Annotated in this window: 107 protein-coding genes and 1 other RNA gene (1 of these 108 running past the window's edge); 91 read left to right on the top strand and 17 right to left on the bottom strand. The window is 34.3% G+C overall.

Translation table 11 applies throughout. The features are described from left to right. The 26 genes from udk to CW752_RS02095 all read left to right on the top strand — a co-directional run. Positions 1-45, top strand: partial view of a uridine kinase gene (gene udk / locus CW752_RS02220; RefSeq protein WP_101238164.1) — the 3' end only. The gene continues 570 nt to the left of window position 1, outside the view; 45 of the gene's 615 nt are visible here — the last part of the coding sequence; its start codon lies off the left edge, out of view; it ends in the stop codon at positions 43-45. Between the two features lie 4 nt (positions 46-49). Further along, complete coding sequence (locus tag CW752_RS02215; protein WP_101238163.1) at positions 50-406, top strand: FtsB family cell division protein; 357 nt, start codon at positions 50-52, stop codon at positions 404-406. Positions 407-496: 90 nt separating this feature from the next. Further along, positions 497-1,660: a methylmalonyl-CoA mutase family protein gene (locus CW752_RS02210; RefSeq protein WP_101238162.1), complete on the top strand. Its 1,164-nt coding sequence runs from the start codon at positions 497-499 to the stop codon at positions 1,658-1,660. Positions 1,661-1,736: 76 nt separating this feature from the next. Continuing rightward, a complete protein-coding gene (locus tag CW752_RS02205; protein ID WP_101238161.1) occupies positions 1,737-2,120 on the top strand; it encodes a GxxExxY protein in 384 nt (127 codons plus the stop codon). Positions 2,121-2,150: 30 nt separating this feature from the next. After that, positions 2,151-3,299 (top strand): class I SAM-dependent methyltransferase, encoded by a 1,149-nt coding sequence (locus CW752_RS02200; protein WP_101238160.1) that lies wholly within the window; start codon positions 2,151-2,153, stop codon positions 3,297-3,299. 137 nt (positions 3,300-3,436) lie between these two features. Further along, on the top strand, positions 3,437-3,718 hold the full coding sequence (locus tag CW752_RS02195; RefSeq protein WP_101238159.1) for a hypothetical protein: 282 nt from the start codon (positions 3,437-3,439) through the stop codon (positions 3,716-3,718). Positions 3,719-3,885: 167 nt separating this feature from the next. Then, the gene (locus CW752_RS02190; RefSeq protein WP_101238158.1) at positions 3,886-5,265 is read left to right on the top strand and encodes a dipeptidase; all 1,380 of its coding nucleotides are present in this window, start codon (positions 3,886-3,888) and stop codon (positions 5,263-5,265) included. Positions 5,266-5,738: 473 nt separating this feature from the next. Continuing rightward, positions 5,739-6,545 (top strand): T9SS-dependent choice-of-anchor J family protein, encoded by an 807-nt coding sequence (locus CW752_RS02185; RefSeq protein WP_101238157.1) that lies wholly within the window; start codon positions 5,739-5,741, stop codon positions 6,543-6,545. 278 nt (positions 6,546-6,823) lie between these two features. Continuing rightward, on the top strand, positions 6,824-7,078 hold the full coding sequence (locus CW752_RS02180) for a hypothetical protein (RefSeq protein WP_101238156.1): 255 nt from the start codon (positions 6,824-6,826) through the stop codon (positions 7,076-7,078). 284 nt (positions 7,079-7,362) lie between these two features. Next, the gene (locus tag CW752_RS02175) at positions 7,363-8,187 is read left to right on the top strand and encodes a T9SS-dependent choice-of-anchor J family protein (RefSeq protein ID WP_101238155.1); all 825 of its coding nucleotides are present in this window, start codon (positions 7,363-7,365) and stop codon (positions 8,185-8,187) included. 324 nt (positions 8,188-8,511) lie between these two features. Further along, the gene (locus tag CW752_RS02170) at positions 8,512-9,327 is read left to right on the top strand and encodes a T9SS-dependent choice-of-anchor J family protein (protein WP_133121636.1); all 816 of its coding nucleotides are present in this window, start codon (positions 8,512-8,514) and stop codon (positions 9,325-9,327) included. A gap of 582 nt (positions 9,328-9,909) precedes the next feature. After that, positions 9,910-10,827: a T9SS type A sorting domain-containing protein gene (locus CW752_RS02165; RefSeq protein WP_185117554.1), complete on the top strand. Its 918-nt coding sequence runs from the start codon at positions 9,910-9,912 to the stop codon at positions 10,825-10,827. 114 nt (positions 10,828-10,941) lie between these two features. Then, positions 10,942-11,712 carry a hypothetical protein gene (locus CW752_RS02160; RefSeq protein ID WP_101238152.1) on the top strand — a complete coding sequence of 257 codons (771 nt, stop codon included), beginning with the start codon at positions 10,942-10,944 and terminating at the stop codon, positions 11,710-11,712. A gap of 25 nt (positions 11,713-11,737) precedes the next feature. After that, positions 11,738-13,474, top strand: coding sequence for a T9SS type A sorting domain-containing protein (locus CW752_RS02155; protein ID WP_101238151.1), 1,737 nt, complete (start codon positions 11,738-11,740; stop codon positions 13,472-13,474). Between the two features lie 78 nt (positions 13,475-13,552). Further along, positions 13,553-14,260 carry an SDR family oxidoreductase gene (locus CW752_RS02150; protein ID WP_101238150.1) on the top strand — a complete coding sequence of 236 codons (708 nt, stop codon included), beginning with the start codon at positions 13,553-13,555 and terminating at the stop codon, positions 14,258-14,260. A gap of 196 nt (positions 14,261-14,456) precedes the next feature. Beyond that, a complete protein-coding gene (locus CW752_RS02145) occupies positions 14,457-15,203 on the top strand; it encodes an electron transfer flavoprotein subunit beta/FixA family protein (RefSeq protein ID WP_065398045.1) in 747 nt (248 codons plus the stop codon). Positions 15,204-15,252: 49 nt separating this feature from the next. Beyond that, positions 15,253-16,200: an electron transfer flavoprotein subunit alpha/FixB family protein gene (locus tag CW752_RS02140; RefSeq protein WP_101238149.1), complete on the top strand. Its 948-nt coding sequence runs from the start codon at positions 15,253-15,255 to the stop codon at positions 16,198-16,200. A 188-nt stretch (positions 16,201-16,388) separates the two neighbouring features. Beyond that, positions 16,389-16,988: a bifunctional nuclease family protein gene (locus tag CW752_RS02135; protein ID WP_101238148.1), complete on the top strand. Its 600-nt coding sequence runs from the start codon at positions 16,389-16,391 to the stop codon at positions 16,986-16,988. 22 nt (positions 16,989-17,010) lie between these two features. Next, positions 17,011-18,393, top strand: coding sequence for a nucleoside permease (locus tag CW752_RS02130; protein WP_101238147.1), 1,383 nt, complete (start codon positions 17,011-17,013; stop codon positions 18,391-18,393). A 296-nt stretch (positions 18,394-18,689) separates the two neighbouring features. Continuing rightward, positions 18,690-19,079, top strand: coding sequence for a hypothetical protein (locus CW752_RS02125; RefSeq protein WP_101238146.1), 390 nt, complete (start codon positions 18,690-18,692; stop codon positions 19,077-19,079). A 17-nt stretch (positions 19,080-19,096) separates the two neighbouring features. Then, on the top strand, positions 19,097-19,507 hold the full coding sequence (locus CW752_RS02120) for a hypothetical protein (RefSeq protein WP_101238145.1): 411 nt from the start codon (positions 19,097-19,099) through the stop codon (positions 19,505-19,507). Between the two features lie 58 nt (positions 19,508-19,565). Then, positions 19,566-20,744 (top strand): acetyl-CoA C-acyltransferase, encoded by a 1,179-nt coding sequence (locus CW752_RS02115; RefSeq protein ID WP_101238144.1) that lies wholly within the window; start codon positions 19,566-19,568, stop codon positions 20,742-20,744. A gap of 106 nt (positions 20,745-20,850) precedes the next feature. Next, positions 20,851-22,341 carry an MFS transporter gene (locus CW752_RS02110; protein ID WP_101238143.1) on the top strand — a complete coding sequence of 497 codons (1,491 nt, stop codon included), beginning with the start codon at positions 20,851-20,853 and terminating at the stop codon, positions 22,339-22,341. 178 nt (positions 22,342-22,519) lie between these two features. Beyond that, complete coding sequence (locus CW752_RS02105; protein WP_101238142.1) at positions 22,520-23,446, top strand: mevalonate kinase; 927 nt, start codon at positions 22,520-22,522, stop codon at positions 23,444-23,446. 10 nt (positions 23,447-23,456) lie between these two features. After that, positions 23,457-24,386: a UbiA family prenyltransferase gene (locus tag CW752_RS02100; RefSeq protein WP_101238141.1), complete on the top strand. Its 930-nt coding sequence runs from the start codon at positions 23,457-23,459 to the stop codon at positions 24,384-24,386. Positions 24,387-24,450: 64 nt separating this feature from the next. Then, positions 24,451-25,623, top strand: a complete 1,173-nt coding sequence (locus CW752_RS02095; RefSeq protein WP_101238140.1) for a proline dehydrogenase family protein — start codon at positions 24,451-24,453, stop codon at positions 25,621-25,623. 550 nt (positions 25,624-26,173) lie between these two features. Here the strand turns inward: CW752_RS02095 and CW752_RS02090 are convergent. Next, positions 26,174-26,710: a helix-turn-helix domain-containing protein gene (locus tag CW752_RS02090; RefSeq protein WP_101238139.1), complete on the bottom strand. Its 537-nt coding sequence runs from the start codon at positions 26,708-26,710 to the stop codon at positions 26,174-26,176. A 972-nt stretch (positions 26,711-27,682) separates the two neighbouring features. Here CW752_RS02090 and CW752_RS02085 point away from each other — a divergent pair. Beyond that, complete coding sequence (locus CW752_RS02085; protein ID WP_101238138.1) at positions 27,683-28,792, top strand: M14 family zinc carboxypeptidase; 1,110 nt, start codon at positions 27,683-27,685, stop codon at positions 28,790-28,792. 195 nt (positions 28,793-28,987) lie between these two features. On the opposite strand, the gene CW752_RS02080 is transcribed toward CW752_RS02085, so the two are convergent. Beyond that, entirely contained in the window at positions 28,988-29,503 is a 516-nt protein-coding gene (locus tag CW752_RS02080; RefSeq protein WP_101238137.1) for a DUF4920 domain-containing protein, read from the bottom strand. A gap of 141 nt (positions 29,504-29,644) precedes the next feature. Between CW752_RS02080 and CW752_RS02075 the strand changes: the two genes are divergently transcribed. The 19 genes from CW752_RS02075 to CW752_RS17105 all read left to right on the top strand — a co-directional run bounded on the left by CW752_RS02075 (position 29,645) and on the right by CW752_RS17105 (position 49,910). Next, complete coding sequence (locus tag CW752_RS02075) at positions 29,645-31,054, top strand: APC family permease (RefSeq protein ID WP_101238136.1); 1,410 nt, start codon at positions 29,645-29,647, stop codon at positions 31,052-31,054. 122 nt (positions 31,055-31,176) lie between these two features. After that, entirely contained in the window at positions 31,177-31,380 is a 204-nt protein-coding gene (locus CW752_RS02070; RefSeq protein WP_133121635.1) for a hypothetical protein, read from the top strand. A 26-nt stretch (positions 31,381-31,406) separates the two neighbouring features. After that, positions 31,407-31,907 carry a hypothetical protein gene (locus CW752_RS02065; protein ID WP_101238134.1) on the top strand — a complete coding sequence of 167 codons (501 nt, stop codon included), beginning with the start codon at positions 31,407-31,409 and terminating at the stop codon, positions 31,905-31,907. 223 nt (positions 31,908-32,130) lie between these two features. Next, the gene (locus tag CW752_RS02060; protein ID WP_101238195.1) at positions 32,131-32,571 is read left to right on the top strand and encodes a GPW/gp25 family protein; all 441 of its coding nucleotides are present in this window, start codon (positions 32,131-32,133) and stop codon (positions 32,569-32,571) included. A 22-nt stretch (positions 32,572-32,593) separates the two neighbouring features. Continuing rightward, positions 32,594-34,477, top strand: a complete 1,884-nt coding sequence (locus CW752_RS02055; protein ID WP_101238133.1) for a type VI secretion system baseplate subunit TssF — start codon at positions 32,594-32,596, stop codon at positions 34,475-34,477. 25 nt (positions 34,478-34,502) lie between these two features. Continuing rightward, positions 34,503-35,432: a DUF3829 domain-containing protein gene (locus CW752_RS02050; protein WP_101238132.1), complete on the top strand. Its 930-nt coding sequence runs from the start codon at positions 34,503-34,505 to the stop codon at positions 35,430-35,432. An 835-nt stretch (positions 35,433-36,267) separates the two neighbouring features. Then, positions 36,268-36,420, top strand: coding sequence for a hypothetical protein (locus tag CW752_RS16810; RefSeq protein WP_185117553.1), 153 nt, complete (start codon positions 36,268-36,270; stop codon positions 36,418-36,420). Positions 36,421-36,505: 85 nt separating this feature from the next. Then, a complete protein-coding gene (locus tag CW752_RS16805) occupies positions 36,506-36,658 on the top strand; it encodes a hypothetical protein (RefSeq protein WP_185117552.1) in 153 nt (50 codons plus the stop codon). 85 nt (positions 36,659-36,743) lie between these two features. Beyond that, the gene (locus CW752_RS16800; protein WP_185117551.1) at positions 36,744-36,911 is read left to right on the top strand and encodes a hypothetical protein; all 168 of its coding nucleotides are present in this window, start codon (positions 36,744-36,746) and stop codon (positions 36,909-36,911) included. Between the two features lie 422 nt (positions 36,912-37,333). Continuing rightward, positions 37,334-38,530, top strand: coding sequence for a lanthionine synthetase LanC family protein (locus CW752_RS02045; protein WP_101238131.1), 1,197 nt, complete (start codon positions 37,334-37,336; stop codon positions 38,528-38,530). Between the two features lie 5 nt (positions 38,531-38,535). Beyond that, entirely contained in the window at positions 38,536-40,740 is a 2,205-nt protein-coding gene (locus tag CW752_RS02040) for a lantibiotic dehydratase family protein (RefSeq protein WP_185117550.1), read from the top strand. Continuing rightward, the gene (locus CW752_RS02035; protein ID WP_101238129.1) at positions 40,730-41,644 is read left to right on the top strand and encodes a thiopeptide-type bacteriocin biosynthesis protein; all 915 of its coding nucleotides are present in this window, start codon (positions 40,730-40,732) and stop codon (positions 41,642-41,644) included. The genes CW752_RS02040 and CW752_RS02035 overlap by 11 nt, the downstream gene beginning before the upstream one ends. 302 nt (positions 41,645-41,946) lie before the next feature. Continuing rightward, positions 41,947-44,778, top strand: coding sequence for an excinuclease ABC subunit UvrA (gene uvrA / locus CW752_RS02030; protein ID WP_101238128.1), 2,832 nt, complete (start codon positions 41,947-41,949; stop codon positions 44,776-44,778). A 172-nt stretch (positions 44,779-44,950) separates the two neighbouring features. Beyond that, the gene (locus CW752_RS17115; protein ID WP_410493628.1) at positions 44,951-45,091 is read left to right on the top strand and encodes a bacteriocin-like protein; all 141 of its coding nucleotides are present in this window, start codon (positions 44,951-44,953) and stop codon (positions 45,089-45,091) included. A gap of 259 nt (positions 45,092-45,350) precedes the next feature. Next, complete coding sequence (locus CW752_RS17110) at positions 45,351-45,458, top strand: protein with bacteriocin-type signal sequence (RefSeq protein WP_410493627.1); 108 nt, start codon at positions 45,351-45,353, stop codon at positions 45,456-45,458. Positions 45,459-45,996: 538 nt separating this feature from the next. After that, on the top strand, positions 45,997-47,382 hold the full coding sequence (locus CW752_RS02025; RefSeq protein ID WP_101238127.1) for a glycerophosphodiester phosphodiesterase family protein: 1,386 nt from the start codon (positions 45,997-45,999) through the stop codon (positions 47,380-47,382). A gap of 18 nt (positions 47,383-47,400) precedes the next feature. Continuing rightward, entirely contained in the window at positions 47,401-48,753 is a 1,353-nt protein-coding gene (locus CW752_RS02020) for a hypothetical protein (RefSeq protein ID WP_133121634.1), read from the top strand. Positions 48,754-48,965: 212 nt separating this feature from the next. Then, positions 48,966-49,370 (top strand): hypothetical protein, encoded by a 405-nt coding sequence (locus CW752_RS02015; RefSeq protein WP_101238125.1) that lies wholly within the window; start codon positions 48,966-48,968, stop codon positions 49,368-49,370. Between the two features lie 405 nt (positions 49,371-49,775). Beyond that, complete coding sequence (locus CW752_RS17105; protein ID WP_077417018.1) at positions 49,776-49,910, top strand: bacteriocin-like protein; 135 nt, start codon at positions 49,776-49,778, stop codon at positions 49,908-49,910. Positions 49,911-49,939: 29 nt separating this feature from the next. Here CW752_RS17105 and CW752_RS02005 read toward each other — a convergent pair whose 3' ends face one another. Next, positions 49,940-50,482: a nuclear transport factor 2 family protein gene (locus CW752_RS02005; protein WP_117614358.1), complete on the bottom strand. Its 543-nt coding sequence runs from the start codon at positions 50,480-50,482 to the stop codon at positions 49,940-49,942. Positions 50,483-50,651: 169 nt separating this feature from the next. Here CW752_RS02005 and CW752_RS02000 point away from each other — a divergent pair, with 169 nt between their 5' ends. The 9 genes from CW752_RS02000 (at position 50,652) to CW752_RS01960 (ending at position 59,742) form a co-directional block, all read left to right on the top strand. Beyond that, the gene (locus CW752_RS02000; RefSeq protein ID WP_101238123.1) at positions 50,652-52,604 is read left to right on the top strand and encodes a type VI secretion system Vgr family protein; all 1,953 of its coding nucleotides are present in this window, start codon (positions 50,652-50,654) and stop codon (positions 52,602-52,604) included. 10 nt (positions 52,605-52,614) lie between these two features. After that, positions 52,615-54,534 (top strand): phospholipase effector Tle1 domain-containing protein, encoded by a 1,920-nt coding sequence (locus tag CW752_RS01995; protein WP_101238122.1) that lies wholly within the window; start codon positions 52,615-52,617, stop codon positions 54,532-54,534. Positions 54,535-54,543: 9 nt separating this feature from the next. After that, a complete protein-coding gene (locus tag CW752_RS01990) occupies positions 54,544-55,704 on the top strand; it encodes a DUF2931 family protein (RefSeq protein WP_101238121.1) in 1,161 nt (386 codons plus the stop codon). An 11-nt stretch (positions 55,705-55,715) separates the two neighbouring features. Beyond that, positions 55,716-56,870, top strand: a complete 1,155-nt coding sequence (locus CW752_RS01985) for a DUF2931 family protein (RefSeq protein ID WP_185117549.1) — start codon at positions 55,716-55,718, stop codon at positions 56,868-56,870. A 9-nt stretch (positions 56,871-56,879) separates the two neighbouring features. Further along, complete coding sequence (locus CW752_RS01980; RefSeq protein WP_101238119.1) at positions 56,880-58,040, top strand: DUF2931 family protein; 1,161 nt, start codon at positions 56,880-56,882, stop codon at positions 58,038-58,040. Between the two features lie 61 nt (positions 58,041-58,101). Further along, complete coding sequence (locus CW752_RS01975) at positions 58,102-58,614, top strand: DUF421 domain-containing protein (RefSeq protein WP_101238118.1); 513 nt, start codon at positions 58,102-58,104, stop codon at positions 58,612-58,614. Between the two features lie 5 nt (positions 58,615-58,619). Continuing rightward, on the top strand, positions 58,620-59,114 hold the full coding sequence (locus tag CW752_RS01970) for a GNAT family N-acetyltransferase (protein ID WP_101238117.1): 495 nt from the start codon (positions 58,620-58,622) through the stop codon (positions 59,112-59,114). Positions 59,115-59,211: 97 nt separating this feature from the next. Next, positions 59,212-59,397, top strand: a complete 186-nt coding sequence (locus tag CW752_RS01965) for a quinol oxidase subunit 4 (protein WP_101238194.1) — start codon at positions 59,212-59,214, stop codon at positions 59,395-59,397. Between the two features lie 120 nt (positions 59,398-59,517). Continuing rightward, complete coding sequence (locus tag CW752_RS01960) at positions 59,518-59,742, top strand: hypothetical protein (protein ID WP_101238116.1); 225 nt, start codon at positions 59,518-59,520, stop codon at positions 59,740-59,742. Between the two features lie 49 nt (positions 59,743-59,791). Here CW752_RS01960 and CW752_RS01955 read toward each other — a convergent pair whose 3' ends face one another. After that, entirely contained in the window at positions 59,792-60,106 is a 315-nt protein-coding gene (locus tag CW752_RS01955; RefSeq protein WP_101238115.1) for a DUF4286 family protein, read from the bottom strand. Positions 60,107-60,254: 148 nt separating this feature from the next. On the opposite strand from CW752_RS01955, the gene gyrA reads away from it, so the two are divergent. The 6 genes from gyrA to CW752_RS01925 all read left to right on the top strand — a co-directional run bounded on the left by gyrA (position 60,255) and on the right by CW752_RS01925 (position 67,273). Continuing rightward, the gene (gene gyrA, locus CW752_RS01950) at positions 60,255-62,846 is read left to right on the top strand and encodes a DNA gyrase subunit A (RefSeq protein ID WP_101238114.1); all 2,592 of its coding nucleotides are present in this window, start codon (positions 60,255-60,257) and stop codon (positions 62,844-62,846) included. Positions 62,847-62,874: 28 nt separating this feature from the next. Beyond that, positions 62,875-63,900 carry a tetratricopeptide repeat protein gene (locus tag CW752_RS01945; protein WP_101238113.1) on the top strand — a complete coding sequence of 342 codons (1,026 nt, stop codon included), beginning with the start codon at positions 62,875-62,877 and terminating at the stop codon, positions 63,898-63,900. A 243-nt stretch (positions 63,901-64,143) separates the two neighbouring features. Continuing rightward, positions 64,144-64,980: a 1,4-dihydroxy-2-naphthoyl-CoA synthase gene (locus tag CW752_RS01940; protein ID WP_101238112.1), complete on the top strand. Its 837-nt coding sequence runs from the start codon at positions 64,144-64,146 to the stop codon at positions 64,978-64,980. Between the two features lie 74 nt (positions 64,981-65,054). Further along, on the top strand, positions 65,055-65,984 hold the full coding sequence (gene menA / locus CW752_RS01935) for a 1,4-dihydroxy-2-naphthoate octaprenyltransferase (protein WP_101238111.1): 930 nt from the start codon (positions 65,055-65,057) through the stop codon (positions 65,982-65,984). A gap of 18 nt (positions 65,985-66,002) precedes the next feature. Next, positions 66,003-66,449, top strand: a complete 447-nt coding sequence (locus tag CW752_RS01930) for an SRPBCC family protein (protein WP_101238110.1) — start codon at positions 66,003-66,005, stop codon at positions 66,447-66,449. A 137-nt stretch (positions 66,450-66,586) separates the two neighbouring features. Then, a complete protein-coding gene (locus tag CW752_RS01925) occupies positions 66,587-67,273 on the top strand; it encodes a metal-dependent hydrolase (RefSeq protein WP_101238109.1) in 687 nt (228 codons plus the stop codon). A gap of 116 nt (positions 67,274-67,389) precedes the next feature. Here CW752_RS01925 and ffs read toward each other — a convergent pair. After that, positions 67,390-67,487: signal recognition particle sRNA small type (gene ffs / locus CW752_RS01920), an RNA gene on the bottom strand. Positions 67,488-67,618: 131 nt separating this feature from the next. Here ffs and CW752_RS01915 point away from each other — a divergent pair. From CW752_RS01915 to CW752_RS01855, 12 genes are all read left to right on the top strand, one after another. Next, entirely contained in the window at positions 67,619-68,221 is a 603-nt protein-coding gene (locus CW752_RS01915; protein ID WP_101238193.1) for a DUF4199 domain-containing protein, read from the top strand. Positions 68,222-68,236: 15 nt separating this feature from the next. Next, entirely contained in the window at positions 68,237-69,187 is a 951-nt protein-coding gene (locus CW752_RS01910; protein ID WP_101238108.1) for a glycosyltransferase family 2 protein, read from the top strand. Continuing rightward, positions 69,187-69,582 carry a rhomboid family intramembrane serine protease gene (locus CW752_RS01905; RefSeq protein WP_101238107.1) on the top strand — a complete coding sequence of 132 codons (396 nt, stop codon included), beginning with the start codon at positions 69,187-69,189 and terminating at the stop codon, positions 69,580-69,582. Before CW752_RS01910 ends, CW752_RS01905 begins: the two co-directional genes overlap by 1 nt. 357 nt (positions 69,583-69,939) lie before the next feature. Beyond that, complete coding sequence (locus CW752_RS01895; RefSeq protein WP_101238105.1) at positions 69,940-70,641, top strand: GIN domain-containing protein; 702 nt, start codon at positions 69,940-69,942, stop codon at positions 70,639-70,641. A 346-nt stretch (positions 70,642-70,987) separates the two neighbouring features. Then, positions 70,988-72,703, top strand: a complete 1,716-nt coding sequence (locus CW752_RS01890) for a phospho-sugar mutase (protein WP_101238104.1) — start codon at positions 70,988-70,990, stop codon at positions 72,701-72,703. Positions 72,704-72,720: 17 nt separating this feature from the next. Then, a complete protein-coding gene (locus CW752_RS01885; RefSeq protein ID WP_101238103.1) occupies positions 72,721-73,638 on the top strand; it encodes a tetratricopeptide repeat protein in 918 nt (305 codons plus the stop codon). A gap of 22 nt (positions 73,639-73,660) precedes the next feature. Then, positions 73,661-74,914, top strand: a complete 1,254-nt coding sequence (locus CW752_RS01880) for a pyridoxal phosphate-dependent aminotransferase (RefSeq protein ID WP_101238102.1) — start codon at positions 73,661-73,663, stop codon at positions 74,912-74,914. Between the two features lie 312 nt (positions 74,915-75,226). Next, positions 75,227-76,210 (top strand): phosphatase PAP2 family protein, encoded by a 984-nt coding sequence (locus CW752_RS01875; RefSeq protein WP_101238101.1) that lies wholly within the window; start codon positions 75,227-75,229, stop codon positions 76,208-76,210. A gap of 246 nt (positions 76,211-76,456) precedes the next feature. Beyond that, positions 76,457-77,179 (top strand): 3-deoxy-manno-octulosonate cytidylyltransferase, encoded by a 723-nt coding sequence (gene kdsB / locus CW752_RS01870; RefSeq protein ID WP_101238100.1) that lies wholly within the window; start codon positions 76,457-76,459, stop codon positions 77,177-77,179. A 153-nt stretch (positions 77,180-77,332) separates the two neighbouring features. Further along, positions 77,333-77,995 carry a histidine kinase gene (locus CW752_RS01865; RefSeq protein ID WP_101238099.1) on the top strand — a complete coding sequence of 221 codons (663 nt, stop codon included), beginning with the start codon at positions 77,333-77,335 and terminating at the stop codon, positions 77,993-77,995. Between the two features lie 37 nt (positions 77,996-78,032). Then, complete coding sequence (locus CW752_RS01860; RefSeq protein WP_101238098.1) at positions 78,033-78,608, top strand: glutathione peroxidase; 576 nt, start codon at positions 78,033-78,035, stop codon at positions 78,606-78,608. Positions 78,609-78,667: 59 nt separating this feature from the next. Then, positions 78,668-79,459: a tetratricopeptide repeat protein gene (locus CW752_RS01855; protein WP_101238097.1), complete on the top strand. Its 792-nt coding sequence runs from the start codon at positions 78,668-78,670 to the stop codon at positions 79,457-79,459. Between the two features lie 128 nt (positions 79,460-79,587). Here CW752_RS01855 and CW752_RS01850 read toward each other — a convergent pair whose 3' ends face one another. Continuing rightward, positions 79,588-80,253 carry an NAD(P)H-binding protein gene (locus CW752_RS01850; RefSeq protein WP_101238096.1) on the bottom strand — a complete coding sequence of 222 codons (666 nt, stop codon included), beginning with the start codon at positions 80,251-80,253 and terminating at the stop codon, positions 79,588-79,590. Positions 80,254-80,460: 207 nt separating this feature from the next. Here CW752_RS01850 and CW752_RS01845 point away from each other — a divergent pair, with 207 nt between their 5' ends. Both CW752_RS01845 and CW752_RS01840 read left to right on the top strand, forming a co-directional pair. Next, on the top strand, positions 80,461-80,823 hold the full coding sequence (locus tag CW752_RS01845) for an MmcQ/YjbR family DNA-binding protein (protein ID WP_101238095.1): 363 nt from the start codon (positions 80,461-80,463) through the stop codon (positions 80,821-80,823). Between the two features lie 88 nt (positions 80,824-80,911). After that, on the top strand, positions 80,912-81,412 hold the full coding sequence (locus tag CW752_RS01840) for a hypothetical protein (RefSeq protein ID WP_228401575.1): 501 nt from the start codon (positions 80,912-80,914) through the stop codon (positions 81,410-81,412). Between the two features lie 91 nt (positions 81,413-81,503). Here the strand turns inward: CW752_RS01840 and CW752_RS01835 are convergent, their stop codons facing one another. Next, a complete protein-coding gene (locus CW752_RS01835) occupies positions 81,504-82,424 on the bottom strand; it encodes a bifunctional riboflavin kinase/FAD synthetase (RefSeq protein ID WP_101238094.1) in 921 nt (306 codons plus the stop codon). A gap of 231 nt (positions 82,425-82,655) precedes the next feature. On the opposite strand from CW752_RS01835, the gene CW752_RS01830 reads away from it, so the two are divergent. From CW752_RS01830 to CW752_RS01815, 4 genes are all read left to right on the top strand, one after another. Then, entirely contained in the window at positions 82,656-83,456 is an 801-nt protein-coding gene (locus tag CW752_RS01830; RefSeq protein ID WP_133121633.1) for a T9SS-dependent choice-of-anchor J family protein, read from the top strand. 158 nt (positions 83,457-83,614) lie between these two features. Beyond that, positions 83,615-85,123 (top strand): F0F1 ATP synthase subunit beta, encoded by a 1,509-nt coding sequence (gene atpD / locus CW752_RS01825; RefSeq protein ID WP_101238092.1) that lies wholly within the window; start codon positions 83,615-83,617, stop codon positions 85,121-85,123. 81 nt (positions 85,124-85,204) lie between these two features. Beyond that, positions 85,205-85,486, top strand: a complete 282-nt coding sequence (locus tag CW752_RS01820; RefSeq protein WP_101238191.1) for a FoF1 ATP synthase subunit delta/epsilon — start codon at positions 85,205-85,207, stop codon at positions 85,484-85,486. A gap of 80 nt (positions 85,487-85,566) precedes the next feature. Beyond that, positions 85,567-86,385 (top strand): hypothetical protein, encoded by an 819-nt coding sequence (locus CW752_RS01815; protein WP_101238091.1) that lies wholly within the window; start codon positions 85,567-85,569, stop codon positions 86,383-86,385. Between the two features lie 193 nt (positions 86,386-86,578). On the opposite strand, the gene CW752_RS01810 is transcribed toward CW752_RS01815, so the two are convergent. The 4 genes from CW752_RS01810 to CW752_RS01790 all read right to left on the bottom strand — a co-directional run bounded on the left by CW752_RS01810 (position 86,579) and on the right by CW752_RS01790 (position 92,303). After that, entirely contained in the window at positions 86,579-88,774 is a 2,196-nt protein-coding gene (locus CW752_RS01810) for a B12-binding domain-containing radical SAM protein (protein ID WP_101238090.1), read from the bottom strand. A 195-nt stretch (positions 88,775-88,969) separates the two neighbouring features. After that, complete coding sequence (locus tag CW752_RS01800) at positions 88,970-89,848, bottom strand: DMT family transporter (RefSeq protein ID WP_101238088.1); 879 nt, start codon at positions 89,846-89,848, stop codon at positions 88,970-88,972. 65 nt (positions 89,849-89,913) lie between these two features. Then, a complete protein-coding gene (locus CW752_RS01795) occupies positions 89,914-91,185 on the bottom strand; it encodes an aminotransferase class I/II-fold pyridoxal phosphate-dependent enzyme (protein WP_185117555.1) in 1,272 nt (423 codons plus the stop codon). 80 nt (positions 91,186-91,265) lie between these two features. Then, a complete protein-coding gene (locus CW752_RS01790) occupies positions 91,266-92,303 on the bottom strand; it encodes a PLP-dependent cysteine synthase family protein (protein ID WP_101238086.1) in 1,038 nt (345 codons plus the stop codon). A 223-nt stretch (positions 92,304-92,526) separates the two neighbouring features. On the opposite strand from CW752_RS01790, the gene CW752_RS01785 reads away from it, so the two are divergent. The 8 genes from CW752_RS01785 to CW752_RS01750 all read left to right on the top strand — a co-directional run bounded on the left by CW752_RS01785 (position 92,527) and on the right by CW752_RS01750 (position 105,789). After that, the gene (locus CW752_RS01785) at positions 92,527-96,012 is read left to right on the top strand and encodes a DUF2723 domain-containing protein (RefSeq protein WP_101238085.1); all 3,486 of its coding nucleotides are present in this window, start codon (positions 92,527-92,529) and stop codon (positions 96,010-96,012) included. A gap of 89 nt (positions 96,013-96,101) precedes the next feature. Then, positions 96,102-97,595, top strand: a complete 1,494-nt coding sequence (locus CW752_RS01780; RefSeq protein WP_101238084.1) for a hypothetical protein — start codon at positions 96,102-96,104, stop codon at positions 97,593-97,595. Between the two features lie 129 nt (positions 97,596-97,724). Next, entirely contained in the window at positions 97,725-98,252 is a 528-nt protein-coding gene (locus CW752_RS01775; protein ID WP_101238083.1) for a DUF1697 domain-containing protein, read from the top strand. Positions 98,253-98,840: 588 nt separating this feature from the next. Further along, positions 98,841-99,650, top strand: a complete 810-nt coding sequence (kdsA, locus tag CW752_RS01770; protein WP_047095820.1) for a 3-deoxy-8-phosphooctulonate synthase — start codon at positions 98,841-98,843, stop codon at positions 99,648-99,650. Positions 99,651-99,693: 43 nt separating this feature from the next. Continuing rightward, positions 99,694-101,901 carry a TonB-dependent receptor plug domain-containing protein gene (locus tag CW752_RS01765; protein WP_101238082.1) on the top strand — a complete coding sequence of 736 codons (2,208 nt, stop codon included), beginning with the start codon at positions 99,694-99,696 and terminating at the stop codon, positions 101,899-101,901. A 162-nt stretch (positions 101,902-102,063) separates the two neighbouring features. Further along, positions 102,064-102,444, top strand: coding sequence for an HYC_CC_PP family protein (locus tag CW752_RS01760; protein ID WP_228401573.1), 381 nt, complete (start codon positions 102,064-102,066; stop codon positions 102,442-102,444). A gap of 114 nt (positions 102,445-102,558) precedes the next feature. Further along, positions 102,559-103,032 carry a DUF3347 domain-containing protein gene (locus tag CW752_RS01755; RefSeq protein WP_101238081.1) on the top strand — a complete coding sequence of 158 codons (474 nt, stop codon included), beginning with the start codon at positions 102,559-102,561 and terminating at the stop codon, positions 103,030-103,032. A 90-nt stretch (positions 103,033-103,122) separates the two neighbouring features. After that, complete coding sequence (locus CW752_RS01750) at positions 103,123-105,789, top strand: multicopper oxidase domain-containing protein (RefSeq protein WP_228401571.1); 2,667 nt, start codon at positions 103,123-103,125, stop codon at positions 105,787-105,789. Between the two features lie 277 nt (positions 105,790-106,066). On the opposite strand, the gene CW752_RS01745 is transcribed toward CW752_RS01750, so the two are convergent. From CW752_RS01745 to CW752_RS01725, 4 genes are all read right to left on the bottom strand, one after another. Further along, a complete protein-coding gene (locus CW752_RS01745) occupies positions 106,067-106,318 on the bottom strand; it encodes a hypothetical protein (RefSeq protein ID WP_101238079.1) in 252 nt (83 codons plus the stop codon). Between the two features lie 297 nt (positions 106,319-106,615). Beyond that, the gene (locus tag CW752_RS01740; protein ID WP_101238078.1) at positions 106,616-107,116 is read right to left on the bottom strand and encodes a GNAT family N-acetyltransferase; all 501 of its coding nucleotides are present in this window, start codon (positions 107,114-107,116) and stop codon (positions 106,616-106,618) included. Between the two features lie 670 nt (positions 107,117-107,786). Beyond that, positions 107,787-108,653, bottom strand: coding sequence for an RNA polymerase sigma factor RpoD/SigA (locus CW752_RS01730; protein WP_002979276.1), 867 nt, complete (start codon positions 108,651-108,653; stop codon positions 107,787-107,789). A gap of 523 nt (positions 108,654-109,176) precedes the next feature. Further along, entirely contained in the window at positions 109,177-109,968 is a 792-nt protein-coding gene (locus CW752_RS01725; RefSeq protein WP_101238076.1) for a S1/P1 nuclease, read from the bottom strand. Between the two features lie 424 nt (positions 109,969-110,392). On the opposite strand from CW752_RS01725, the gene CW752_RS01720 reads away from it, so the two are divergent. From CW752_RS01720 to CW752_RS01710, 3 genes are read left to right on the top strand one after another with little or no spacing between them, the layout of a single operon-like run. Beyond that, entirely contained in the window at positions 110,393-111,310 is a 918-nt protein-coding gene (locus tag CW752_RS01720) for a type VI secretion system baseplate subunit TssG (protein ID WP_228401569.1), read from the top strand. A 54-nt stretch (positions 111,311-111,364) separates the two neighbouring features. Then, positions 111,365-112,267 (top strand): TssN family type VI secretion system protein, encoded by a 903-nt coding sequence (locus tag CW752_RS01715; protein ID WP_101238074.1) that lies wholly within the window; start codon positions 111,365-111,367, stop codon positions 112,265-112,267. A 27-nt stretch (positions 112,268-112,294) separates the two neighbouring features. Next, positions 112,295-113,434, top strand: coding sequence for a hypothetical protein (locus tag CW752_RS01710; RefSeq protein WP_101238073.1), 1,140 nt, complete (start codon positions 112,295-112,297; stop codon positions 113,432-113,434). Between the two features lie 68 nt (positions 113,435-113,502). Here CW752_RS01710 and blaIND read toward each other — a convergent pair whose 3' ends face one another. Then, on the bottom strand, positions 113,503-114,222 hold the full coding sequence (gene blaIND / locus CW752_RS01705) for an IND family subclass B1 metallo-beta-lactamase (RefSeq protein WP_101238072.1): 720 nt from the start codon (positions 114,220-114,222) through the stop codon (positions 113,503-113,505). Between the two features lie 318 nt (positions 114,223-114,540). On the opposite strand from blaIND, the gene CW752_RS01700 reads away from it, so the two are divergent. Further along, positions 114,541-114,906, top strand: a complete 366-nt coding sequence (locus tag CW752_RS01700; protein ID WP_101238071.1) for a chorismate mutase — start codon at positions 114,541-114,543, stop codon at positions 114,904-114,906. 27 nt (positions 114,907-114,933) lie between these two features. On the opposite strand, the gene CW752_RS01695 is transcribed toward CW752_RS01700, so the two are convergent. After that, positions 114,934-115,343: metal-dependent transcriptional regulator (locus CW752_RS01695; protein WP_145957849.1), on the bottom strand; the 410-nt coding region annotated here is incomplete at its 5' end.

The following is a 115,343-nucleotide window of genomic DNA, read 5'->3' as shown; positions in this document are numbered from 1 at the left end:
GATTTTCTAACTACTGTTATTAAAAACTCGTTGAGAAAACATTAAAAAAATGGAAGAAAACAAACTCATCAAAGACATTCAGCCGAAATCTGAAACATTCAAACTTATCCAGAAATATGTTTTGAATAAGTATACCATTACGATCTGTCTGTTTTTGGTATGGATGATTTTCTTTGACAAAACTTCCTTTCTTGTCATTAACGAACTGAATGGTGAGATTCATAAATATGAAGAGCAGCTGGACTATTATAAAAAAGAATACGAAAAGAATGATGCTTTTTATAAAAAACTGATGAACAACAAATCAGAAAAAGAAAAATATGCAAGAGAGAATTATTTTATGAAAAAACCGAATGAGGAGATCTTCATTTTGGTGGTAGACAGTACAAAAGTCGCCAAAAAATAATAAAATTTGAATAGAATAGATCAATAGTGAATTTTGATTCACTTGCGAAGCAAAATTCACTATTGACCATTCATAAACAAAATAAAACTAATGTCAAATACCAATACATATCCAAACTGGGAAAATTTAGTAAAAAAACAGCTTAAAACCGAAGATATCTATACGATTTTGGAAAAAGAAAATCTGGAAGGAATAGAGGTAAAGCCTTTTTATACAGAAGTTCAGAAGCCTTTGGTAAACCTGCCAAGAGTGGAAGAAAGTACCCATTTGGTAGCCAGATACCACGAAAGCCTGGAAGATGAAGTATTTGCATTTATCCTGGACCAGAATGTAGAAAACCTGGAACAGAAAACCATTTTTGTCAATAATAAAGAGCTTGCAGGCCATATCAGTCCAAAAGAAGAAGATCAGTATTTTTCTTTGATTGATGTTTTTGATGAAAAAACAGGAACAATTGACGATCAATTGGCAAAAGAACTTTTGGCAAAAGAGTTTAAAAGAAGTATTTGTGTAGATATTTCATTACATCAGAATGCAGGTGCCGCTATTGATCAACAGCTAGGTATTGCTCTCGCAAAAACTAAAGAGTTGGTGGAACTGTATGGAGTGGATATTGTAAACCAATTGATTTTCAGAATTGCTGTAGGAGGAAATTATTTCTTTGAAATGGCGAAACTGAGAGCTTTTAAAATAGTTTTCAATCAGCTTTCCAAAGAATATGGGCTGGACGAAGTTCCTTACATTTTTGCAGAGACTTCTTTACGAAATAAAGCGGTTGCAGATAATGAAAATAATCTGATTCGTTCCACACTTGAACTTGCTTCAGCAATGATTGGCGGTGCTGATGCTGTTTTTACGAATAATTATCTGGTAGACAGAAGTACTGATAATTCGGAAGAAATTTCCTTCAAACAACAGATTGTTCTGGCTTATGAAAGTATCATTAATGTATTTGAGGACGCTTCCAATGGAAGTTATTACATTGAGGATATCACTAGACAAATTGCGGAAAAGTCATGGGCCCTATTTGTAGAAATAGAAGAAGCCGGAGGTTATCTGGAATTGTTAAAGCAAGGAATTATTCAGAAAAAAATCTATGATCACGCTATTCAGGAACAACAATGGATCGAAGAAGGAAAAATAAAGCTGATTGGGGTGAATTTATACCCTAAATTAGACATTAAAAAGTCGATCGCAGATCTATACAACGAAAAAGAAATAAAAGCCGTTCGTTGGGCAGAAATGTTTGAGTAAATTTTACTGTTCCCACAGATTTCTCATATTGCACAGATTTTTACAGATAAACTGTAGAAACTAAAAATATACACAAATGAATGAAAATGAAATAAGTTTTCTTATCAGAAAATCTATTTTTTCTGTATATAATGAGTTGGGACCAGGCTTATTAGAAAAAGTTTATGAAAAAGTTTTGGCATTTGAATTACAAAATAATGGTTTAAGTGTTAAAACGCAGGTAGCAATTCCGATAAGATTTAAAGGGATTATTATAGATTCAAGCTTTATTGCAGATATAATTGTGGAGGATAGAGTTATTATCGAAATAAAATCAATTCCGGAAATAAATAATGTTCATCACAAACAACTTTTAACCTATTTAAAATTGACTAATCTGAAATTAGGAATATTAGTTAATTTCAATACAGATTATATTGACAAAAGTATTATCAGAAAAATAAACGGAAATATTGCGTAAGCATTATTATCTGTGTAATCCGTGCAATCTGTGGGAAATAAATTACTAAACAAAGACATTCAAGCCTATGTCAATGCAAATCTGAAAACTGATCTGCACTCATTACTATTAAAAAAATCTCCGTTTTCTGAGGTTTCTATGCATGAAATTGTGCAACAGATCAAAGGAAAGCAGGTGGCGGAAAAGAAATTCCCATTTTTATTGCAAGATGGTATTGTTTTCCCTCCACAACTCAATCTGGAGCAATCTTCATCCGAAAAAACAGCTCTTTACAAATCCGAAATCCTGCAGGGGAAAAAATTTATCGATCTTACAAGTGGATTTGGAATTGATGCCTGGTATTTATCTCAAAATTTTGAAGACATCACTTTAATAGAGCAAAATGCAGAGCTTTTGGAGATTGTAGAGCATAATTGGGGTGTTTTAGGAAAGAAGGCCAGATTTATCAACAGAAGACTGGAAGATTTCTTAGAAGAAAATCAGGAAATATTCGATGTAATTTACCTCGACCCTGCAAGAAGAGACCAGAATAAAAATAAAGTTTTCCTTTTGGAAGATTTATCTCCCAACATCCTTGAAATTAAGGAAAAGTTGCTCTCAATTTCTAATCAGGTTGTTATTAAGCTTTCCCCGCTGATTGATCTTAAGTATCTAGTTTCGGTGCTGCCTAATATTTTCAGAATCGATATTATTGCTTTAAAAAATGATGTAAAAGAAGTGGTTGTATTTTTGTCTAACAAAAATATACCTGAGATCACCTGCAATTGTGTGAATCTTGAAAGTGGAGAACCCTCTTTTACATTTAAGTTTGGGGAAGAAGAAGGAGTTCACTCGGAGTATGCCGAACCTGAAAAATTTATTTATATTCCTAATAATACGATTTTAAAGGCCGGAGTATTCAACTTGATTTCAGAGAAGTTCAGCGTAAAAAAACTTCATCCTAATACCCATCTTTATACTTCAGCGGAAAAAAAGACAGACTTTCCGGGAAGATGTTTCGAAATGGAAATGATTGATTCTAAAAATATTAAAAAGAAAACACAGTTTAATATTATTTCAAAAAACTACCCTTTAAAGCCTGAAGAAATCAAGAAAAAATATGGTTTAAAAGATGGGGGAGAACAGTACCTTATTTTTACACAATCCAAAAAAGGAAAAATTATACTAAAATCAGTCTAAAAATGTTGCCGAAAAAAGCAGGATTTCTTACTTTTGGGCAATTAAAAATTTAAGCATGAAATTGCTCACTGTTTAGATCTGAGAACAGATTAAAATAAAGCGATTTCGTATGACCTTTAAAAAAATAAATTTTACATATGAAAAAATTAGTTATATGTTTAGCGATTGCAACTGTAGCTGTAAGCTGTAAAAAAGTGCCGGAAGGAGGAAACAAAGCCGTGATAAAACTGGAAGAAGGAGTAGAGAGATATTCAGATGACCCTCAAGGGGGTGCAGAAGCTCACGGACAAAGTCATGAAGCTGCTGCTGATCACAAAGAAGAGGCTGCTGTAAAATCAGAAGCTGAAGCTCCTAAAAAGGATAGCACTACTGCTGCAAAACCTGCTGAAGCAGAAAAAGCTCCAAAAGCTGAACACTAATTAATAGTATACAATATACAATGCCCTGTTTTTACGGGGCATTTTTTATTAAAAAAAATCATTAAACAGTCCATAAAGGCAACCTGAACAACAGATTGGAAAAATCCTCTGTTTTTGCTTGTTCCTGCAATGCATTTTTTTTAATTTTAACCAAACAAATTTTTACAATGCAAGAGACATTAAATTACATTAACGAAAACAAGCAGCGTTTCGTGGATGAATTATTTGAGTTATTGAGAATTCCTTCTATTTCTGCAGATCCGGCTTATAAAAATGACGTACTGAAGTGTGCAGATGTATGTGCAGAACACCTTAGAAATGCTGGGGCTGACAATGTTGAAATCTGCGAAACAAAAGGGTATCCAATTGTTTTCGGAGAAAAAATCATAGATAAAAACCTACCTACAGTATTGGTATACGGACATTATGATGTGCAACCGGCAGACCCGCTGGAACTTTGGACAAAGCCTCCATTTGAACCTTATATTGAGAAAACCGAACTTCACCCTGATGGAGCCATCTTCGCAAGAGGAGCTGCGGATGATAAAGGACAGTTTTTTATGCATTTAAAGGCTTTTGAAGCGATGATGAGAACCAATACGCTTCCGTGCAATGTTAAATTCATCCTTGAAGGAGAAGAAGAGGTAGGTTCTGTAAGTCTTGGAGATTTCGTTAACGAGAATAAAGAAAAACTATCTTGTGATTGTATTTTAATTTCAGATACACATATCTACAGCAATGAACAACCCACTGTTACAACAGGTTTAAGAGGGTTGAGCTATGTAGAAGTAGAGGTAGAAGGACCCAACAGAGACCTGCATTCAGGACTTTACGGAGGGGCAGTGCCAAATCCTATTCATGTGCTTTCAAGAATGATTGCTAACCTTATTGACGAAGACGGACATATTACTATTGATGGTTTCTACGATAATGTTGAAATCGTATCTGATTCAGATAGAACAGAAATGAATAAACTGAAGGATAATCCTGAAGAATTCAAAAAATCAATCGGATTAAGTAATATTGAAGGAGAGAAAGGCTATACAACATTAGAAAGAACTTCTATTCGTCCGACTCTGGATTGTAATGGTATTTGGGGAGGATATACAGGAGAAGGAGCTAAAACAGTAATTCCTTCTAAGGCTTTTGCTAAAATTTCAATGCGTCTTGTACCTTATCAGACCCCGGAAGAAATTACAGAGAAATTCACTAAGTATTTTGAAAAAATTGCACCGGATACCGTAAAAGTGAAAGTAACACCTCACCACGGAGGAATGCCATACGTATTACAAAGCGATACCAAAGAATTCTTAGCCGCTAAAAAAGCGATGGAAACAGCATTCGGTAAAGAAGTATTGCCATACAGAAGTGGAGGAAGTATCCCTATTACAGCAATGTTTGAAAAAGTTTTAGGAGCAAAATCTGTACTGATGGGCTTTGGATTGGATTCTGATGCAATCCACTCTCCAAATGAACATTATGGATTATTTAATTTCTATAAAGGGATTGAAAGTATTCCGTTGTTTTTTGAGAATTATTCAAAGTAGTACACCTCTTACCTATAAAAAACAAGCTGTTTCAGAAATGAAGCAGCTTTTTTATATACGGAACAACCATGGCTGGAGAAAAGATCGGGGCAGACTGAATAGAAAGAGAATATATCATGTATTTTCATTCTGCAACTTATCATCACTGTCACAACCAAAAAGAGACCTTTTCTAAAAATATAATTAAAAAATAACCAATAATTATTGAATAGCTTAGAAATATAAGTGAGTTATAAAAATTCCGATTAAACTTTTCATATTTGAAATTCGATCTCTATATCAAGAATAGTCAAACCTTTTAATAATCAATACTTTATTCTTTTATCGTGAATTATGACAAATAATTAAAAATAATCTATAATATTGGTTTTTAATATTGTTTTTGGGTGTTTTTATGATTTTATTTACTTAATATTGGGTTTTTTGTTGTTGTGTTTTTAATTTAGTAATGCTAATTATATAAAAAAAAAATAATGAAAAAAGTATTACTTTCTATTGTATTTATACTGCTAAATGCAATTTCACAAATCAACGCGCAAACTCTTATTTTCGAAGAGAAATTTGAAACAACACCAACTTTTCAGATCCCTTCAGGGTGGATTGCCATAGCCAGGAATGGAGGTTCAGGCTGGATGGTTTCAAGTTCTGTACCTTCCTCTTTAGTTGGTGGGTTTTCAGGAAAAGTAGTAAGTGTACGGGCAAGTAGTATGTCAGATGATAAACTTCTGATTACTCCTCTTATCAATTTACAAGCAGGAAATTCTTTCTCTTTAAACTTTCTTATAGGAGCTACCGGTTCCGCAAATAAACATTATGCGGTGTACGTATTGCAGTCACCAGTATCCTCATTTACAGGTACAGAAACCCCTGCCCTTGAGGGAAATATATCAACAGGTGGTACTGCTGTATTAAAAACAATTAATCTATCAGGCTATGGTGGGCAAAATGTTAGAGTTTATTTTAGAATGTTTAACTCTTCCGGTGATAATGGGACTTTGATCCTTGATGATGTTCAGATCCGTCATCAGGGGGTACTGGGAACTTCGGAAATAAAGCAGGATAGCCATTCGGAAATATATCCCAATCCTGTTTCAGATGATATACATTTAAAATCTGAATTCAAAATCATCAAAGCTGAAGTCTTTGATGCAACAGCAAGAAAAATGAATACAACATTGAATAATAGTATATTAGATGTAAGAAACCTTCAGCCGGGAACCTATTTAATCAATATTACAACCACCAATAAAACCTATTCTCAAAAATTTATTAAAAAATAACCTGCAATCATTATGAGTGAACAGGATATTTTATTGAGATATCCCTGTATTCACAAGGAATTACCCAAAATAAATATATTTATCAAGCGTTTCGGTATCGAAACGCTTGATTGTTTTTAATTGAATTGATTGGAAATATTTAAAATAAACTATTTTATGACAGAAATATGTTGTTTTTACTGGTTTTTATTGATTTTAATTTAGGACGCTTTGTTTTTGTTTATGATATTTATAAATTGGAATAATAAACACAATAAAAAACTTTAAAAAACACAATTATGAAAAAAACATTATTTTTCTTCCTATTATTAGGAATGATTCTGCAATGTAATGCACAAGTCACTATTTCTGAAGAGATATTTGAGTCGATAACATATCCGGATCTGCCGGCCGGCTGGACAACGGTAGATCGAAGTAATGATACTTTAATGCTTGATTGGAAAGGAGGATATGATATCGCTGGACTGAGTGATCCTTGGGGATTTTCAGGAAAAATAGCATTAAAAAATAAAATGACCTGCCAATCAATCTGATTTAATTTTTTATATATAAAAAAATGTCTTAATATTTGATAATTATTCAAAACAACATTTGTTTTTATATAAAATCGACTAACTGGCAATGCGTTCCGATATCGGAACGCATTATTGTTTTTATATAAATTATTTAAAAATGTTTAAAATAATCTATTTTTAAGCAAATTAATATCTTTTTTAGGGTATTTTGTGATTTTTTATTTGCTCAAGTTGGTTTTTGTTTATGATGTTTATAATTTAGTTCGAAATTAAAAAACAACAGAAAATTAAAAAAACAGTTTATGAAGAAAACATTATTTTCGATCGTGCTATTGAGTATTGGACTCCAATTTAATGCACAAACCACAATTTTTGAAGAAACATTTGAAACTACAGCAAGTCCTAATCTTCCTACTGGATGGGCAATGGTAGATAGGGATGGGGAAGGAAGTAAATGGGCTGTTATTGATAATGCACCTAATATGGGAGGTGGAATGACAGGTCGATTTGTAGCTACGGTTTCAATAAACTCTTCCGGTGATCATCTACTATCTTCTCCTGTAATCAATTTGCAAGGAAATAGTTCTTATTCTCTAACTTATCAAATAGGAGTGATTGGAGCAACACAAGATGCACCATATCCTTCTGAAAATCATTATGCTCTTTATATATTACCGGCAACAGGTGTATTTACAGGTAATGAAACTCCAATTTTTGAAGAAACAGTTAGCAGTCTTCTTTCTAATCCCAATCTAAGAACTGTTAATTTATCAAATTATGCCGGACAAAATATTAAAATGCATTTCAGGCAATTTAATGGTCCTGCTTCATACGGAAGTATGCTAATGATGGATGACGTTCGTATTACTCAACAACAAGTATTAGCAACATCAGAAGTGAATTCAAATGCAAAGGTTGGTATTTATCCTAATCCTACTTCAGATTATGTTTTTCTAAAATCCAAATCGAAAATTACTAAAGCGGAAGTTTTTGATATAGCGGGAAGAAAAATGAATGTAGGATTCAATGAAAATAGGGTTGATGTTAGAAATTTAAAGTCGGGAGCTTATATGCTTAAGGTAACAAGCGAAAATAAAACCTATTCTCAAAAAATTATTAAAAAATAACTTGTTAGCATTATCAATAGCTATCGGCTGGGTGCTTCTTTAAGCAATAATGTATTTTATTAAAAAATATCGTTGTTATTCCCTGAGAATAATTAAAAAAAACAATTTTTCACATAGAGCTCCTTCGTTAATAAAGCATTTCGATATCGAAATGCTTTATTGTTTTATAAAATTTGGGATAAGTCATGGAAAATAATCTATTCAATGACAAATTAATAACGCATTTGAGTCTTCTGGGTCTTTTTCTTTATTTAAAATTTGTTTTTATGGGTGGTATATGTAATTTGGTATCAGAAATTAAAATATAAACTAAAAAACACATTTATGAAAAAAGTACTACTATGTACCCTGATTTTATTAGGGATGATGTTTTCTGCGTCTGCTCAGACCATTACTTTTGAGGAAACTTTCGAATCACTCACAGAGCCAAGCCTGCCGGCAGGGTGGAGTTCTGCCTCTACTGATCCCACAGCAATTAATTTACCTTGGATGGGGGGTGATATGCCTTTTTCAAATGCTTTAGGATTTTCAGGAAAGACAGCAACGATTATATCATCTACAACTTCTGATGTTTTATTGATTTCGCCAGAAATAGCTTTACCGGCAGGAAGTAATTATTCCTTATCATTTTTAATTGGCAGGATTGAAGGACAACCTGATCCTTTAAATAATCATTATGCAGTATATGTACTTCCGGCTACAAGTGCATTTGTGAATACGGCAGCACCTAGTTTAGAAGAAGATATTTCAGTTACGAATGTTGCGATAGCAAAGAATGTAGATTTATCTGCTTTTGCAGGACAAACTGTTAAAATTTATTTCAGACAATTTAATAGTTCTGTTTCCGTGTCAATGCTAATGCTTGATACTATTCGTATCACTCGACAACAGGTTTTGGCTACTTCAGAAGTGATTTCAGACAATCAGCTTGGAATTTATCCTAATCCTGCTTCAGATTATGTTTTTCTAAAATCCAAATCAAAAATTACTAAAGCGGAAGTTTTTGATATAGTGGGAAGAAAAATGAATACAGGATTCAATGAAAATAGGGTTGATGTTAGAAATTTAAAGTCGGGAGCTTATATGCTCAAGGTAACAAGCGAAAATAAAACCTATTCTCAAAAAATTATTAAAAAATAACTTGTTAGCATTATCAATAGCTATCGGCTGGGTGCTTCTTTAAGCAATAATGTATTTTATTAAAAAATATCGTTGTTATTCCCTGAGAATAATTAAAAAAAACAATTTTTCACATAGAGCTCCTTCGTTAATAAAGCATTTCGATATCGAAATGCTTTATTGTTTTATAAAATTTGGGATAAGTCATGGAAAATAATCTATTCAATGACAAATTAATAACGCATTTAAGTTTTCTGGGGCTTTTTTTTATTTAAAGTTTGTTTTTATGGGTGGTATATGTAATTTGGTATCAGAAATTAAAATATAAACTAAAAAATACACTAGTTAAGATGGAGGATGGAAGCAAGACATATTTTCAAAAACTGATAAAGAAATAAATATAACCCTATTTTTTGAGAGAACGCTTCAATTTGAAGCGTTTTTTTATGCTTTTATACTGAGCTTTAAGCATGGTTTATTCGGGTTTTTATGCCTGAGATAAAATTAAATTCACTGAAAATAAAAACGTTATTATTTATTTGTGATAAGTTATTTCACCTTTCATGGAAAGTATTTATTTTTAGTACAAAACTTGATATGACTATGAAAAAATACTACTTAATTGCAGTTTTCTTATTTTCTGCATTTTATTTTGCACAAGAGACGATTTCTTTTGAAACTACAGAAGGCTTTATGCCGGGAAACATTCATGGACAGTCAGCCTGGATCAGTACTCCGACAGGAGGGGTTCCTGATAATGTAATGAATCAGACGATCAGCGCGGATGCATCTAGCGATGGAAGTTATTCTCTGAAAATTGTGAAAGAAACCATGTATGGAACTCAAACAGACCCTATTATAGGAGGGTTTTACAATTTACCTGCCCCGCTTTCTCCATCCAATTTTTCAGTCTCATTTGATATTCGAATGTCTCAGTTAAATGGTTCTGTTTTTGGTTTTCAGGGAATCAACAGTGTAGATGAAGACTTTGTGGTAAGACTGGATTTCGATAAAACAGGGATTGTAAAAATTTTAAGCCCGATTTCCGGGGTATTGAATCTTGTTTCTACTGCGATTTCCTGGACTCCGAATACCTGGTATGCAATTAAAATAGTAGGAAGTGCCACAGGTGTTCAATATTACCTCAATGATATATTAATTTACAACGGTTCGGCAGCAAGCCCGTTACATATGGATCAATTGCGTTTTGTACATGATAACGCTTTAGGAACAGCCTATATTGATCATATTAAAATTAACAATGATTTGGTATTATCAACCAATAACGCTGTTAAAAAGAATGGAGAATTGATAATGTATCCCAATCCGGCAATAGAATTTGTTAAGGTCAATACAACTCATGACATTAAAAGTATAACAATTTCTGATACTACAGGTAAAAAGATAGAAACCATTTGGAATGGGACAAATATTGATGTCAGACATCTCCCTTCAGGAATATATTGGATTAGTGTTGAAATTGGTGATAGAAAGTATACAGAGAAAATTATTAAGAAATAGAACGTTACTGTTTTATTGTTATGTGGGAGAATAAAATTTTGTTTTTCTTTTAATAAGAGTTGTGGATTAAAATTATTCTATATATTTTTATAAACGACTAAAAAAATTAATAACATGAAAAAAACAATTGCAATTTTATGCACACTTTTGTGTGCAAACTCTTTATTTTCTCAACAGTGGACAGGTAATAATACAACTACAGATCCTATTTACAGAGGTGGGCCTGTAAGCGTGGGAACAACTCAATCTTATGATAGATTTACTTTAGGTAAGGGGAATTTAAGAATGGTAGATGGTATGATTAAATTTGGTTATTTTACACCACCAAGAGGGTCATTTCGTGATTCTTATTTTACAATTCAAAATTATGTAAATCCGTCAAGTCCTTCTAATGTTGATGGTCTTTATATATATCCTTCTCATGACGGGCTTAGTTCAATAGATGATGTTCCTTACGAAAGTAAAGCTTTCTTCATTTCTTCCGCCTCTAAAATAGGGATGGGAACCAATACTTTAACTTGTGCAGATTGTGACAGCTATCGTCTATTTGTAAAGGATGGAATTAAAACTGAGAAATTAAAGGTTGAAATTGCAGCCAACAACGGCTGGGCAGATTATGTATTTGCTAAAGATTATAAACTGATGCCTTTAAAAGAACTACAATCTTATATTGACGATAAAGGCCACTTACCGGAAGTTCCCACTACGGAAGAAGCTATCAAAAACGGGATAGAACTTAAAGAAATGAATATTCTTTTGCTTAAAAAAGTAGAAGAGCTTACCCTCTATACATTACAACAGCAAAGTCAAATAGACAAGCAGCAAAAGTATATGGACGAACAAAATAAGCGAATGGAAAGACTAGAAAAAAAGATTCATAAATAATCGATTAATCATTTAAGTATTATTTATGAAAAAATTTTTTTTATCAATGTCTCTGGCGATGTCATTGCTGGCATATGCCCAAGGAGAAAACAACAACTGGTACTTTGGATATAAAGTAGGACTCAATTTTTCAGGAAGTACTCCCCAGTTTGTGAATGGTAGTACCATGGATTCTTATAGCTCATCAGCGACAGTAAGTGATAGCAACGGAAATCTATTGTTTTATAGTGATGGGAATGAGGTTTGGAACAGAGAAAATCAGGTAATGCCAAACGGACTTATTGAACATGGCGGGCCCCAGTTGGCTACTGTAAAACATCCTACAAATCCCAATTTATATTATATTTTTGCAACAACATTTTTATATAGTACGGGTATAATCCGGTATTCTGTAGTGGATATGTCTTTAGGGGGTAATGGTTCAAACGGACAACCTTTGGGTGATGTTGTACAAAATCTTGTAAAAATTCCTGTTTTAGATGGTCAGGGGAATGAAATTAGTGATGCGAGATCGGTAGTTATTGTTCCACACGGAGATGGTAATTCTTATTGGGTCCTTGTAACTAATGGGAAAAAATTATATGCTTATCGCTTAAGCAGTTCAGGGTTAAGTACAATACCTGTTGTGAGTGATTTAGGGACCTCCGGCTTTTATACTGCTTATGATGGAATTTCTATGAAGGCTTCTCCTGAAATAAAAGGCACATGTAATTATTCACACTTTATATGCATATCCAATTCTAATCCGGGGGCAGGAAACAATGAAGGGATGGTACGCTCTTTTGATAATCTTTCCGGATCTATTACTACAGATTATAATTTGTCTATTGCAGGAACAGATGCTTTCAATGCCGAATTCAATCAGTATGCTAATATATTGTATGTAAGTAGTTTTTATGGAGTTGGGGCTACTACTACTTTTTACGCAGTAGATTTGCTTAACTCAACAAATTCTAATGTAGTCTCCACTCCGATTTATAATGGAATGTGGGGTACAAACGGTATAGGTTATCCCACCACTATTCAAAGGAATGCAAAAGGAGACATTTATTTTCATTTTGTGAGCTATAACGAAGGACGTAGTTTGAGCCAGATCGTTAATCCTGACGTATACGGGCAAAGCTCTATAAATCTTAATGCTTTAAATGCTTCAAGTGCTATGATTTTTGTGGGAGCTACTAATAGTTTCCCTTCATTGCTGCCAACACTTTCAAGAAGAACGGGAGCTTGTGTGGCTTCCTATGATTTAACTACTGCGGAGACCCATAATACTCCGTATACTTATCATGCAAGTAATACCATTACTACAGAGCTCAATTATAAAGTGAATTCCACGCAGGATATCACAATGAAAGCAGGAAACAGTATTAGTCTTCTTCCTAACACTTATATTGAAAGTGGAGCTAAATACTTAGCAAAAATAGAAGATTGCAAATGTTCAGGAGGTGGAATTGAGGCAAAAAGCCAAAATCTAAAAGATAATATGCACCTGAATTTAAGAAATGGGCAACCTAATAATGCAATTGATAAAAAAGAGCTTGTTGCAAAAGTAAAATTATTCCCGAATCCGGCTTCAGACATTCTGAATGTTGCAACCTCTTCAGAAATCAAGAATGCTTCTATTGTAGATATATCAGGAAAAGTGATCAATGTAAAATTAGATGGCAATAAAATTGATATCAAACAGCTTCCTTCAGGAACTTATATTCTGAGTATAGAAACAAAAGAAGGAAAAACCAGTCAGAAGTTTATAAAAAAATAATATCTGACAAATCTTAGTATCGTTAAACGCTCCAATTTGGAGCGTTTTTGTTATTTTAGAGCATTAAATTTTTATGTGATGCCAGAAAATAAAACAGCTTATATAACCGGAGGAACGAAAGGGATCGGTTTCGGAATTGCTAAGGTGCTGCTTGAAAATGGAATCTCGGTGGCATTTTCAGGACGGAAAAGGGATGATGTAATGAAAGCGGAAGAGGAACTTAAGCAATACTCTGAAAATGTATTGGGAATTGTTTCTGATGTAAAAAGCCTTGAAAGCGAACATGAAGCAGTTCAATATATCATAGGAAAATTCGGGAGACTGGATTATGTAATTGCTAATGCCGGATTAGGTATTTTTAAGCCCGTAGACGAGCTTACAGCAGAAGAATGGAATGATATGATAGAAACGAATCTGACGGGTGTTTTTTATACTTTAAAAGCTTCCGTGGAAGAATTAAAGAAGACAGAAGGTTATTATATCACCATTTCAAGTTTAGCGGGTGCCAATTTCTTTGAAAACGGAACAGGGTATAATGCATCAAAATTCGGGGTAGTAGGATTTACACAAGCTGCCATGATTGATTTAAGAAAATATAACATCAAGTCTACTGTGATTATGCCGGGATCGGTAGCCACTCATTTCAATGGAAATATTCCTTCCGAAAAAGACAGCTGGAAGATTCAACCACAGGATATGGGAGATCTTGTGCTGGATATTTTGAAGATGAATCCGAGGGTTTTGCCCAGTAAAATAGAGTTTAGAGCAACACAACCCGCTAAGTAAATACTTTTAATGTATTGAATAATAAATTAATAAGTATTATGCATGCATAATATATTTTTTATTTATATTAGCAAAAATTAATTCAAACAAAATCTCTGCATAAACGTTCATGACTTTATGCTTTAAGATAAAATAAAATAGTACGGATGAAACCATAAGGTTACATATGACCAAATAAAAAAATTAAGAACAACATATGAAAATATTAGTTTGTATTAGTAGTGTTCCGGATACTACTTCCAAAATTAACTTCACAGCAGATAAATCTGCTTTCGACAAAAACGGAATTCAGTGGGTAATCAATCCGCTAGATGAATTTGCGTTGACAAAAGCGGTTAAACTTCAGGAATCTCAAGGAGCGACTGTAACAGTTATCAACGTAGGAGATGCTGCTACAGAACCGGTGATCAGAAAAGCTTTAGCAATTGGTGCTAACGATGCTGTAAGAGTAAACCTTGATCCGAAAGACAGTTATTCTACAGCAAAAGAAATTGCTGCTGTAGCTCAAAACGGAGGGTATGATCTTATTCTTTGTGGTAAAGAATCTATTGATTATAATGGAGGTTCTGTGCCCGGAATGGTGGCTCAATTATTAAACCAACCTTTCGTAAATGCATCGGTAGGATTAGATGTAAATGGAAGTGAAGCTACTGCTGTAAGAGAAATCGAAGGAGGAAAAGAAACTATTTCTGTAAAATTACCGGCAATCATTGCAGGTCAGAAAGGATTAGTAGATGAAAAAGATCTGATTATTCCAAATATGAGAGGGATTATGTCTGCAAGAACAAAACCTTTACAAGTAGTAGAACCTACTTCTTCTGAAGTGAAAGTTCAGGGAGTATCTTATGACAGTGTTCCGCCAAGAGCTGCTGTGAAAATGGTTTCTCCGGACAACTTGGATGAATTGGTAAGATTACTTCACGAAGAAGCAAAAGTAATCTAATCATTGATTCTTTAAATTTTTCAATCTTTTAATTTTTAAATTTAAAAAAATGGCAGTATTCGTATACGCAGAAAATATAAATGGAGTTTACAAAAAAGCAGCTTTCGAAGCAGTATCTTATGCTAAAGCTGTTGCTGATAAAGCAGGTGATACCGTTACGGCAATCTCTGTAAACCCGACGGATTCTTCAGATTTATTATATAAATACGGAGCATCAAACGTTATCAATATTAAAGACGATGGTCTTAAAAACTTCTCGGCAAAAGCATACGCTCAGGCTGTAAACGAAGTAGCAGGAGGAAACATTATTGTTTTCCCTCATACAACAGATGCTTCTTCTATCGCTCCAATGCTTGCAGTAATGAAGAATTATTCTTTAATTACGAATGCTTTGGAAGCTCCTGAAAGCCTTTCACCTTTCCAGGTTAAAAGAAAAGCTTTCTCCGGAAAAGGTTTCATGCATGCAAAAGCAGAAGGAAACGGAGTAATCGTTACAGTTTCTCAAAATGCCTTCGGAGTTAAAGAAAATACAGTATCAGGTTCGGAAGAAGTTAAGAATCTTTCAGTAGCTAATGAAGATACTAAAGTGATCTCTCACGAGCAAAGCTCAGGTAAATTAGACCTTAAAGAAGCTGAAATCGTTGTTTCTGCGGGGAGAGGGATGAAAGGTCCTGAAAACTGGGGAATGATCGAAGATTTAGCAAACGTTTTAGGAGCTGCTACAGCATGTTCTAAACCGGTTTCTGATATCGGATGGAGACCTCACACAGAGCACGTAGGACAAACAGGTAAAGCAATTTCACCTAACCTTTACATTGCTGTGGGTATTTCCGGAGCTATTCAGCACTTAGCCGGAGTAAACTCTTCAAAAACTATTGTAGTGATCAATAACGACGCTGAAGCACCTTTCTTCAAGTCTGCCGATTACGGAGTAGTAGGAGATGCTTTCCAGATTATTCCTGCATTAACAGGGAAAATTAAAGCAATAAAAGGATAAGAAAGTGAATGGTGAATAGTCAATTCGCTTTGCTTGTCAATTTTTAATTAAATAATTCACTTGCGAAGCAAAATTCACTATTGACTTTTGACAATCATCAACAATACAATAAAAGCTCGGCTTTCCGGGCTTTTATTTTTGTCTAAAAAAGTGAAATCACAACAAAAAATTAATCTATATTTGCAATTATGGATTATAAGCAGCTAATTATTCGCGGAATATCGTATAGCCAGACCCAATCGGGGGCTTACGCATTGTTACTGGAACATGAAGAAACACACATAAAATTACCTGTTGTTATAGGAAATTTCGAAGCCCAATCTATCTCTCTTGGATTGGAAAAAGATATCCACCCGCCGCGTCCTCTTACTCATGACTTATTCACAAAATTTATAGTTTCTGCCAATTATGAGTTGGTATCTGTTATCATTTACCAAATTGTAGACGGCGTTTTCTTTTCAAACATTAACTTCAAAAATAAAGTTACCGAAGAAGAACTTATCCTTGATGCAAGAACGTCTGATGCCGTTGCAATGGCGGTAAGATTTGATGCACCAATTTTTACAACACAGCAAGTTCTGAATGAAGCCGGTATTTTATTGGAACTGGAAGACGTTTCAAAAGAAGAAGAATCTTTTTCAGAAACAGTACAAACGGAAGATAATTTAAAATCTCTTTCTATGGAAGAACTTCAGAAGTTATTAGACGAAGCCGTTAAAGAAGAAGATTATGATACCGCCCTTGAAATTCAGGAAGAAATCAAGAGGAGGAAGAAGAAAATTGACTAAAAAGAGATATTTTATATAAACTATGAATTTAAAATTACGACTGACCATCCTCAGTTTTCTCCAGTTTTTTGTTTGGGGAGCATGGCTGATTACGATGGCGAACTTCTGGTTTGGCACCAAACATTGGGAAGGAACACAGTTTGGAGCTGTTTTCGGAACAATGGGAATTGCTTCTATTTTTATGCCGACCATTACTGGAATTATTGCTGACCGTTGGGTAAATGCAGAGCGCATCTTTTCAGTATTACACATTCTTTATGGGATTATTCTTTTCATATTGCCACATTCTGCAGATCCCAATTCTTTCTTTTCTGTAATGCTTGTTGCAATGTGCTTTTATATGCCGACGATTGCTTTGGCCAATTCAATTTCCTACACCATCTTAAAAAACAATAATTTTGATGTAGTGAAAGATTTCCCGCCGATTCGTGTATGGGGAACTATTGGTTTTATCGTAGCAATGTGGATCACTAACCTTAGTGGAAATAAAGCAACGGAAGGACAGTTTTATATTGGCGGAGCAGTAGCGATATTTTTAGGAATTTATGCCCTTACTTTACCAAAATGTCCGCCGCAAAAACTGATTGATAAAAATTCACCGTTATCAGAACAATTAGGATTAAATGCATTTAAACTTTTTGGAAACTATAAAATGGCATTATTCTTTTTGTTTTCAATGCTTTTAGGTGCTGCATTACAGTTGACAAATGCTTATGGAGATGTATTTTTGAGTGAATTTGCTCATTTTCCAAAATATGCCGATTCATTTGTAGTACAGAGATCTACGATTATCATGTCGATTTCTCAGGTTTCTGAAACATTATTTATCCTGGCAATTCCTTTCTTTTTGAAAAAATTCGGGATCAAAAAAGTAATGTTGATGTCTATGCTGGCATGGGTATTAAGATTTGGATTCTTTGCTTATGGTGTTCCGGAAGGTTTTGGATTGTCTTTAATTATTCTTTCCTGTATCGTATACGGAATGGCTTTCGATTTCTTCAATATTTCGGGGTCTCTTTTCGTTGAAACAACAACAGATAAAAAAATCCGTTCTTCAGCACAAGGGCTATTTATGATGATGACCAATGGTTTTGGAGCTGTGTTCGGAAGTTATATTGCGGGCTGGGCTATTGATAAATTCTTTACCCATAAATTTACAACTGCTTCAGATCTGTCTGCATATTTGCAAACAACTTCGGATAATCCTACTTTCCTGGAAATCTTAAAAAGTAGTTTCAATGCCGCTGTAAATCCTGATGGAACGCTTTCTTCAGTAGTAATGGTAAAAGACTGGCAGCAGATATGGCTTTCATTTGCTATCTATGCATTGGTTCTTGCCATATTCTTCGCGGTATTATTTAGACATAAACACAATCCGGAAGATGTTTCTTCAGTAAATCATTAATTAAACTTTATTAAAAAATATAAAAATGCACTTTCTTGATGAAAGTGCATTTTTTTGTTTAAAGAGATTGGATGACAGAGTTTTAGGAGTGATGAAGTAAAAAGATGCTATTAAACTTGTAAATATAAATAGCGTCATATCTTTTGATTATTTAACAAATGGCTTGTTTTTTTATTAAATAAATAATTTTAACTCTGTTTTTTTGTGACTAATGGGTGTTAGGAACTGGAAATTTTCGTTTGAAAACATATGATTTGATAATGTGTTTTTTTTCGTATTTTGGCACTTTAGTAAATATGAAAAATATTCAATTATTAGGGTTGATTTTAGTGGTTGTAGGAAGCTTTCTTCCTTTAGTACATGTTCCTATCATAGGCAACTGGAATTATTGGAAATTAGATCACTATTTAGCTATTACATGCTGGATTCTTGCAGCCTGTGGTGTTTTTGGAATTGTAAATGGAAGTGCTAAAGTTGTAAGACTTTTTGGTATCCTGCTTATTATTTTATTCGGATTCACATTGGTTGCTGTCAAAATGCAATCGTTAGAATATTTCAGTTTCTTGCCTTTTAAATCCTGGAGAGAGACTTTTGCAGGAGTTGTAAAATTGAAATGGGGTTGGGCTGTAGAATTTTTAGGAGCATTTCTAATGATTGTTGCTAAAGGCAATAATAAAAATAAATAAACGACGAAGATATAGATATGAATTTTTTAAAAGTATTTTCAGCCGGAATATTGTTACTGGCAGCCTCTCAGGCAAAGTCTCAGAAAACAGAACCAAAGAAATCGGATAATCCGGCTAAATGTGCCAATATCAAAGAAGGTAAATTTTTACGTGCCAACTACCCGGAATCGATTTGGTATATGACCATTAAAGATAATATTCAAACTGAATATTTTAATAATGGAAAAGATTTTATCAAATCAACTTTGGTTTTTGTGGACGATTGTAATTATAAAGCTATAGTTTTAGAAAAATCCGACAAAAATGATCCCGCACAGATAGGAGATGTTTTCAATAATAAGGTAGTTGAGACACAGGATAACTTCCTGAAGGTACAAACCAAGATTGAAAATTCTCAATTTGATGTCGTATATGTGAAAGTAAAATAAATTTAAAATTAAAAATGAAGCTAACGTTTCATTTTAGCTAAAAATAAAAATTATATACATGAAAGAAGTATTCATTGTTTCCGCAGTAAGAACTCCTATGGGAAGTTTTATGGGAAGCTTATCAACAGTTCCGGCTACAAAGCTAGGGTCTGTTGCTGTAAAAGGAGCATTAGATAAAATCGGTCTTGATCCTCAGAATGTTCAGGAGATTTATATGGGAAATGTATTACAGGCAGGAGAAGGGCAGGCACCGGCTCGTCAGGTGGCTTTAGGAGCAGGACTTTCAATTAATACACCTTCTACTACTGTCAATAAAGTTTGTGCTTCAGGAATGAAAGCTGTGATGATGGCTACTCAGGCTATCAAAGCAGGGGATGCAGAGGTTATCGTAGCAGGAGGTATGGAAAACATGTCTTTAGTTCCTCATTATTATAACGCAAGAGTGGCAACAAAACTAGGCGATATTAAAATGCAGGACGGAATGGTGTTGGACGGTCTTACGGATGTCTACAACAAAGTACACATGGGAGTATGTGCAGAAAAATGTGCAACTGACTATAACTTCACCAGAGAAGATCAGGATAACTTTGCTGTAGAATCCTACAAAAGATCTGCAAAAGCTTGGAGTGAAGGTAAATTTAATGATGAAATAGTACCTGTTTCTATTCCGCAAAGAAAAGGTGATCCTGTGATTTTTGCTGAAGATGAAGAATACAAAGCAGTAAACTTCGATAGAATTGCAACACTTCCTACTGTATTCAAAAAAGAAGGAGGAACTGTAACAGCTGCGAATGCATCTACCTTAAATGATGGAGCTTCGGCTTTGATCCTTGTTTCAAAAGAAAAAATGGAAGAATTAGGATTGAAACCTTTAGCTAAAATCGTTTCTTATGCTGATGCCGCTCAAGAACCTGAAAACTTTACAACGGCTCCGGCTAAAGCATTACCTATTGCACTTAAAAAAGCAGGATTAGAAATAGCTGATATCGATTTCTTCGAATTCAACGAAGCATTCTCGGTAGTAGGATTAGCAAACAACAAAATCTTAGGATTAGATGCTTCTAAAGTAAATGTAAACGGAGGAGCTGTTGCGTTAGGACACCCACTGGGAAGTTCAGGTTCAAGAATCATCGTTACATTGATCAACGTATTGAAGCAAAATAATGCTAAATACGGTGCTGCAGCTATCTGTAATGGCGGCGGCGGTGCATCTGCAATTGTAATTGAGAATATCTAATATTCTGTTTAAGAGTATATTGCCATTAAGGAATGGATAATTTTTCTAAAAACTTATCCATTTCTTAATGGTTTTTTTATTTTTGTGCTACTAATATTTATTTGAAATGTCTGAAACTGAGAATCGACAGCCTAAAAACATAAAGAATAACCCAAAGATTATGAAGGCCTGGGCCGTATATGACTGGGCAAATTCTGTTTACTCTTTGGTGATTACCTCTACCATTTTTCCAATTTATTACTCTATTCTTACTACTGCTTACGAAAAGAAAGAATTCGTGACAGAAACAAGAACATGGATCGATGTTCCGGTAAGGCATATGATCAAAATTTTTGGAAAAGAATATCAACCTGATGCGGTGTATGGATATTCTTTAACGATATCATTCTTTATTGTGGTATTGCTATCACCGTTTCTATCTTCTTTAGCGGATACGATCGGAAATAAAAAATCATTCTTACAATTTTTTTGCTATCTGGGAGCGACTTCCTGTATGGGATTGGCCATGTTTACAGGGATGCACAATGTATTTCTAGGGCTTCTTTTTAGTATTACAGCGAGTGTTGGTTTCTGGGGAAGTCTGGTGTTTTATAATTCGTTCTTACCGGATATTGCGACACCGGACAGGCAGGATGCACTTTCTGCCAGAGGATATGTTTATGGATACATCGGGTCAGTAGTGTTAGTCGTAATCTGTTTAGTTTTAATTCAGGTTTTTGCCAAAGGAGCCGCTCAGCAATTGTTGTTTACCAGAATCAGTTTCTTGTTAACAGGAGCTTGGTGGTTTGGTTTTTCACAATATACTTTCAAGCATCTTCCGCAATTTGGAAATGTAAAAGATAAGCTTCCTAAAGATCTTGTATTATTAAACTATAAAAACATCTTTAAAAAGCATGAGGAGCAAGGGGGCTTTTTTGAAGTATTCAAAGATAACCTAAGCTTTTATCTAGATATTGCAAAGGAAAGTTTCCATGAACTATTTAAAGTAGGGGGTGTACTTTTCAAAGACAGGAACCTTAAGTTTTTTTTATCGAGCTTTTTCTTTTATAGTGTAGGAATGCAGACCATTTTCCTTATGGCTACTTTATTTGGAAAGAGTGAAATTAACCTGGCACAGGATAAGTTAATCGGAACATTACTGGTTATTCAGATAGAAGCGATTATTGGAGCTGTTATATTTTCAAGGCTGTCTAAAAGAATCGGAAATAAGAATGTTATTTCAATTGCGATCATACTATGGATTATAGCATGTTTATGGGCTTATTTCCTAAACAAAGAGAATCCTACGGTAGAATATCAGTTCTACGGAGTGGCAGCAGTTGTAGGATTGGTGATGGGAGGTCTTCAGGCCATGTCCAGATCTACCTATTCAAAATTGCTTCCTGAAGATTCGATGGAAAATACTACTTATTTCAGCTTTTATGATGTATTAGAGAAGATTGCCATCATCATTGGAACATTTATCTTTGCAACATTGATTGAGCACTTTAATAATATGCGTATTGCAGCCTTATCAATGACGGTATTTTTCGGAGCAGGATTAATATTGATCAGGTTCCTGAAGGTTAAAATGAGAAAAAACAGAGAAACATTATAAAAATGAAAGACGTTATTTTTAACGTCTTTTTTTATTTTAAAAACAAAATAGAAGTCTCTTTGGAGATCTGATTTCGATAATAAAAGAAGTTTTTGTTAAAATATGTTATAATTCGGTCTGAATTTTGATTATATTCCGCCGAATAATTTTTAACTTTGCAAAAAGATTTATTGTCAATATGACCAACCCTTTATTTTATGCAAAAATAATCCTGTTTGGAGAATATGGAATGATTGAAGATTCCCAAGGGCTTGTAGTACCTTACAGCTTCTATAAAGGAACTTTAAAATTTTCAGATTTGAGCTCAGAATTTGAGCTTAATTCCAACAAACATCTGCAGAAATATTCCGATTTTCTTACAACGCTTGATTTGTCTGATGATTTCAAATTGGATATTGATAGCTTCAAAAATGATATTTCCAACGGACTTTTCTTTGATTCCAATATTCCACAAGGATATGGAGTGGGAAGTTCAGGAGCTTTGGTTGCAGCTATTTTTGAAAAATATTCAATCAGCAAACTGAACCCTGAGAATATCTCAAAAGAAAATCTTAAGAAACTAAAAGCTGTTTTCGGCGAGATGGAAAGTTATTTCCATGGTAAAAGTTCAGGTATGGATCCTTTGATCTGCTATATGAATTTGCCTATTCTTATCGAAAATAAAGAAAACCTGGACAGAGTTTCCATTCCGGAGGGAGAAGAGGGAAAAGGAGCTATTTTCCTTATCGACTCAGGTATGACTGGAGAAACAGGTCCTATGATCCAGATTTTCTTTGAGAAAATGAAAACAGAAGGTTTCCGTAAAACATTGAAAGAAGAGTTTATTCGTTATAACAATGCATGTATAGAAACTTTCCTTAAAAAAGATATGAATCCTTTCTTTAGAAATCTGAAAAAACTTTCTCATTGGGCTTATGAACATTTCCGTCCAATGATTCCTGAAAGTATTTTTAATATCTGGAAAAAAGGACTGGATTCTAACGCGTATTATTTAAAACTCTGCGGTAGCGGTGGAGGTGGCTATATTCTTGGATTTACTCAGGATTATGAGAAAGCAGAAAAAATGCTTGACGGCTTCCAAAAAGAGGTAATTTACAGATTTTAAATAGATTGGAATGAATTCTGAAAAAGAAACTTTCCAATCTAAAAACTATATATCTAAATCTCTATTTTACAGATTCTCACAATTCGTGGGCTTTCTGCTGGGAGCACGCTTTTTTGTAGCAGCACTCCTTACATTTGCTCTCTATGTTTCCACTTTTTTCCTGTTTAATCAGGATGAATCATTCAGAAATTTTGTATTTGATTTCAAAGTACATGGTATCATTTTTTGTACAGTACTTACCATTCTTGCCGGTGGAATCATTAACCAGTTTTATGATCTGGAAAAAGACCATATTGTAAAACCCTTCAGAACAAGGATTCAAAGTTTTATCAAACAGAAATATTTTTTATATGCTTATCTTGGCTTAAGTGCTATTTCCTTAGGAGTAGCCTGGCTGATTTCCCATAATGTTTTTATTTTTTTCCTTGTTTACCAGTTTTTCATGTGGTTATATAGCCATAAACTGAGTAGAATATTGATCTTAAACAATCTTACTTTCGTCAGCCTTACTTTATATCCGTTTTTTGGAATGATGGTGTATTATGAAACTTTTTCTAAAAAGGTATTCCTGATGGCTGTTTTTCTGTTTCTTATCCTTCTTTGTATCGACATTGTAAAGGATACTCTCACCAGAAGTGTAGACAAGGCATTCGGATATACAACCATTCCCAATTATTTTAAAACTAAGAATACAAAGATTATTTTGATTTCTTTAATGGTGGTAACGATAGCAGTTTCGATGAAGATTATTACCAAAACAGGTGTTTCCGGTTTTATGTCTTATTATTTTACAGGAGGATTATTTGTCATGATTTTCTGTATTTACCTTTTTTTAAATCCTATAAGAAGAAGTAACTCTTTTACACTCAATTTGTTACGGTTTTGGGTTTTTGCCGGAATTATTGCGATGCTGCTGAATGGAATTGAAAGTAAATTCTAAAAAAAATTCTTTAAATAAACTTAGGTTATTATTACCTTTGCATAACTAAATTTAATAAATAGGAATGCCCATTTTTAATGATACTAAAGTTGCATTTGCAGATAAAACTGATGCACAACTGAGAAAGGCTTACTGGATGTTTAAAATGATTGAACAACCAGCACTTACCAGCCTTGGAACATCTGTCCTAAATTTTACGGTACACAACAACTTTCCTTTTGTTACAGGAATTGTAAAGAATACTTTATTTGAGCAATTCTGCGGAGGTGAAACCCGTGAAGAAAGTATGAAAGTCGTGAAACAACTTTTCAAGAGAGGCGTTGGAAGCATTTTTGATTACTCTATTGAGGGAAAAGAAGACGAAGAAACTTTTGATGCAGTATGTAAAGAAATTAAGGATATTGTAAGATTCTCAGTAGGAAATCCGGCAATTCCTTTTATTGTTTTTAAACCTACAGCATTTGGAAGGATTGATCTTTATGAAGCGGTTGGAAAAGGAGCTGAACTTACAACAAGCCAAAAAGAAGAGTGGGATAGAGTGGTGAAAAGATTTGACGAAGTATGCAAACTTTGTCATGAAAACGATAAAAAAGTAATGGTAGATGCTGAAGAAACCTGGATGCAGGATTCGGCAGACCAACTTTGCGAAGAGATGATGGAGAAATATAACCAGGAAAAACCTATCGTTTGGAATACGATCCAAATGTACAGAACAGGAAGACTGGAATATATGGAAGCACACCTTCAGAGAGCGAGAGAAAAGAACTATTTCATCGGGTATAAAATTGTTCGTGGAGCTTATATGGAGAAAGAAAGAGCCAGAGCAGCAGAAAAAGGATATGCAGATCCAATTCAGCCTAGCAAAGATGCTTCCGATAAAAACTATAATGCGGGAATTGACTTTGTTATGAATCATTTAGACAAAGTATCAGCATTTTTCGGAACTCATAATGAGATTTCTTCAGAACTTATTATGGATAAAATGAAAGCGAAGTCTTTAGAAAATGGAAATCCTCACGTTTATTTTGGACAGCTTTACGGGATGAGTGATAATATTACCTTCTATTTGTCAGATAAGGGCTATAATGTGGCTAAATATCTTCCATACGGACCTGTAAAGGATGTTGTTCCATATCTTACGAGAAGAGCTCAGGAAAACACTTCTGTAGCAGGACAAACAGGAAGAGAATTAGGACTGATCAAAAAAGAATTGGAAAGAAGAAAAAAGCAAGCATAGTATTGTTTTTTGAACACAATATCAGACTCGCAATATTTGCGGGTCTTTTTTTGAGTTAATATAGGAGTTATTAAATCTGTTTAAATAGTTTTGATATTATAAAATACTTAAAATAAAACTTTTACGAGTCCCTCTTTTATTTAAGTTTAAAAAAGAATTACTTAATTTAAGAGTTCTGAAATTAATGATAATCCCACTATTCATTCATTATATTAATTAATTGTTAAAAAAAAATAAATTTTATTGCTGATTTAGGTTTAAATTATTATATTTGATTATACAATTATAAACTAATACATGAAAAATAAATCTTCCATTTTCTGCAGCAGATGGTAAACAATCTTCTCCGCACATCGATACTCTATATCGTAATATAAATACCCGAATTTTTAAAGTTAGTGAGTGGATATGGAAATAAGAAGCGATGCTGAAAAATAGATCAAAGTTAGGCTTAAAAAAGCCGTAATATATAAAAACTAAATAAAGCAATAGCTTTAGTTTTCTTCTTCAAATATTTTTTTAACCTGACCATTTTCTTTGGTCAGGTTTTTTATGGCTCAAAACTTTCAAATTTTCCATTTTCATAGAATAAAACAATACGTTTTATTTTATCACTCTGATTACCAATGAATTGATTTAATAATTGATCATTAGAATTTCCTAATTGCTGAGAATCGGATATTTTTTCTGAAGCTTTACTTGGGGGCGGTATAAACGATTCTCCGGAAGCCGGTTGGACAGGTTCTATTTCCGTTTCATCTGTTCCGAATTCAACATCATTGTTCATCATGGTAAATAGATCGGGTAGAGGAGTTGTCTTTATTCTTTCCTCTTCGTGCTCTTCTACTGTATTCAGAACTTCCGGAACTTCCGGCTTCAACATTTCACCTTCACCTGTTACCAGCCAATCCCAAAGAAGCTCAGGGAATCGGGATTTTATTTTTATGATAAACTCCAAAGAAGGTTTGTTTCTTCCGGAAGTGATATGTGAAATTGATGATCGTTGTACATCAATCTCATCAGCAAATTCTGAAGGAGTAAGATTAGAATACTCTATAACTTTTGAAATTCTTTCGTTTAAACTCATAAAAATAAGTCATTAATTATTTTACAAATGTAAAGATTAAAGTTTACAAATGCAAAACACAAATGTAAATAAACTAAAAGAATTTAAGTATACAAATGTAAATAAAAATATATTATCCTGTATTATAGCTAATTATATCTATGTTACAATTGTATTGATTATTGAATATATTAAAATATATAAATAATTGACCTATTAACCCAGTGTTATTTGCCCGATACTTGCTGTTTACAAATTTAACTACAATTAACAACAGATAGCCACACTTAAATTATATTAGTTACTGTTAAACAACTAATTAAATACTGTTTACATTGATAATTTACTATAATTTCAATACATCGGAAAGTTTACAGATTAGATCAGGAATAACCTTTAAAAGACGTGTTTTAGTTATATACAATTGTAAATTAATGTTGTAATTAACTGATATACAACATTTTTATAACGATTGAAATAATTTTTTAAACATTTACATGTTTAAATCCTCATATTAATTACTTATAAACTAAAAAGTCCAAGCTGAATAAGGATAATCTGATAAATTTTAAAATTTTAAACGATTTACACTTGTATAAGCTAATAAAAACTACTGTTTTCCACAATTTTTATGTTTAAAAAAACAACTCATATTTACCTTAAAATAAGGATTTAAACACTTCAAGTATTCTTCATAATAATATTTAGATGAATTACATAACTAACTGGCTTTTATGTAATTAGATATATAGCATTAAATTATCCGTAATCCACAATTTCACTAACAGACATTTTGTCAGTCTGGTATGTTTAACAATGTTACACAAGTTAATTGTCTTTTTACTGTAAAATTGATCATGTATAACTTTTGTAAATTATATTTGTAAACAATAAAAAATACATTTTTACTCATTTTTCAGCTATTTACATTTGTTAATAGCTGTTTTTATAGCTTAAAATGGTTAAATTTGATTCTTGTAAATTATTCCCAAAATGAATTTTGAACAGATCTACTCTCAAAACCCTAATTTCTCAAATCGTTATATTTCCCCTGAAAAATTATTTTCTTATCTACAGGAGAATCTCAGCGATTATATTCAAGAGATCGGAAAATCATATTTAGAGAAACCGATTTATCGATTAAGTATCGGTACCGGAAATATTCAAGTATTAGCCTGGTCTCAAATGCATGGTAATGAATCTAACGCGACTCATGCGATGCTTGATCTTTTAATAAGCCTGGATAAAGCTCCTCAAATGAAAGATGACTTGTTCAGGAAAATTAGATTAGATTTTATATTTATGCTAAATCCTGACGGATCGGAAAGATGGACCAGATTGAATGCTGTGGATATAGATCTTAATAGAGACTTTCATAATGAAGCAAGCACGGAGATTAAATTTCTTAAACACGCTGCTGCTTCCAAAAAATATGATTATGCATTGAATTTGCATGAACAAAGAACTATTTTTACAACTGATGGTATTCATCCGGCAACACTTTCTTTTTTGGCCCCTTCTGAAAACGTGGAACGTACAATAACTGAAAATAGAAAAAAATGTATGGCGGTTATTGGAAATATTTATACCCATTTAAAGGAAATGATTCCTAATCAAATCGGAAGATATTCGGATGAATTTTATCCGACATCTACCGGGGATAATTTTATAAAAGCAGGAATGCCTACCATTTTATTTGAAGGAGGACACTTTGTAGATGACTACACTAGAAAAGGAACAAGAAAGTATTACACAATTGCCCTTTATTATGCATTGAAAGCGATCAGCGAGTTAAATTCCGATACTACAGGATGGGAAACTTATCCTGATATTCCTGAGAATAAGGAAACCCATTATGATATAGTATACAGAAATGTAAAACTGAACACGGATCATGAATGCATTTTGGACATTGCTGTACAATATAGAGAGATCAAAGAAGAAGGGAAGGAGGAGATTTCTTTTATTCCTTTTGTCATGGAAGTAGGAGATGTGAAAAAAAGAAAAGGATGGCTGGAGATAGATTGTACCGGAAAGAAATTTGTTTCTGCCACTAAATATCCAAAACTGGACGCTGTAGTAGAGTTTAAAATAGAAGATTAAAAATTTCGGCAGCCCAAAGGGCTGCCGAAATTACTTTTTATCTATTTCTAAGAATAAAGATCAATTTAAAAAGATAGGTTACATTCATCCAAAAAGGAATAGATGCAGATTTATCTTTTTCTCAATAGTTAAGATTTGCATAATCTGCAGCATCTGCGAGAGATATTAATATTCTCTTCAATTTGGCAAAACGCCTTAATTTACGACCTTAATCCCACTTGCTAAAAATCTGATTTCCTCCTTAGGTTGGTTGATGGCGTCAATTTCAGACTGAGGTTTCTTCGCATCTTCTGCATAATGTTTTTGCTCATCCACAGAAGTTACTTTTCGTTCTGCATTTCCTTCCAATACTACATTTTTCCCTTTTAAAGCAGTAGGAACAAAGAAGGCATAATCTTTCATTTTTACAAAAAACTGGGAATTATCTTCCGTTTGAATGGTCAGCCAACATCCTTTTTTATCGCATACATCTGTTACTTTTCCTTTGATGGCTATATTTTCCAGCTTTTTATTTTCTTTTTTAAGTTTTTTTCCTAATTTTTCAACGGTAATGGCTTTAGATTCAGCAGTGGAAGAAACTCCGGCTCCATAAGTGTCACCTACAATAGCATTTCCTGCCGGTGGTGAAAATTTCTTTTGTGATGTTTCCTGTGCAAAAGCTAAAGTAGAAACACTTACTGCAGTTGCAAATAGTATAGCTTTGAATTTCATTTTTATTATTTTTCTCAAAAGTACTAATTAAAATTGAATCATAAATCGATAAAATTAATAATAAACATGGTGTTTTAGGAATTTTCAACAAAATTTAAAATGAAAGCCATATTTGTTTATATTTGAAATCTATACTTGACTATGCAAAAAAAACTGAAACTTTGGGACGCTATTATGCTTGTGATGGGGTCCATGATTGGAAGCGGGATCTTCATTGTAAGTGCTGACATGATGAGAAATCTGGGATCCGGATTCTGGCTTATTGTTGTTTGGATTATCACAGGAATTATGACCGTGGCTGCGGCGATAAGCTATGGAGAGTTATCTGCTCTGTTTCCCAAAGCCGGTGGACAGTACACTTATCTGAAAGAAATTTTTGGAAAAAAGATGGGATTTCTTTACGGATGGGGATTGTTTACAGTAATTCAAACAGGAACAATTGCTGCAGTGGCTATGGCCTTTGGTAAGTTTACAGCATATCTGATCCCGTCACTTAACGATGCGGCACCTATTTTTCAAAGCGGGGAATTCAAAATTACATGGATTCAAATTTTAGCGATTTTTGTGATTCTTTTGCTTACCTATATTAATACCAGAGGTGTTCAAAGTGGAAAGATCCTTCAAAATATATTTACCGGATCTAAGATTATAGCGCTATTAGGTCTTATAGCATTAGGATTTATATTAGTGGACTTCTCGCATATGTCGGAAAACTTCAACTTTGGCCTGGATTCATTTAATAATCTTAAAAAGGGAATAGACGGAAGTTTTCTTAAAGAAGGCTGGCAACCTATCGGAGGAATGACACTATTAGGTGGTATTGCAGCGGCAATGGTAGGCTCTGTTTTCAGTTCTGTAGCTTGGGAAAGCGTAACATTTGTTTCCGGGGAAGTTGAGAATCCAAAAAGAAATATTGTAAAATCCATGATCTATGGTACTTCTGCGGTAATGATTCTGTATATCGCCGTAAATTTTGTGTATTTAAATGCTCTTGACCGCGATGGTATTGCTTTTGCAGCCAATGACAGAGTGGCAGTAGCAGCATCACAAAACATTTTTGGAAGTGCAGGGACAATTATCATCGCTTTATTGGTTATGATTTCCACATTTGGATGCGATAACGGATTAATTCTGGCAGGAGCAAGAGTTTTTCAAACCATGGCTAAGGATGGAATGTTCTTTACATCGGCTATTAAAAACAATAAAAATGAAGTACCCGAAAATGCATTATGGATGCAGGGAGTTTGGGCTTCTATCCTTTGTCTGAGCGGTCAGTATGGAAATCTGCTGGATATGATTTCTTTTGTAATCGTTTTGTTCTATATGATTACTGTTTTTGGAGTGATATATTTAAGAGTAAAACAACCTGATTTGGAAAGACCTTATAAAACATGGCTTTATCCCGTGACACCAATTATTTATTTAATCATTGGAACAGTATTCTGTATCTTACTTTTGATTTATAAACAACAATATACATGGCCTGGATTTGTAATGGTTTTGCTGGGCCTTCCCGTGTATTATTTCATCAACATAAAAAAAACAGATTAATAAAATATTGAATTTTTTTCATGAAAAATATTTGATATGATGTATTAAGATGGTTATTTTGTGTTTTAGACTTACCAACTTAATAAATAAAATTTAATATTATGAAAAAAAGAATTTTTATAATGATTTGCTCTGGTTTAGGGCTACCAGTATGTGCACAAGTAGGAATTAATACGCCTGTCCCGACACAAGCTCTGGATGTTAATGGAAATGCAAGAGTACGTACAATGACAGACATCAATACCAATGCATTAACCCTACAGTATAACCGAAAAGTTATGCAGATGGAAACGGGAATCTTGGGTTTATTACAAACAGTACTATAGCTGCTCCCTGGCAGTTTTCAGATAATATGTATGCAGTACTTGCAACACCTGTATCAAGTTCAATAGGAGGAGGGAGAGTAAATTTAAACTTTAGTATTCCTGTTACTATTCCTGCGAATACGCAAGCCCAGATTGTAGTTAATTATAACATGCCGGTAAGACATTCTAATGCTACGGCTAATACCATTGGTTATATTGGCTGTACTTTATATAAATCTGTGAACAGTGGAACTGATACGGAATTAGAGATGGGATCTCGTAAATATACAGTTCCGGGTTCTTATAATGGAGGTACTGGTGGAGTTGGTGCCCTGGGGGTACCTATAGCTGGCTTTGCTATAGATGTTGTTTCTAATACAGGAAGTACTCCGATGAATGTTACTTATAAAGTAGATGATTATATAGAAGGGAATAATAGTGCATTAAGCACCATTACTTTTGGGATGTTTGCCGAAGCACCTGCGCCTAATTTCAATTGGGGACGTGGAGCGATGTCTGCTCAGATTTTCACTAAACCTATCAATTAAGTTATCATCTTATAAAGGTTATAAAAGTACTTAAACTAATACAGGAAAATCTTATTTAGTAAATGTATACTTTTTAAATGCTTAGGGCTTTCAATTCAGTTTGAAGGCCCTAAATTTTGAAGAATATTTTTCTTTATTATGGCAATTATTTAGTGAAAATGTGTATTTTGGTATTTCGTTTTTAAGTAAACATGACCATGAAGTAAAAAATAAGAAGTTGACTATGGATACACCAAATTACAGAATGCCTTTTGTACCATCTACTTTAATGACTGAAGGCGGAAGTATCGATACCTGCGATATGGGAGAGAGTATTGCCCACAATATTATGTTGCTGATCACTACCAAAAAAGGGGAGAACAGATATGATGAAAACTATGGAAATGATGTTTGGAATCTCGAATTTGATAACGGAGTGACGAGTGCCATTTGGGAAAGTGTTTTTATCAAAAGCCTTAAAAGACAAATCCAGGAATACGAACCTCGAATTGTACAGCCGCAGATTGATGCCCACATCCAATTCGTAGAACACAGTTACGACACGAAAGAACACACAGAAATCAAAAAGAAAGTAAGAATTGCCATCAATGCAAAAATGGAGGCAACAGGAGAACGTTTCAGTTTTTCAACAGAACTGTTCCTAAGTCCGATGTCTATTGATTAATGTATAACCACGAAAAAAAATTATGAATTTAGACCAGAATATTTATTCCAAAGAATCTGTAAAAGCCAGGATGCTTCAGAATGCCACTAAAGTTTGGGGATTAAAGAGTCCACAATCTTTAGATCCTTTTGTAAAATTGTTGATTGATGCATTCAGTACAGAAGTTTTTAAAGCGAATAACGAAATACAGACGGTTAATGCCCGAATTTTAGAAAAACTGGCAAAACTTCTTACGCCGTCAATTTATACTCATCCTATTCCTGCCCATGCGGTTGCTTTTACACAGCCTTATGAGTCCTCCGAAATTTTATTGGAGCATACGGAGTTTTTCTTTCGTAAACAAATGACTTCAACGGTTAAATCAGAATCGGATAAACAGGTTAATATCCCCTTTACTCCGATAGGAAATGTAAGAATCAATAAAGTACATACGTCCATTATGTTTGTAGGAAATACTTGCTATAGTATTGACGACAGATTCAATAAAATTCCTATTGCAAGATTTCAGGGAAGACCCGAAGACTACAGAAAGATTACGGTAGGAGTAGATGTCAACCAATATGTAAGTGAAAATTTTCCGAAATATTTAAGCATATTTTGCTCCAATCCGGCTTTCGAACATTTGGATTTCGTCTATAAACTATTACCATATATCACTGTTTCCAGCAATGGAAATCCGTTATTTGTAAGGGAGGGATTAAGTTATCTTACCGAAAATCATTCAGATGGCTATGAGCAGATGTTCCGTGAACAGTCTATTCGAAATAAAGTGATTGAAGATATCAAGAGCATCTACCGTCATAAATTTATTGAAGTGACGGGAATTTCTCAAAGTTTGTTTTCCGAACCCGGTCAACTGCCTCAGAATCTTGATTTCCTTGCCGGGAAAGAAGAAATTGTAAAATATATAGAAAATAAACCGTACTTATGGCTTACGTTTGAATTCCCGCCACAGTTTTCTGCCGAAATCCTTGATAATTTTTCATTTGTATTGAATGCTTTCCCTATCTATAACAGAGGTTGGAAAAAAACAGAATACAGCCTGGATATTATGGGAAATAATATTCCGTTGGTAACGGATGAAGGAGAACATTTTCTATATGTAGATGAGGTTCAGGATGGAGATGGAAGAAAATATAGTGAAATCCCTTTTACCCCTGCCGATGATTTGAAAAAAGGATTATATACAGTAAGAAAGGGAGGAATGGAACGTTTTACAAGTAGAAATGCAGTCGATATGATTGCTAACGTTCTGGAACTTACAAGGGATGAAATTGCAGCATTTTCTCTTTTAAACAGAGATAATGTAAAAGGAGTTCTGAGTGAAATGTCTGATAAGATGAAGTCTATGGTACAAAAAGTAAATAATGCCAAAAGGAATATCAGACAGGAACTGAACTATGTAATTATGGAACCTGTAGAAAAAACAGACCACACATATGCTTCCTTCTGGGTGACACATTGTACATTAGCAAACCATATGCGCCCGGGAACTGAACTTTCTAATCAATTAAAATCACAAACCGTAGTTTTGCTTACCGAAACATTGGGAGGTGCTGAAGAGCAGAAAGGAACAGACAGTATTCAGGCTTATAAATATGCATTAACGACAAGGGATAAGATTATTTCTCTTGAAGATGTTAAAAATTACTGCCGAATGATCTTGAAAGATGAGATCAGAGAAGTAAGAGTAAGAAGAGGAACGATGATCAGCAATAAACCTAAAGAAGGATTTGTAAGAACTGTTGAGGTTGAGATCATTCCGCAGAATTATTCTTTCTATGGAAGAGCTTATTGGGAAAATATGTCTAATATTTTAAGAAATCAGATTATCGTTAAAGCAATAGATGGTATTGAATATATTGTGAAAATTAGCAATGAAGATGTTGATTTTCAAGACTTATAAAAATTGAAACCTTAAAAGAAAAAATATGAGAAAGATTATGATATTGGCAATAACTCTGTCTTTGACAGTAACAGCTGTAAGCTGTAAGAAAGGTGCTGATAAAATAGGGAATGCTGTTTTAAATCTGGGTGGAGAAGCAGAAGCGAATGCTATTATTGATTTTAATAATAATTTTATAGATTCTTATAAAAATACTTCAAAACATATAGACGGAGTTTTAAGATATGCAGATGCAGCTGTTGCCAAAGCAAAAGGAGAGAAGGTACTCATGATGCCACTTGTATTGAATGCTATGGATTATACTTTTGCAAAAATCAAGGAAATCCCATCCGGTTTCAAAAAAGACAAAGCAAGTGTTGAGGCAGATTTTATAATTTATAAAACAAAAAAAGAAAATATTGAGAAGAAGTTTGACGAACTTAAATCTTATATAAATTCCGAAGATTATAAAGATGATAAAGGAGCTAAAGCAGAACAAATTAAAAAAGAGCTTAATGCTGATGCTGATGCTTTCTTCACTGCTGGAGAAAATCTTATGGCAAAGATAAAACCTGCTACAGATGCTGCTGAAGAGGTTGTTTTAAAAGATCATCCGATGAAGGAGTATATCATTTCCTCCAAAAATCTGATGAATTCATTAGATTCGGTTATCGATTTGCTGGGTAGGCAATATGAAGGAAAATTTAATGAAGCAGAAGCTCAGAAAAAATATGATGAATTTGCCCAAAAGGTAGAGGCAAATTCAAAATTAGACTTTAATGTGAAAGATCCACAATACTCATCTAAAAAGACTCAGTTTGAAAACTTCAATAGAAATGCTTCTAATTTCTTAGATACCTATAGAAAACTAATCCGGGATTCTAAAGAAGCGGGTAAGATACCAAATGGTGATATCCAACAGATAGATTCTTCTTATGAAACGGTATTGAATTCTTATAATTCTTTTGTGAGATAAAATTTTTTCTTATTTATAGCAAAGACTGGTATAATTTATATCAGTCTTTTTTTTGTTTTATTTTCAAAAAATATTTAATTCTTAGTTTTTTATAATATAATTTTTATTTACTTAATTTTTTTAATTAATAATATTAATAAATATTGTTTTTTTATGATTTGTTTTAATTATTTCTCTTTTGTGGGAATTATGAAATTTAAAAATATTAAATTATAACAATGCAGTAAATAATTCAGTGTAGTTTTACAATATTCAATAAAAGACAATTAAAATTGTTATTAGTTTAAACATAGTTTGTTGCTTGCGGTATTGTCTAATTTTTAGCCCTATTTTATTTTGTTTATGATAATGTTTGGTGAGTATTATGTGTTGAATATTAGATAAATTTTACTTTAAAAAATAAATATTATCAATTATAAATAATTCACACCATGAAAACAAAGAAAACTTTAAAATTCTCAAAAGAGACTGTGGCTCTCTTAGACAAAAATTCTCAAAAAAAGATAAAAGGAGGGTTTTTGCCAACCATTCTTAATTGCAATTCCGTTATCATATGCCCGTCAATAGGGAAATGCTCAATATATGGCTGCTGATAAAGTAGACTAATCCCTTATTCTTTTAAAACTACGAACATTAACCCATAAAATATTACATTATGAAAGCAAAAAAAAGTTTAAAATTTTCGAAAGAAACAGTGATCCTTTTGGATAAGACGCCTAAAAAATCTATTAACGGAGGAAGCTTAACTGATGATAGTAGAGAGATATTCTCAGTATGTTGTGACATAGTTTCTAATAATTAGAAAAAATTATCAATCAAACCAAAATCATTTATTATGAAAACCAAGAAAAGTTTAAAATTCTCGAAAGAAACCGTAATCCTTTTGGATAAAAACGCTAAAAAAGGAATTAAAGGTGGAGCTGCGACAATTAATTGCCCAACTATTTATTGCCCAACAAAAGATCCAAGGTGGTGTAGTGAAGGCTAGTGAATTTTATTAGCCATTGTTAATATGAACCTTGTCTACCTCAGGTAGAAGAAAATTATCAAACCTCAAACCAAAATTATTTATTATGAAAACCAAGAAAAGTTTAAAATTTTCAAAAGAAACCGTGATCCTTTTGGATAAAAACGCTAAAAAAGGAATTAAAGGTGGAGCTGCGACAGTTAATTGCCCAACTATTTATTGCCCAACAAAAGATCCAAGGTGGTGTAGTGAAGGCTAGTGAATTTTATTAGTCATTGTTAATATGAACCTTGTCTACCTCAGGTAGAAAAAAATTATCAAACCTCAAACCAAAATTATTTATTATGAAACCCAAGAAAAATTTAAAATTCTCAAAAGAAACAGTAATCGTTTTAGATCAAAATGCTAAAAAAACTGTTAAAGGAGGAGCTGTAATAAGTGTTGACTGTCTCCCAAGTTTTGCATGTAAAGTTAGTGAATTTAAGTGTCCGGCATCTTATAAGCTTTGCTAATTAATAGTTAAAAAAGTATCAATCCTATAAATAATTATATTGTGAAACCAAGAAAAGTTTAAAATTTTCAAAAGAAACAGTAATCCTTTTGGATAAGACAGCTAAAAAATCTATTAACGGAGGAAACTTAGTTAATAAAGGTAGTAATGTTAAGTTCACAATATGTTGCTTGGGGTAGATTGTAATCCAGATGGTATAGTAACTATAATTCATACTGCAGATTGTACTCAAACTCGAAAAGGTCCTTTTTGTAGTGAATAATCACTGTTATTATTAAGATTACAGGGGCTGTTTCGGCAGCCTCTTATCTTTATTTCTCTACGAATGCGTATATAAAGATTCGTGCATTCGTGGCTAAAAAAGCATAAAATTCAATTAAACTTTCGATGCTAGACGCATTATAGGAATTATAAACACATAGAATGGAAACAACAATCCGTATTGAAGAAGATAGAAAAAGCAAAATAGAAAAAGTACTGTTAACCATAGCCCGGGATATTATCAAAAAAAGCACCTCTTCATCTCTTGGGTTGCTATCCGGAAAAATGGGAGAAACCCTATTCTTGCATGAGTATTCAAAACATAATAAAGATTATGAAGGCTATGTGGCTCAAAATATAGACGACATTTTCGAATCTGTTGAAAATGGTAATGTATTTCATACCTACTGTAACGGGTTGGCAGGAATGTGCCTCGGCATCAATTATATAGAATCAGAAAGAGATCCTGAACATGAAAGTTTTGGTTTTGTAGACCCGCAGATTCACGAATGGCTCCATGGGCAACTCCAACATTGTATTGAGGAAAATGACTATGATTTTTTGCATGGTGCTGTGGGAATAGGATTTTATTTTCTCGAAAGATACAAGGCAGGAGATTTTCAATCAGAAAAATCATTAGAGAGCCTTTTAAAATTCTTGAATGATTCCGAGATCAGAAATCAGGATACCATCAAATGGAAAAATACCGAGGGAATCGTCAATATTTCCTTATCCCACGGGATGTCCAGCATTATCCTTTTCCTTGTGGAAGTTTACAAATCGGATTTTCAATCCCGATATGATATCGCTGGATTAATTGAAGGAGCCGTTAATTTTGTTCTGACCCAGGAAATTGATCCTGAAAAATATGGCTCTTATTATCCTTCGGCATCGCTTCAAGTCGAAGGTCAAATATATAAAAGCAGGCTGGCGTGGTGTTATGGCGATCTTGGTGTGGCTATCATGCTCAGAAAAGCTTCGGAAACATTCAATCAACCTTTGTGGAAAGAGAAATCTGCAGCAATATTTCAACATGCAGCTACCAGGAGAAATAAAAACGAAACAACGGTTATGGATGCTGGATTATGTCATGGTAGTGCAGGAGTGTTTTTAATTTTTTATAAAGAGTTTTTAAAAACAGGACATACCCTATATGCCGAAGCCGCACAGCTCTGGCTCAATAAAACCTTAGAATTCTATGACGAAGATCCCCTGCATTTTTCAAGAGTAAGCTATAATTCTACCACTAATGCTTATACGGAAAGTTCATGTCTGCTGGATGGAACTTCCGGAGTAGGATTAGCGTTGCTATTGGTTCTCCAAAACAAGTCGGATTGGTCAAAATTTTTATTAGTGTAAATCATATGAAAAAAGAATATTCCGTTTCGGATCAGTTTATTATCCGTTATCCCTTTTTTCCTTTTACTTATGACAGCGGATGGGATCTTAAAGATATTTATGAATCAGAAGATTTTTTACATCCTTTATTCATTGCTTCTCCCGTACTATTTGATGAATTTAAAAAACATAAAGAAGGAAAAATAAAAGACCAGAAATCAATAGATAAAATTAATCTTTCCCTCTACAAATATTGGAGCAGGATAAAATCGCGATCAACGCCTTTCGGTTTGTTTTCAGGGGTATCTGTAGGCAATATTGAGCACGATAATGCGTTGGTTTTTAGTGAAAATTCCTACTCTAAGATCAGGATGGATATGAAATACTTATACAATGTTTTCTTATTTTTAAAAGATCTTCCTGAAGTAAAACAAAAAACACTTTTCTATGCCAACGACAGCGTCTATTCCTTCTATGATAAATACCGTTTCATAGAAAGAAAATATGCTAAAGATGTAATCAAATATGAGATTTCTGCAACAGACAGAAGTTCAGTCTTAAAAAAGATTTTGGTATTGAGTAAAAATGGTATCTGCTATCAGGAAATATTAAATTTTCTTGTCTCGGAAGGATATGAGGAAGATGAAGGATTGTATGAATATATTGATCAGATTATAGAATCACAGGTTTTAGTCAATGAACTGGAGCCTACTTTAATAGGAGAAGATTATCTGGAAAAAATCATTACAACCTTGGAAAAACGGGGGGTAGATCATGCTATTGTGAATCAATTAAAAGAATTAAAATCCGAACTGGATACACTTAATCATCGGGAAGCTACAATAAAGACTGACGATATTCTGCAAATAGAAAAAATCGTAAAGAATATTGAGATTCCTTTTGAATCTCAATATCTTACTCAAATTGATTCTTCAAAACAATTTCAGTCTTCCGCACTCAGTAAAGAGTATACGGATGAATTGTCAGAAGCTGTCTCTTTTCTATCAAAAATAGGAGCCATCAAAAATGAAAATGATGATTTGAAATCCTTTATCCATGATTATTCGGAAAAATACGAAACAGAAGAACTTCCGATTCTTCATGCCCTGGATCCGGAAATCGGGATTGGTTATCCTGTAGGTAAAAATGTGGGAAATGAATATAGTAATTCTTTAATCCATAATTTTCAGACCCATATGAAAAGGGCGGGGCAGGAACAAAGGAAATGGGATCAGATACAGGATGTTTTAATGGAAAAAATTCTGAAGGCTAAAGAGTCTCAACATCATGAAATTACCTTATCAAAAGAAGATTTTCCCTTCTGGGATAAATTAGAGCCGGTTAATACACCTCCTGTACTTCATTCGATGTTTGAAGTGATCAATGATCCGTCCAGCAATACCTTATTGCACATCCATTTTGTAGGCGCAGGATCCGGAGCCAATCTTATGGGTAGGTTTTCAAGGCTTGATCAAAAGATGGAAGCTTATATTCAGGATCTAATAAAAATAGAACAGGCGAACAGCAATGCTGAACTTGTGGAGCTTTCTCACTTATCCGATTCTCCAAGAATTGGAAATATTTCAATAAGACCTAAACTGACGCAATATGAAATCACCTGTTTGTCAAATTCTAATCTCGATCAACAATTTGTAATTCCGTTATCAGATATTATGATATCGGTGAAGCGCGATAAAATTGTTTTAAGGTCTAAAAAGCTTAAAAAAGAAATTTTGCCGGTACTCACTACCGCACATAACTATAAGAACTCTTCTTTAGACATTTATAAATTTCTGTGTGATCTCCAACATCAGAATTTTCTTTTCAAAGGATTTATGGTTAATTTTAATCTTAACCTCAATCATCTTCCGAGGATCAGATACAAAAATACGGTGTTACGATTGGCAAGCTGGCAGGTAAAGAAAACAGAGTTGAGCAATCTCTTGGAAAAGGAGGTGAATGATGAGGTGAAAATGGAAAATATTAAAAAATGGTCCCAAAAAAGAAATATTCCACAATATATCCTGATTTCAGAAGGCGACAATGAGATGTTTATTGATTTTCATAATAGCCATAGTGTCAATGTATTTTTATCATTATTAAAGAAAAATAATACGCTCAACTTAGTTGAATTTTTATTCAATGATAAAACTGCCGTTGTTAAAGATCATTTAGGAAACCCTTATAGAAACCAGATTATTATTCCTTTATTTAAAAACAATGAAAACTAGAAAATACGCTCCCGGTTCAGAATGGCTGTATTTCAAAATATATACAGGCTACAAAACCGCAGATACACTATTGTTGAATAGCATCTATCCTCTGATTACGAGTTTAAAACGAAAAAAATATATCCAACAATTTTTTTTCATCAGGTATTCAGACCCCCATCACCATATAAGGGTGCGATTACATATTACGGAACCTGAATATTTAGGGGAGATCATGATCTTATTCAATCATATTTTTTCCAAATTACTCAATAATAATACCGTCTGGAAAATCCAAATGGACACTTATAACCGGGAGGTTGAAAGGTATAATATTCATTTAATGGAACAGTCGGAACATTTTTTCCATATTGATAGTGATGCTGTCATTACGATTTTAAAAACAATCAATGCCCAATACAGCAACAGGGAAGATATAAAATGGATTATCGGTTTAAAATTGATTGATGATACATTGAATTTGTTTTATGACAAAGAAGAAGATAAAATGGATATCATCAGCAAAATGAGCGAATCATTTAAAATAGAGTTTGGGTTTGATCAATTTAACTCAAAACAGTTTAATGAGAAATATAGAGAAAATAAAATAAAAATAGAGAATGTATTATCCGGAGCTGAAATCATTGAAGACCAAAACTACATTCCTTTATATGCGCTTTGTGGAAAAAGATATAAAGATCTATTACCTATTGTAGCCGCAATGAAACAAATTCAAATAGAAAAAAAAATATCCAATACCATTGCTTTTGATTTGATACATATGTTGCTCAACAGGCTTATTCCTGCTCAAAACAGGTTACATGAGCTACTTTTGTATGATTTTGTAAAGAGGTATTATGCCAGTACGATGGCTAGAAAAAATAATACTAAAAATATCAAATATAAACAGAAGGTTCTAGTTTAAATGTAACAGGCTCTAAAAATATAAACCATTAAGAAAAATGAAGGTTTTAAGGAAAATTAAGATCCATCAAAGATGGATAAAGCATAACGCTTAATACATAGTCAACTATGATCTTAATGATCCTTAATCACTTAAAAATTCTTAATGGTTTTAAAATATTTTTTTTATTAAGTTTTGTTTAAATCCAATGGATTTGAAATCTTTTATATTTACCAATTTACTTTCAGAGTCCATCATTAAAAATTCCACAAAAATTCCGTAATTTTGCACGTTGTGATTTTCAGGCAAAATCACCCCGAATTATGAGCAAATCAACAGAATATATAGAAGTTTACGGAGCTCGTGAACACAATCTAAAGAATATTAATGTTAAAATTCCGCGTAACGAACTGGTAGTAATTACCGGGCTTTCCGGAAGTGGGAAGTCTTCACTGGCTTTTGATACTATTTTTGCAGAAGGCCAGCGCCGCTATATTGAAACATTCTCTGCATACGCCCGTCAGTTTCTGGGGGGATTAGAACGTCCTGATGTAGATAAGATTGAAGGCCTTTCTCCTGTAATTGCGATTGAGCAAAAAACAACCAATAAAAATCCTCGTTCAACAGTAGGAACTGTTACAGAGTTGTATGACTTTTTGCGCCTTTTATATGCGAGGGTTTCGGATGCATACTCTTTATCTACAGGACAAAAATTAGTAAGCTATACCGAAGATCAGATTTTAGATACCATCAAAGAAAACTATAAGGGAGAAAAAATTATGTTATTGGCTCCTGTTGTTCGTTCCAGAAAAGGGCATTATCATGAACTTTTTGTACAGATGGCCAAAAAAGGATACGGGCAAGCCAGAATCGATGGTGAATTACAGGATATTGAATATGATTTAAAATTAGACCGTTATAAAACCCACGATATCGATATTGTTATCGATCGCTGGATTATTGGAGAAAATGCCTCAGAAGGCAGAATGGAAAAATCCCTGAGAACAGCAATGGAAATGGGAGAGGGTATCATCGGGATCCAAAAATTGGGAAGTACCGATATCGAGTATTTTTCAAAAAACCTGATGGATGCAGAAACCGGACATTCATTAGCTTTGCCCGAACCCAACACGTTTTCATTTAACTCTCCGAAAGGAAGCTGTCCAAATTGTAAAGGATTAGGAACCATAAAGAAAATCAATACCGACTATTTTATAGATAATCCTAAATTATCAATAAACCAAGGCGGATTACTACCGTTAGAAGACATTAAATCCAACAAATGGATTCTTTCACAAGTTAAAAACATCCTTGAAATCTTTGGATTAGGGCTCACAACACCTTTGCAGGATATTCCGGAAGAAGCATTGGATTATATCTACAATGGTTGCCATAAAGAATTCAATAAGGACTTGAAGTATGCAGGAATTACGAAGAAAATCAAAATCAGTTTCGATGGTTTGATTACTTTCATGGAAGAGATTATTGATGAAAGAGAATCTTATGAAGCTATTTTGTTGGAAAGACACTTTACCACAGAAGAAACTTGCCCTGAATGTAATGGAACCCGTCTTCAGCCTTCAAGCTTAAGCTTTAAAATAGATGGGAAAAATATTGCTGAGGTTAACGCTTTAAGTTTAGCCGATTTAAAAGATTGGCTAAGCGATGTGAAAGATAAATTTTCAGAGAAAAACAAAATTATTGCTCACGAAATTTTAAAAGAGATTGAAACCAGGCTTCAATTCCTATTGGATGTAGGTTTAGATTATTTAAGTTTAAGCAGAAGTTCAAAAACTCTTTCAGGAGGGGAATCACAAAGAATACGTCTGGCAACTCAGATTGGATCTCAATTGGTGAATGTTTTGTATATTCTGGATGAGCCAAGTATTGGTTTGCACCAAAGAGATAACGAAAGACTTATTCATTCCTTAAAGAATCTTAGAGATATCGGAAATTCCGTATTGGTGGTAGAACATGATAAAGATATGATTCTGGAGGCCGATGAGGTATTGGATATCGGTCCTAAAGCCGGAAAATTCGGAGGAGAAATCCTTTGGCAGGGAAAACCCAAAGATTTATTGAAAGCTGATACCATTACTGCTCAATATATTAATGGGAAAAGAAAAATAGAAATTCCTGCAGAAAGGAGAGTAGGAAGCGGAAAAAATATAGTATTAAAAGGAGCTACAGGAAACAACCTTAAAAATGTAACCTTAGATATTCCTTTAGGAAAATTAGTAGTGGTAACCGGAATTTCAGGAAGTGGAAAATCTTCGCTGATTAACGGAACCTTGTATCCGATTCTTAACAAACATTTCTACAGAGCTGTTCAGGAGCCATTACCTTACAAAAAGATAGAGGGCCTTGAAAATATTGATAAAATTGTAGACGTGGATCAGACGCCAATTGGTAGAACACCCCGTTCCAATCCGGCAACCTATACCGGAATGTTTACAGATATCAGAAACCTTTTTGCAGAACTACCGGAAAGTAAAATTCGTGGGTATAAGCCGGGAAGATTCTCTTTCAATGTGAAAGGAGGTAGATGTGAAACCTGTCAGGGAGGAGGATTGAAAGTTATTGAAATGAACTTCCTTCCGGATGTATATGTTCATTGCGAAACCTGTAATGGAAAACGTTTCAACAGAGAAACCCTGGAGGTAAGATACAAAGGAAAATCAATTTCCGATGTATTGGATATGACAATCGATGAAGCTGTAGAATTTTTCCAACCGATTCCTAAGATTTTTGCGAAAGTAAAAACACTGCAGGATGTAGGATTAGGGTATATTACGTTAGGACAACAGTCAACAACCCTTTCAGGAGGAGAAGCGCAACGAATCAAGTTAGCAACGGAACTGGCGAAAAGACAAACCGGAAATACTCTTTATATCCTGGATGAGCCTACTACAGGACTTCATTTTGAAGATGTCAAAATCCTGATGGATGCCATCAACCAATTGGTAGAACTAGGAAACTCATTCATCATCATTGAGCACAATATGGATGTAATTAAACTGGCAGACCATATCATTGATGTAGGTCCCGAAGGTGGAAAACATGGTGGACAAATCGTTGCACAGGGAACCCCTGAAGAAATAGTGAAATCAAAGAAGAGTCTGACAGGGAAGTTCCTGAAGAGAGAACTGGAATAAAATTTTAAGATAAATAGATCATCATATAAAAAGAATCTACTCTATGTAGGTTCTTTTTTATTTATAGCATAATATTATCACTTATATGTGAATTTTATAAAATGTAAATATGAAAATATAAAAGATAAAGAAAAATATTTGTTAATTTTATAAAGCAAAATATTTTATTATCATGAAAAACCTAAAAAAATTAAGTAGAGCTGAACTACAGTTAACGTATGGAGGAGCTCAAATTGAAGCACAAAGAATTTGTAAAAAATGTGGATTTGGCACGCAGGTATGTGGGGTAAAGCCAAAATGTCCATGGGAATAACATTTCTATGCTAATCTAGATTTTCGAAAAGTTAAAAGGCTGTCTCAAGAATATTGAGTGCAGCTTTTTAATTGAATTTTGTTTAAAAAATAATTAAAGCAAATAAATCATATTAAGAATTCACAAATTGAGTGGGTGTTTTGTTTTATAATTTATTATTTCATAAATATGTGAATTATATAAATATTAAATATGAAAATGTAAACAATAAAGTAATATAAGTGATAATTTTACAAAACCAAATCACAAAATATTTATTATGAAAAATTTAAGACCATTAAACAAAGCGGAATTGAAAACAGTAATGGGCGGAGACAAATGTAGCTGCCAGACTGCATGTCCTTGGATGTGTAAACAAGGAGAATAAAAACCTTTTAAAGGTAAGAATTAACCGCTTACAATACACTGTTAATTCTCAAATATTATTTCTTGATTAGATTAAGAAGAATCTGCTTTTTTGCAGATTCTTTTTTTGTATATGATGTAAATGTAGAATTATTTTTACATATTTAGTGCTTTTACTTATAAGGTTTCTTATTGCTAAAAAAATGCTCTGATGGCCGGTTTTATTTTATTACTTTTGCGCAAATGAAAAAAAATAAAATGTCCGGTTTCTTTAAACTCTTATTCCATCTCAATTCCATCATTTTTAAACATACGATTTAATCCGATCCATTCAGTATTTCTAGCCTTTGTTATGATCTTTTGAATAGGGCTTACCTGATCTTGAATATCACAATATCATGAAATAAAAAAATAGACTTAGACATATTATACTCTATTTAAATGATTGATTAGATAGGGATTAAGATAAATCAAAAATAAAATTACTAATAACCATTAAAAGGCTCATCAACAGGGAAAAATTATTGATCAAAAAGCAAAAAACATTTAATAAATCTATTATGTTAAAACATGTATTCAAATTAGGAGCTATAGCGGTAACGTTGATGGCTTGTAATGAGCAGGATTCATTTAATGACAGTTCTGCTGATGTTACTAAAGTTGCCGTCATGCAACTTTCTTCAGAAATGACAAAAGTTAGGGATTACGTGCCTCAATACCCGGTCATTGCTCACAGAGGAAGTACATTCTGGACTCCTGAAGAAACAGAATCAGCTTACAGATGGGCTCGAAATATTGGAGCAGACTATCTGGAAGCAGATTTACAGATTTCTAAGGATGGTGTTATCCTGGCTCTCCATGATGATAATCTCAAAAGAACAACCAATTATGAGAATGTCTTTGGTGAAACTTTTCCAGAATCCATGAGAAGGGAGTACTATCAGACATTTACAATGATGACAGCCTCTGAGATTGAAACGCAGATTGCTGCGGATAAGGCGGGCTTTATACCGGGAGCTGCTAATTCCTATATGTATTGGGAACTAATGAAACTGGATGCCGGAAAATGGTTTAATGATGCTAATCCGGAACAAGCCAGATCAGGGTTCGTTGCTCAGCATCAATATATTTCTACATTGGAAGACCTTATAAGAATCGGAGAAGGTAAAAAGCTGAAAAGAAAACCTGATAACAGTCGCGATATAGTAATGGTAAAAGGAAAAAAACAGGCAACCTATACTTTTTTATATGAAGTGGACGACAAAGATTCAGGGAATCGTCCGGGAGTTTATATCGAGTTTAAGGAGCCTTGGTTAAATCCTGCTTTAACACCGCCTGTTCTTGGAAAAGAACTTTCCAGACTAGGATGGAATATCATCGATAAACCTGCAGCTACTAATGCACAGTGGTATAAAGATAAAAAAGTAAATATTGGAAATACAAATGGTAAAGTTATTCTTCAAACGTTTTCTCTCTCTAGTCTGAAGCAGGCTAAAGATGCCTTTCAGGGAAAAATCCCTATGTGTTTTCTGTTATGGAAGGGAAATGGTGCTACAGATCTCATCGATGATTCTCCTCAGGGCTATGCATCTTTCATTAATCTGGGGATAGAAAATCTGGCCCATTTCATGGGACCTGCTATAGCCGGAGCACCCAATAATTATCCTGAGATGCTAAGACCATGGCAGGCAACACTTATCCGAAAATCAAATATGAGAATTCATGCTTATTCATTCGATACAATGGATCAAATGAAAAAATATTTTGGAGATTATAATTATGGGAATACCATCCCCGGACAGGCTCCGCCACCTTATGTGGACGGAATGTTTACCAACCGTTCAGAAATGACCCTGGATTATTATATATCCAAAGGAGTAAGACCGTCAGGAGCTCCTGAGAATGTAAAAATGGCGCCTGCAATACTAGACGAATTGGGGTATTAACATTAATAACGAATCGAAATGAAAAAAATAATTTTACCTATATTAATAATATTGGCTTTCAATGCTCAAGCCCAGGATAAAGCCGAATTAAAACCATACAATATCTACGAAGACAAAGAAAACGATGTGAAAATCAATTTAGGAGCACGTTTCTTTACCGATTTAGCATATAATACTAGCGATTACACTAAGGTAAAGTCCGGTGCAGCTATTGATGATGCTCGATTAAGAACTTCATTAACTTATAAAAACTGGTACTTTTATGGCGATTTTGATTTTGGTAGGGGAGAATTTACACAACGAAATTTATTTATCCGCTATTATCTGAAAAATGACGAGAAAAGCAGCAAGAGTTTGAAGCTGGGGTACTACGCAGAACCATTTTCAATGAACCTGAATACCAGTGAATATGGAATGCACTTTATCACACGCCCTTCAGCAGTATTTGCTTTAGGAAACTTCAGAGCTCTGGGACTTACCTATAAATATTTTAATTCAAAATTCTTTTCAGATACAGGTGTCTTTACAGAAGATGTCTATGAAAATAAAAAAGCAACCGGAAATCAAAGCTGGAATGTTACAGGACGTTATGTCTATATTCCGGTTAACAATGAAGAACAAACTGCACACGTTGGAGTCTCTTTACGATACAAAAGAAACAATGGTGGAAACCTTATAGATAATAATACGGTTTTACAAACCAATCAGAATGTTGCTGCTCCTATGGAGAATCCACTGGAACAACCCAATAAGTTTTTAGGGACCAATGTATTATGGGCAAAAAATATATATAAAATAGGAGTAGATGTATTATACAAAAGACAAAAGTATTTTGTAAGAGGAGAATATATTTACCAGAAGATTACGAAAAAAAGAGATGATGAGACTCTTTTTAACAATCAGTTAGGGGGACTTTGGAGCTGGACGACACTTAAAAGCTGGCAAGAAGCGAACCCGCTTTCTTCAACGAGTTTTGATGGAGGATATATTGAATTGGGGGCTTTGCTCAATAGCAAACCCAGCTATAAATACAGTAAAGAATTTGCTTTGATGGAAGGAGTATATGAAAAAGGAGCCATAGAAGCAGTTGCCCGTTACAGTTATACCAATCTGAATGATATTAAATCGGGAGATGTATTTGTAAAAGGAAGAAACAGATTTTATCCGGACGGAAATATTACAGACTATCCTAATGAATCCATGAGCCTGGCAGGAGGAAAAATGCATTCTGCAACTGTAGGGTTGAATTATACCTTCAATAGGCATGCTATTTTGATGCTGGCTTATACCTATAGCCGCCTGGATAACCCTTATTATCCTGATGATAAAAACTTCAACTCACTTCAGGCAAGGATGATGTTTAACTTTTAATAGATTAAAGCTCATAAACATTGATTTATGAGCTTAATTTTAGCTTTCAATATTAATTTTTAAATTGTTTTTAAATTTATTCACCTGTAAATCAGGTATTTAATTTTAATGTTAACCAAATGTTAACTGAATGTAAATTTAATATGAATTATTTTAATAACTTTGGGTAAGAGATATAAATGATTAAGTATAATATTTAAAACCAGATTGTTATGAAAAATAAAATTCAAATATTAATGGCTTCACTTTTCATTGGCGGATTCGTTGTGGCAATGAATACTGTTAAGGCACAAGCCACCAATCATAATACCATCCAAGAGATTCAATTAAATAAGAATGAAACTTTTAACGATATAAGAAATCGACTGATCGCTAATTTTGATCTTACCAATCCTGATTTTAAACAAGGAACTGTAAATTCAGTGGTAAAATTTGATATCTCCCAAAATGGTAAAATCGTAAATGTACATTCTACCGGAGACTGCAAAAATGTAAACAAAGAAATTGAAACAGTTCTCAGTGAACTTGACTACAGGGTAGACCGAAAAAGCCTGAATGAAAATATGGTTGCTTTTACTTATGTAATGCCTGTTACCGTTGAAATTAGTAACAAATAATATTGGGAAAAATAACCCCAAAAACATATCTTGCTTTAATTCTTTGAGTTATGCCTTTTTTATCTAAAAGTTGTTTAAACTTTATAAACCACAAAGGCTTTCATTTTAAAACACTTTAGTTCACTTAAGTAAGTTTGTTTAAAACGATTTCGTAGAAAAGTCCATATCAGATGAAAATCAAAGATTTTCACAAAGCTTAAGTGTCCTTATTATGCATAAGGCCTGACTCTAAAAAACTTAAGAGGTGAAATCTTTTGTGGTTAAAAATAATCAATATAAAAGTTTAAACAGCTTCCTATTTTAATTTTATGAAATAAATGAAAATTCTGTAAAATTTACATATGAAATTGTAATATATAATAATAAATTCATTATAATTTTACAAAACCATAAAATTAAAACTATATGAAAAATTTAAAGAAGCTGACTAAGTCAGATTTAAAGTCAGTGTACGGAGGAGAGCCTAAAAAATACTGTACATTTTGCGAGTGGGCAAATAAAGTAATTTGTAGTGATGTTCCAATCGTACAATGTCCATAAAAAATTGAGCCGCTTTTTTAGCGGCTTTTTTATTGTGGTGTGATATAATCCGTTAATCTTGTAATAAGGTCTTTAGAATTTCCGATAGAATCAAAAGTAATATTATCAATTCTCCATCCTTTATCTGAATAGATCAGATGTATCGTGTCAGTCCATACCTCCTTGGGATCAACCATATTGTACTCAAACCGAACCTTTACAGTCGCTGCTTTATCATGAATATCTATCGATTGGATCTTATAATCCGTATACCCTTCATATAAGCTGGAAAAAACAGCTCCTTCAATGATCAGAGGCTTTTCATCGGGATGATCACTATGTTTTACCTTTTCAATATCGGCTTTAGAAGCGGATATTACTTTCTCGAGAAGAGTTTTCAATTCAGAGGAAAATAAATTATCAGGAATTGGCTGACGATAAACAGCTTCATTAGATTTACCGTATGTTGTGTACAATTCTTTAATTTTAAATCCAATCATAGCATCCGAGGCCATAGGGGACCGGGTTGTATTTTTCTTGCAAGCAAAAAAGAGGAATAGAATACTGAGGTATAGGAATAGTGATCTTTTCATGGATAGAATATTAGCTTTTTTAAATTCAAAAGATGTACCAAGGTATTAGTTGTTGAATAATTTCCAAATTCTCCTAATAAAATAATTATATTTCTCGAATTGTGGATTTAATTTTAAAATATTTTTTATATTTGTGATAATCAGGGCCAGAATAACACAAATATAAGACATGAAAAAAAATACGACTTCAGAACGCGTATCCTTTACTGATGGATACCGTGCTCCCGATAATGCCAAGGCAGTGAAAGAAAATAATATAGCGGGAATCAACCGCATTGTAAAACTTTCTGCAGTAATCAATGGTGAAATCATTTCCAGTTTTAAACATTTCAAATTAAAGCAAAGCGCAGTAACCCATCACGAATTTGAGCTAACGCTGGCTCATGATGCCTTATCCGAAAAACAGGGCCATCAGCTGGAACAGGCCAATGCATTTTTAGGAAAACGTCTTACCATCAAAATTGCTTACAAAGATTTTGAAACCAAAAACAGCCCTGAAAGGGTTTTCGTAGGAATCATTACCAAGGTAGGATTCAGCCAGGAAGCTCATAGTTGGGGAAATATTGTTTTAAAAGGTTTCAGCCCTACGATTCTTTTAGACGGATCTCCACATACCCAGAGCTTTGGGGGATCGCAGCCTGTTAATACAGGAATTATAGCCGATGAGGTTATTAAACAGGGAATAGATCCGTTTTGGTATGATTTCAGAGTGAATGCCAAAGCTTCATCACAAATTGTCTACAGCTCCCAGTATAATGAAACCCATTATAATTACTTATGCCGACTAGCAGAAGCCTATGGAGAACAGTTTTTCTATGATGGAGAAGTGCTGCATTTCGGAAATATGCCGGCTCCGGCTGCACCTCTCGAGCTAATAAGCGGAAGTAACGCCTCAAATATTCATACCGAACTTAGAGCAATCCATACCCAACCCGGTTATTATGGATATAACAGCAGTAAGAATGCTATGTTAACATCAGGGGAAACACCGTTAAAGCATATGGGAAGTCTTGCCCAAACTGCTTATTCAAATAACGAAGGTATTTTTAAAACCCCTTCACTTCAGTCGGCTCCTATCAGGGCAGCTACCGATATGGATGTGGTAAATTCCCAAACAGGAGCATGGGGCAGCAAAGGAGTAGATGTATTTGTAGTATCCGGTGATACCACAATGCCATTTCTGTATCCCGGATGTACCGCAGATCTTTACCTGAGAAAACCTGATTCCAGTAAAACAGGATATTTCACAAAACTGATGATGACAGAGGTAACCCATGAGATTGATACCTTAGGCCATTATAAAGGAAGCTTTGAAGCCATTGCTTCTGATACAGGATTCATCCCGAAACCTGAATTTACAACCCCTTTTGCAGAAATACAGCCGGCCCTAGTAATTTCCAACGAAGATCCTTTGGGACAGGGCCGTGTAAAAGTAAAATTCCTGTGGCAGCTTAATGAAACTACAGATTTTATCAGAGTAATGAGCCCGGATGCGGGAGGAACAGATCAGATCACCCAAAACAGAGGCTATGTAGCTATTCCGGAAGTGGGAGACCAGGTAATGGTGGGATTTGTACATAACCATCCGGACCGTCCTTTCGTGATGGGCGGAATGTTCCATGGTGGGGTTGCCCTTGGCGGTGGCGTGAATAACCATTTAAAATCTATTCAGACCAGAAGCGGTATCCGTATTCTGATGGATGATGCCGAAGGAAGCGTAAATATTGTAGACCCAAGCGGAAACAACTATTTCATGGACGGCAAAGGAAACATCACAGTATCTGCACCTAATGATATCAATTTTAATGCAGGCGGAAATCTCAATATCAATGTCGGACAAAATATGTCTACCAGCGTTGGTATGAATAAAACAGATACGGTGACGATGAATCATAGTGAAAGTGTGGGAATGATAAAAACCTCTTCCGTGATAGGAGATTCCCAGGTTTTCATCACAGGAAAACTCACCGAGTTTATAGAAGGAGACGTACACAGCGAAGTAAAACAGGAACGTAATGAAATTTCAAGAAAAGAAATGAATTTCAGTACTGAAGAAAACTTTACAAGCCATACGAAAAGTTCGATCCATATGAACAGTGGTGAAAAAGGGCATAATCACTAATATTTTTCCTATGAGCAGAACAAGAATTGTCAACGGGAAATATACTAAAGTAACCGAAAAAGGGTATAATCTGTACTCTGAAGGGAATACCAATATCAATGCATTGGGTTTGAATAATCTGAATGCAGATAAGGATATTCATCACGGCTCCGCGGTAGAAAAAGCTCCGGCGTATCAGCCTAAAGATTCTGTAAATATTTTTATCGGGATGTTTTTTGATGGTACAGGAAATAACAGGTATAATTCTGATAAGACCTATTACAGTAAGATCAACTCCGGAGAAACCTATTATAAAAATGATACCGTTCCCCAGGAATATTACGAAACCATCAAAGATCCCAAAACCGGAAAACAAAAAAAGATTAAAATCTCAGACCGCGATAGTTATTGGAATCCTTATTCAAACGTTGCCAAACTGTTTGATCTTTATAAAGAGAAAAAGAACCCGAGTGAAGATGCAAAAGGAAGTGAAGATGCTCATCCGGAATATGGAAACTATGCTATTTTAAAACAATATGTAGAAGGCATAGGAACGAAGCAGGATAAGGAAGACGATATTGCAGGTTCCTGTGCAGGAAGAGGAGATTGGGGAGTGATTGGCAGAGTAGAAGAAGGAATTAAAAATGTTATAGCCAATGAATTTAGTAGTATTCCTAAAGATAAGAAGATCAATAAGATTGTATTTGATGTTTTCGGATTTAGCCGTGGAGCTGCTGCTGCAAGGCATTTCTGTAATGAAGTAAAGAAATCGGTAAAATATGATACAGTGATGAGGGATGAAATGGATACTAAAATGGGACGTCCCAAGGTATCTTATGTCTCTGTACATGCAGGAGGGCTCTTTGGAAAAAGATTGATAAAAGCAGGGTATCAACCTGTTGGAGATACTTTTTCCATAGAAATCCGTTTTCTGGGAGTATTTGATACAGTAATTTCCGATATGGTGGTGAAAGAAAATATTGGATATAAAGTAGCGGGAGCGCTGGCTATCAATCCTTTAACGGTTCCCTATAGTATTGCTGCTTTTCTTGGACAGGCATCACTGGAGAAGATCAATACCAAAGTATCCGGGTTGGGAATCAAAAAGATTTTCCATATTACTGCCCATAATGAATGGCGCAAAAATTTTGCATTAACACCAACAGAAGAAGGTTATACGATATCGATGCTGGGTGCCCATTCGGATATAGGCGGTGGCTATGCCCATCTGGATAAATATACCGCTGTTTTGGATTATTTTGATGTGAAGGTAGGAGATGATAAAATCCTTAAAGAAAAAGAAAAAATAAGACAGTTTTATATCAACCAGCGCATCTCTACAGAAAAAGAGATTGTATTTAGAAATACCTACGATCACGTAAAAGAAACAACAATAACGAGTGCAGGAGTGGGAACACGGGAAATCAAAGCAGAACCGGATTTCCCGGATAAAGAAAAAACAGTATCCCAAAACCCCTATTATCAAATATTTCAAACCAAAGAATCAGACCATTATATTCTGGAAGATTCGAGGTATATTTCTAATAAATACAGTTTAGTAGCAATGTATATGATGCTGCAAAAAGCGATTGATAATAAGGTGCCTTTTTATGATGATTATAAGATAGCGAATCCCAAAGTTCCCCATGAATTTGAGTATGAAATTCCTGAGACAGATAAATATAAAGTATTGAAACAATATATGGATTTGATGCTGGAGGAGAGTAAAAAAGAAGGAGTTGGAAATTATACAATATCTTCAGAAATATATCAGCATATCTGTAACCATTATATTCATCTTTCTGCTAACTTTGGAGGACTTGCTGCAATAGGTGTTAAAACAGGCGACCATCATATTTTGGAAAGTGTAGGTTTTGTTAACCAACCAGTTGCTCCTAAAGTGGATAAAGATGGGAATATCTATTATGAGAGAGAAAAATGGTATCCTTAGTAAAAATATATGGAAAAAATAAATAAAATTAAGAGTATAGCACTATTCTTACCAAACTTATTGTTAATAATGAGCTGCAATCCTAAGGATAAATTTGAATGGAATGCAGGAATTTCCGCACCTATATATTATGGAGCATCAGGCCCATTTGTAGAATATTTTTATCAAGGAAAAAGTATTGCTGGGGCTTCTGCTGGGGGAATAGAACCTGGTTGGGGCTTAACGAGTGGAGGGTATACAGGTGGTGATATTTACAAACCCGTTCCGGATAGTATATCAGTAAGTTGGATTTGTGATGCAGATGGAGTTCAATATAAAGTTGGCCATAAATTACCAAGAGAAGAAATGCTCAATTTGTTTAAAAATAAAATAATAGATTCTTATGGTGAAAAATTGGATTATGGACTAATTGTTACCGGTTTTGCCCCGGGAGGTAATGTAACCGTTTGGATGAGAGGGGGGAATTCAAGTACAGAAATTACCAAATTTAAAGCAAAAAACATTGGTGTTTGGAAAGAAAATGATACGAATTATAAAAAATATGTTGAAGAACATGAAAAGCTATCCGAAGGATTTAAAATTGCGAATATATTTCGTTTCTTTCACGGTATTCCCTATTCAGTTTGGGAAAAAGGAGATAAACAGCATAAATATGATCTAGGTTTTAGCAGTGAAGAAGATTATAAATATTCAATCACTTATTATTCAAAAGATGGAAGTGTTTATTTTCTAGATTCTACACCTTACTTTCTGAAATGGGCTAATCGTTTTGTTGACTATCCTAAAAACCTTAACTCATCACATCAGTTAAAACTCCCTGTTCAAATGGATTTAATCTGGCATTCTTATGATAATGAGTCTCGATGGTTTGAAGGAAATGTTCTTTTGCCACAAAATCTTCAGGTAACTTTTGAAAAAGGACATTATGATCGAATGATTGTGACAATCCCTAAGGATACAGGTGGAGATTTTGTTGAAGGAGTTATCTATTTTGTAAACAAACAGAAACAGGATCAGGTGATGCGTTTTCGCTTAGGAAGATTTGATGATAAACAGAAAAAACTGCTGTCACCTAAATACACTCTTCCCAAAGGCTTTGTAGTTCCGGAATGGGAAGGTCGAATCCCTCTTCAAAAGCCAACAGATCTAGAATATTGGCAGGAAGAGTAATGTTTTTTAATATGAAAAAAATAAAAAACATAGCATTATTCTTACCAAACTTATTGTTAATAATAAGCTGTGAGCCTAAGGATAAATTTGAATGGAATGCAGGAATTTCTGCACCAAAAAATTATATCTCAGGAGGTCCATTTGTAGAATATTTTTATCAAAGAAATGGGGTGGCAGGAACATCAGCGAATGTAGGGATAAATCCTGGTTGGGGAATGACAAGTGGTGGCTATACAGGAGGCGAAATATTTAAACCTGTTCCTGACAGTATTTCTGTTAGCTGGCGCTGTGGTCTTGATTTAATTGAATATAAAGTTGGGGCAAAACTTCCAAGAGAAAAAATGTTGGAGTTATTTAAAAGAGGAAAAGAAATTAAAGGGAAGAAAGAAAATTATAGTCAAATTATCACAGGTATGGCTCCTGGAGGAAACGTAACGGTATGGCTCTCTGGTTCATTTGGAAATGAAGAAATTACTAAAATAAAAGCCAAGCGTGTAGGAGAGACCAATAAAGATGATTCTAATTCGGTTACTCTTTGGACATCAACAGGAGATGAAGCAAAAGATATTTTGAAATATGCTTATCTACACGGCATTCCTTATTCAGTTTGGGAAAAAGGAGAAAAAACTTACAGATATGATATAGGCTTTAGCAGTGAGGAGGATCGTGATTTTTACGAATCGGTTACCGCTTTTTCAAAGGATGGTAGCTATATATTTTTAAATGAGAATCAGTTTATTATTCCTTATAAGGATTGGATGTCTAATCATATCAATGCTGGAGTAAAAGAAGGAAAGCTTCCAGTTCATACAACAGTACAATGGATATCAGAAGATAATAAACAATGGTATAAAGGTGAGATAGTTTTCCCTGTTGATTTTCAAAATACTTTTGAGTCATTTTATAAAAAAAATAAAAATGTTCATATTGTGTATGTGATGGATAAGTTGAATCCTTCTGGAAATTATACGTTTGGAACAATATGGCTACAAGGTTCCACTTCAAAAGAACGTATCATGAAATTTCGATTGGCGAAACTCAACAATGAGACGAGAAAATATGATGTATCAAAATACACTCTTCCTAAAGGATTTGTAGTCCCTAAATGGGAAGGAAGAATTCCTCTTTATAAGCCAACAGATTTAGAATATTGGCAGGAAGAATAATGGTTTTCCATGATGAGAAAAATAAAAAATACATTATTGTTTTTACTAGTCCTAGCTCAGCTATTGCTAATAAGCTGTGAGCCCAAGGATAAATTTGAATGGAATGCAGCATGGTCAGCACCTAAATTTTATGGAAATGGTGGTCCATTTGTTGAATTTTTTTATCAGGGAAAAAGTATTGCGGGAGCTTCTGCCAATATTGGAGCGGATCCTGGCTGGGGGACTACTAGCGGAGGCTATGCTGGAGGAGACATTTTTAAGTCTGTTCCGGATAGTGTTTTTGTGAAATGGATTTGCGCCATAGATGGTTATCGGTATGAAGGCGGATCTAAACTTCCTAGAGAAATGATGGTTGAATTATTTAAAAATGGCTGGAATTCTAAGGGAGAAAAAGGAAATTATACTCAGATTATTGCAGGCTTTGCCCCAGGAGGAAATGTAGCGGTGTGGATGTCTGGACAAGGAAATAATAAAGAAATAATAAACTTTAAAGCAAAAAATAAGGGAATTTGGAGAGAAAGTGAAGAAGCTGAAAAGATTGAAAAAGACATTCTTTCTTCAGAAAAATTTATTAATTCAGAAGTTAACATATATCATTATCTGCATGGAGTACCTTATTCAGCATGGGAAAAAGGAGATAAGCAATATAAATATGATCTGGGCTTTAGCAGTGAAGAAGATTATAAATATTCAATCACTTATTATTCAAAAGATGGAACTGTCTATTTTCTAGATTCTACACCTTACTTTTTAAAATGGTCTAACCGTTTTATTGGTTACCCTAAAAATCCTAATTCATCACATTTGCTAAAACTCCCTGTTCAAATGGATTTAATCTGGCATTCTTATGATAATGAGTCCCGATGGTTTGAAGGAAATGTTCTTTTGCCACAAAACCTTCAGGCAACCTTTGAAAAAGGACATTATGATCGAATGATTGTGACTATCCCTAAAGATACAGGGGGTGATTTTGTTGATGGGGTTATCTATTTTGTAAACAAACAGAAGCAGGATCAGGTGATGCGTTTTCGCTTAGGAAGATTTGATGATAAACAGAAAAAACTGCTGTCACCTAAATACATTCTTCCTAAAGGATTTGTAGTCCCTAAATGGGAAGGAAGAATTCCTCTTTATAAGCCAACAGATCTTGAATATTGGCAGGAAGAATAAGAAATACTTTTCTCATCAATACTAAAAAATCAATACATTTGAATAGATAAAAGAAATATCCATGGATTCTATTCTTAATGTTGCGATTCGTTCCCTCTGTGTTTACCTTTTCATGGTCATCGGAATTCGTTTATTTGGTAAAAACCAGCTTTCTCAGTTGAATGCGGGAGATGTAGTGCTGCTATTATTGATTTCCAATGCAGTTCAAAATGCGATGGTTGGCCCTGATACATCACTTTTAGGAGGAATTGTGGCAGCATTGGTTTTGTTTGTTGCCAATTTTATATTGAAAAGACTTATGTTTTCCAATCGTTCCTTTGAAGTATTTATGGAAGATGAGCCGGTAGTGCTTATTAGAGATGGGGTAGTAGATCATATTGCTTTGAACAGGGTGAAAATTACCGAGAATGAATTAGAAGAAGCCATAAGAGAACATGGTATTGAAAATATAAAAGGAGTAAAAATTTCTGTTTTGGAAGTGGACGGAAACATCAGTGTCGTTTCTGAAGATGAAAAAAGCAAACAGACTCACTATTCAAGAATTAAAAGAAAAATTAAAAGAAAATATCACTAATCGCAATGAATTACGAATTAAGAGAAATGCTTCCCAATGACGGAGCTCGTGTGTTGGAAATTTTTAAACAAGGAGTAGAAGGTGGATTAGCTACTTTTGAAACCCAAATTCCTACTGCAGAAGCCTGGGATATGGAATATTTCAATGACTGTCGTTGGGTGTTGGAGAACGAAAGTAATCAAGTGGTAGGATGGTGTGCCTTAAAGCCGGTAAGCAAAAGAGAATGTTTTAAAGGAGTGGCGGAAGTAAGTATTTATTTTGATAATGAGTATCAAGGTAAAGGATTGGGGTCGGTGCTCTTAAAGAAGATGATTTTGGATAGTGAAGACCACGGATTCTGGACTTTACAAACCAATGTATTTTCTGAAAATGAAACCTCGATCAAATTTCACCAGAAGAACGGCTTCAGAATAGTAGGTGTTCGTAAAAAACTAGGAAAGCTCAACGGCGAATGGAAAGATGTCATCATGTTTGAGAAAAGAAGTGAAAGAATCGAATGATCATTAATGAGTTGAAGGAAAACAATCGTAATTTTCCCTAAACCCTAAATTTCACAATGGCACTAACCTTGATATGTTAACCATTAAATTTGATAAAATGAAAGGATTGATTAAAATTATAGGTGTTATTATTGTAGCAGTGCTATTAACATCTTGTGTTGCCTATGTTGATGAAGGACGTGGAAATGGAAACAGGCTTCCACCAGGACAAGCTAAAAAAATCTACGGGGGAAGTGCAAAAGATTACGCTCCGGGGCAAGTGAAAAAAAGAAATGGCTATTAGACATCAATGATTCTGAAAACCTCTATCCGAAATTTTAGAATTATTATATTTATAACCTGAATTTCAGGTAACTTTGGCACTAACGTTGATTATTTTAATGTGGAATAAAAGGTTGAAAAAATGAAAACAATAGTTAAGGCTTTAGGAGCCATTGCGATAGTATTCATGCTGTCATCATGTGCAGTGGATGGATATTATGGAAGAGGAGCCGGATATGGATATTATGGACCCAGATACTATGGTTATGGCCCTAGATATACAGAAAGAGTATATATTAATGGTGGCCATCATGGAGGAGGATATTATCATCATGGAGGTGGCCATCATAACGGATTTAGAAGATAAAACGTACAATAAAAAAGCACTGAAAACGTTCAGTGCTTTTTTATATGTATTATAGCCTGGATTTTTTCGGGTTCAGAAGTGTATCGAAGATCAATACTTCCTGCCCAAATTGAGTTTCAATTCTTTCCGCTATATTTTTCAGCTCACTTTCAAGAAAATCTTTTCTAAGGTCATCATTATCAAAAACCAGCAGAAGATTGTAGTTTTTTCCTTCGTCAATATAATCACTGTGTACCTCAGAAAGAATATATTTGTTGACATCCATTAAGTTTTCAGTCATTAAAACCAGTGTTTCATCAATATAATTTTCCCATTCTTCTAGGTTATCTTTCGTACAGTGGAAAGTTATACTTAATACGCTCATATTTTATGAATTTTTAAGATTTTTTGGATAAATTCTACAGCAAAAATCGGCAATTTTTTCGTAAATTAGCCCGTTAATAAAAATTGGAAATGAATAATTTTCAGACTTACAGCTAAAGGTCTGAATATCATTATAATAAAATTTGTTTATGCAAAAAGAAGGAGAAAGACTGATTCCTATCAACATTGTTGATGAAATGAAGTCATCTTATATCGATTATTCGATGTCGGTTATCGTTTCAAGAGCGTTACCTGATGTAAGAGATGGCTTGAAACCCGTTCATAGAAGAGTGCTTTATGGTATGTATGGATTAGGGGTTTTTTCTAATAGAAAATATTTAAAATCTGCGAGAATTGTTGGGGATGTATTGGGTAAATATCACCCACACGGAGATTCCTCTGTATATGATGCAATGGTGAGAATGGCTCAGGAATGGAGCTTACGTTATCCTCAGGTAGACGGGCAGGGTAACTTCGGTTCCATGGATGGTGACCCGCCGGCAGCTATGCGTTATACTGAGGCAAGATTGAAAAAAATCTCTGATGAGGTTCTTTCAGACCTGGACAAAGAGACTGTTGACTTTCAAAATAACTTCGACGACAGTTTACAGGAGCCAACCGTAATGCCTACTAAAATTCCAAACCTTCTGGTAAACGGAGCTTCAGGTATTGCAGTAGGGATGGCGACGAATATGGCGCCACACAACCTATCGGAATCTGTAGATGCTATTTGTGCTTATATCGATAACAAAGAAATTACTATCGATGAATTGATGCAGCATATTATCGCTCCGGATTTTCCTACAGGAGGGATCATCTATGGCTACGATGGAGTAAGGGATGCTTTCCACACCGGTAGAGGTAGAGTGGTTCTAAGAGCAAAAGTTAACTTCGAGGAAATTGGTAACAGAAATGCAATTATTGTAACAGAAGTTCCATATCAGGTTAACAAGGCGGAAATGATTGCCAGAACAGCGGAATTAGTGAAAGACGAAAAAATCCCGGGTATCCACGAAATCAGAGATGAGTCGGATAGAAAAGGACTTCGTGTTGTGTATGAACTGAAAAATGATGCAATCCCGAATGTTGTTCTGAACCTATTATATAAGTATACAGCGCTTCAAACTTCTTTCAGCGTAAACAATATTGCATTGGTACATGGAAGACCGGAGCAATTGAACCTTAAAGATATTATTCATCACTTCGTTGAGCACAGACATGAAGTTATTATAAGAAGAACTCAGTTTGAACTTAAAAAAGCGAAAGAAAGAGCACATATCTTAGAAGGATTCATGAAAGTGATCGGTACTCAGGATGCTTTAGATAAAGCGATTTCTATTATCCGTCACAGTGCCAACCCTCAGGCTGCAAAAGAAGGTTTGATCGAGGCATTCGAACTTTCAGAAATTCAGGCTCAGGCAATTCTTGATCTGAGATTGGCTCGTCTTACCGGAATGGAACTTGATAAGATCCGTGACGAGTACGATGCTATCATGAAAGAGATTGCGAATTTGGAAGATATTTTAGCTAATGAGCCAAGAAGATTCCAAATTATTAAAGATGAATTGATTGAAGTTAAAGAAAAATACGGAGACGAAAGAAGAACCGAAATTGATTATTCAGGAGGGGAAATGTCTATCGAAGATATTATTCCGAACGAATCTGTAGTTCTTACAATCTCTCACGCAGGATACATTAAGAGAACTTCACTTTCAGAATATAAAGTTCAAAGTAGAGGGGGGGTAGGAAATAAAGCAGCGACAACAAGGGATTCTGATTTCCTTGAATATATCGTTTCTGCAACCAACCACCAGTATATGTTATTCTTTACAGAAAAAGGAAGATGTTATTGGTTAAGAGTATTTGAAATTCCTGAAGGTTCTAAAACAGCAAAAGGAAGAGCGGTACAAAACCTTATCAACATTGAACCGGACGATAAGATTAAAGCATATATCAGAACCAACAACCTTAAGGATGCTGAATACGTGAATCAAATGAGTGTAGTAATGGTAACTAAAAATGGTACTATTAAGAAAACATCATTGGAGGCTTATTCAAGACCAAGGGTGAATGGGGTAAACGCCATTGAAATCAGAGATAATGACCAGTTATTAGGAGCATACTTAACGAATGGTTCTTCTCAGATTATGATTGCGACGAAAAATGGTAAATGTATTCGTTTCCCTGAAGAAAAAGTAAGAGAAGTAGGTAGAGGGTCTATCGGAGTAAGAGGAATCTTGCTTGAAGATGGAGATGAAGCAATCGGTATGATTGTTGTGAATGATGTAGAAAACGAAACCGTTCTTGTAGTATCTGAAAAAGGATACGGAAAGAGAACAGCAGTAGAAGATTACAGAATTACAAACAGAGGAGGAAAAGGAGTTATTACCCTAAATATTACCGAAAAAACAGGAAACCTGATTGCTATTCAAAACGTAACGGATGAAGATGGGTTGATGATTATCAATAAGTCCGGTGTTGCCATCAGAATGGGAATGGACGAAATGAGAGTAATGGGAAGAAATACTCAGGGAGTTCGAGTTATCAATCTTAAGAAAAATGATGAAATTGCAGCGATTGCAAAAGTAGCCATGGATAAAGATGTGGAAGATGAAGATTCTGAAGAAAATGAAGAAGGAACAGGAAACCTGTTTGATAACCTTGATGACGAAAATGTAACACCTCAGGCTGAAAAAGAAACTCCGGCAGAGGATAATGAGAATTCTGATTCTGAAGAATAAATTGTACAATTAATATAAAATAGTTATTATGAAGAAACTAATTTTAGGAATGGCTATCGTGGCTTCTGCTTTCGTTTTCGGACAAAAAGCAGATGTGAATGCTAAGCTTCAGGCAGCCAACAAAGAAGCTATGGATGCATATAATGCAAAAAATTATGCAGCTGCAGCTCCTAAGTTTGTAGAAGTTTACGACTTATTGAAGGCTAATGGTCAGGATAATAAAATATATATGTATTATGCAGGACTTAGCCAGGCATTGGCAAATAACGCTGATGCAGCAATCAAAATATATTCAGACCTGATCAATTCCGGATTTACAGGAGTAGAGACGACATACACTGCAAAAGAAAAAAAATCAGGACAGGTAGTAAATTTGGATAAAGCAACTTGGGAGCTTATGAAAAAGAATTCTGAATATTCAGATTTCAAAACTGAGCAATCAAAAAGCATAGAGCCGGATTTATATGAAACATTAACTTCATTGTTACTTAGCGAAAAGAAAAGTACTGAAGCTCTTGCGATTATTGAAAAAGGTTTGGCTAAATTCCCAAATAATGCCAAATTAAAGGAAGCTCAGACTACAGCCTATCTTCAATCAGGAAATACAGATAAATTTGTTGCAGGTTTAAAAGAACAGTTGGCTAAAAACCCTAATGATGCTACCAATTGGTACAACCTTGGTGTAATGCAGGCTAAAACTCCCGCTACTGTTGCAGATGCTTTAGAATCATTCAAAAAAGCAGTTGAACTTAAACCTGATTTTGCTGATGCTTATCAGAACTTAGTATATACTACTATTGGTGATGACGGTAAAGTGGTAGCAGATATCAATGCAATGAGAAAAGACAAGCCAGACGAAGCTTCTAAATTGATTGATGCAAGAAGAGAAAGATTTGCAAAAGCTCTACCATATGCAGAATCATGGTATAAAGTAGCTCCTACAAGTCTTGATGCTGTTACTACTTTAAAAGAAATTTATGTAGTGACTAAAAACCTGGATAAAGTTAAAGAAATGAAAGCTAAAGAAGCTGAGCTTAGCGCTAAAGCAAAGTAATCGTTAATAACTGCAATTATAAATAAAACCGGAACATTCGTGTTTCGGTTTTTGTTTTTTTCAGGAAAGAAAATAAAGAGAATATTTTCAGGATTTATTTTGAGGAAATGAGACTACAATCAGTAAGCTTGGCAAATACTTATTATTCATCATAGATTATTTATCAATCATCATCCGGGGCGTGCTAAATTTCAGCCCGAAAATTCTCTGTAATTCCGTATCTTTGAGAAAAATTTTAACAAGATGATCGAGTGGAAAACCGCTAAGGAATACGAAGATATTACCTATAAAAAATGTAACGGTGTAGCAAGAATCGCTTTCAACAGACCGGAAGTACGTAATGCTTTCAGACCTAAAACAACTTCAGAATTATATGATGCTTTTTATGACGCCTCTGAAGACCCTTCAATAGGTGTTGTTTTACTTTCAGGAGAGGGACCAAGCCCTAAAGACGGAGGTTGGGCTTTCTGTAGTGGTGGAGATCAAAAAGCAAGAGGTCATCAGGGATATGTTGGAGAAGATGGAAGACATCGTTTAAATATTCTGGAAGTTCAACGTTTAATCCGTTTCATGCCTAAAGTGGTAATCGCAGTCGTTCCGGGATGGGCAGTAGGTGGAGGGCATTCGCTTCACGTAGTTTGTGATTTGACATTAGCAAGTGAGGAACATGCAATTTTCAAGCAGACTGATGCTGATGTAACAAGTTTTGATGGTGGATACGGATCTGCTTACCTTGCTAAAATGGTAGGACAGAAAAAAGCTCGTGAGATCTTCTTTTTAGGAAGGAATTATTCCGCTCAGGAAGCTTTTGAAATGGGAATGGTAAACAAAGTAGTCCCTCATGCGGAATTAGAAGATACAGCCTATGAATGGGCACAGGAAATCTTAGGAAAATCTCCAATGTCTATCAGAATGCTGAAATTTGCCATGAATCTTACAGATGACGGGATGGTTGGTCAGCAGGTTTTCGCAGGAGAAGCAACCCGTTTAGCTTATATGACCGAGGAAGCTAAAGAAGGAAGAAATGCATTCCTTGAAAAAAGAAAACCAAACTTCGGAGACGATAAATGGATATCATAACATTAGTGATGAGTAATAAGTAATGAGCAATTTTTTCCATTACTTATTACCCATTGCTCATTACTTATAAATTTATGACGGATTGGATAAAAGCCGCAAGGCTCAGAACTTTACCGCTTTCTTTAAGCGGAATTATTATGGGAGCTTTCATTGCAAAATGGAGGTTGTACAGAGAAGGTGGAATCTGGGACTGGAGAATTTTTGCTCTGGCACTTTTGGTAACCCTTCTATATCAGATTCTATCGAACTATGCTAATGATTATGGAGATGGAGTAAAAGGAACTGATGCCAAAAGAATCAATGAGGCGGAAGCAAGGGCAGTGGCATCAGGAAAAATTACAGCAAAACAAATGAAGAATGCTGTGATTCTTTTTTCTGCGTTATCTTTCATTGCTACCATTGCTTTATTATACGTAGCTTTCATTCCAAACTATATGAATGAATTTTATATCTTCATAGGACTGGGAGTGGCAAGTATTTTAGCGGCAATCGGATATACAGTAGGGAAGAAGCCTTATGGTTATATGGGATTGGGTGATGTTTTTGTATTTATCTTCTTTGGATTGGTTTCTGTATGTGGAAGTTATTTCCTGTTTACAAAAACCTTCAGCTGGGATATGTTGTTGCCGGGAACTGCAGTAGGAATGATGAGTATGGCTGTTTTAAATCTTAACAATATGAGGGATATTGAAAGTGATAAATTGTCAGGAAAAAACAGCTTTGCATTGAGAATCGGTTTTAAAAATGCAATGATCTATGAAATGATCCTGTTACAGTTACCATTGGTATTAATCCTTATCTTTTTAGGAGTCAACGGGTTTATACAGCAACAGAACTATTATGTATTCATTGTGATGATTCTGTTGTTTCCATTAGCCAAGCTGAGAAGAAATATCATGTCGGTAAAAGAACCGAAAGAATTAGATCAATATTTGAAGCAGGTGGGAATCATGACGTTTGTAATGGCTATTCTTACGGCAGCCGGACTGAATTTATTTAATTAAATCTAAAAATATTATATCATGAGTTCTAATGTCTATGTTGAAGCACAAATGCTTATCAGAAAACCGATTGAAGATGTTTTTGAAGCGTTCATCAATCCTGAAGTAACTACTAATTTCTGGTTTACAAAATCTACCGGAAAATTAGAAGAAGGAAAAACACTAACCTGGGAATGGGAAATGTATGGGGTGAAAAACGTAGTGAGAGTTCATCAGATTATTCCGAATCAACTGATCAAAACAGAATGGGGTGAGCCTTCAGTGCATGTTGACTATGAGTTTAAAACCATGGAAAACGGAACTCTTGTTGTAATTAAAAGCTATGGATTCAGCCAGACCGGTGAGGATCTTTTAAAGCAAATTAATGACAATACAGGAGGTTTTACAACGGTTTTAGACGGTTGTAAGGCTTATTTGGAACATGGTATTAATTTAAGGCTTATTGAAGATAAATTCCCATCGAAATAGTTAAAATAAATAAACAACGCTTTGCGTTTAAAAAAACACGGATGGCACAAATGCTTTCACGAATGTCACTAATCTGGTGTTACTTGTGAAATTATTTGAGTCATTTGTGTTTAATAATAATTGAAATTAAATTTACAATGAAAATACAATTCTTAGGGCAAAATTGCTTTCTGTTCACATACAAGGACAAAACAATTTTAAGTGACCCTTTTTACAATTACAAAAAAGCGGAGTCGGGATTCGATATCTCTGCTCAAAAAATCGATTACATTCTGTTGACCCATGCTCATGGTGATCATATCGCAGATGTTGCAGAAGTATTACAGCATTATCCGGAAGCTACAGTAATTGGGGTACCTGAAGTATGTGGTTACTTTAAGCAGGCTAAAAACACAGATGATGTAAACTTAGGAGGATCGGCAAAAATCGATGATCTTAAAATTTCTATGGTTCCGGCTCATCATACGAGTTCTTTCCCTGATGGAAGCTATGGAGGTGTCCCTGTAGGGTATATTTTCAGACTTCCTGAGGGTAAAAACATCTATTTGGCAGGAGATACAGGGGTAATGGCAGATATGGAGTTATTTCCAAGATTATATGGTAATATCGACCTTTCTATCCTTCCGATCGGTAGTCATTATACAATGTGCCCAAGAAAAGCATCTTTTGCTGCTGCGGAACTTTTAAAAACTCCAAAAGTAATCGGGTGCCACTTTGATACATTCCCGGCAATCGAAATCAACCACGAAAGTGCATTAAAGCATTTTGCAGATAAAAATGTAGAACTTGTTTTACCAAAACTGGGAGAGACGTTCGAATTTTAATCAATAACAAGAAAGAGAGAAACTGAAAATTAAAAAAATGAAAATGATGCGTAAGGTATTAAAAACAAAAAAAGATAATTATCAAATTACCTCTCTCTTCACGTTAAACCAAAAAAAAATGGCAAGCTACCTAAATCACACCGCTACGACCGATTACCTTTGCTGCGTTCCCACCCTGGAGGATTCTCAGGAGCTGGTTGTTTAGGACTTGCCGTTGCAAAGGTAGGAATATTTTATAAACTTCAAAACATTATTAAAGAAAATTTGTCGAAAAAATGCAGTGGTAGAGCTAAACGGCTGACATTTAGGGGGATAATTTTTCAACTTTTTTCTAAAAATTTAAACATGACGAAAAGTCCATCAACACTAGGAATTATACTTTTTATCGCTACAATGATCGTTTTTTTTGTAGTGTACACTTTTTTTTCAGGGATCAATTATTTTGATATCTCTCTGAAAGCCAATGCTTTTGTTTTGCCTCTTTTGTATGCGGGGGCCGCTTTCTGGTCTGTAAAATCGTATTGGAATACCCATAGAGTAGTAAAATTTAAAGAAGCTTTCAAAAGAGCCTTCGTTCCGATGTTTATCGGAGGAATTCTTTCGATTTTCAGCATTTATGCCTTTTTAAATTTCGTAGACCCGGCTGCCAAAAAGTTATTGAACTATCAATATGTTCAAAGACAAAAATCAGAATTGGATACGGAATACACTACAGCCAGAAAAATTTTAAAACATCAAAAAGATATTGATGAGCTGGATCAGAAGTACAAAGAAAGATTACAAAGCTTTACTCCTGAGGCTGTAAAAGGAAAAGATATGCTTACCGCAAGTCATTTTTCAGGATATTTTGCAGCAATTCTTATATTTTACGTAGTTTTGTCGGTGTTTTTCGGAGCGTTTTTCAGAACAAGAACGATTCATCAGCCCGAAGAAATGAATCAAGCCTAATTTTATTAAAATTAAATGAATTTATCTATAGTTATTCCGTTACTGAACGAAGAAGATTCTTTGGAAGAGCTTTTTTCAAGAATTGATAACGTTTGCAAATCCAGTAATTTATCCTATGAAATCTGGTTTGTAGACGATGGAAGTACGGATTTGTCGTGGAGTATTATTGAGAATATGAAAGTACAATATCCTCAAATCCACGCTATTAAATTTTCCAGAAATTATGGAAAATCACAGGCGCTACACGCCGCTTTTGCAAGAACGAACGGGGATGTGGTAATTACCATGGATGCTGACTTACAGGATTTCCCGGAAGAAATCCCTGAGCTTTACAATATGGTCGTAAATGAAAATTACGATATTGTATCAGGGTGGAAGAAGAAACGTTTTGATAATGTGATGACGAAAAATATTCCGTCAAAACTGTTCAATGCTGCTGCCAGAAAAGTTTCGGGAGTTTATCTTCACGATTTCAATTGTGGTTTAAAAGCCTATAAAAAACAAGTTGTAAAATCCGTTGATGTATACGGAGATATGCACCGATATATTCCGGTATTGGCTGCCAATGCAGGATTCAGAAGAATAACGGAAAAAGAAGTACAGCATCAGGCAAGACCTTACGGAACCTCGAAATTCGGAACAGAAAGATTTATCAGAGGGTTTTTAGATCTGGTAACGCTTTGGTTTGTAAGCCGGTTTGGGGGAAGACCGATGCATTTCTTTGGAGCAGTAGGGACTGTGATGTTTATTTTTGGTTTTCTTTCGGCCCTTTGGTTGGGAGTATCCAAACTGATTGATGTGGCCAGAGGAATTTACGGACACTTAATTACCAATAATCCTTGGTTTTATATTGCTTTAACGATGATGATTATGGGAACATTATTATTTGTTGCCGGATTCCTAGGAGAAATGATTATCAGAACCAACCGTGAGCATAAGAACTATAATATTGATGATGTAATATAATGGAAGAAAAGTTGCCCAAAATTTATTCTAAAAAAGCGATTTTAGGATTTTCTATTTTTCTTTCAACACTCTTTGGAGGCGTTTTATTATTTCAGAACCTTTTGAATGTCAATAAAAAGAAAGAGGCTTATACAGTGTTGGGGATTTCTATCGTTATAACGATATTAACTGCTGTTATTGTGAACATTCCTGAAAAGCCGATCAGTGCTTTGGCCTATGTTTGTGGACTGGCAGGAGGTATGTTGTTATCCGATTATTTTGTTCCGAAATATTTCCCGAACGAAACGGAATACCCAAAGAAACCGATATGGAAACCTTTAATTATCGGAATTATTATAGTGGCTATTCTGGTGACATTAGCAATTTATGCTGCTTCACTGGAAAATAGTTATTAAATGATATCATTATAGTATACAAATACCTCAAAAAGTAATATGCTTTTTGGGGTGTTTTTCTTTTATATTTGTAGAAGGCAGCAAAAATCAAATCAGTCATTAGTAATAAGAATTAATAATTCAAGACATAAAATTGGCCAAATTTTTTCCAATAGAGGTTTCAGACAAGTAGAAAAATTGAAAATTATCAGGTATTTTATTGTCAAAAGACAAAGTTTTTTAAAAATTTTAATCCTATTTTTGTTAAAGAATATTGTTGAGAGTTCTCTGGATCGGATAAAAAACAACCTTGAGAACTTTCAATAGGATTGGTCATGTTTGATCATCAGGATAGTAATAGAATATTTAAAATTAAATATGAAAAAAATAGTATACACATTGATGTTGGTTGCAGTAGTTTCCTGTGGAAAAGTTTCTCCCAAAGGAAATATTGAAAAGAAAGATGTGGATGTTTCGGAGTTTGTGAATCTGGATTTGAACGGTAAATTCCGTGTATTTTACGCCAGAGGCCCGAAAAATTTTGTAGAAATAGAAACGTATCCTAATGTAGCTAATAACCTTGACGTTGATGTAAAAGATAAAACACTTTTCATCAAAGAAAAAAGAAGAACAAAAGGAGTAGATTTTTATAACGTAACCATTTATTCAAAATACAACCTTGAAAAAGTTGCTGTTTCAGACTCTGTGGAAATGAATATTTCGAGTGAAATTAAAACTGATAATTTCAGACTCAATATGAAAAATAATGCAAGTTTCATGGGATCTGTAAACACCAGAAGAGCAGAAGTGGAGATGCATAACAGAAGTAGAGCTAACTTTTTAGGATTAACTAAAGATGCGGTAATAAAAATTTCAGATACAGCAAGTTTAATTGCTCCTTATTGGAAAATTACCAACCTGAATGTTGATTCTAAAAATGGGAATTATGCAGAGGTCAATGTAAAAGATTCTTTGAAAGGAAATATTCAGAACACCGCTAAATTTGTCTATTATAACGATCCGATCAGAGCGTTTAAAGTAGAAAAAACAACGAAAGTTGAAAATAAGAAATTAGAGTAAAAAGGTTGGAAGTTGGGAGTTGGAAGCTGGAGGTACTTTTAGTTTACCGAACTTCACATTTTCACCTTTAAATAAATAAAAAAATAAAAAGCAGAAGTTTGAAACTAGGCAGAGAAATAACCTCCAGCCTCCAGCTTCCTTCTTCCAGCTAAAAATAAACAGAACAATAAATAAAAAAGCAGAAGATTGAAACTAGGCAGAGAAACAACCTCCAGCCTCCAGCTTCCTTCTTCCAGCTAAAAATAAACAGAACAATAAATAAAAAAGCAGAAGTTTGAAACTAGGCAGAGAAATAACCTCCAGCCTCCAGCTTCCTTCTTCCAGCTAAAAAAAATAAACATAAAATATGAACACATTAGAAAAAGCGAAACTTTGGTTAAGTGATACATTCGATGCAGAAACGAGAAATGCAGTACAGACATTAATCGACAATAATTCTCCTGATCTGGAGGATTCATTCTACAGGGAACTGGAATTTGGGACAGGAGGTATGCGTGGTATCATGGGAGTGGGAACCAACCGCTTAAATAAATATACATTGGGACAGGCTACTCAGGGGCTTGCCAATTATATGTTGCAGCAGTTCAAAGGAGAAGAGATCAAAGTGGCTATCGCTTATGATGTTCGTAACAACTCAAAAGAATTCGGAAAATTAGTTGCAGATGTTTTGACAGCAAACGGAATTAAAGTATTGCTTTTCAAAGATCACAGACCAACTCCTGAACTTTCTTTCACCGTTCGTGATAAAAAATGTAACGGAGGAATTGTATTAACAGCATCTCACAACCCACCTGAATATAACGGTTATAAAGTATACTGGAATGACGGAGCACAAATTGTTCCGCCAAATGATGAAGCGATTATCAAGGAGGTATACTCTGTACAATTTGATGAAATTAAATTCGATGGAAATGATGACCTGATCGAGTGGATCGGAGAGGAGCAGGATGATGTATACATCGATGCCTGTATTGAAAATTCTACGTATCAGAATGTTGGAAAAGAAAACTTGAATATTGTTTTCACATCTATCCACGGAACAACATACACAACGATTCCAAAAGCTTTAGAAAAAGCAGGATTTAAAAAGATTGACCTTGTTAAAGAGCAGATGATTCCAAGCGGAAATTTCCCAACGGTGGAATCTCCAAACCCGGAAGAACCGGCAGCTTTAGAAATGGCATTGGATCTTGCAAGAATTACGAACGCCGATATCGTTATTGGGACAGATCCGGATGGAGACAGACTGGGAATTGCAGTAAGAAACCTTGACGGTGAAATGCAATTACTAAACGGAAACCAAACCAATACAATCCTTACTTACTACATTTTGAACGAGTGGAGAAAACAAGGGAAGATCACAGGAAAAGAGTTCATCGGTTCTACCATTGTAACTTCAGATATTTTCTATGATATTGCTCAAAAATTCGGAGTAGAATGTAAAGTGGGTCTTACAGGATTCAAATGGATCGGAAAAATGATCCGTGAAGCTGAAGGAACACAAAAATTTGTATGTGGTGGAGAAGAAAGTTTCGGATTTATGACGGGAGATTTTGTGCGAGATAAAGACTCTTGTGGAAGTATCCTTTTAGCATGCGAAATTGCTGCTTGGTGTAAAGCCAATGGAAAAACAATGTATCAGTACATGATTGAGATCTATGAAGATTTAGGGATGTATTATGAAGGATTGATCAACATTGTAAGAAAGGGAAGAGAAGGAGCTGAAGAAATCCAGACTATGATGAAAAACTTCCGCGAAAATCCTCCAAAAGAACTAGCAGGTTCATTAGTAGAAGAAATCAAAGACTTTAAAGAGCAGACAAGCTTTACGGTTTCAACGAACGAGAAAAAGGTAATGGCTGATATTCCAAAGTCTAATGTATTGATTTATTATACACAGGATGGAACAAAAGTTTGTGTAAGACCTTCAGGAACAGAACCTAAAATCAAGTTTTATGTTTCAGTAAAAGATGCCATCTCTTCTGAAGCAGATTTCAAGGATAAATTAAAATCATTAGAAGCTAAAATCGGAGCTGTTAAAACAGATTTAAAACTGGATTAATCAACTGATTGCAGCACATGATAAAAAAAATTATAACTATATGTATACTGTCTGCAATTGTAGTTTCCTGTAAAAAGGAAACTACAGTTTCTGATGTAAAACCTGTAAAAGATTCGATTACAAAAAACGAAACTAAAGAAGAGCTGTATAAACCGGTTGATACCGTTTGCTCTCCCAATAAAAAAACAGAGGACTACATCACTGCACTTCAGTGGTATCATACAAAAATAGATAAAGAAGTTGCAGAAAATACTCCGGAAAAGAACAACAATGTATATGAAGATTATCTTAAAATCAGAGAAAAATATACAGAATGTCTAAGTTCTTTGAATGCTGATGTTTTAGATAAATATGTTAATTATTACGATGCAGAAAAAGAACGATACAATCTTCCTGAGCATGTAAATAAACTTGCTGCCGAATTTAAAAAAGCAGGTTTGGAATTCAGGGAAGTAGGAGAAGGGATCACAGAAATCTGGACGATTCCGGGATATTATTCATCTATTTTTAAAAATAAAGTGACTCCGGATTATGACGTCTATATTTCACAAACGGATAAAGAAAGTGAAAGCAATTATGCAGCGGATGCCGGCTTAATGATTTCCTGGGAAGAATTAGGAAACAGATTGATGTTCTGGGAAAATTTCATCAACAAATATCCTAAAAGTAAGCTGATAAAATTTGTAAAACAAGACTACAATAATTATCTAGCTGATTATTTGCTAGGTATGGATAACACTCCGACATATCAAGAAGACTTCGACAAAGGAACCGGAAAACTATACGATGAAAACAGAGCGGAATTCAATAGGATCATCAAAAAATATCCGAATTCCTATACGGCAAAAAAAGCAAAAGAACTAATAGCCCTTTTTGATGCACAGATGCCGGTAAATCAAATACATGAAAGAATCAATGTTGAAAGAAAATATTAGTAAATTTTAAATAAGAAATAAAGTGAAAGTTTCAAAATTAGCGGCGAACCTGATTGGTTCTGAAATTGTAAAAATTGGTAACGAAGTAAATGATCTAAAAGCAAAAGGAGCAGAAATTGCCAATCTTACTATTGGTGACCTGAATTCTAATATCTATCCTATCCCGGCATTGCTGAAGGAAGAGATTCAGAAAGCATATCAGAATAATCTGACAAACTATCCGCCTGCAAACGGACTTTTATCTTTAAGAAAAGAGGTTTCCAAAGATTTAAAAAACAGATGGAACCTTGATTATTCTCCTAATGATATTTTAATTACGGCAGGATCAAGACCTTTGATCTATGCGGTATACAAAACTATCGTAGACGAAGGAGATAAGGTAGTATACCCAACTCCGTCTTGGAACAATAATCATTATGCTTACCTTACTTCAGCAAACGCTGTAGAAGTGAAAACAAAGCCTGAAACCAATTTCCTTCCAACTGCAGACGACTTAAGACCTCACCTGGACGGAGCCGTTTTATTAGCGCTATGTTCTCCATTGAACCCTACAGGAACAATGTTTACAAGAGAGCAACTTTCAGAAATCTGCGAATTGGTGATTGCCGAAAACAAAAAAAGAGGAGCAGACGAAAAACCGTTATATTTAATGTATGACCAGATTTACTCTAACCTTACTTTTGGAGCAGAACATGTAGACCCGGTTTCTCTTTTCCCTGAAATGAAGGATTATACAGTGTATATTGATGGTATTTCTAAATGCCTTGCTGCAACAGGAGTACGTGTAGGATGGGGATTCGGTCCTGCTCATATCATTGATAAAATGAAAGCTCTTCTTACCCATGTAGGAGCTTGGGCACCAAAACCGGAGCAAGAGGCAACTGCAAAATTCTATGAAAACCCTGAAAATGTAAATACATTCGTAGATGACTTTAAAGCAAAACTGGAAGAAAGCTTAAAAGTTCTTCACGGAGGAATTCAGGATTTAAAAGGAAAAGGTTTGGCGGTAGACAGTATTGAGCCAATGGGAGCACTTTATCTGACCATCAAATTAGATTATATCGGAAAAACAAAACCTGATGGAGCTGTTGTTGAAAACTCTTCAGACCTTGTATTTTACCTAATCAATGAAGCAGGAGTTGCCTTAGTGCCATTCTCAGCATTTGGGGAAGAAAAGTCAGAACCTTGGTTCCGTGCATCAGTAGGAGGTCTTGCGATCGATGAGATCAAAGTAATGCTTCCGAAGTTGGAAAATGCTTTGAACAATCTAAAGTAATCTTTACCTTAATATATGCTTCGACTTCGCTCAGCATGACATCGTTAAAACCAATAAATAGTATTAACCGTGTCACGCTGAGCGGAGTCGAAGCGTTTTAGAGTAAATCATTTGAATTCAGTTTTCCTATACGTCCCTAGGACCTATGGAGTTATTTTTTTGATTAAGTACATAAACTAATAACAGGCTGTCTTTTTATGAAAAAAATTAAATAAAAATTAAAATTGAATAAACATTTTGTGGTAAAGTGAACAAGGAATTACCTTTGCCGTTTTTATAAGCTAAGAATAAACAGGGTTGAAAAAGACAACGATGAAAAGAATAAGATTTTTGCTATTACCAATGTCTATATTGGTCTGTTCACAAGAAGTAGATACATTGAAGGTAACAGAATTGCCACAGGAACTTGAACCAAAAGTACAAACTTATACTTTAAAAGACGGGACTGTCAGAACTTATCCAAAACCTAAACTTCTGGATTTTGTGACCAAACTACCCAGAAACTTTATTGATACGAATAAAGATTTTGTAGCCAAAGATCATGCTTATTATTTAGGAGGAGCGGTAGCATCAACATTAATTCTTATACCTTTCGATCAAAAACTAATCGATAACTCCAGAGAATTAGGAGAAAGATGGGGAATGGATAAGGATAACAACTATACCAAAATTGGTGGAGTCTTTAAAATACCCAAAGATATCGGATCAACGCTTTACCTGATAGGAAATGGTTCTACACTGGTATTGCTTGGAATCGGTTTCGGAACCTATGGTTTAATTAAAAATGACTACAGAGCTCAGGCTACAGCAAGCGGATTAATGGAGAGTTTAATCCTTTCAGGGGTCTTTACCCAGACTATAAAAAGAATTACCGGAAGGGAAAGTCCGTTTATTGCAGAAGAAAATGGCAATAAAGGAGGAGCTTGGAATCCTTTCCCAAGTTTCTCGGCATTTAGTAAGAATACATCCAGTTATGACGCTATGCCGTCAGGACATTTAACCACTTTTATGGCCGGGATTACTGTTATTGCAGATAACTATCCGGATGCAAAATGGATTAAGCCTGTGGGATATACCTTAGCAGGAGCCTTATGTTTTCAAATGATGCAAAGTAAAGTACATTGGGCGTCGGATTATCCTTTAGCGTTGTTGATGGGATACTTTATCGGGAAAACAATCTCAAAAAGCAGATATACATCAACAGAAGGAACAATAGGGAAAACAAAATATAAATTTGACCTTATGGCATCCCGCCAATGGGAATACAATATGGTAGGTGTAAAACTATCTTTTTAAATATCAACTCATTTAATAAAAATCTATATCCAATTCCCACATTTTCATTGAAGGTGCGGGAGTTTTGTTTTTTGAAAAAGATAGATCAATTTTGTATCGAAACCTGGTATAGAATACCATATTTTATATGACAAACTAAAATACTTTCACTATTTTTGAGCTGAAAAAGCTATCATACATCCTTTCTGTAATAAGGATTGAAAGATAACAGCTGAATAGAAGAACTTTAATTAAGATTTTTATTGAATGAAAATAATCGCTGTCATCCCTGCCCGTTACGAAGCTAGTCGCTTTCCAGGGAAATTAATGCAGATTTTGGGTGAAAAAACCGTGATTACCACTACTTATCAAAATGTTGTGGAAACCGGATTATTTGATGAAGTATTTGTGGCTACAGATTCTGAAATTATTTTTAATGAAATTGTTCAACACGGCGGAAAAGCTGTAATGACGGGACAGCATGAAACAGGAAGTGATCGAATTGCTGAAGCCGTACAGAATATCGACTGTGATATTGTGATCAACGTTCAGGGAGATGAACCTTTCCTTAAATTAGAGCCTTTACAGCAGCTTATAGAAGTTTTCAAAGCAGATGCTCAACAAGAAATTTCATTAGCTTCATTAAAAATAAAATTAACTGGAAAAGAAGAAATTGAAAACCCCAATAACGTAAAAGTTATTACGGATAATAATGATTTTGCCCTTTATTTCAGCCGTTCAGCAATTCCTTTTCACAGAGAAATTTCTTATAATGTAAATTATTATAAACATATTGGAGTATATGCATTCAGGAAAGAAGCATTGCTGCAATTCTCAAAGCTGGAAATGAAACCATTGGAAATATCAGAGAAAATAGAATGCATCCGCTACCTGGAATATGGCATGAAAATCAAAATGATAGAAACCAATTTTATCGGAGTAGGGATCGATACACCGGAAGATTTGGAAAAAGCAAGAAAGTTAATTTAATTTGAAGATTTGAAAATGAGATAATTTGAAAACGAATATGGCAATTGTATTTCTTCCTCTTTTGCCTTATTTGCTTTTTTAGCTTTCTTCACTTTCCTCCCTTTTTGCATTTTATCCCAAATCCTCTTATATTTGAATTTATAAATAAAATTAATGAAGAAGTTACTCTTAGTATTTGGATTGATCGTTTCGCATTTAACTTTTGCACAGACGGCAAAAGAAATTATAGATAAAAACATTGAATTATCCGGAGGATTAACCAATTGGAAACTTTTAAATTCAGTGCTGCTTCAAGGAAAAGTAGTTTTAGGAATTAAGGACGAATACCCGATAAAAATTTATCAGCAGCGCCCTAATCTTACCAAAACAGTAATCACGGCCAACGGAAAAGATACGGCTATTGAAGGTTTTGACGGAACTAAAGGGTATGCGATGAACTATGCTGCCAATAAAGTTCAGGAGTATCCTGAATATGTACCGGAAAGTTTTGATAATGACTTTATCGACTGGGAAAATAAAGGTTTCGATGCCAAATATCTTGGAAAAGAAAAGGTAGGAGAGATCTACTGTCATAAAGTTGAACTTACTAAGAATGTTAATAAGAATATGTATTATTTTGATACCAAAACGTATATGCTTTTGAAGGAAGTTAAAAAGGATGAAACAGTAGTATATTCTGATTATAAGAAAGTAGGAAACCTGGTAATGCCTTTCAGAATTGAATCTTCGAGTCCTAAAAAAGATGGAGATTACGTCATGCTATTAAACAAAATTGATGTAAACAAAGTTTTTCCGGCTAATATTTTTAAATTTTAAATCCACTGCGGCTTAGCTGCAAATAAAATCATAAGAAATGAAAAAGATTTTTTTACTGCTGCTCTCCTTTATGGCATTCCTTCAGAGCTGCACCAATCAAAAAAGTGAAATTTCTAAAGCCAAAACCCAAGAACTTATGGGAAAAACAATATATGATTTCAAAGTAGAAAGCCTTGATGGTAAAGAGATTAACTTTGCCGATTTTAAAGGAAAGAAAATCCTTATCGTTAATACAGCTTCTGAGTGCGGTTTTACTCCACAGTATGCTGATCTGGAAAAAGTATATGAACAATACAAAGATAAACTGGTTGTTGTAGGCTTTCCTGCAAATAATTTCGGAGGACAAGAGCCGGGTACCAATACGGAAATCGGCGCCTTTTGCCAGAAAAATTATGGCGTAACATTCCCAATGGCTGCTAAAGTATCCGTAAAAGGGGATGATACGGCACCAATCTTTAAATATTTAACAGAACAAGAATTAAACGGAGTAAAAAATACCACCATCCTTTGGAACTTTACCAAATTCCTTGTGGATGAAAATGGAAAACTGATTGACTCTTTTGTAAGTACAACAAAACCTACAAGTGAGGCAATTACAAAGTATTTGAAATAAATAAAAAATATTGATATACAGAAAGTGGATGTTATCATCCACTTTTTTATTTTTGCACGATGAAAAAACTAGTAATTATTTTTATACTTATCCTTTCTGCTAAAGGATTTTCACAAAGTTATTTTTCAGGTAAAATCAACTATTGCACTCCCCAAAAAGAAGACTCCAAAAAGAAATTTGATGTAGTAATCAAAGCATTACAGTTTCCAAAACTTTATGAGAGAGCAACTCGTGGTATGGTTCATGTTGCGGCTCAGGATTCCACATATTGTGATGCGTATTTTATGGCAGGATATCTTTTCAGATTACAGGAAAAATACGAGGAAGCTCTTGCTTACTATTATGTAGCAGATAGCTTAGCCCAGAATAGATCTCCAGAATTTAAGCAAAATTTAGCTATTGAAATGATGAGAATTGAGCGGGCTGATTTGGCAAGAGAAAAGTTTCAGGAAATGGTAAAATATTTTCCCACTAATCCGGAAGGGTATTATGGTATAGCTAATACTGCAATTGTTCTTAATGATTTTGATAATGGATTAAGCAATTTGAAAAAGGCTGAAAAGCTGTATGAAAGCTCTGGAGAAGTAAAGGTTGACGTAAAATACATGTATGGTATGTTGAATTGTCTTAAAGAAAATTACGAAGAAGCATTACCTTATTTTGATGAAGTGTATTCTACATATAAAAAAGATAAAGGATATTTATCTCTTTATGCACTTACTTTAATAAAGGTTGGTAAGGCCAAGAATGATGAAAAGCTTATTAAAAAAGCCTGGAAAACGTATGAAAAAATAAAAGATATACAAGGACCGGAGGATCTTTCTGAAAAAATAAAGAAGGAATTCTCCTAGGATTTGTTCTCACTTTAAAAAGAATACAAAGAAATTCTATAAATCTGTGTAAATCCGTGTGATTTGTGGGGAAATCGATTCAACCACAGATTTTCGAAGATTTACACAGATTTTTTATTAGCGTTTTTTTATCCTTGCTCATCAATAACCTTGTCTGCAAAACAAAAAATATTTCCCAGTTTGATACTGGAATATCCATTGCTTTTTATTTTGGAGGAATTGATCATTGCTTTAGCCAGAATATTAGTGGGTAAGGGCTTTTGACTCTCTAGCAGACCAAATTTATTGGCAAACTTTATAATCCGACTGCCCAAAACTTCTCCCGTTCTTTCAGAGTCTTTTCGCTCCAGCATTCCGGGTTTAAAAATAGTAATCTTATTAAAGTGTAATTGCTTTACAGCCTCTTCAAGCTCACCTTTCATTTTGGAATAAAAGATTTTAGAGGTTGAGTTTGCTCCATATGCTGAAACCAGGATATAATCTTCAACATTATTTTCCTTGGCTGCTTTTGCGAATTCATATTGATAATCAAAATCCACCTTTTTTTGAGCTTCTTTGCTTCCCGCATCCTTTAAAGTGGTTCCGAGACAGGAAAAGGCAACATCTCCCTTCACCATTTCTTTCCATTCTTCAGGCTTTTCAAAATCTACGATATGAACCTTAAGTCTTTCGTTTTCGATATTCACAGGTTTTCTTACAAAAATATCAACTTCATCAAATGCTTTATCATGAAGTAACTGATTGACTAAATCTTTTCCTGTGGCACCTGTAGCGCCGATTACTAAAGCTTTCATAATAATTTGTGATTGATAAGATTATTTTCTTTTCTTAAATTTACTAAATTTGATTAAAAGATAAAAGATAAAAGATAAAAGATAAAAGATAAAAGATAAAAGATAAAAGATAAAAGATTTTTTTATTAAATATCTGCTACCTATTTGTATATCAATTACTATTAATCATATTACTAATTACCCATTACTTATTACTTATAAAAAGCCATGGATGCCAACGAAATTTTAGATTATTGCCTTACTAAAAAAGCTGTTACAGAAAGTTTTCCTTTTGATAACGAAACGCTTGTACTAAAAGTAGATACCAAAATGTTCCTGTTAATGGGGCTTGAAAAACAACCTTTATCTATTAATGTAAAAACAGATCCGGAATGGAGTGCGGAACTTAGAGAGCAATATCCACAAATTACAGGAGCTTATCATATGAACAAAACCCACTGGAATTCCGTAATGTTGGATGGCTTAAAAAAAGATTTAGTTCTTAAACTCATTGATCACTCTTATGATTTGGTTTTTAAATCTTTGACAAAGAAAGTACAGAATACAATCAATGATTCTTTGCAAAACTAAGGCGTAGAGTAAATTTTTTACCATTTCTTGAGGTTAGGGTATGAAAATTGTTGTTAATTTTGAATTAAACAATTAAAACAATAAACAGATGAGGAAGTATCTTCCAATGCTCGCAGTAGTGGGTATTATTACATTATCAGGGTGTAATTCAACGGATAAGAAAAATGCGCCGGCAGCTACAGACACTACTGCTAATACTGTGGCACCTGCTTCTGAGAGTTCAGAAAACCTGAAAATTGAATTTTCAGGGACTGAGAATTTTACGATTAAAAATCCAAAGCTCAAAGTAAGTTTATTTGGTGTTGATGAAAGACTGGCAGATGCTCCTGCGACATTAATTACGGAGAAAGAATATGAAGAGAAATCAATTCCGTTTACCATTGATTTACCAGTTCCTAAAGATGCTGAAAGTAAAATTAATCCAAAACCTGTAGGACCTGCTAAATATTATGTTACAGTAAGTTGGGATTCTGATGGAAATGGAAAAGCAGATCAAAAAGGAGACATCTTCATCGATTATGATAAGCAGTTTCCTAATGTGAAATTAAACAATGAAACGCAGAAAGTTTACTTAAAAGTATTGAAATAGTCTTGCCTAGAATAATAACAGCTTTTAAAAGTAAACTGCAAAATATTTACTGTTGATAAAAAAAAGTAACTCATACTAGAGTTACTTTTTTTTAGAAATGATATTCTTCAGTTAATCTTTTATCTTCATCCAGTCTTTCAATTAATTTTTCAAGACCTTCAAACTTAATTTCATCGTGAAGGAAATCTCTGAATCTTACGGTAATTTTTTCATCATAAATATCACCATCAAAATCAAGGATATAAACTTCTACTGTTAATTTTTCTCCATTTACTGTAGGATTGGTGCCTATGCTCAACATTCCTTTGTAAGATTGCCCTTTTACATCAACTTCAACAATATAGGCGCCTTTTTTGGGAAGAAGCTTGATGGATTCTATATCGATATTGGCAGTAGGATAGCCAATTGTTCTGCCTATTTTTTTTCCATGAACAACGCTTCCGGAAACAGAGTAGGAGTATCCCAGCATTTCATTAGCTTCCTTAATATTTCCGGTTAAAAGAGCATTACGTACTTTGGTGGAGCTGATATTATTTTCATGAATATTGATAGCTTCCATTTGTTCTACCTCAAAATCAAGCTCCTTAGAAAGTTTTTGAAGAAGTGCAAAATTTCCGCTTTTATTTTTTCCAAAAGAATGATCGTAGCCTATAATAAGATATTTTACATTAAGCTTATCAATTAAAATCTGACGTACAAATTCTTCTCCGGTTAAATTTCTGAACTCTTCATCAAATTCTTTCAGGAACAAATTATCGATGCGATATTTTTCTATCAGTTGTTTTTTTTCTTCTAAAGTATTGAGGAGCTTTAAATCTTCATTAGGATTAAAAACAAATCTGGGATGTGGCCAAAAAGTAAGGATAGCAGTTTCCAGATTGTTTTCTGTACCTATTTTTATCAGTTCATCAATAATACTTTTATGCCCGAGATGTACTCCGTCAAACATTCCTAAAGACAATGCTAGAGGCTTTTGAGAGGAATAATCTTTAAAATTCTTGAAAACTTTCAAAACGAAAAAATTTTGATTGCAAATATAAAACCTTTATTTTGATTGGAAGCGATTATGAATGATGCTGAACAAAAAAAGTTATATGTTAAAAACACTATTAATATATTAACTATAATTTGATTATTGGTTTTAAATTTTATTAATTATTTATTAATTTGTTTATATTTATGATTTATTTTAAATAATTATTTGTTTTATGTTGATAATTTGATTATTTTTAAAAAAAACATTATGAACAAAAAATTACTTTTTATCGCACTTATTGTTGGAATTAAATTAAGTGCACAGTGTAATCCTGTAAATTTACCTTATACAGAAGATTTCGAAAGCGTAACAACTCCAGCGTTACCGCCATGTACGACCATTGAGAACGCAGGATTGGGATCTAATTGGATTACCAAACAAAATGCACACACTGGAATTTCAAGTAAAGCATTGACTTATAAATTTAATTCTTCAAATGCTGCTAATGCTTGGTTTTTTACTCCTGGATTAAATCTTATTGGAGGAGTACAATACAAAATAACTTATAAGTATTCCGGTACCGGGGGAACCTTCCCGGAAAAATTAAAAGTGGCGTACGGAATGGGGGCTAATAGTTCTTCTATGACCAATCAATTGGCAGATTATCCTAATATTGTAACATCAAGTGTGTCTACGGATGCTATAACATTTACGCCTTCTACTACAGGAGTATATTATATGGGATTTAATTGTTACTCCAATGCCGATCAATATTATTTACAAGTTGATGATATCAGTGTGACCAATTCTCAGTTAGCTACTGCAGAAGTAAATCGCAAAAATGATGCAGTCAAAATCTATCCAAACCCATTTATAGATGTGGTAAATATGGTTAAGGCGGATTATGTGAAATCTATTTCCATTAATGATATGTCTGGTAAAACAGTGAAAACTATCGATAAACCATCTCCACAGGTTAGTTTAAAAGAATTAATTCCGGGAGCTTATATGATAAAACTGGAAATGAAAGATGGGTCTCAAAAGGTAATCAAAGGTGTTAAAAAATAGGCGGAGCTTTTTTATACTAAAATATATTTAAAAATCATAGAACCAAAGGAGTTTTTTCTTCTTTGGTTTTTTTGTGAAAAAGCATGATAAAAATCTTTTTTTTACCAATTGCGGGTTTATGAAGAATCACTATATTTGCACCAAGAAAAAATTTAGCAATGGCAAACCAAATTAAAGGTAAAATTTCTCAAATTATTGGTCCGGTAATCGACGTTGTCTTTACTGATGTGGAATCTGTTCCAGCAATCTATGACGCGTTAGAAATTACAAAAGAAAACGGTGAAAAAGTAATCTTAGAGGTAGAACAACATATTGGCGAAGATACAGTAAGATGTATCGCAATGGACGCTACAGATGGTCTTAAGAGAGGTCAGGATGTGATTGGATACGGAAATCCTATTACAATGCCAATCGGAGAGGCTGTAAACGGAAGACTTTTCAACGTAGTTGGGGATGCTATCGACGGACTTCAAAATATTTCTAAGGATGGAGGTCTTCCAATCCACAGAGAAGCTCCAAAATTTGATCAACTTTCAACTTCTGCAGAAGTTTTATTTACAGGTATTAAAGTAATCGACTTAGTTGAACCTTACGCAAAAGGAGGTAAAATTGGTTTGTTCGGTGGTGCCGGTGTAGGTAAAACAGTATTGATCCAGGAGTTGATTAACAATATTGCAAAAGGACACGGAGGTCTTTCTGTATTCGCCGGAGTAGGTGAAAGAACGAGAGAAGGAAATGACCTTTTAAGAGAGATGTTGGAATCTGGAATTATCAAGTATGGTGACGATTTCATGCACTCTATGGAAAATGGAGGTTGGGATCTTTCTAAAGTAGACTTAGAAGCTATGAAAGATTCTAAAGCAGCATTCGTTTTCGGACAGATGAACGAGCCGCCAGGTGCGAGAGCTAGAGTAGCACTTTCAGGTCTTACATTAGCTGAGTACTATAGAGATGGTGGAGAAAGCGGACAAGGTAGAGACGTACTTTTCTTCGTAGACAATATCTTCCGTTTTACACAGGCTGGTTCTGAGGTATCTGCACTTCTTGGTCGTATGCCATCAGCGGTAGGTTACCAACCAACTCTTGCTTCTGAAATGGGTGCGATGCAGGAAAGAATTACTTCAACTAAAAATGGTTCAATTACTTCAGTACAGGCGGTATACGTACCTGCGGATGACTTAACTGACCCGGCTCCTGCAACAACGTTTGCTCACTTGGATGCAACTACAGTATTGGATAGAAAGATTGCTTCATTAGGTATTTACCCGGCGGTAGATCCATTAGCATCTACTTCAAGAATCCTTGCTCCTGAAGTTATCGGTCACGATCACTACAACTGTGCTCAAAGAGTAAAAGAAATCCTTCAAAGATATAAAGCGCTTCAAGATATCATCGCTATCCTTGGTATGGAAGAACTTTCTGAAGAAGATAAAGCTGTTGTTTACCGTGCTAGAAAAGTTCAGAGATTCTTATCTCAGCCTTTCCACGTAGCAGAACAGTTTACAGGTATTCCGGGATCATTAGTTGATATCAAAGATACAATCAAAGGATTCAACATGATTATGGATGGTGAATTAGATCACTTACCGGAAGCTGCTTTCAACTTGAAAGGAACTATCGAAGAAGCTATCGAAGCAGGACAAAAAATGTTAGCTGAAAACGCATAAATTATTAACAATTTGAGATTTGAAATTTGAGATTCGATGAGTAATTTCAAATTTCAAACATCAAATTTCAAATTTGTTTCTATGAATATAAAAATTTTAACACCAGAATACGTAGTTTTTGAAGGAGAAGTAGACTCTGTATTATTGCCTGGAAAAAATGGTGAATTCCACATCATGAAAAACCACGCAGGAATCGTTTCTTCTTTAATCGGAGGTGATGTAAAGCTTTTCACCAATTCTATTGATGAAGCTTTTGCTAAAAACTTCGCTAAAGAATCTGGAAAAGACTCTGTTTTTGCTTATACTATCAAAAGCGGTGTTGTAGAATTTAATCATAATAAAGGAATTATCCTTTGTGAATAATTAAATGAAAAGCTAAATATATTTTCAAGAAAGTGTAACTTTGTGTTACACTTTTTTTATTTATGTAAAAATCTGATTCTATGAAGAAAAGTATAATCATATTCTTTACAATTCTGGGAATTTCCCTCAATGCTCAGAATATCAAGACCAAAAGAGGGATCATCAATTTAGACGGAATTCCGGTTGCAAAAATCTCCAATAAATCCAATCAATATACTTTTATGGATTTAAAAGAGACTCCATTATACACAATGGAATTTATTGATAAGAGTATCGTGGATTCGGTTAGAGATAGCTACATTAAGCTCAATAGAGTATATAATAGGGATAAAACAATTGAATTGGATTATATTTCACCTTCTGCATTTTCAGGAGAAGAAAAGTCGGCTGTCTATACTTCTGTGAATGGTTTCAAAATTATCGATAATAAAGGCGTCAATGTAAAAAATCTCGATGATCTTTTTTCAAATACTCCTAAAAGAAAATTAGATAGCAAAACGAAAGAAGCCTATACGATAAGAACGAAAATTGATAAGCTGAATATTGAAGTGAATAAGGTTGGTGAGATCCTAAGCAATGGTGTTCCTGTAGGCTATTTTACTAACTTACCTGTTAGTTTTGGGTCAGACGATAAAATTATGGATAAAACGTTTGTAGATATTGAAATTTATGATGCTAAAAGCAAATACATTGGGAAATATATTACAACAACAAAACAATTAAAAACGGCCGGAGGAAAGTCTTTTACGATTTACAGAGAAATGTCGGGAAGAGCTTCTATTTTAAAGTTTCCAACTTATAAAGCTCTTGCAGAACGAATGGCTATGATGGATCCGAACTTTATTAAAATACAAGAGAAAGTATCCGTAGGACCTGTCGTGAAAGAGCAGTCTCATTAAAAATGATCAATAGAAACGGGCTTTAGCCCGTTCACATAAAATCCCACATTCCATTGGCTTTAGCCAAAACATAAAAAAATCCTACCTTTAGATTTATAGGAATCCAGATTTTAATTTTTTCAGAAAAGAAACTTATGGCTGTTTTAGTAAAAATATCATGATTTCAAAAACCCTATTGGAAAATCAAAAAAAATTACAAACTCAAAATTACTCCATTGTCTTTCAATTGCTGCATCGGTTTTGAGAACCAGAATAATTCAAAATCATCAAAATTTTCTTCAAACTGAGTTTTAAGTTGTTGAACGGTAGGTTTCTTTTGGTTTTCAATAGAATTCTCATCCAATATATTCATGAGCCATTCTGCTTTGTCCTGTTCCAATTCAACTTTTACAATATTGGTTTTCAAATGGAATGTAAGCTGGGTATATGTACCGGAATATTTCTTTTTATTTTTTACGCGATTCTCGGCAATTACATTTTTTGTTAGAAATATGACTTTTGAATTTCCTTTAAAACTAAATTGTCCGTCTTCCAAAAGACAATCATGAATATAATCGGGATGAATCGTTGTTCTTGGAATTTTAAAATCAAACCATTCCTGAAGAGGTAATTCAAAATTTACTCCATGCATATAATTGAATAGTGACTTTTTTAGACCAAAGCTGAATTTATTGTGATCAATTCCCGTTTTATCTTTAAAGTCTATATCATTATTGGCAAACAAAATTTCTTGTTCTATGGGAACAACTCCGAAATCATCCGGACTCATACCAACGGGTGAGTGAGCTGTCATGGCAAACTGGTGCCAAAATCCACTCTGAAGGATTCCCATTTCAAAAAGTTGCCTTACCATCTCCAAAGAGTCAACAGTTTCCTGAACAGTTTGAGTAGGGTAGCCATACATTAAGTAAGCATGAACCATAATTCCCGCTTCCGTAAAGTTTCTTGTCACTTTAGCTACTTGCTCTACAGAAACGCCTTTCTCGATGAGTTTTAATAATCGATCACTGGCTACTTCAAGCCCTCCTGAAACCGCTACACAACCGGAAAGTTTGAGCAGATAACATAAATCCCGGGTAAAGCTTTTTTCAAAACGGATATTAGTCCACCAGGTAACCACCAAATTTCTGCGAAGAATTTCCAATGCAACTTCTCTCATCAATGCAGGAGGAGCGGCTTCATCTACAAAATGAAAGCCTGTCTCACCGGTAGTTTTGATGAGTTCTTCCATTCGGTCTACCAGTATTTTGGCAGAAATAGGTTCATAGATTTTAATATAGTCTAAAGAAATATCGCAGAAAGTACATTTCCCCCAATAGCATCCATGAGCCATCGTAAGCTTATTCCATCTTCCGTCACTCCATAAGCTGTGCATGGGATTGGCGATTTCAATGACAGAAATATATTGATCCAGCTTTAAATCGGTGTAATCCGGAGTTCCGATATCTGCTTGTTTATAATCGTGTTTTTTAGAATTGTTTTTATAAACAACTTCCTGATTCTCGATTAAAAATGTCCTTTTGTATTGAGATTCTTCGTTTTGCTTAGGATGGCAGATGTTTTCATAAAGAAGCTCAAGAGGTACCTCACCATCATCTAAGGTAATGAAATCAAAAAATTCAAAAACTCTCTGATCTTTTACATCTCTTAATTCTGTATTGGGAAATCCTCCTCCCATAGCGATTTTAATATGAGGGTAATTCTTTTTGATAAACTGAGCGCATCGGAATCCTGAATATAAATTTCCCGGGAATGGTACAGAAAAACAAACGAGTTTGGGCTGTGTAGTCTCTATTTTTTCTTGAAGAATTTTTAAAGTAAATTCATCAATGAATGTATGTTCACCAGATAATTTTGAATATAATTCATCAAAGGAATTGGCGCTTTTACCAAGACGTTCCGCATATCTGCTAAACCCAAAATCGGAGTCAATATTTTCAACAATATAATCTGAAATATCTTCTAAATATAAAGTAGCTAAATGCTTTGCTTTATCTTGTAATCCCATATTTCCGAAAGCGAATTCCATATCATCTAACTGGTTGAAACGGGAAGCTTCCGGAAGAAAATTCATGCTGCAGATTTGCCTTGCCAAGGTAGGAGTTTTACCTTGTAAAAAAGGAATAACCTGATCAATGGTCTTTAGATATTCTTCTCTGAGAGCAAAAATTCTCTGAGAGTTTTCGGAGGTATTCTGAAGATCAATTTTTTTATCAAATACCTTCTGAATTCCTTTTTGGGAAAACAATTCCAATATAACATCAATCCCCAAATCAACCTGATAGCTGGAAATATTTTTGGTGTTCAAGAACCCTTTAATATAAGCTGTCGCGGGATAAGGAGTATTAAGTTGGGTAAAAGGTGGAGTAATAAGAAGCAGATCTTTCAACAGAAATTTTTTGTAAAGTTATTCCAAAGTTTTTTCAGAAAAAAATTTTTTGCTCTGATTATAGACAGGTTTAAATTCTGTTGAAAAATTTCCCCGCAGATCTCACGGATTTCACAGATAAAATGCTGCCGCGACATCATGTAAGTTTGAAGAAGGGAATGATGAATGGAGGCTATTTCCTCATAGCTGTAAATATTAGGCGTGAACTGTGTTTTTTCGGTCGGAAATAACATTCAGAATGACTCCCAGTAAAATAAGAGTAATTCCAATCAATAAGTTGGCGGTAAATTTCTCATGAAACATCAACACACTAACCATCACTGCAACGACAGGCTCCAGCGCTCCTAAAATAGCAACCGGAGTAGAACCAATACTCTTAATAGCATATACTAAACACAGACTGGAAATAACCGTAGTAAGAAAAGCAAAAATAAGAAAGTTGAAAAATATAGCTGCTGAAGGGATCGCAAACGACTCATGTCCTATGATAGATTTTGTCATGAAAAACAGCGAAGTAAAAAGCATAGAATAGAAGGTAAGCTTAAATCCCGAAACTTTAAGTTTAGATTTGTTGACAATTACCATGTAAAGAGCATAAAATAGAGAGCTGAGCATTACAATTCCTAATCCGGCAAAATTAATTTCAAAACTATTTCCTTTTAAACATAAAACAATTACACCCGCAAAGGCAAAAAACAGAGATAGGATGGATAAGCTGGTGAGTTTCTCTTTATAAAAGAAAAACATGATTAAAGCTACAATCACCGGATAGATGAATAAAACAGTAGAGGCAATTCCAGGCGTAAGGAAATCGTACCCTATAAACAGAAATTCTGAGGAAAGTGCATAGCATATTCCCAGAATAGCTAATATTAAAGCTTCTTTTTTATTGATTCTAAAGTTTTGTCTGGAATAAATCAGATATCCACCTACCATAATGGCAGAAAAGAAAAACCTGTAAAACAGGGTAATGTCCATTGAAAAATGGGCTTGCTTGATCGGCAGAATAAAAATTGGAATCAATCCATAGGAAACCGCCGACAAAATTCCCAATATATATCCTCTGAGTTTCATTGTTTTTTATAGTTTTTAAATAAAAAACCACTGAATCAATCAGTGGTTTTTTGTATTGTTATGAATTAAATCGGTTTAAAACTTAATCCTTGTTCCTGCAGTAATAATTGTTCCTGCTCTTTATAGTAACCACTTACTAATTTGTCGTGAATTGCTTCAAATGCCGCTAATGTTTCATTAATTTCGGCATCCGTATGAGAAGCGGTAGGAATCAACCTTAAAAGAATCATTCCTTTTGGAATAACCGGGTATACTACCACGGATGTAAAGATCCCAAAATTTTCTCTTAAGTCTTTCACCAATAGAGTAGCTTCTACAGGAGTTCCCTGCATCATTACCGGAGTTACACAAGTGTTGGTATCCCCAATATTGAATCCTCTTTCTTTTAAACCGCTCTGTAATTTATTTACATTTTCCCAAAGTTTAGCTTTAATCTCAGGTCTTGATCTTAAAAGCTCTAATCTTTTCAAACCTCCGATTACCATTGGCATTGTAAGAGATTTTGCAAAAATTTGCGATCTTAAGTTGAACTTCAGGTATCTGATGATTTCTTTGTCCCCAGCAAGGAATGCTCCGAAACCAGCCATTGATTTAGCAAAAGTAGAGAAATATACATCAATCTGATCGGTACAGTCTTGTTCTTCACCCACTCCGGCTCCTGTTTTACCTAATGTCCCAAACCCGTGTGCATCATCTACTAAAAGTCTGAACTGATATTTTGATTTTAAATCACAGATTTCTTTGATCTTACCTTGTTGTCCTCTCATTCCGAAAACTCCTTCAGTAATGACAAGGATACCACCTCCTGTTTCTTCAGCAACTTTAGTCGCTCTCTGAAGATTTTTTTCAAGACTGGCCATATCGTTATGCTTATAGGTAAATCTTTTTCCTGAATGAAGTCTTACACCATCTACGATACAAGCGTGAGAGTCCATATCGTAAACAATTACATCGTTTCGGCTTACCAAAGCATCAATGGTAGAAACCATTCCCTGATAACCAAAATTTAATAAATATGCTGATTCTTTTTGTACGAAATCTGCCAATTCTCTCTCCAATTGAAGGTGCTGATCTGTTTCTCCGGACATTGCCCTTGCTCCCATCGGGTAGAACATTCCAAATTCTGCAGCCGCCTGAGCATCCGCTTCTTTTACTTCAGGATGATTACACAATCCTAAATAGTCATTGGCACTCCAGAAAATTACTTCTCTACCTTGAAATTGCATTCTAGGGCCGATAGGACCCTCTAATCTTGGGAAAATAAAATATCCTTCTCCATAATCTGCAAACTGTCCAAGAGGTCCTGGATTTTCTTTTATTCTTTCAAAAATATCCAACATTGTTTCGTAATTTTTAAGTAAAAAAGCCTTTCTTGTAGAACACGCAAAAGGCTTTTGTATTGTGATTTTATTTGTTCTTATTTAATAAACTCAGTCTTGAAAACTTCGTCATAATTGTGAACACAGTTGTTAACAAATCCCTGTTCAGCCATCCATTTATCACTATATACTTTAGTGATGTATCTGGAGCCATGGTCAGGGTATATTAAAACAACCACGTCGTTTTCGGTGAGTTCATGAGATTGTGCATACTGTATTAGCCCTTGGGTTACGGCTCCTGTTGTATAACCTCCCATAATAGCCTCTTTCAAGGCAATTTCGCGGGTTCTGTATGCGGCCATTTCATCATTTACCCTTACAAACTCATCTACTTTATCAAAAAGTAGAGCCGATGGAATCAGGTTTTTTCCCATTCCTTCAATTTGATAAGGATGTACATCTTCTTTGTGAATCTCTCCTGTTTCGTGATAGCTTTTTAATATAGAACCGTCCGCATCTATTCCGATTATTTTAATATCCGGATTTTTTTCCTTCAAAAACTTTGCCGAACCTGATAATGTACCTCCTGTACCTGTACAAGCAAAAAGGTGGGTGATCTTACCTTCTGTTTGTTCCCAGATTTCAGGACCAGTAGACTGGTAATGGGCATCAATATTCAGTTCGTTAAAGTACTGATTGATGTAAATAGAATTTGGAGTTTCCAAAGCGATTCTCTTAGCGACTTCATAATAAGATCTTGGATCATCCGCCGGAACGTTGGCCGGGCAGATATAAACCGTAGCTCCTAATGCTTTTAAATAAGCAATTTTTTCTGGTTTTGTCTTGTCGCTTACCGCGAGAATACATTTATATCCTTTAATGATACATACCATTGCAATAGAAAATCCGGTGTTGCCGGATGTAGTTTCAACAACTACAGAATCTTCCTTTAATAAGCCTTTTTTCTCTGCATTTTCTATAATATGAAGTGCGATTCTATCTTTGGTGGAATGTCCAGGATTATATGATTCTAACTTGGCATAAACGGTTGCTGGAATATCTTTTGTGACAGTATTTAGCTTCACCATAGGTGTGTGTCCTATTAGGCCAAGAATATTATCGTAAACATTACTCATTATTTGTTATTTTCAATAAAAATCTGACTGCAAAAATACAAAAAAATAAATAATTACTAAACTTTTGTTTGATTTCTAGGCGCCGGTTCTAGAAAAAACCATTTTCGTATTCGCAGTTTAGACAGGACTATAATCGCAAATACTACGCCAAATTTTTTAAATTTTGTTAAAAGCCACCTAAAATAATATAAAAGCCTTATTTTCGCATAATTGATTTAATACTATGAAAAATTGGACTTTTAGGCAATGGAACACCGTTTTGGGATGGGTGATTTTCGTCATTGCGTTTTTCACGTACTTGTCCACAATAGAACCCAATTTCAGTTTTTGGGATTGTGGGGAGTACATTTCTTCTGCAGTTAAACTTGAAGTAACGCACGCTCCCGGAGCGGCTTTATTCCAGATTGTGGGTGCCGTGGCAGCCATTTTTGCATTAGGGAAAGGCGAAAATTATTCCATCGTCATCAACGCGATGTCTGCATTGTTCAGTGCGCTGACTATTTTATTTTTGTTTTGGACCATTACCCATTTGGTAAGGAGGTTGCTCAACAAAGATTTTGAAGAAATTACGAAACATCAGGAAATCTCCATTTTATTTGCCGGAGCAGTAGGAGCACTTTGCTTCACATTCTCAGATACATTCTGGTTCTCGGCGGTGGAAGGAGAGGTTTATTCGATGGCTTCAATGTTCATCGCTCTTTTGGTCTGGTTGATCACAAAATGGGAAAACGAGTATCAAGCAGCGGACAGTGAAAGATGGATTATCCTTATTTTCTTCGTTTTAGGACTTTCGGTTGGGGTGCACATGATGTGTATGCTGGCGACTCCTATGGTATGTCTTGTATATTATGCAAGAAACTATAAGTTTACCTGGAAAAATTTTATCTGGGCAAACCTTATTACATTGGGAATTTTAATTATTGTTTTTAAAATTATTTTCCCTTTGATTATGACGATGTTCGGAAGATTGGAAATTTTCTTTGTGAACGGATTAGGGCTTCCTTTCCACTCAGGAACAATTGCAGCATTTATTTTAATGGCTGTGATTTGCTATTTTATGATCAAATATGCCAGAAAAACAAAAAGAAATCTGTATCAGACTATAGCTCTGTCTGTAGTATATATGATTATCGGTTTCTCTTGCTGGATGGTAATTCCGATCAGAGCGAATGCTAATCCGCCGATGAACCTTAACGATCCGGACACTGCCATTGGTATGTTGGATTATTATAACAGAGAGCAGTATGGTGATTGGCCAACAATCTATGGACAAAACTATACAGCATTTTTGGATGCGAATGGGATTGAAAAAAATGAAGACGGAAGCTTTAAAACGCAAAAAACCGGTGAAATCTATGAGAAAGATGAAAAAACCGGAACGTACAGAAAGACCGGAGACCGGTTCAATTATGTATTCAATAAGTCTCAGGTGAGCTTAATGCCAAGAATGTTTAATGAAGATAAGGATGTAATGGCTAACTATATTTCGATGTATGGGGCACCGGATTTTACATTCAACTATGCTAATGAAGATGTGGCAGATAATCCACAGGCTAAGCAAATTTTTGATGAACTGAGAACGAAATATGAAGATAAGTCGATCACGGCTTCAGATTATTTAAAAGTAAAACCTTATAATCTGATCAATGTTCAGAAGCCTTCATTCCTTCAGAATATGGATTATTTTATTTCCTTCCAGAATGGCTATTACTTTGTAAGATACCTGCTATGGAACTATGTGGGGAGACAGAATGACCTTGAAGGAAACATGGAAAGCACAAAAGGAAACTGGATTTCAGGGATTCCTTTTATAGACAATGTTTTGGTTGGAAATCAGGAGAAAATGCCTGCTAAATTTAAAAACGAAAGTACGGTTACATTCTTCTTCCTACCATTAATTTTAGGCTTAATCGGGTTCTTTTTCCAATTGAACAGGGACTTCGGAAGATTCTATGCATTATTATCTTTATTTGTTATAACAAGTGTAGGGATCATCTTCTATACAGGAGTAAAACCGTTTGAACCAAGAGAAAGAGATTATGCAATGGTAGGATCTTTCTATGCCTTTGCGATTTGGATCGGACTAGGAGCAGGAGCTGTTTTATGGTTCTTGCAATCTAAGATAAAATCTAACGGAGCGAATATCGCTTTGGGAGTTGTATTGCTCGGAGTACCTTTTATGATGGGCTTCCAAAACTATAATGTGCATGACAGAAGCAACAGATATACAGCTTATGATTATGCATATTCAGTATTAAAATCATTGCCTAAGAATGATATTTTATTCGTTTATGGTGATAATGACACATATCCGGTTTGGGCAATCCAGGAGACGGAAAGATTCAGAGACGATGTAAAAGTGGTTAACTTTACCCTTGCTTCAACACCTTGGAATTTAGATCAGGTGAAAAGAAGAACATACAATGCAATGGGAATCCCAAGTCAATTAAAACATGAAGATTATAGAGATGGGGTAAACGACCAGATTTATATGATGAAGAAGGAAGATTGGGAAGGGGTTTTCTCTATGTTAAAAGAACAGGGAGCTCCCGATACTCAATTCCAGGCATTCAGAAAATATCTTACACAGGATTCATTAACATTGAAGGAAGCTATTGATTTTATTAAATTCAAATCTCCTGAAAAAGATGAGCTATTGAAAATGTACTTTGGAGAAGAGAAATATGAAAAGTATAATATTCTTCCGGTAAACAAATTTATCCTTCCTGTAAATAAAGAAAATGCTTTAAAAGCGGGAATTATCAATCAAGCAGATCTTCCAAATGTTGCGAATCAGATTATGATTACTTATAAAGGAAATACTCTGTATAAAAACAACCTGATCTTATTGGATTTATTAGCTAATTTCGATTGGAAACGTCCAATTAACTTCTCTTCGGGAGGGATCTATGATAGTGAAAACATATTCTATCTGAACGAGTATCTTCAGTTTGATGGTTTCAGTTATAGATTAGTGCCAATACACACAGCTCAAACTCCTGATGGAGATATGGGTAGAGTGGATACTAATTCTCTTTATAATGTGGTGAAAAATTTCAGATGGGGGAACTTTAAAGATTTAAATGCTCACTTTGATGAAACGGCTACATCCAACATTATCAGCTATAGAATGTCAGCAAGCAGAGCTGCTTCAGCATTAGCGCTAAGTGGACAGAAAGCTAAAGCAATAGAATTATTGGATCTTGCAGCTAAAGAAATTCCAGCTGAAAAATATAATGACCCACGTTCATTAAGCTCTATTGTATCAGGATATATTATCGCAGGTCAGGAACAAAAAGGTCTTCAACTGGCAGAAGTGCTTAAGAAAGGAATTTTTGATGAATATGATTATTATTTAAGCCTTTCAAAAGCAGATCAAAGTTATTTGAGAAGACAAATGAGAACAAAACCAATGGAATATTCTCTTGTTGTTTCTGCTGTTACTGACGCTTATACAAAAATTGGACAAAAAGAAAAGGCATATGCTTATTTAGTAAAATCCATTGAGCCGATTGATAAAAAATTCAATGCTTTTGTAAAAGATCTTCAGCAAATGGGCAAAGAGAAAGCGATGAAAGAATCTGAAGATGTTCAAAAGATTACGCCATTCTATCAATACTTATTTGATGTCATGGAGCCTTTTGATTCAACGTATTCGAAAGAAAAAGAAAATCAGATTACCTCTGCGATTATCAAAGCAACACAATAAATACTTTAAAAACGGAACTTCGGTTCCGTTTTTTTGTTATTGGGAATCCTGAATTTAAAGATTATATTTGTCAATCTTAAAAATACATAATGGTTGACGCAAAAAACAACAAATTCCCAATTTATGCCGTAATTTTTACGGTAGCTTTTAAGCTTCTTTTCTTATTAACCCATTATATTCAGGAAGATGCATTCATTACCTGGAGAGTGGCGCAAAACTTACTGGATTATGGAGTAATTGGATTTAATGGAGATACCAAAATATCAGCTTCCACCACTCATTTGTATGTTTTTGTATCCTATTTTTTCAATCTGATATTTGGTAAGGAATACTTTATCGAACCTCTTTTGATTTTTAATTCCATACTGTTTACCATAGGAACTTTGTTTCTTTCCCATTTGCTTCTTAAAAATCCCTGGCACAAGGCCATCTTTATATTTTTAATTGGCATTCTTCCTCCTGCAATTAAAATTTCCATCCTGGGAATGGAATACGGCATTCTGTTTTTCTTAGAGATGTCTTTGTTGTATTATGGGTTTAATAAAGGAAAGAAATGGGTACAAACTATTCTTCCTGCCCTGATTATGTTTACAAGAATAGATACAGTTATATTTCTGGGGATTGTATTTCTTGTGGATATGCTTTGGAATAAAAAAATTAGATGGAATTATGTTTTTGGGGGTGTCTGGGGTGTTTTATTAAGTGTTGCCTTTAACTGGTTCTACTTTGGAGAACTTGTGAATAATACGATTACAGCGAAGAAACTGCTTTATGGGCAAGAGTATACATTTCAGCAGCATATCGATTACTTTTTGGCCAGTTTTGGAAACTATTGGGGGATGTTGAAGCTTCCGGGAAATTTCAATCCAATAACCATTATTGTATTGATTTTTGAATTGCTTTGTTTCATTTACCTGATCAGACAAAGGGAGAAGAGAAACTATTTCTTATGGATGATCTTTATTTTCGGATGGGCAAAACAGGTTATTTTTATCTCTCAGAAAAGTCTGTTCGATTGGTATTATTGGGTTCCTCAATTACTGCTTTTTGTTCCTGTTCTTGTTTTCGTATTGGAGCAAAAGATAAAAAGAAACTGGTGGCTTTCTCTGTTAATTATATTTTATATTCTTCCTATGCTGGCATTTCAGACTATTCATTCGATTGCAACAGGGAACGGGGAATGGAATTACCGTAGAAATATTGGCCTCTTTTTAAATCAATATGAAAAAGATAAAAATCAATGGATTTTCCTGGAGCCGGCAGGATATGTACCTTACTTTTCCGGACTTAAAACGATTGATGAAGTAGGATTGGTAGACAAAGGAGTTCAGACGGAAATTAAAAAAGACAAAAAGAATTATTGGATCAACACCGTAAAATCAAGAAAGCCAAAATACCTGCTTTCTTATAAAAACCTATATGACGGGAATGATGCGAATTCTGTTTACTACCAGACTCACTACAGGCTTTTGAAAGAATTTCGAGTGAAAGATCATTTAAAAAGCAACAATAAAATTCTGGAAAAAATCTATAAATTGAAACCTTCAGGAACAGACTATAATTTATACATTAGAATTGATTAAAAGATTAAAAAATTTAAATAATTTAAATAATAGAAAAATAACTCTTTCACTCTAATACTCTCAAACCCTCAAACCCTCAAACCTAATATACACCCTGCAACCTATAATCTAATCCCTAATCCCTAAAAAATGAAATACTGTGCTTTTCTCCGCGGCGTTAATGTTAAAGGAACTAATATGAAAATGGCAGATGTCTGTCAGGTTTTTAAAGAAGTCGGTATGAAAGATGTAAGCTCAATTCTGGCATCCGGGAACATTGTTTTTTCATCTGATAAAAAGGCTGATGCTTTAAAACAAATTCTTGAAAAAGCGATGTCGGATCATTTTTCTTACGAGGCTTTTTTATTCATAAAATCACAGGAAGAAACGGAAGTTTTTTGGAACAGTATTCCTTTTGAAAAAGGGGATGATCTTCATATCTATACTTTTGTAGGAGTTCCGGGAGTGGAAAAGGTTTTAATGGAGGAATTTCAGAAATCCTTGCAGACTGAGAATGAAAAAGCTGAGATTGTTAATCATATATTTTACTGGCAGGTCCTGAAAGGGAATACTTTGGATTCTTCTTTTGGAAAGGTCTTAGGAAAGAAAAACCTGAAGGACCAGTTTACCAGCAGGAACATCAATACATTTGAGAAGATTTTGAAAAAGATGGGCTAAGTACTTTGCATAATATAAAGGTTAAAAATTGTAGTGTATTCTACAAATACAATATAAATCATTCAATAGGGGGCTGTCTAAAAAGTGTCATTCTGAACATAAACTGACAGTTTACGAACGTAGTTCAGAAATGGAGTAAAGAATCTCAAATAACTGATCATCAATGAGATTCTTCCTACGTCAGAATGACAAAAGCCAAAATTATTTGACTTTTTAGGCAACCTCTTTTTTACATACAAATTCCATTGGTTTTAGCCCAAACTTTAAATATTCGAGATTTTCTCATAAAGATTTGTGGGAGATAAAACTTTACAGATTTAGCTGATAACGCAGTTATTGTCATTCCGTCAGGAATCTAGACCAACCGGATGTTGAAATAGGAGGGCACTTTATCATCGAGTTTTCTTCAGAAATTTAATCAAACCTTAATCAATAAAATATATCTACGCAAAATATATGACAATTATTTTCCCCTAAACCCTAAACCCTAAACCCTAAACCTTAAACCAAAACTCACTCTCTCCTCAAATAATTTCCAAGTCTGAAACTTTCTCAGTATTTTTACTGAACTTTTTAATTATAACAAAAATGATTCAGTATTTAGATAATATTCAGCACAAAGATTCAAAGAACTTTTTCCTTATTGCAGGACCTTGTATTATTGAAGGAGAAGATATGGCACTTAGAATTGCTGAAAAAGTAATTAATATCACAGATAAATATAACATTCCTTATATTTTCAAGGGAAGTTTTAAAAAAGCGAACAGAAGCCGTGTAGATTCTTTCACGACAATCGGTGAAGAAAAATCTCTTGAAATCCTTAAAAAAGTAGGAGAGACCTTCAATATTCCAACAACAACGGATATTCATGAAAATGAGCATGCAGCATTGGCGGCTCAATATGTAGATGTGCTGCAGATTCCTGCATTTTTGGTACGTCAAACCGATTTATTGGTTGCTGCTGCAAAAACAGGAAAATGTGTTACATTGAAAAAAGGACAGTTCCTTTCGCCGGAAGCCATGAAATTTGCCGTTCAGAAAGTAACAGATTCTGATAATCAGAAAGTGGCTATCATCGAAAGAGGAAATTCTTTCGGATATACAGATTTAATTGTGGATTATAGAGGAATTCCTACTATGAGAGAATATGCACCTGTCATTTTGGATGTTACCCATTCATTACAACAACCTAACCAAAGCTCAGGGGTTACCGGAGGAAGACCGGATCTTATTGAAACCGTTGCCAAAGCAGGAATTGCAGTTGGTGCAGATGGGATTTTTATCGAAACACATCCAACACCGGAAACAGCATTGTCCGATGGAGCAAACATGCTAAGACTAGATTTATTAGAAGATTTATTACAAAAATTAACAAGAATTAGAGAATCGATTTTGTAATTGTTAAAAAAACATTAATTTTAGAAATTCTAAAACATTTCTTTTGAAAAAACTAGTTTTACCGCTAAGTCTTATGGTTCCTATCCTGATTTTCTCTCAACATAGAAAAAAGGATACGGCGACGACTAAAGTGACCGATATTGAGGAAGTTGTATTCCAGAAAAAAACAACAGGGAAAACAAATGACCTTACCAATATAAAAATATCAGCAAAAGAAGCCAAAGCTGTGGCTTCTATAAATGGAGGGATCGAGGGATTACTTAAAACACTTCCATCCGTAAACTCCAATACAGAGCTGTCTTCTCAATATATGGTACGTGGTGGAAACTATGATGAAAACCTTATCTACATTAATGATATTGAGATTTACAGACCTTTCCTGATTAGAAATTCGCAACAGGAAGGAATGAGTATCATTAACCCAGATATGGTTTCTTCGGTGAATTTCTCAGCAGGAGGATTTGAAGCTAAATATGGTGATAAAATGTCTTCCGCACTGAATATTTATTATCGTGAACCCGAAAAATTCGAACTTTCCGGGGAGGCAAGTTTAATTGGCGGCAAACTTTCTACCGGTTTTGCCTCTAAAGATAAAAAACTGACAGCTTTGTTTTCAGGAAGATACAGAAATACCAACCTGATTCTTAAAACATTAAACGAAAAAACTGATTTTAATCCTACTTATTGGGATTTTCAATCCTATATTAACTACCATGTTAATGATAAGTTTTCAATGTCTTTCATAGGATATTTTTCTAAGAATGATTATGAAATGATCCCTAAACAGAAAACAGTAGATTTTGGAAGTCAGTTACAGCCTATCAAAGTGTATATAGGGTATGCAGGTCAGGAAAATGATCAGTATAAAAATATGATGGGTACATTTTCCCTGAACTATAAACCTTCTGATCAATGGAAATTTACCTTAGATAGTTTTGCCTATCAGAATAGAGAAAAGGAATATTATACAATAGAATCCGGTTTTCAGGTACAAACATTTGATCCTAAAACAAAAGAACCTATGGCCTCATTCGATACCGGGTCTCAAATAGAACATGCCAGAAATGATTTATTTGTAAGAACTTATGGGACACAGTTCAGAGCAAAATTTTCTCCTAATGTCAATACTGATTTTGAGGTTGGATTCAAGTATGAAAAAGAAAATCTGAAAGATCTTACCAATGAATGGAAAGTAGTAGACTCTACAGGCTATAGTCTTCCAAGACCAATTCCTGATCCAAGAACGGGAAATACAGGTGATCTTAAACTGTTCTACTATATTGCCGGAAATAATAATATTGAACCTACGAGATTATCAGCTTATGCTCAGTATTCTCAGAAGTTTTACTGGGGTGCCAGCAAAGTATTTGTGAATGCCGGAGTAAGAGTTTCAAACTGGAGCTTCAATAAAGAAACTATTGTCTCTCCAAGAGTCCAATTTGCTATAAAACCGGATTGGGATACCGATATGTTGTTTAAACTTTCCGGAGGTATTTATTATCAGGCACCTTTTTATAAGGAAATCAAAGATTTAGATGGTAGTTTTAATTCAGATATCAAATCTCAGCGTTCGATACAAGTGATTCTTGCTAACGATTATGAGTTTCAGATGTATGACAGACCATTTAAACTTACTACAGAGCTCTATTATAAAAAAATGGACAACCTGATTCCGTATTATATGGATAATGTGAGAATTCGTTATTCAGGTAAAAATAATGCTACCGGATATGCTTACGGTGTAGATGCGAGATTATTTGGAGAATTTGTACCGGGAGTGGATTCCTGGTTATCTGCCAGTTATGCGAGAGTATATGAAAATATTGATGGGAGAGGAGATATTCCGAGACCTACCGATCAAAGATTCAGGTTTGCGATGTTCTATCAGGATTATATGCCGAGCTTCCCGTCAATGCGTGTAAATCTTACACTGGTATATGCAATGGGATTACCGAACGGAGCACCTGTTTTCACAGATCCATACCAATATCAGAAAACATTAACGTCTTATAAAAGAGTGGATATCGGATTATCAAAAGTATTCATTGATCCAAGAGATAAGAAAAAAAGATCCGGTTTCTGGGGTAATTTTCAGGAATTGACATTGGGTGTACAAGTGTTCAATGCATTTAATATTGACAATGCAGTTGCCAATCAATGGGTTTCGGATTATACTTCTACAAGAATATATCCGGTTCCTGTATATCTCACCGGGCGTTTCTTTAATGTAAAATTAGAGTTTAAACTGTAGACAAAAATTTGCAATACTTTTATGCCTGGCATTTGTAAGGATAAAAAATAAAAAACGTTTGAATACTTTTCAAACGTTTTTTTTTTGTTTACCGGAATTTTATAACAACAATACCGAATTTTATAACAATGGTTTCGGACTTATTTTTAACTTTGCTTTACAATGAAAAAGATTCTTGCTATATTGTTTTCTATTTTCTACTTCGGGTTTTCTTCCGGAGCAGCATTTAGTATTCATTATTGTATGCAGGAATTTGTTTCTGTAAGTCAGAAGGTGGATGATATCTGCGGGAAGTGTGGTGTTAAAAACAAAAAAGATTGCTGCAAAACAGAAATCAAAGTTGTAAAAGTTGATGATTCTCAAAAATCCGACTTGCTTAAAATCGATTTTTTAAGCCAGATTTCGGAGATTCCGGTTAAGCATCAGTTTTTCTTTGCAGACAGGTCTTTTTCCGCTTCCAAATTTACATCTATCCAAATCAATGCTCCTCCGGAATATCGTCCGGTACCCATTTATATCAATCATTGTAATTTTAGAATTTAGAATTCGTCAGTCGCTTTCAGTATCCGGGATATTGTTAGATGACATGCCTTGACGCATTACCTGTGCGTTACCCTTATTCTCTATTAAAACAATTAATTCTAAAAATTTAAAACAATGAAAAAGTATATCATTACAGCAGCCTTATCTTTATTTTCAATTATTTCACTTTCAGCACAATCTAGAAAGGATGCACAAGTTTCAAAACTGTATCAGAACTATATTGCGATCAAAGCAGCTTTAGCTTCTGATGATGCAGACAAGACAGCAAAAGCAGCAACTGAATTCATTAAAACCGCTTCAACAATTGATTATAAATCAGTTTCTGAAGGGAACCTTAATATCCTTAGAAAAGACGCTTCAGTAATTTCCGAAGCGAGAACTGTAGCTACCCAAAGAGAAACTTTTGCCAATCTTTCAGACAATATGATTGCGCTGACAAAGCAATTCAAACTTTCCGAAAAACCGGTGTATGTACAATATTGTCCAATGGCTGATAGCAGTTGGTTGAGCAATGAAAAACAGATCGCTAATCCATATTATGGCAAATCTATGCTTTCATGTGGAAGCGTGAAGTCAGAAATTAAATAAATATTGTATTAATCATTAATATAGTTAGTTGCATAGCTTAAATTATAATTAACTTTAAGCTATGTGACTTCTAAAAAAGTTTGAAATGTTATGAAAAAGCTAATAATGTTTCTGGTACTTTTATTTTCTGTTTTTACTTTTGCTCAAACCAATAAGACATATTATACCTGTCCGATGCATGCTGAAGTTGTATCTTCAAAACCTGGAGATTGCCCAAAATGTGGAATGACTTTGGTAAAAAAAACGGTAACTAAAATAAAACCAGAAATAGTTAAAAGGTCTGAAGAAACTAACATCATTAAATCTGATATGAGTGCTGTAGGCCAAGTGAAATCACAGACTTTATCTACCTCTTCTTATACTTGTCCGATGCATCCTGAAGTAAAGTCGGATAAACCGGGAAAGTGCCCGAAATGTGGAATGAATTTAATTGAAAAAGAAGATCATAAGCATGTTACAGCTGATACTTCAAAAGAAAATGAAACTATTTTTAAAAGGAATTCTGAAAATGGGAAAGTTACTTTTGGCGGAAAAACAGTTCGTTATGATTTATATGTAAAAGATACAATCGTCAATTTTACCGGCAAAAACAGACGAGCTATCGCAATTAATGGCAAACTTCAGGCTCCAACCTTGTATTTTACAGAAGGAGATACCGCGGAAATCTATCTGCATAATATGCTTAAGGAAAATACAGGCCTTCATTGGCATGGTGTAATTCTTCCTAATGAACATGATGGAGTTCCTTATTTAACGACAAAACCAGTACAACCCGGAGAGACTCATTTGTATAAATTTAGAATCTCCCAGAATGGAACCTATTGGTATCACTCCCATGAAGCGCTTCAGGAGCAAATCGGAATGAACGGGATTCTGGTATTTAAAAAAAGGGAAGGAGAGCCAAAACCGGAATATACAGCTGAAATTCCAGTGCTGTTAGGAGATTGGAGTGATGATGATCCAATGCAAATTGCAAGGAGGCTTCATATGGCCAATACAGATTGGTATGCTGTTAAAAAAAATGCAGTTCAGAGTTATTGGGAAGCCATTAAATCAGGAAATTTTGGAACGAAGGCCCTGAATGAATGGAAAAGGATGGAAGCGATGGATGTAAGTGATGTTTACTATGACAAGTTTCTGATTAACGGAGTACCAAGTTCAGATTATTCCAATCTAAAAGCCGGAGATAAAGTACGATTAAGGGTAGCCAACGGCGGTTCTTCTACTTATTTTTGGTTGAATTATGGGGGCGGAAAAATAAAAGTAGTTGGAAATGATGGGAATGATGTGGTGCCTGTAGAAGTCGATCGTTTGATTGTCGGTGTTTCAGAAACCTATGATATTGAAGTGACAATTCCTGAAAACAAAAGCTTTGAATTCCGTGCTACATCAGAAGACAGAATTGGACATGCTTCCCTTTGGCTGGGCTCAGGTGAAAAAGTAGAAGCTCCTAATCTGCCGAGATTAATGCTTTTTGAAGGAATGAAAATGATGAACGGAATGATGGAAATGAGCGGGAATATGAAGCCGATGAATATGACGATGGGGAACCAGATGATGGATATGAATGAAGTAATGTATCCTGAATTACCTGAAAGTCAAAGAAAAATGACGATGAAGCATATGAACGAAATGATGGGAGTGAAAACTAAAGAGGATAAAAAAGAAGATCATTCTCAACATTCAGGGATGGATATGAAAGAAGAAAAGTCGATTAAGAGACTATCTTATAATATTTTAAAATCTCCTGAGAAAACGATTCTTCCTACCGACAGCCTTCGTGAAATGAAGTTTACCCTGGAAGGAAACATGAATCATTATCTGTGGACCTTAGATAACAAAACGGTTACTGAAACAGATAAAATTCTTATCAAGAAAGGAGAGATTCTTAGAATTAAGTTGTACAATAACTCTATGATGCGCCATCCGATGCACCTTCATGGTCATGATTTTAGATTGATCAATTCAAAAGGAGAATATTCTCCATTGAAAAACGTAGTGGATATCATGCCTATGGAAACAGTAACGATTGAGTTTGCAGCTAATCAGGATGGAGACTGGTTTTTTCATTGTCACATTTTATATCATATGATGGCAGGGATGGGAAGAATTTTCAGTTATGAAAACTCTAAACCTAATCCACAGTTACCTAATAGGAAATTGGCCTGGAAAAATTTCCTGAAAGACAATAAAATGATCAGTTCTATGGCAATGTTAGATGTAGCAAGTAATAAAATACATGCTGAAACAATGACAATGTTCGGACCAAGATGGGCTAATCTGAATGAATTCCATTCCAACTGGAATTTTGATCATTTTGAAGGAAGTGCGAAAGTAGGAAGGTTCTTAGGGAAATTCCAATGGGCACTGCCATATGCAGGATTCAGAGTTCAGAAGAATCATGAAATTATGGAAAGACAAATGGCCGAAGATGCGGGAATGGACTTCCATGGTAAAAAGACCTGGTTTGGCCAGCAGAAAGCTTCAAAAAATAAATTTGCTTTCATTGTCGGGATGCAGTATGTACTTCCAATGTTGATTACTGCTGATGCAAGTGTCGATCAGAACGGAAAAGTCTTGTTAGAACTGAGCCGTGAAGATATTCCACTTTCCAGAAGATTAAGAGGAAACTTCAGTATCAATTCTGATGGAGAGTTTTCAACAGGAATAAGGTATATTGTTCAAAAATGGTTGTCCTTTTCCGGAAATTATGATAATGAAATGGGCTGGGGAGCCGGAGTTACTTTAACATATTAAATAAAAACTAAATTATATTCAAAAAGCTGTCTCATTGAGGCAGCTTTTTTAGTCGGTAAATACTCGTTATAGGTGATTTTTTTGTAAACGCAAAGAATAGATGATTCTAATGCATAGTTTCAGGAAGCAAAGAACTGCGACTTTTTCGCTGATGAAGCTTTAAGTAATACATTCGCTTAGAAAGAATCAATGAAATGGATTCCAGTTTTGCCTCCTTAAAGTTTTTACAATATAAAAATGAATCTTTGTGTTTTAAATATTTTCTCGAATCGTTCATCTACAAGTAATGATCAATAATTACCTTGCAGGCTTTGGACACTTCGTTATTAAAATAAATTTTATCATCTTTCGAATTATAATTTTGATGTGTATATTTTGACGCAAATTCCTTAGCTAAAGTTAATTTCCTCAAGAAACTTGTAGGACTCACCAATCTATTATTCTTTTTAGTAAGTCTTTTAAGAGTAATAAATTGAGCTAATTGATTTTTAACTAGCTTTTCAATTTTTTCTTTTTCTTTTACATTCATAATAGTTATGTTTATATTTAATATCCAAATGTAGCATGTCGCTATTGTGGTATTTATGAGGATAGTAATTTTTATTATAATTTTAAATGTTTGCCTATTACGACTTGATGCGTGATTACAAATGTTATACACTTTGCTAAAAACAAAAGCCACCCCATTTTCATGAGATGGCTTTATGTAATTTATTTAAATGTTTCTGTGTAGCTTTTTCAGTCTTTGGTGGGGTATAAGTAACTTTTGAAATATCAACAATCATTTCCTTCAGACGTTTTGCCACATTTTTTTACAGTATTTAATTTATAAACTTAAAATATAACTTTCCGATATTTTCTTAAAACCATACCGGCTGAAAAAGTTGTGAGCGCCATGATTGTTGATTCCACTTTCTAATAAAATAAAACTGATATTCCAGTTCTTAGACTCCTGAATTGCTTTTTCTAAAAGTTTACTTCCCAGAGATTGCCCTCTCACAGACTGGTCTAGAAGCATATCTTCCAAAATAGCGTACTTTTTAAAAGGACTGTTAATGATATTAAAAACCATCATACCAACAATTTCTCCATTTTCATTTTCAGACACCAGAATATTTAATTTTGAGCTTCCATCGGAATTAAAATCAGTAATCAACTGTTCCGTTAAAATAACTTCAAGATCCGGATTCCAATGATGAGAATCCAGAGCTCTTCCGGACATCATTTCACCATGGGAAATATAAGAATCCGTTTTATGGGTGATAAAAAAATCTACCAGTTCTTTAATGCGGGTCTTATCAGTAAGCCATTTTGTAGTATATTTCATGTGAGGTGTTGTTTGTTGAATATGAATTGTATGATAATTCGAAGATTAAAATTAAACATTTAATTCTATCCTAATCAATTATAGGATATGATTTTTGCTCACAGATTGAATAGATCTGGGTGATTCTCATAAAAAAGTCTTTGATTTTTTAACCTTATGTGGTCTTCTCAACGCAATACTTTTTAACTTCAAAAAACTTAAGTGTTCAGAAACTTTTGCGCCTTTTGTGGTTATTCTTTTCCCACAGACGCCACGGATTCCCTCAGATGTTCCCGCATGATTTGAGACTTGCTAAAGCAGATCTACAAAAAAATCTTTGATTTTTAAAGCTTAAGTGCTCTTCTCAACGTAATGTTTTTAACTTCAAAAAACTTAAGTGTTTTGAAACTTTTGCGCCTTTGTGGTTAAATCTTTGCCCACAGAATACACAAGTTTACAGAAATGCTTGTGTGTATATTTTTTCGCACGCAGATAAAGCGGATATAGCTGATTTTTTTTAACTTCTAAGCTTTTAACTTGAATCTTAGCACTCAAAAAACTTTTGCGGTTAGATTCTAATTCTTTGTTATGGTGATTAAAAAACATGTTAATTTGTATCAATTCCTATAAGTTGTTACAAAAAAAACGGAGCCTGAAAACAGACTCCGCTATACATTTGTTTACGCTAAAATTATTTACCTAAATAAGATTTTAAGATCTTGCTTCTGGTATTGTGTTTTAGTCTCTTAATTGCTTTTTCTTTGATCTGACGAACTCTCTCTCTTGTAAGATCGAAAGTCTCACCAATTTCTTCTAAAGTCATTGGGTGTTTTCCGTTCAGTCCGAAATATAATCTTACCAAGTCAGCTTCTCTTGGCGTTAAAGTATTCAATGCTCTTTCGATCTCTATTTGTAGAGATTCAAGCATCAGATCTTTATCAGGACTTGGAGATTCTCCTGAACGTAATACATCATAAAGATTAGAATCTTCACCTTCTACTAAAGGCGCATCCATAGACAGGTGTCTTCCGGAATTTTTCATAGATTCTTTAATATCTTCCTCGCTCATGTCAAGAACTTCAGCCAATTCTTCCGGAGAAGGTGGTCTTTCATTCTCTTGCTCAAGGTGAGCGTATGCTTTATTAATTTTGTTGATGGAACCAATCTTGTTCAAAGGTAGTCTTACAATTCTTGATTGCTCAGCTAATGCCTGTAGAATTGATTGACGGATCCACCATACTGCATAAGAGATAAATTTGAAACCTCTAGTTTCATCGTACCTTTTTGCCGCTTTCATTAATCCTAAGTTACCTTCATTAATCAAATCGGGTAAAGAAAGACCTTGGTTTTGGTATTGTTTAGATACAGAAACTACGAAACGAAGGTTGGCTTTGATTAATTTCTCTAGTGCGGCTCTGTCACCTGCACGTATTCTTTGTGCCAATTCTACTTCTTCGTCCGCAGTGATCAGTTCCACTTTACCAATTTCCTGCAAATACTTGTCTAATGAAGCAGTTTCCCTGTTGGTAACCTGCTTAGTGATTTTTAATTGTCTCATTTATTTTATCCTCAAAAAAGAGTTACTATATAATATACGTATGGAAATACAAAAAGGTTACACAAGTTTTACTTTTTTATTATATTTTTAATTAAAAGTGGGTAGGAGAGCCCAGAACACCGATTTAGAAACGAAAAAAGAAGTAGAAAATGAGAATGCAATTTCTTATTTAACCCGTTGTGCATTTTGAGCTAAAATTACCTGAGATCTATGCAAGAAAAGGCTGGAAGCTAGAAGAAAGAAGCTGGAAGTTACTTTCAGTTATTATCACACTTCCAGCTCCCGGCTTCAAAACCACTTTACTCTGAGCTGACATTAAAATATCAAAATGCACAACGGGTTTATTTAATATAATTTTATATGGAACGGTCTCTATCATTCCCCTCCTTTGGAGGGGTGGCAAAAATTCAGAGAATTTTTGACGGGGTGGTTTTCTACATTATATATTCTCTCCGCAAAATTATATTCAAAAAAAACGGAACCAAAGTCCCGTTTTTATTTATCTATAAGAGTTTTATTTCAATTAAAATAGCTCGTTCAATACTTTAGCCAATCTCAACCCTCCGTATAATAACTGTCTTTCAAGCGTATCATTGAATTTATATTGATAGTCATAAGATAATTTTGAACCCTCAGGAGTCTGCGCATAGATCTTATTGGCAATTTTATGAGAATCATATAACCAATCTTCCAAAGTTCCGGATTGAATTTGTGCTACTTCTTCTTTTGATTTGATATCTAAAAGCTTAGAATATTCAGTATAACTGTATTTTTGAGAATCTACTAATTTGCCATCCCAAACAGAATGCAAATTGGTTTTATCCCCAAAATAAGTGACATTAATTTTATTTCCCCCTAAATCATCAGCTCTTCCTACGTGTAGTGGTTGAGCAAGGTCTCCCATAATATGGATCAGGAAGATTAAAGCAATTTTTCTGTCTTTTGCTGATGTTTTTTCATCCTTAATCTGGCTGGAAAGAGTATTAACCTGAGTATACAAACTTGGTCCTGCCTGCATTTTCAGATTTTGATCAAAAGCTTTTAAATCAGTTTGAGGATCGATATTTACATAATGCCAGGACGAAGCTTGTTTCCAAACTCCCGTAGTATCGGATTTTATGAAGTCCGGCCAGTTGGCCCAATAAGCAAGACGTTCTTTGCCCATTATTTTTTTGATTTCTCTTCTGGCTTTTCTGGATAGGTGATTTTCTGCGATGTCTGCGATAACTCTGTGACCCGTTAATCCCCATGCATAAGAATAAAGTGAAGAGGCCATAAATGCTAAAATCAGAATTTTAGAATAAATACTTTTCATTTTAAATAACAATTTTCAGTCTGCAAAGATACGTCCCACTTTTAGAATGAGCATGAATAATTCTAAATTTCTTTTATTAAATAATAGTAAACGTTTAGGATTATATTGATAAGAGTTTGTTTTATGGATGGGCTACAAAGTTTAAAGAAGGGGAGTGTCAACAATTAATAAAAACTTTATATAATGAAGTTTGTACTTTTAAATACTTGATTTTGAACATGGATTCTTACTTTCCAGATAGAGAATAGATCTTCTTTTTACCGTATTTTTACGGAAATTACTTAAAATTATTCCTTTTAATGTCAATAAATTAGTATTTTTAAAATCAAATTATTGGTAAAATATTTTTTCAAACCTATGAGAAATATTATCTTTACAAGTCATAATCACAGGAAACACTATGTATGAGAATAATATTGTAGATATGAATTACAATAAGCTGCAGACAGACTTTAAAGCTGAAGCTGTGGCGGTTAACCTTTTGAAATATCACAGGGCGGTAAGCAATATATTTATTGAGCGAATCGGAGTAAACGATCGTGCCTACCTGAAAGATATTAAAAGTATTTCGAGTAGTTATTTAGGATTTGACGAAGAGGTTTTTACGATAGAAAGCTACCGGGAAGGTATTTATGATTATCTTCCGGAAGGATTGTTCCATCCGCCATCTTTGGGAGCTTCGAGAAAGAATGTAGACACTGTTGTAAGAGAAATCCGTAAACAAAAAAAGGTAGAAGATGATGCAAGGAAATTTTTCCGTCCTTTTGAGTTGGAAATATTCTTTACTGAAATAAGTGCTCTACTTAAAGAGTCTGAATTTGATATTACCAGCAATACAGATGCCTTATTGGAAACGGTAAGTGAGCTTTGGCCTCTGATTAAAATGCTGGACAAGCAAAATGCTTATATTTTCATGCATATTTTACCGTTTTTTCATCAGATCAGAGGGGATAAAAAGTGGTTTGAAAGATGTATGACCGCTTTTCTGCAAGTACCGGTAGAAGTTACCTTTTCACCCAATGTGATTGATGGAATAGAAAAAAACGACGATTCCATGTTATTGGGAAATTCAAGATTGGGAGTAACTTATATCCCAAGTGGCAGGCATATGGACGGACAGCGAAACTGGGTCGTGAATATTGGTCCGATTCCTTATGGAGAAATGAAGAGGTATATTCCGGGAAGCCCGTTTAGAAAAGTACTTCAGGCATTATATGATTATTTTCTTCCTGTAACCGTAGATGTAGAAGAGAATTTTGTCACAGAAAAAGAAGAATACTCATTCAGTCTTGAGGATGATGAAAGAAACGCCAGCCGCCTTGGTTACTCCACATTCCTCTAAATTATTTTATTATATTTACAATTACCAACAAAGTATAAATTCGAAAAGAAACAAATGGAAATTTCTTCAGTAAAAGGTATTTTTTTAAGGTATCTCCTAATGCCTTTAATCGCAATTATTATGACGGTTATACTCGGTGTAATCAGGAGGAATAAACCTGCGATAAAGATTAAAGTAATTATTGTATACGTCCTGTTGTGCAGTTTATGTTTAGCAATTCCCGGTATTTTTGGGTTTGCAGGAAATCTTTTTAATCCGTACTGGTATCTTATTGCACAAGTGATTTACCTTATTTTTGGGATTATTCATGTTAATTTATTACATAAATATTTTAAAAAGCATATCGATTCTTTGGCAATGAGCATTTTGTTCGAGTCTATCCTTTCATTAACGTGTATGGCTTTGGGTGGGTATTTGTTTACATTGATCTTTAACTGGATGAGCAAAGGAACAGGTTATGCGATGATGGCGGCTACGAGTATGGTGATTTTTGTTGTTCCAATGGTATTTTACTATTGCTATATTCAATTTATCAGTATTCCGTTTGATATTTATAAAACCTGGAGATATTCTCCTGAGCAAAAGCTCCCTGATTTTGAAGGAGCAGATTTTGATCGATTGATGGTTTTAAATGTTGAATTGAGCAAAAACTTAGAAGATTCCAATAGATTTAGAATAAAAGCTAAAACTCTTCCAACGGGAGTAACTTTCGGAGATTGGTTTTACAGAGTAGTGGATGATTATAATCATAAAAACCCAGGTTCTATTATTCATCTCTCAGATCAGGAAAGTGAACCATACTATTGGATATTTTATACTAAAAAGTCATTCTTCAGCTTTAGAAGATATATAGATTTTGATCAGGATATTTCTACAAACGGTATTTCAGAAAATGAAGTGGTGATTTGTAAAAGAGTTATTCAACATGAAGAGGAAGGTACCTCAAAAAAAGCATAGACACAAAAAAATTAAAAAGTATTAAACATGATACAACCTATTAAACATTTTGCAATCAATTGGGTGGATGGGATGAAAGTTTCCCAGAGACACCTTAATGATCAGGATAATTTCTTAATTGATACCATCAGAGATTCCAATTCACTTGGAATTACTACATATAACTACGGTCTTTTGCCTATTTCTAATGAATTTACAGACCGAACTATTTTTGATGTCCACAATACGGCAACCAATGATGTACAATTAGTAATCAAACGATGCAGTGCGGTAACAATGGCAGGATATCGTATTGAGTTGACGGACAGAAGAATCAGTGTAAAGTCATTAGCTAAGTCAATGAATGAGGAGCAGGCAGATGGAGAATATTATATTTTAATTTCTGTAAATCCGTTTGATAAAGTACCTTTTGGAGATATTGACCCTGAGGAAATTCCACCACGTCACCCAAGTGCACAGCCGAACCACCATATCGAATTACTTCCGGTAACATCATTGAATAGCAGTTACTCAGGAGGAAATTATCTGATTATCGGAAAAGTAGATTTAAGGGCAAACATTGCTCAGGTAGATGCTAACTTTATTCCACCTTGTACTTCTGTTCAGAGTCATCCGGCTTTGATTGAATACTATAACAGTTATGCAAAATCTATTGGAAATCTGCAGCAATATGCATTTAAGATTATCCAGAAAGCTTCTCATAAAAATCAGAATACAGCATTAGCACAGAATGTTAAATTCTTATGTACAACGATGGTGAATACTTTTGGTGATATGTATTTCCAGTTCAGAAATATTACACCTTGGCAACCTCCGGTATTCCTAATTGAGTCTTTCGCAAAATTAGCGCTTCATTTATATAATGCGACACAACTTCTTGTTCCTGCTGAATTAGAAGAAATGCTGAATTATAGCTTGGAATGGAGTGAAATTGCTCCGCATACTCTATTAAATCAGCTTTCTATTGTTGCAGAGACCAACTATGATCATCACAATTGTGGAGAGCCATTATTGTACATCCAGCAAATGTTGAGAAGCTTGGAAATTATTTTCTCTAAATTGAGCGAACTGGATTATATCGGTCAGAGAAAAGAAAATATTATTGTTAACGAACAGGAAGTTTCAACCAATACAAACCCGAAAAGAGGTTGGAGCGTTCTAGATTAAAAGAATAATAGTTTAAAATATAAATCCCGAATCTTAGATTCGGGATTTTTTATTATTCTAAAATTGATTTATTTTTTATTCAAAAGCTCCAGTGTGTGTGCTACATGTCCGCCTCCTTGCCATTCATCATGTCCGGGGATAACCAGCGTAGCCTGGGAATATTTGGATTTTAATTTTTCCATGGTCTGAGGCCATTGTTTTACATTAGCTTCTCCTATGAAACCTAAGTCTGTTGCGGTTCTGCTTTTCACAAGACATCCGCCGTCCAATACTTTATACTTAGGGAACCATACCACTACATTGTCAACTGTGTGGCCTTCTCCAAGAAAGTCTACAATAAATTCTTCTCCACCTATTTTATAAGGCTTTCCGGTTTGTATGATTTCACTTGAAGTGGCCTTTCCTTCTTTCTTCAGGATTTCATTGGTCTTTGCTGTAGCATACGTTTTAATACCCTTGTTATTGTAAAAGCTAAGATCTCCCGCTCTGTCATCATGGGAATGGGTTGCAAAGACTGCAATAACAGGTAAATGATGTCTTTTTTGGATCGTGTCCATCAGACTTTGATATTCTGTTTTTTGCCAGGGAACATCAAATAAAACCACACCCTTTTTGGTAATAAGATAAACTGCATTAGCAGAATATTCTTTGCCTCCGAATACTCCAAACGTTTTATAAATATATAAGTTGGGTTTTATAGGTGGTTCGATTACAAAGTCTTTTACCTGAGCATTCATAACCGAGCTTAAAAATAGGAACATCATCAAAAATTGAATACTTTTTTTCATAATTTTTAGGATAGTAATTAAAAATTTATTGCTTGTATGAAGAATAAATACAAACAGAATGTTTTACAAACCTAATAAAATTTAAACATCAAATCTTTTATGAAAGAGAGTTTAACCGTTTTTTAACAATTATATTAGTTTTTTTTCTTTGTATTCTGTCTTATTTTAATTTCAAGGAATAAATAAGTGGTATTAATTGAAAATAGATGAAAAAAAAATATATCGAAAAATGTTGAGTGTGAAATTCTTTACTGGTTGATTTTCTTTAAGTTAAAATTTATTTTTTCTTATATTTATCGGAAGATTAAAAAATTATTTATGAACATTTTGGGCAAAAAATCAAAACTGAATCTGATTATTTTGAGTAGTTCTGTTCTTTTATTATACAACTGCAAAGCAAGTTCTCCGGTTTTAGAAATTGAATCGGAAAGAGCACAGATTGATAAAATCGATAAAAAAGTAGTACATCTTTTAAGCCAGAGAATGAATGCTGCGATGAAGATTGGAGAAATAAAGAAAAAAAATAAAATTGAGGTTACCCAGCCGGCAAGATGGAACGAAGTAAAAAATAATTTGAGAAAAAATGCCATCGAATCCAATATAAATCCTGATATGATTGTAAAAATGTACGAAGTATTTTATGAAGAATCCGTAAAACAGCAACAGGATCTCCAGAGAAAATAAACTTATACGATTTCTACAGGTACTTTTCTATTTCTTTACCAGGATTTTTTCAGTAGCCTTTTTACTAAGAACTTCTTTTTTGCCATCAATTTCTATGGCCATGGATTTATCAAAGTTTTCAATTTTAACCACTTTTATTTTTGTGTTCAAAAGAAGCTTTCTTTCATTGAGATAACTTAAAAAAGCATCGTCAGAAAGGGTTACAGAGGCAAAAACTACGGTTTCTCCAATCTCACAATTACTTAATTTTTGCAAATCCTGAGCAATAATATTACCGTCTTTATCGGGAATAGGTTCTCCATGAGGGTCAAATTTAGGATAATCCAAAATTTCATCCATTTTATCAAAAAAGATAGGAGAGTGCACGTGTTCCAGTTGTTCAGCAATCTCATGAACATTTTCCCAACCAAAATTCATTGTTTTCACCAAAAACATCT

It is taken from the genome of Chryseobacterium sp. PMSZPI, from assembly GCF_002835665.1.
In the GTDB taxonomy this organism is placed as follows: Bacteria; Bacteroidota; Bacteroidia; order Flavobacteriales; family Weeksellaceae; genus Chryseobacterium.
Note: the sequence above shows the minus strand (reverse complement) of the source record. Positions and strands in the feature narration are given on the sequence as shown.

What these genes read in the sequence shown, in the direction of transcription:
- CW752_RS02215 (WP_101238163.1), top strand. Translation starts at nt 50, where the DNA reads ATGGAAGAAAACAAACTCATCAAAGACATTCAGCCGAAATCTGAAACA.
- CW752_RS02210 (WP_101238162.1), top strand. Translation starts at nt 497, where the DNA reads ATGTCAAATACCAATACATATCCAAACTGGGAAAATTTAGTAAAAAAA.
- CW752_RS02205 (WP_101238161.1), top strand. Translation starts at nt 1,737, where the DNA reads ATGAATGAAAATGAAATAAGTTTTCTTATCAGAAAATCTATTTTTTCT.
- CW752_RS02195 (WP_101238159.1), top strand. Translation starts at nt 3,437, where the DNA reads ATGAAAAAATTAGTTATATGTTTAGCGATTGCAACTGTAGCTGTAAGC.
- CW752_RS02190 (WP_101238158.1), top strand. Translation starts at nt 3,886, where the DNA reads ATGCAAGAGACATTAAATTACATTAACGAAAACAAGCAGCGTTTCGTG.
- CW752_RS02185 (WP_101238157.1), top strand. Translation starts at nt 5,739, where the DNA reads ATGAAAAAAGTATTACTTTCTATTGTATTTATACTGCTAAATGCAATT.
- CW752_RS02180 (WP_101238156.1), top strand. Translation starts at nt 6,824, where the DNA reads ATGAAAAAAACATTATTTTTCTTCCTATTATTAGGAATGATTCTGCAA.
- CW752_RS02175 (WP_101238155.1), top strand. Translation starts at nt 7,363, where the DNA reads ATGAAGAAAACATTATTTTCGATCGTGCTATTGAGTATTGGACTCCAA.
- CW752_RS02170 (WP_133121636.1), top strand. Translation starts at nt 8,512, where the DNA reads ATGAAAAAAGTACTACTATGTACCCTGATTTTATTAGGGATGATGTTT.
- CW752_RS02165 (WP_185117554.1), top strand. Translation starts at nt 9,910, where the DNA reads ATGAAAAAATACTACTTAATTGCAGTTTTCTTATTTTCTGCATTTTAT.
- CW752_RS02160 (WP_101238152.1), top strand. Translation starts at nt 10,942, where the DNA reads ATGAAAAAAACAATTGCAATTTTATGCACACTTTTGTGTGCAAACTCT.
- CW752_RS02155 (WP_101238151.1), top strand. Translation starts at nt 11,738, where the DNA reads ATGAAAAAATTTTTTTTATCAATGTCTCTGGCGATGTCATTGCTGGCA.
- CW752_RS02150 (WP_101238150.1), top strand. Translation starts at nt 13,553, where the DNA reads ATGCCAGAAAATAAAACAGCTTATATAACCGGAGGAACGAAAGGGATC.
- CW752_RS02145 (WP_065398045.1), top strand. Translation starts at nt 14,457, where the DNA reads ATGAAAATATTAGTTTGTATTAGTAGTGTTCCGGATACTACTTCCAAA.
- CW752_RS02140 (WP_101238149.1), top strand. Translation starts at nt 15,253, where the DNA reads ATGGCAGTATTCGTATACGCAGAAAATATAAATGGAGTTTACAAAAAA.
- CW752_RS02135 (WP_101238148.1), top strand. Translation starts at nt 16,389, where the DNA reads ATGGATTATAAGCAGCTAATTATTCGCGGAATATCGTATAGCCAGACC.
- CW752_RS02130 (WP_101238147.1), top strand. Translation starts at nt 17,011, where the DNA reads ATGAATTTAAAATTACGACTGACCATCCTCAGTTTTCTCCAGTTTTTT.
- CW752_RS02125 (WP_101238146.1), top strand. Translation starts at nt 18,690, where the DNA reads ATGAAAAATATTCAATTATTAGGGTTGATTTTAGTGGTTGTAGGAAGC.
- CW752_RS02120 (WP_101238145.1), top strand. Translation starts at nt 19,097, where the DNA reads ATGAATTTTTTAAAAGTATTTTCAGCCGGAATATTGTTACTGGCAGCC.
- CW752_RS02115 (WP_101238144.1), top strand. Translation starts at nt 19,566, where the DNA reads ATGAAAGAAGTATTCATTGTTTCCGCAGTAAGAACTCCTATGGGAAGT.
- CW752_RS02110 (WP_101238143.1), top strand. Translation starts at nt 20,851, where the DNA reads ATGTCTGAAACTGAGAATCGACAGCCTAAAAACATAAAGAATAACCCA.
- CW752_RS02105 (WP_101238142.1), top strand. Translation starts at nt 22,520, where the DNA reads ATGACCAACCCTTTATTTTATGCAAAAATAATCCTGTTTGGAGAATAT.
- CW752_RS02100 (WP_101238141.1), top strand. Translation starts at nt 23,457, where the DNA reads ATGAATTCTGAAAAAGAAACTTTCCAATCTAAAAACTATATATCTAAA.
- CW752_RS02095 (WP_101238140.1), top strand. Translation starts at nt 24,451, where the DNA reads ATGCCCATTTTTAATGATACTAAAGTTGCATTTGCAGATAAAACTGAT.
- CW752_RS02090 (WP_101238139.1), bottom strand. Translation starts at nt 26,710, where the DNA reads ATGAGTTTAAACGAAAGAATTTCAAAAGTTATAGAGTATTCTAATCTT.
- CW752_RS02085 (WP_101238138.1), top strand. Translation starts at nt 27,683, where the DNA reads ATGAATTTTGAACAGATCTACTCTCAAAACCCTAATTTCTCAAATCGT.
- CW752_RS02080 (WP_101238137.1), bottom strand. Translation starts at nt 29,503, where the DNA reads ATGAAATTCAAAGCTATACTATTTGCAACTGCAGTAAGTGTTTCTACT.
- CW752_RS02075 (WP_101238136.1), top strand. Translation starts at nt 29,645, where the DNA reads ATGCAAAAAAAACTGAAACTTTGGGACGCTATTATGCTTGTGATGGGG.
- CW752_RS02070 (WP_133121635.1), top strand. Translation starts at nt 31,177, where the DNA reads ATGATTTGCTCTGGTTTAGGGCTACCAGTATGTGCACAAGTAGGAATT.
- CW752_RS02065 (WP_101238134.1), top strand. Translation starts at nt 31,407, where the DNA reads ATGTATGCAGTACTTGCAACACCTGTATCAAGTTCAATAGGAGGAGGG.
- CW752_RS02060 (WP_101238195.1), top strand. Translation starts at nt 32,131, where the DNA reads ATGGATACACCAAATTACAGAATGCCTTTTGTACCATCTACTTTAATG.
- CW752_RS02055 (WP_101238133.1), top strand. Translation starts at nt 32,594, where the DNA reads ATGAATTTAGACCAGAATATTTATTCCAAAGAATCTGTAAAAGCCAGG.
- CW752_RS02050 (WP_101238132.1), top strand. Translation starts at nt 34,503, where the DNA reads ATGAGAAAGATTATGATATTGGCAATAACTCTGTCTTTGACAGTAACA.
- CW752_RS16810 (WP_185117553.1), top strand. Translation starts at nt 36,268, where the DNA reads ATGAAAACCAAGAAAAGTTTAAAATTCTCGAAAGAAACCGTAATCCTT.
- CW752_RS16805 (WP_185117552.1), top strand. Translation starts at nt 36,506, where the DNA reads ATGAAAACCAAGAAAAGTTTAAAATTTTCAAAAGAAACCGTGATCCTT.
- CW752_RS16800 (WP_185117551.1), top strand. Translation starts at nt 36,744, where the DNA reads ATGAAACCCAAGAAAAATTTAAAATTCTCAAAAGAAACAGTAATCGTT.
- CW752_RS02045 (WP_101238131.1), top strand. Translation starts at nt 37,334, where the DNA reads ATGGAAACAACAATCCGTATTGAAGAAGATAGAAAAAGCAAAATAGAA.
- CW752_RS02040 (WP_185117550.1), top strand. Translation starts at nt 38,536, where the DNA reads ATGAAAAAAGAATATTCCGTTTCGGATCAGTTTATTATCCGTTATCCC.
- CW752_RS02035 (WP_101238129.1), top strand. Translation starts at nt 40,730, where the DNA reads ATGAAAACTAGAAAATACGCTCCCGGTTCAGAATGGCTGTATTTCAAA.
- uvrA (WP_101238128.1), top strand. Translation starts at nt 41,947, where the DNA reads ATGAGCAAATCAACAGAATATATAGAAGTTTACGGAGCTCGTGAACAC.
- CW752_RS17115 (WP_410493628.1), top strand. Translation starts at nt 44,951, where the DNA reads ATGAAAAACCTAAAAAAATTAAGTAGAGCTGAACTACAGTTAACGTAT.
- CW752_RS17110 (WP_410493627.1), top strand. Translation starts at nt 45,351, where the DNA reads ATGAAAAATTTAAGACCATTAAACAAAGCGGAATTGAAAACAGTAATG.
- CW752_RS02025 (WP_101238127.1), top strand. Translation starts at nt 45,997, where the DNA reads ATGTTAAAACATGTATTCAAATTAGGAGCTATAGCGGTAACGTTGATG.
- CW752_RS02020 (WP_133121634.1), top strand. Translation starts at nt 47,401, where the DNA reads ATGAAAAAAATAATTTTACCTATATTAATAATATTGGCTTTCAATGCT.
- CW752_RS02015 (WP_101238125.1), top strand. Translation starts at nt 48,966, where the DNA reads ATGAAAAATAAAATTCAAATATTAATGGCTTCACTTTTCATTGGCGGA.
- CW752_RS17105 (WP_077417018.1), top strand. Translation starts at nt 49,776, where the DNA reads ATGAAAAATTTAAAGAAGCTGACTAAGTCAGATTTAAAGTCAGTGTAC.
- CW752_RS02005 (WP_117614358.1), bottom strand. Translation starts at nt 50,482, where the DNA reads ATGAAAAGATCACTATTCCTATACCTCAGTATTCTATTCCTCTTTTTT.
- CW752_RS02000 (WP_101238123.1), top strand. Translation starts at nt 50,652, where the DNA reads ATGAAAAAAAATACGACTTCAGAACGCGTATCCTTTACTGATGGATAC.
- CW752_RS01995 (WP_101238122.1), top strand. Translation starts at nt 52,615, where the DNA reads ATGAGCAGAACAAGAATTGTCAACGGGAAATATACTAAAGTAACCGAA.
- CW752_RS01990 (WP_101238121.1), top strand. Translation starts at nt 54,544, where the DNA reads ATGGAAAAAATAAATAAAATTAAGAGTATAGCACTATTCTTACCAAAC.
- CW752_RS01985 (WP_185117549.1), top strand. Translation starts at nt 55,716, where the DNA reads ATGAAAAAAATAAAAAACATAGCATTATTCTTACCAAACTTATTGTTA.
- CW752_RS01980 (WP_101238119.1), top strand. Translation starts at nt 56,880, where the DNA reads ATGATGAGAAAAATAAAAAATACATTATTGTTTTTACTAGTCCTAGCT.
- CW752_RS01975 (WP_101238118.1), top strand. Translation starts at nt 58,102, where the DNA reads ATGGATTCTATTCTTAATGTTGCGATTCGTTCCCTCTGTGTTTACCTT.
- CW752_RS01970 (WP_101238117.1), top strand. Translation starts at nt 58,620, where the DNA reads ATGAATTACGAATTAAGAGAAATGCTTCCCAATGACGGAGCTCGTGTG.
- CW752_RS01965 (WP_101238194.1), top strand. Translation starts at nt 59,212, where the DNA reads ATGAAAGGATTGATTAAAATTATAGGTGTTATTATTGTAGCAGTGCTA.
- CW752_RS01960 (WP_101238116.1), top strand. Translation starts at nt 59,518, where the DNA reads ATGAAAACAATAGTTAAGGCTTTAGGAGCCATTGCGATAGTATTCATG.
- CW752_RS01955 (WP_101238115.1), bottom strand. Translation starts at nt 60,106, where the DNA reads ATGAGCGTATTAAGTATAACTTTCCACTGTACGAAAGATAACCTAGAA.
- gyrA (WP_101238114.1), top strand. Translation starts at nt 60,255, where the DNA reads ATGCAAAAAGAAGGAGAAAGACTGATTCCTATCAACATTGTTGATGAA.
- CW752_RS01945 (WP_101238113.1), top strand. Translation starts at nt 62,875, where the DNA reads ATGAAGAAACTAATTTTAGGAATGGCTATCGTGGCTTCTGCTTTCGTT.
- CW752_RS01940 (WP_101238112.1), top strand. Translation starts at nt 64,144, where the DNA reads ATGATCGAGTGGAAAACCGCTAAGGAATACGAAGATATTACCTATAAA.
- menA (WP_101238111.1), top strand. Translation starts at nt 65,055, where the DNA reads ATGACGGATTGGATAAAAGCCGCAAGGCTCAGAACTTTACCGCTTTCT.
- CW752_RS01930 (WP_101238110.1), top strand. Translation starts at nt 66,003, where the DNA reads ATGAGTTCTAATGTCTATGTTGAAGCACAAATGCTTATCAGAAAACCG.
- CW752_RS01925 (WP_101238109.1), top strand. Translation starts at nt 66,587, where the DNA reads ATGAAAATACAATTCTTAGGGCAAAATTGCTTTCTGTTCACATACAAG.
- CW752_RS01915 (WP_101238193.1), top strand. Translation starts at nt 67,619, where the DNA reads ATGACGAAAAGTCCATCAACACTAGGAATTATACTTTTTATCGCTACA.
- CW752_RS01910 (WP_101238108.1), top strand. Translation starts at nt 68,237, where the DNA reads ATGAATTTATCTATAGTTATTCCGTTACTGAACGAAGAAGATTCTTTG.
- CW752_RS01905 (WP_101238107.1), top strand. Translation starts at nt 69,187, where the DNA reads ATGGAAGAAAAGTTGCCCAAAATTTATTCTAAAAAAGCGATTTTAGGA.
- CW752_RS01895 (WP_101238105.1), top strand. Translation starts at nt 69,940, where the DNA reads ATGAAAAAAATAGTATACACATTGATGTTGGTTGCAGTAGTTTCCTGT.
- CW752_RS01890 (WP_101238104.1), top strand. Translation starts at nt 70,988, where the DNA reads ATGAACACATTAGAAAAAGCGAAACTTTGGTTAAGTGATACATTCGAT.
- CW752_RS01885 (WP_101238103.1), top strand. Translation starts at nt 72,721, where the DNA reads ATGATAAAAAAAATTATAACTATATGTATACTGTCTGCAATTGTAGTT.
- CW752_RS01875 (WP_101238101.1), top strand. Translation starts at nt 75,227, where the DNA reads ATGAAAAGAATAAGATTTTTGCTATTACCAATGTCTATATTGGTCTGT.
- kdsB (WP_101238100.1), top strand. Translation starts at nt 76,457, where the DNA reads ATGAAAATAATCGCTGTCATCCCTGCCCGTTACGAAGCTAGTCGCTTT.
- CW752_RS01865 (WP_101238099.1), top strand. Translation starts at nt 77,333, where the DNA reads ATGAAGAAGTTACTCTTAGTATTTGGATTGATCGTTTCGCATTTAACT.
- CW752_RS01860 (WP_101238098.1), top strand. Translation starts at nt 78,033, where the DNA reads ATGAAAAAGATTTTTTTACTGCTGCTCTCCTTTATGGCATTCCTTCAG.
- CW752_RS01855 (WP_101238097.1), top strand. Translation starts at nt 78,668, where the DNA reads ATGAAAAAACTAGTAATTATTTTTATACTTATCCTTTCTGCTAAAGGA.
- CW752_RS01850 (WP_101238096.1), bottom strand. Translation starts at nt 80,253, where the DNA reads ATGAAAGCTTTAGTAATCGGCGCTACAGGTGCCACAGGAAAAGATTTA.
- CW752_RS01845 (WP_101238095.1), top strand. Translation starts at nt 80,461, where the DNA reads ATGGATGCCAACGAAATTTTAGATTATTGCCTTACTAAAAAAGCTGTT.
- CW752_RS01840 (WP_228401575.1), top strand. Translation starts at nt 80,912, where the DNA reads ATGAGGAAGTATCTTCCAATGCTCGCAGTAGTGGGTATTATTACATTA.
- CW752_RS01830 (WP_133121633.1), top strand. Translation starts at nt 82,656, where the DNA reads ATGAACAAAAAATTACTTTTTATCGCACTTATTGTTGGAATTAAATTA.
- atpD (WP_101238092.1), top strand. Translation starts at nt 83,615, where the DNA reads ATGGCAAACCAAATTAAAGGTAAAATTTCTCAAATTATTGGTCCGGTA.
- CW752_RS01820 (WP_101238191.1), top strand. Translation starts at nt 85,205, where the DNA reads ATGAATATAAAAATTTTAACACCAGAATACGTAGTTTTTGAAGGAGAA.
- CW752_RS01815 (WP_101238091.1), top strand. Translation starts at nt 85,567, where the DNA reads ATGAAGAAAAGTATAATCATATTCTTTACAATTCTGGGAATTTCCCTC.
- CW752_RS01800 (WP_101238088.1), bottom strand. Translation starts at nt 89,848, where the DNA reads ATGAAACTCAGAGGATATATATTGGGAATTTTGTCGGCGGTTTCCTAT.
- CW752_RS01790 (WP_101238086.1), bottom strand. Translation starts at nt 92,303, where the DNA reads ATGAGTAATGTTTACGATAATATTCTTGGCCTAATAGGACACACACCT.
- CW752_RS01785 (WP_101238085.1), top strand. Translation starts at nt 92,527, where the DNA reads ATGAAAAATTGGACTTTTAGGCAATGGAACACCGTTTTGGGATGGGTG.
- CW752_RS01780 (WP_101238084.1), top strand. Translation starts at nt 96,102, where the DNA reads ATGGTTGACGCAAAAAACAACAAATTCCCAATTTATGCCGTAATTTTT.
- CW752_RS01775 (WP_101238083.1), top strand. Translation starts at nt 97,725, where the DNA reads ATGAAATACTGTGCTTTTCTCCGCGGCGTTAATGTTAAAGGAACTAAT.
- kdsA (WP_047095820.1), top strand. Translation starts at nt 98,841, where the DNA reads ATGATTCAGTATTTAGATAATATTCAGCACAAAGATTCAAAGAACTTT.
- CW752_RS01760 (WP_228401573.1), top strand. Translation starts at nt 102,064, where the DNA reads ATGAAAAAGATTCTTGCTATATTGTTTTCTATTTTCTACTTCGGGTTT.
- CW752_RS01755 (WP_101238081.1), top strand. Translation starts at nt 102,559, where the DNA reads ATGAAAAAGTATATCATTACAGCAGCCTTATCTTTATTTTCAATTATT.
- CW752_RS01750 (WP_228401571.1), top strand. Translation starts at nt 103,123, where the DNA reads ATGAAAAAGCTAATAATGTTTCTGGTACTTTTATTTTCTGTTTTTACT.
- CW752_RS01745 (WP_101238079.1), bottom strand. Translation starts at nt 106,318, where the DNA reads ATGAATGTAAAAGAAAAAGAAAAAATTGAAAAGCTAGTTAAAAATCAA.
- CW752_RS01740 (WP_101238078.1), bottom strand. Translation starts at nt 107,116, where the DNA reads ATGAAATATACTACAAAATGGCTTACTGATAAGACCCGCATTAAAGAA.
- CW752_RS01730 (WP_002979276.1), bottom strand. Translation starts at nt 108,653, where the DNA reads ATGAGACAATTAAAAATCACTAAGCAGGTTACCAACAGGGAAACTGCT.
- CW752_RS01725 (WP_101238076.1), bottom strand. Translation starts at nt 109,968, where the DNA reads ATGAAAAGTATTTATTCTAAAATTCTGATTTTAGCATTTATGGCCTCT.
- CW752_RS01720 (WP_228401569.1), top strand. Translation starts at nt 110,393, where the DNA reads ATGAATTACAATAAGCTGCAGACAGACTTTAAAGCTGAAGCTGTGGCG.
- CW752_RS01715 (WP_101238074.1), top strand. Translation starts at nt 111,365, where the DNA reads ATGGAAATTTCTTCAGTAAAAGGTATTTTTTTAAGGTATCTCCTAATG.
- CW752_RS01710 (WP_101238073.1), top strand. Translation starts at nt 112,295, where the DNA reads ATGATACAACCTATTAAACATTTTGCAATCAATTGGGTGGATGGGATG.
- blaIND (WP_101238072.1), bottom strand. Translation starts at nt 114,222, where the DNA reads ATGAAAAAAAGTATTCAATTTTTGATGATGTTCCTATTTTTAAGCTCG.
- CW752_RS01700 (WP_101238071.1), top strand. Translation starts at nt 114,541, where the DNA reads ATGAACATTTTGGGCAAAAAATCAAAACTGAATCTGATTATTTTGAGT.